This window comes from Chitinophaga sp. W3I9 (assembly GCF_050434025.1).
Classification (GTDB): domain Bacteria; phylum Bacteroidota; class Bacteroidia; order Chitinophagales; family Chitinophagaceae; genus Chitinophaga.
The window spans coordinates 137,843-253,185 of sequence record NZ_JBNPWC010000001.1 but is presented as its reverse complement, the minus strand read 5'-3'; the positions used below and the strand labels follow the sequence as shown (position 1 = coordinate 253,185).

The 115,343-nt window shown below is 46.8% G+C and carries 95 protein-coding genes (2 of these 95 running past the window's edge); 62 read left to right on the top strand and 33 right to left on the bottom strand.

Going from position 1 to position 115,343, the window contains the following annotated elements:
- Positions 1-1,763 carry the 3' portion of a 2-oxoacid:acceptor oxidoreductase subunit alpha gene (locus tag QFZ51_RS01080; RefSeq protein ID WP_370908479.1) on the top strand. It extends 88 nt beyond the left edge of the window, so 1,763 of the gene's 1,851 nt are visible here — the last part of the coding sequence; the start codon falls outside the window, past its left edge; it ends in the stop codon at positions 1,761-1,763.
- Positions 1,764-1,901: 138 nt separating this feature from the next.
- Positions 1,902-2,489 carry a DUF6134 family protein gene (locus tag QFZ51_RS01075; protein ID WP_429042317.1) on the top strand — a complete coding sequence of 196 codons (588 nt, stop codon included), beginning with the start codon at positions 1,902-1,904 and terminating at the stop codon, positions 2,487-2,489.
- Between the two features lie 57 nt (positions 2,490-2,546).
- Here the strand turns inward: QFZ51_RS01075 and QFZ51_RS01070 are convergent, their stop codons facing one another.
- The 8 genes from QFZ51_RS01070 to gldA all read right to left on the bottom strand — a co-directional run bounded on the left by QFZ51_RS01070 (position 2,547) and on the right by gldA (position 9,535).
- A complete protein-coding gene (locus QFZ51_RS01070) occupies positions 2,547-3,737 on the bottom strand; it encodes a Gfo/Idh/MocA family protein (protein ID WP_429042315.1) in 1,191 nt (396 codons plus the stop codon).
- 20 nt (positions 3,738-3,757) lie between these two features.
- Positions 3,758-4,975 (bottom strand): nucleoside permease, encoded by a 1,218-nt coding sequence (locus QFZ51_RS01065; protein ID WP_370908476.1) that lies wholly within the window; start codon positions 4,973-4,975, stop codon positions 3,758-3,760.
- 104 nt (positions 4,976-5,079) lie between these two features.
- Positions 5,080-5,808, bottom strand: a complete 729-nt coding sequence (locus QFZ51_RS01060) for a YqjF family protein (RefSeq protein WP_429042312.1) — start codon at positions 5,806-5,808, stop codon at positions 5,080-5,082.
- Position 5,809: 1 nt separating this feature from the next.
- Positions 5,810-6,457 (bottom strand): endonuclease III, encoded by a 648-nt coding sequence (nth, locus tag QFZ51_RS01055; protein WP_429042311.1) that lies wholly within the window; start codon positions 6,455-6,457, stop codon positions 5,810-5,812.
- 39 nt (positions 6,458-6,496) lie between these two features.
- Complete coding sequence (locus QFZ51_RS01050) at positions 6,497-6,715, bottom strand: hypothetical protein (protein WP_429042309.1); 219 nt, start codon at positions 6,713-6,715, stop codon at positions 6,497-6,499.
- A gap of 112 nt (positions 6,716-6,827) precedes the next feature.
- A complete protein-coding gene (locus QFZ51_RS01045) occupies positions 6,828-7,139 on the bottom strand; it encodes an FtsB family cell division protein (protein WP_429042307.1) in 312 nt (103 codons plus the stop codon).
- Between the two features lie 88 nt (positions 7,140-7,227).
- Entirely contained in the window at positions 7,228-8,517 is a 1,290-nt protein-coding gene (gene eno, locus QFZ51_RS01040; protein ID WP_429042305.1) for a phosphopyruvate hydratase, read from the bottom strand.
- 97 nt (positions 8,518-8,614) lie between these two features.
- A complete protein-coding gene (gene gldA, locus QFZ51_RS01035; protein WP_429042302.1) occupies positions 8,615-9,535 on the bottom strand; it encodes a gliding motility-associated ABC transporter ATP-binding subunit GldA in 921 nt (306 codons plus the stop codon).
- A 355-nt stretch (positions 9,536-9,890) separates the two neighbouring features.
- Here gldA and QFZ51_RS01030 point away from each other — a divergent pair, with 355 nt between their 5' ends.
- The gene (locus tag QFZ51_RS01030) at positions 9,891-11,579 is read left to right on the top strand and encodes a M23 family metallopeptidase (RefSeq protein ID WP_429042300.1); all 1,689 of its coding nucleotides are present in this window, start codon (positions 9,891-9,893) and stop codon (positions 11,577-11,579) included.
- A gap of 31 nt (positions 11,580-11,610) precedes the next feature.
- The gene (gene bcp / locus QFZ51_RS01025; RefSeq protein ID WP_429042297.1) at positions 11,611-12,072 is read left to right on the top strand and encodes a thioredoxin-dependent thiol peroxidase; all 462 of its coding nucleotides are present in this window, start codon (positions 11,611-11,613) and stop codon (positions 12,070-12,072) included.
- A gap of 208 nt (positions 12,073-12,280) precedes the next feature.
- On the opposite strand, the gene QFZ51_RS01020 is transcribed toward bcp, so the two are convergent.
- Complete coding sequence (locus QFZ51_RS01020; protein ID WP_370908468.1) at positions 12,281-13,831, bottom strand: SUMF1/EgtB/PvdO family nonheme iron enzyme; 1,551 nt, start codon at positions 13,829-13,831, stop codon at positions 12,281-12,283.
- Between the two features lie 153 nt (positions 13,832-13,984).
- On the opposite strand from QFZ51_RS01020, the gene porU reads away from it, so the two are divergent.
- The 8 genes from porU to QFZ51_RS00980 all read left to right on the top strand — a co-directional run bounded on the left by porU (position 13,985) and on the right by QFZ51_RS00980 (position 25,347).
- Positions 13,985-17,386: a type IX secretion system sortase PorU gene (porU, locus tag QFZ51_RS01015; protein ID WP_429042294.1), complete on the top strand. Its 3,402-nt coding sequence runs from the start codon at positions 13,985-13,987 to the stop codon at positions 17,384-17,386.
- 104 nt (positions 17,387-17,490) lie between these two features.
- Entirely contained in the window at positions 17,491-18,663 is a 1,173-nt protein-coding gene (gene porV / locus QFZ51_RS01010) for a type IX secretion system outer membrane channel protein PorV (protein ID WP_429042292.1), read from the top strand.
- Between the two features lie 123 nt (positions 18,664-18,786).
- Positions 18,787-19,275, top strand: a complete 489-nt coding sequence (ispF, locus tag QFZ51_RS01005; RefSeq protein WP_429042290.1) for a 2-C-methyl-D-erythritol 2,4-cyclodiphosphate synthase — start codon at positions 18,787-18,789, stop codon at positions 19,273-19,275.
- 37 nt (positions 19,276-19,312) lie between these two features.
- Positions 19,313-19,756, top strand: a complete 444-nt coding sequence (gene dut / locus QFZ51_RS01000) for a dUTP diphosphatase (protein ID WP_429042288.1) — start codon at positions 19,313-19,315, stop codon at positions 19,754-19,756.
- A 3-nt stretch (positions 19,757-19,759) separates the two neighbouring features.
- Complete coding sequence (locus QFZ51_RS00995) at positions 19,760-21,496, top strand: tetratricopeptide repeat protein (RefSeq protein ID WP_429042287.1); 1,737 nt, start codon at positions 19,760-19,762, stop codon at positions 21,494-21,496.
- A 24-nt stretch (positions 21,497-21,520) separates the two neighbouring features.
- Positions 21,521-22,357: a DUF4292 domain-containing protein gene (locus tag QFZ51_RS00990; protein WP_429042285.1), complete on the top strand. Its 837-nt coding sequence runs from the start codon at positions 21,521-21,523 to the stop codon at positions 22,355-22,357.
- A 90-nt stretch (positions 22,358-22,447) separates the two neighbouring features.
- Positions 22,448-23,884 carry a murein hydrolase activator EnvC family protein gene (locus tag QFZ51_RS00985; protein WP_429042282.1) on the top strand — a complete coding sequence of 479 codons (1,437 nt, stop codon included), beginning with the start codon at positions 22,448-22,450 and terminating at the stop codon, positions 23,882-23,884.
- Positions 23,885-23,997: 113 nt separating this feature from the next.
- Positions 23,998-25,347, top strand: coding sequence for a murein hydrolase activator EnvC family protein (locus QFZ51_RS00980; RefSeq protein ID WP_429042280.1), 1,350 nt, complete (start codon positions 23,998-24,000; stop codon positions 25,345-25,347).
- On the opposite strand, the gene bshA is transcribed toward QFZ51_RS00980, so the two are convergent.
- On the bottom strand, positions 25,344-26,483 hold the full coding sequence (gene bshA, locus QFZ51_RS00975) for an N-acetyl-alpha-D-glucosaminyl L-malate synthase BshA (protein WP_429042277.1): 1,140 nt from the start codon (positions 26,481-26,483) through the stop codon (positions 25,344-25,346). The two genes, QFZ51_RS00980 and bshA, sit on opposite strands and share 4 nt — an antisense overlap.
- Positions 26,484-26,663: 180 nt before the next feature.
- Between bshA and QFZ51_RS00970 the strand changes: the two genes are divergently transcribed.
- Together QFZ51_RS00970 and QFZ51_RS00965 are read left to right on the top strand one after the other, a co-directional pair.
- Positions 26,664-28,037 (top strand): M20/M25/M40 family metallo-hydrolase, encoded by a 1,374-nt coding sequence (locus QFZ51_RS00970; protein WP_370908459.1) that lies wholly within the window; start codon positions 26,664-26,666, stop codon positions 28,035-28,037.
- A 23-nt stretch (positions 28,038-28,060) separates the two neighbouring features.
- Positions 28,061-28,450: a hypothetical protein gene (locus QFZ51_RS00965; RefSeq protein ID WP_370908458.1), complete on the top strand. Its 390-nt coding sequence runs from the start codon at positions 28,061-28,063 to the stop codon at positions 28,448-28,450.
- 40 nt (positions 28,451-28,490) lie between these two features.
- Here the strand turns inward: QFZ51_RS00965 and QFZ51_RS00960 are convergent, their stop codons facing one another.
- The 5 genes from QFZ51_RS00960 to QFZ51_RS00940 form a co-directional block, all read right to left on the bottom strand.
- Complete coding sequence (locus QFZ51_RS00960) at positions 28,491-29,204, bottom strand: SAM-dependent methyltransferase (protein ID WP_079471054.1); 714 nt, start codon at positions 29,202-29,204, stop codon at positions 28,491-28,493.
- Complete coding sequence (locus QFZ51_RS00955) at positions 29,204-29,968, bottom strand: EI24 domain-containing protein (RefSeq protein ID WP_370908457.1); 765 nt, start codon at positions 29,966-29,968, stop codon at positions 29,204-29,206. The genes QFZ51_RS00960 and QFZ51_RS00955 overlap by 1 nt, the downstream gene beginning before the upstream one ends.
- A 190-nt stretch (positions 29,969-30,158) precedes the next feature.
- A complete protein-coding gene (locus QFZ51_RS00950; protein ID WP_429042274.1) occupies positions 30,159-31,172 on the bottom strand; it encodes a PorP/SprF family type IX secretion system membrane protein in 1,014 nt (337 codons plus the stop codon).
- 169 nt (positions 31,173-31,341) lie between these two features.
- Positions 31,342-31,995 (bottom strand): uracil phosphoribosyltransferase, encoded by a 654-nt coding sequence (gene upp / locus QFZ51_RS00945; RefSeq protein ID WP_370908455.1) that lies wholly within the window; start codon positions 31,993-31,995, stop codon positions 31,342-31,344.
- Positions 31,996-32,038: 43 nt separating this feature from the next.
- The gene (locus QFZ51_RS00940) at positions 32,039-33,946 is read right to left on the bottom strand and encodes a YfbK domain-containing protein (protein ID WP_429042272.1); all 1,908 of its coding nucleotides are present in this window, start codon (positions 33,944-33,946) and stop codon (positions 32,039-32,041) included.
- A 101-nt stretch (positions 33,947-34,047) separates the two neighbouring features.
- Between QFZ51_RS00940 and QFZ51_RS00935 the strand changes: the two genes are divergently transcribed.
- Positions 34,048-35,139, top strand: coding sequence for an anhydro-N-acetylmuramic acid kinase (locus tag QFZ51_RS00935; RefSeq protein WP_429042269.1), 1,092 nt, complete (start codon positions 34,048-34,050; stop codon positions 35,137-35,139).
- A gap of 58 nt (positions 35,140-35,197) precedes the next feature.
- Here the strand turns inward: QFZ51_RS00935 and ade are convergent, their stop codons facing one another.
- Positions 35,198-36,838 (bottom strand): adenine deaminase, encoded by a 1,641-nt coding sequence (ade, locus tag QFZ51_RS00930; RefSeq protein WP_429042267.1) that lies wholly within the window; start codon positions 36,836-36,838, stop codon positions 35,198-35,200.
- A gap of 109 nt (positions 36,839-36,947) precedes the next feature.
- On the opposite strand from ade, the gene QFZ51_RS00925 reads away from it, so the two are divergent.
- A complete protein-coding gene (locus QFZ51_RS00925) occupies positions 36,948-37,670 on the top strand; it encodes a LolA family protein (protein ID WP_429042264.1) in 723 nt (240 codons plus the stop codon).
- 48 nt (positions 37,671-37,718) lie between these two features.
- Here the strand turns inward: QFZ51_RS00925 and QFZ51_RS00920 are convergent, their stop codons facing one another.
- Positions 37,719-38,723, bottom strand: coding sequence for a helix-turn-helix transcriptional regulator (locus QFZ51_RS00920; protein WP_429042262.1), 1,005 nt, complete (start codon positions 38,721-38,723; stop codon positions 37,719-37,721).
- A gap of 139 nt (positions 38,724-38,862) precedes the next feature.
- On the opposite strand from QFZ51_RS00920, the gene QFZ51_RS00915 reads away from it, so the two are divergent.
- From QFZ51_RS00915 to QFZ51_RS00885, 7 genes are all read left to right on the top strand, one after another.
- Positions 38,863-39,489, top strand: a complete 627-nt coding sequence (locus QFZ51_RS00915) for a hypothetical protein (protein ID WP_429042259.1) — start codon at positions 38,863-38,865, stop codon at positions 39,487-39,489.
- 402 nt (positions 39,490-39,891) lie between these two features.
- Complete coding sequence (locus tag QFZ51_RS00910; RefSeq protein ID WP_370908448.1) at positions 39,892-40,527, top strand: peroxiredoxin; 636 nt, start codon at positions 39,892-39,894, stop codon at positions 40,525-40,527.
- A 256-nt stretch (positions 40,528-40,783) separates the two neighbouring features.
- Positions 40,784-41,347, top strand: coding sequence for an RNA polymerase sigma-70 factor (locus QFZ51_RS00905; RefSeq protein WP_429042256.1), 564 nt, complete (start codon positions 40,784-40,786; stop codon positions 41,345-41,347).
- A 310-nt stretch (positions 41,348-41,657) separates the two neighbouring features.
- Positions 41,658-42,653, top strand: a complete 996-nt coding sequence (locus QFZ51_RS00900) for a FecR family protein (RefSeq protein ID WP_429042253.1) — start codon at positions 41,658-41,660, stop codon at positions 42,651-42,653.
- Positions 42,654-42,858: 205 nt separating this feature from the next.
- The gene (locus QFZ51_RS00895) at positions 42,859-46,215 is read left to right on the top strand and encodes a SusC/RagA family TonB-linked outer membrane protein (RefSeq protein ID WP_429042250.1); all 3,357 of its coding nucleotides are present in this window, start codon (positions 42,859-42,861) and stop codon (positions 46,213-46,215) included.
- 20 nt (positions 46,216-46,235) lie between these two features.
- Entirely contained in the window at positions 46,236-47,780 is a 1,545-nt protein-coding gene (locus QFZ51_RS00890) for a RagB/SusD family nutrient uptake outer membrane protein (protein ID WP_429042247.1), read from the top strand.
- Between the two features lie 21 nt (positions 47,781-47,801).
- Entirely contained in the window at positions 47,802-49,523 is a 1,722-nt protein-coding gene (locus QFZ51_RS00885; RefSeq protein WP_429042244.1) for a metallophosphoesterase, read from the top strand.
- 45 nt (positions 49,524-49,568) lie between these two features.
- Here QFZ51_RS00885 and QFZ51_RS00880 read toward each other — a convergent pair whose 3' ends face one another.
- The 4 genes from QFZ51_RS00880 to QFZ51_RS00865 form a co-directional block, all read right to left on the bottom strand.
- Entirely contained in the window at positions 49,569-50,312 is a 744-nt protein-coding gene (locus tag QFZ51_RS00880; RefSeq protein ID WP_370908442.1) for an RluA family pseudouridine synthase, read from the bottom strand.
- 15 nt (positions 50,313-50,327) lie between these two features.
- A complete protein-coding gene (locus QFZ51_RS00875) occupies positions 50,328-51,986 on the bottom strand; it encodes a pseudouridine synthase (protein WP_429042242.1) in 1,659 nt (552 codons plus the stop codon).
- A gap of 57 nt (positions 51,987-52,043) precedes the next feature.
- A complete protein-coding gene (rlmN, locus tag QFZ51_RS00870; RefSeq protein WP_370908440.1) occupies positions 52,044-53,087 on the bottom strand; it encodes a 23S rRNA (adenine(2503)-C(2))-methyltransferase RlmN in 1,044 nt (347 codons plus the stop codon).
- 150 nt (positions 53,088-53,237) lie between these two features.
- Entirely contained in the window at positions 53,238-55,166 is a 1,929-nt protein-coding gene (locus tag QFZ51_RS00865; protein ID WP_429042239.1) for a hypothetical protein, read from the bottom strand.
- Positions 55,167-55,367: 201 nt separating this feature from the next.
- Between QFZ51_RS00865 and QFZ51_RS00860 the strand changes: the two genes are divergently transcribed.
- Positions 55,368-55,730: a hypothetical protein gene (locus QFZ51_RS00860; RefSeq protein ID WP_429042236.1), complete on the top strand. Its 363-nt coding sequence runs from the start codon at positions 55,368-55,370 to the stop codon at positions 55,728-55,730.
- Complete coding sequence (locus tag QFZ51_RS00855; RefSeq protein ID WP_429042234.1) at positions 55,634-56,569, top strand: thiolase family protein; 936 nt, start codon at positions 55,634-55,636, stop codon at positions 56,567-56,569. The genes QFZ51_RS00860 and QFZ51_RS00855 overlap by 97 nt, the downstream gene beginning before the upstream one ends.
- Before the next feature lie 290 nt (positions 56,570-56,859).
- Here QFZ51_RS00855 and QFZ51_RS00850 read toward each other — a convergent pair whose 3' ends face one another.
- Entirely contained in the window at positions 56,860-57,441 is a 582-nt protein-coding gene (locus QFZ51_RS00850; protein ID WP_235015960.1) for an RNA polymerase sigma factor, read from the bottom strand.
- Between the two features lie 286 nt (positions 57,442-57,727).
- Between QFZ51_RS00850 and uvrA the strand changes: the two genes are divergently transcribed.
- Entirely contained in the window at positions 57,728-60,547 is a 2,820-nt protein-coding gene (uvrA, locus tag QFZ51_RS00845; RefSeq protein WP_429042231.1) for an excinuclease ABC subunit UvrA, read from the top strand.
- Between the two features lie 71 nt (positions 60,548-60,618).
- Here uvrA and QFZ51_RS00840 read toward each other — a convergent pair whose 3' ends face one another.
- Positions 60,619-61,059 carry a DUF4293 domain-containing protein gene (locus tag QFZ51_RS00840; protein ID WP_079471035.1) on the bottom strand — a complete coding sequence of 147 codons (441 nt, stop codon included), beginning with the start codon at positions 61,057-61,059 and terminating at the stop codon, positions 60,619-60,621.
- A gap of 145 nt (positions 61,060-61,204) precedes the next feature.
- Here QFZ51_RS00840 and QFZ51_RS00835 point away from each other — a divergent pair, with 145 nt between their 5' ends.
- The 13 genes from QFZ51_RS00835 to QFZ51_RS00775 all read left to right on the top strand — a co-directional run bounded on the left by QFZ51_RS00835 (position 61,205) and on the right by QFZ51_RS00775 (position 81,709).
- Positions 61,205-62,221, top strand: coding sequence for a malic enzyme-like NAD(P)-binding protein (locus QFZ51_RS00835; RefSeq protein ID WP_429042228.1), 1,017 nt, complete (start codon positions 61,205-61,207; stop codon positions 62,219-62,221).
- 7 nt (positions 62,222-62,228) lie between these two features.
- A complete protein-coding gene (locus QFZ51_RS00830) occupies positions 62,229-63,518 on the top strand; it encodes a phosphate acyltransferase (protein WP_429042225.1) in 1,290 nt (429 codons plus the stop codon).
- Between the two features lie 219 nt (positions 63,519-63,737).
- Complete coding sequence (locus tag QFZ51_RS00825) at positions 63,738-64,769, top strand: hypothetical protein (protein WP_370908434.1); 1,032 nt, start codon at positions 63,738-63,740, stop codon at positions 64,767-64,769.
- A 62-nt stretch (positions 64,770-64,831) separates the two neighbouring features.
- Positions 64,832-65,575 (top strand): MlaE family ABC transporter permease, encoded by a 744-nt coding sequence (locus QFZ51_RS00820; protein ID WP_370908433.1) that lies wholly within the window; start codon positions 64,832-64,834, stop codon positions 65,573-65,575.
- Between the two features lie 2 nt (positions 65,576-65,577).
- Complete coding sequence (locus QFZ51_RS00815) at positions 65,578-66,393, top strand: ABC transporter ATP-binding protein (protein WP_429042222.1); 816 nt, start codon at positions 65,578-65,580, stop codon at positions 66,391-66,393.
- Between the two features lie 226 nt (positions 66,394-66,619).
- Positions 66,620-67,507 (top strand): succinate--CoA ligase subunit alpha, encoded by an 888-nt coding sequence (gene sucD / locus QFZ51_RS00810; RefSeq protein WP_370908431.1) that lies wholly within the window; start codon positions 66,620-66,622, stop codon positions 67,505-67,507.
- Between the two features lie 146 nt (positions 67,508-67,653).
- Positions 67,654-73,686: an alpha-2-macroglobulin family protein gene (locus QFZ51_RS00805; protein ID WP_429042219.1), complete on the top strand. Its 6,033-nt coding sequence runs from the start codon at positions 67,654-67,656 to the stop codon at positions 73,684-73,686.
- Positions 73,687-73,758: 72 nt separating this feature from the next.
- The gene (locus QFZ51_RS00800) at positions 73,759-74,793 is read left to right on the top strand and encodes an NAD(P)/FAD-dependent oxidoreductase (RefSeq protein ID WP_429042217.1); all 1,035 of its coding nucleotides are present in this window, start codon (positions 73,759-73,761) and stop codon (positions 74,791-74,793) included.
- Between the two features lie 144 nt (positions 74,794-74,937).
- The gene (gene aspS, locus QFZ51_RS00795) at positions 74,938-76,689 is read left to right on the top strand and encodes an aspartate--tRNA ligase (RefSeq protein WP_429042215.1); all 1,752 of its coding nucleotides are present in this window, start codon (positions 74,938-74,940) and stop codon (positions 76,687-76,689) included.
- Positions 76,690-76,983: 294 nt separating this feature from the next.
- Positions 76,984-77,559: a glucosaminidase domain-containing protein gene (locus QFZ51_RS00790; RefSeq protein ID WP_429042212.1), complete on the top strand. Its 576-nt coding sequence runs from the start codon at positions 76,984-76,986 to the stop codon at positions 77,557-77,559.
- A 20-nt stretch (positions 77,560-77,579) separates the two neighbouring features.
- Positions 77,580-78,980 (top strand): hypothetical protein, encoded by a 1,401-nt coding sequence (locus QFZ51_RS00785; protein WP_429042209.1) that lies wholly within the window; start codon positions 77,580-77,582, stop codon positions 78,978-78,980.
- Positions 78,952-80,238 (top strand): GDSL-type esterase/lipase family protein, encoded by a 1,287-nt coding sequence (locus tag QFZ51_RS00780; protein ID WP_429042206.1) that lies wholly within the window; start codon positions 78,952-78,954, stop codon positions 80,236-80,238. Before QFZ51_RS00785 ends, QFZ51_RS00780 begins: the two co-directional genes overlap by 29 nt.
- Positions 80,225-81,709 carry an MBOAT family O-acyltransferase gene (locus QFZ51_RS00775; protein ID WP_429042200.1) on the top strand — a complete coding sequence of 495 codons (1,485 nt, stop codon included), beginning with the start codon at positions 80,225-80,227 and terminating at the stop codon, positions 81,707-81,709. The genes QFZ51_RS00780 and QFZ51_RS00775 overlap by 14 nt, the downstream gene beginning before the upstream one ends.
- 6 nt (positions 81,710-81,715) lie before the next feature.
- On the opposite strand, the gene QFZ51_RS00770 is transcribed toward QFZ51_RS00775, so the two are convergent.
- Positions 81,716-81,865, bottom strand: coding sequence for a hypothetical protein (locus tag QFZ51_RS00770; RefSeq protein WP_429042197.1), 150 nt, complete (start codon positions 81,863-81,865; stop codon positions 81,716-81,718).
- Positions 81,862-82,635 (bottom strand): helix-turn-helix transcriptional regulator, encoded by a 774-nt coding sequence (locus QFZ51_RS00765; RefSeq protein WP_429042195.1) that lies wholly within the window; start codon positions 82,633-82,635, stop codon positions 81,862-81,864. The genes QFZ51_RS00770 and QFZ51_RS00765 overlap by 4 nt, the downstream gene beginning before the upstream one ends.
- Before the next feature lie 172 nt (positions 82,636-82,807).
- Here QFZ51_RS00765 and QFZ51_RS00760 point away from each other — a divergent pair, with 172 nt between their 5' ends.
- Entirely contained in the window at positions 82,808-84,136 is a 1,329-nt protein-coding gene (locus QFZ51_RS00760) for a porin (protein ID WP_429042193.1), read from the top strand.
- A gap of 5 nt (positions 84,137-84,141) precedes the next feature.
- On the opposite strand, the gene QFZ51_RS00755 is transcribed toward QFZ51_RS00760, so the two are convergent.
- Together QFZ51_RS00755 and QFZ51_RS00750 are read right to left on the bottom strand one after the other, a co-directional pair.
- Positions 84,142-85,191, bottom strand: a complete 1,050-nt coding sequence (locus tag QFZ51_RS00755) for a sensor histidine kinase (RefSeq protein WP_168771500.1) — start codon at positions 85,189-85,191, stop codon at positions 84,142-84,144.
- Positions 85,192-85,364: 173 nt separating this feature from the next.
- Positions 85,365-86,048 carry a response regulator transcription factor gene (locus QFZ51_RS00750; RefSeq protein ID WP_079471020.1) on the bottom strand — a complete coding sequence of 228 codons (684 nt, stop codon included), beginning with the start codon at positions 86,046-86,048 and terminating at the stop codon, positions 85,365-85,367.
- A gap of 379 nt (positions 86,049-86,427) precedes the next feature.
- Here QFZ51_RS00750 and QFZ51_RS00745 point away from each other — a divergent pair, with 379 nt between their 5' ends.
- The 10 genes from QFZ51_RS00745 (at position 86,428) to QFZ51_RS00700 (ending at position 98,561) form a co-directional block, all read left to right on the top strand.
- Positions 86,428-88,626 (top strand): hypothetical protein, encoded by a 2,199-nt coding sequence (locus QFZ51_RS00745; RefSeq protein ID WP_429042189.1) that lies wholly within the window; start codon positions 86,428-86,430, stop codon positions 88,624-88,626.
- Between the two features lie 133 nt (positions 88,627-88,759).
- Entirely contained in the window at positions 88,760-90,520 is a 1,761-nt protein-coding gene (locus QFZ51_RS00740) for an ABC transporter ATP-binding protein (protein WP_429042186.1), read from the top strand.
- 238 nt (positions 90,521-90,758) lie between these two features.
- Complete coding sequence (gene atpB / locus QFZ51_RS00735; RefSeq protein WP_429042183.1) at positions 90,759-91,907, top strand: F0F1 ATP synthase subunit A; 1,149 nt, start codon at positions 90,759-90,761, stop codon at positions 91,905-91,907.
- Between the two features lie 93 nt (positions 91,908-92,000).
- Complete coding sequence (gene atpE, locus QFZ51_RS00730; protein ID WP_079471016.1) at positions 92,001-92,258, top strand: ATP synthase F0 subunit C; 258 nt, start codon at positions 92,001-92,003, stop codon at positions 92,256-92,258.
- Positions 92,259-92,384: 126 nt separating this feature from the next.
- Positions 92,385-92,879 (top strand): F0F1 ATP synthase subunit B, encoded by a 495-nt coding sequence (atpF, locus tag QFZ51_RS00725; RefSeq protein ID WP_370908417.1) that lies wholly within the window; start codon positions 92,385-92,387, stop codon positions 92,877-92,879.
- Between the two features lie 55 nt (positions 92,880-92,934).
- Positions 92,935-93,495, top strand: coding sequence for an ATP synthase F1 subunit delta (atpH, locus tag QFZ51_RS00720; RefSeq protein WP_370908416.1), 561 nt, complete (start codon positions 92,935-92,937; stop codon positions 93,493-93,495).
- A gap of 82 nt (positions 93,496-93,577) precedes the next feature.
- Positions 93,578-95,155 (top strand): F0F1 ATP synthase subunit alpha, encoded by a 1,578-nt coding sequence (atpA, locus tag QFZ51_RS00715; protein ID WP_370908415.1) that lies wholly within the window; start codon positions 93,578-93,580, stop codon positions 95,153-95,155.
- A 187-nt stretch (positions 95,156-95,342) separates the two neighbouring features.
- Positions 95,343-97,499, top strand: a complete 2,157-nt coding sequence (locus QFZ51_RS00710; RefSeq protein WP_429042179.1) for a TonB-dependent receptor — start codon at positions 95,343-95,345, stop codon at positions 97,497-97,499.
- A gap of 11 nt (positions 97,500-97,510) precedes the next feature.
- Complete coding sequence (locus QFZ51_RS00705) at positions 97,511-98,161, top strand: hypothetical protein (protein ID WP_429042177.1); 651 nt, start codon at positions 97,511-97,513, stop codon at positions 98,159-98,161.
- Between the two features lie 103 nt (positions 98,162-98,264).
- Positions 98,265-98,561, top strand: coding sequence for a winged helix-turn-helix domain-containing protein (locus QFZ51_RS00700; RefSeq protein WP_370908411.1), 297 nt, complete (start codon positions 98,265-98,267; stop codon positions 98,559-98,561).
- 1 nt (position 98,562) lies between these two features.
- On the opposite strand, the gene pdxA is transcribed toward QFZ51_RS00700, so the two are convergent.
- Positions 98,563-99,624 carry a 4-hydroxythreonine-4-phosphate dehydrogenase PdxA gene (gene pdxA / locus QFZ51_RS00695; protein WP_370908410.1) on the bottom strand — a complete coding sequence of 354 codons (1,062 nt, stop codon included), beginning with the start codon at positions 99,622-99,624 and terminating at the stop codon, positions 98,563-98,565.
- 117 nt (positions 99,625-99,741) lie between these two features.
- Here pdxA and rsmA point away from each other — a divergent pair, with 117 nt between their 5' ends.
- From rsmA to QFZ51_RS00675, 4 genes are all read left to right on the top strand, one after another.
- Complete coding sequence (gene rsmA, locus QFZ51_RS00690; protein WP_370908409.1) at positions 99,742-100,497, top strand: 16S rRNA (adenine(1518)-N(6)/adenine(1519)-N(6))-dimethyltransferase RsmA; 756 nt, start codon at positions 99,742-99,744, stop codon at positions 100,495-100,497.
- Positions 100,494-101,423 (top strand): NAD(P)-dependent oxidoreductase, encoded by a 930-nt coding sequence (locus tag QFZ51_RS00685; protein WP_429042172.1) that lies wholly within the window; start codon positions 100,494-100,496, stop codon positions 101,421-101,423. Before rsmA ends, QFZ51_RS00685 begins: the two co-directional genes overlap by 4 nt.
- A 185-nt stretch (positions 101,424-101,608) precedes the next feature.
- Positions 101,609-102,082, top strand: coding sequence for a transcription elongation factor GreA (gene greA / locus QFZ51_RS00680; RefSeq protein ID WP_370908407.1), 474 nt, complete (start codon positions 101,609-101,611; stop codon positions 102,080-102,082).
- A gap of 83 nt (positions 102,083-102,165) precedes the next feature.
- On the top strand, positions 102,166-102,555 hold the full coding sequence (locus QFZ51_RS00675) for an HIT family protein (RefSeq protein WP_429042169.1): 390 nt from the start codon (positions 102,166-102,168) through the stop codon (positions 102,553-102,555).
- Positions 102,556-102,558: 3 nt separating this feature from the next.
- Here QFZ51_RS00675 and QFZ51_RS00670 read toward each other — a convergent pair whose 3' ends face one another.
- Together QFZ51_RS00670 and ruvC are read right to left on the bottom strand one after the other, a co-directional pair.
- Complete coding sequence (locus tag QFZ51_RS00670; RefSeq protein ID WP_111579992.1) at positions 102,559-103,254, bottom strand: response regulator transcription factor; 696 nt, start codon at positions 103,252-103,254, stop codon at positions 102,559-102,561.
- 186 nt (positions 103,255-103,440) lie between these two features.
- On the bottom strand, positions 103,441-104,001 hold the full coding sequence (gene ruvC / locus QFZ51_RS00665) for a crossover junction endodeoxyribonuclease RuvC (RefSeq protein WP_370908405.1): 561 nt from the start codon (positions 103,999-104,001) through the stop codon (positions 103,441-103,443).
- 154 nt (positions 104,002-104,155) lie between these two features.
- Between ruvC and QFZ51_RS00660 the strand changes: the two genes are divergently transcribed.
- The 4 genes from QFZ51_RS00660 to QFZ51_RS00645 all read left to right on the top strand — a co-directional run bounded on the left by QFZ51_RS00660 (position 104,156) and on the right by QFZ51_RS00645 (position 106,651).
- Positions 104,156-105,022, top strand: a complete 867-nt coding sequence (locus QFZ51_RS00660) for a lysylphosphatidylglycerol synthase domain-containing protein (RefSeq protein WP_429042165.1) — start codon at positions 104,156-104,158, stop codon at positions 105,020-105,022.
- A 9-nt stretch (positions 105,023-105,031) separates the two neighbouring features.
- Positions 105,032-105,835 carry a DUF3108 domain-containing protein gene (locus tag QFZ51_RS00655; protein WP_429042162.1) on the top strand — a complete coding sequence of 268 codons (804 nt, stop codon included), beginning with the start codon at positions 105,032-105,034 and terminating at the stop codon, positions 105,833-105,835.
- 113 nt (positions 105,836-105,948) lie between these two features.
- Positions 105,949-106,254 (top strand): response regulator, encoded by a 306-nt coding sequence (locus QFZ51_RS00650; protein ID WP_429042161.1) that lies wholly within the window; start codon positions 105,949-105,951, stop codon positions 106,252-106,254.
- Positions 106,211-106,651: a response regulator transcription factor gene (locus tag QFZ51_RS00645; RefSeq protein ID WP_429042159.1), complete on the top strand. Its 441-nt coding sequence runs from the start codon at positions 106,211-106,213 to the stop codon at positions 106,649-106,651. Before QFZ51_RS00650 ends, QFZ51_RS00645 begins: the two co-directional genes overlap by 44 nt.
- Before the next feature lie 222 nt (positions 106,652-106,873).
- Here the strand turns inward: QFZ51_RS00645 and ruvB are convergent, their stop codons facing one another.
- A complete protein-coding gene (gene ruvB, locus QFZ51_RS00640) occupies positions 106,874-107,902 on the bottom strand; it encodes a Holliday junction branch migration DNA helicase RuvB (RefSeq protein WP_370913397.1) in 1,029 nt (342 codons plus the stop codon).
- Between the two features lie 102 nt (positions 107,903-108,004).
- Between ruvB and QFZ51_RS00635 the strand changes: the two genes are divergently transcribed.
- The 3 genes from QFZ51_RS00635 to QFZ51_RS00625 all read left to right on the top strand — a co-directional run bounded on the left by QFZ51_RS00635 (position 108,005) and on the right by QFZ51_RS00625 (position 112,641).
- Positions 108,005-110,416, top strand: coding sequence for a TlpA family protein disulfide reductase (locus tag QFZ51_RS00635; protein WP_429042157.1), 2,412 nt, complete (start codon positions 108,005-108,007; stop codon positions 110,414-110,416).
- 8 nt (positions 110,417-110,424) lie between these two features.
- Positions 110,425-111,738, top strand: a complete 1,314-nt coding sequence (locus tag QFZ51_RS00630) for a M20/M25/M40 family metallo-hydrolase (protein WP_429042155.1) — start codon at positions 110,425-110,427, stop codon at positions 111,736-111,738.
- Between the two features lie 141 nt (positions 111,739-111,879).
- Positions 111,880-112,641, top strand: coding sequence for a hypothetical protein (locus QFZ51_RS00625; RefSeq protein ID WP_429042154.1), 762 nt, complete (start codon positions 111,880-111,882; stop codon positions 112,639-112,641).
- A 79-nt stretch (positions 112,642-112,720) separates the two neighbouring features.
- On the opposite strand, the gene QFZ51_RS00620 is transcribed toward QFZ51_RS00625, so the two are convergent.
- Together QFZ51_RS00620 and QFZ51_RS00615 are read right to left on the bottom strand one after the other, a co-directional pair.
- Complete coding sequence (locus QFZ51_RS00620; protein ID WP_429042152.1) at positions 112,721-113,572, bottom strand: endonuclease/exonuclease/phosphatase family protein; 852 nt, start codon at positions 113,570-113,572, stop codon at positions 112,721-112,723.
- Between the two features lie 69 nt (positions 113,573-113,641).
- Positions 113,642-114,253, bottom strand: coding sequence for an RNA polymerase sigma factor (locus QFZ51_RS00615; RefSeq protein ID WP_429042150.1), 612 nt, complete (start codon positions 114,251-114,253; stop codon positions 113,642-113,644).
- 262 nt (positions 114,254-114,515) lie between these two features.
- On the opposite strand from QFZ51_RS00615, the gene QFZ51_RS00610 reads away from it, so the two are divergent.
- A protein-coding gene (locus QFZ51_RS00610; RefSeq protein ID WP_429042148.1) for a FecR family protein crosses the window boundary here: on the top strand, positions 114,516-115,343 show its 5' portion. Its footprint extends 180 nt past the window's final position; 828 of the gene's 1,008 nt are visible here — the first part of the coding sequence; the start codon lies at positions 114,516-114,518; its stop codon lies off the right edge, out of view.

Here is a 115,343-nt window from a genome sequence, read left to right as displayed (position 1 = left end):
AGTTTTCAAACAACACCGCATTATTCGGTAATGACCTGAGCACATTCCCGGATTTTCCGGCAGAAATCCGTGCCCCAATAGGTACGTTACCCGGCGTGAGCGGTTTCCAGCTACACTTTTCTTCTAACAGAATATTCACCCCCGGCGATGCCTGCGATGTGCTGGTAGTGATGAACGCGGCAGCATTGAAGGCCAACCTGAAAGGACTTAAAAAAGGCGGCATTATCCTCGCCAATACAGATGGTTTTGATGCTAAGAACCTTCGCCTGGCCAACTACCCGGAAGGCGTAAACCCGCTGGAAGATGGCTCCCTGGCGCCATACCAGTTGCATACCATGGATGTAACCAAAATGACGCGCGAAGCGCTGAAGGATACTACCCTGGGTATGAAAGAGAAAGACCGCGCAAAAAATATGTTTGTACTGGGATTCCTGTACTGGCTGTACGACCGTAATATGGAAAATACAGAAGTGTTCCTGAAAGAGAAATTCGGCAAAAAACCGGAAATCCTGGACAGTAACCTGAAAGTACTGCATGCCGGCTACAACTTTGCCGATACCGTAGAAGCCTTTACCACCCGCTATCGCGTGGAAAAGGCCCGGATGGAACCAGGTACCTACCGCAGCATCACCGGTAACACAGCCCTGGCTTACGGCCTGGTGGCAGCCTCACAGAAGGCAAACCTGCCCCTGTTCCTCGGTACCTACCCGATCACACCAGCTTCCGATATCCTGCATGAACTGAGCCGCTTCAAGAATTTTGGTATCCGTACCTTCCAGGCAGAAGACGAAATTGCCGGTATCACCTCCGCCATCGGTGCGTCCTATGGCGGTCATATGGGCGTAACCACTACTTCCGGCCCCGGTATGGCACTGAAAGGTGAAGCCATGGGACTGGCAGTAATGCTGGAAATACCTTTGATAATCGTTGATATTCAACGCGGTGGCCCCTCTACCGGGCTGCCTACCAAAACGGAACAGTCCGACCTGTTACAGGCCTATTATGGCCGTAACGGAGAGTGCCCGATGCCAATAGTTTCTGCATCCACTCCGGCAGATTGTTTTGACGCGGTATTTGAAGCGTTCCGTATCTCTGTAAAACATATGACACCGGTTATTTTCCTCAGTGATGGCTACATCGCCAATGGTTCTGAACCCTGGCGCTTCCCTAAAGCCGCCGACCTGCCCGCCATTGAAGTAAAATTCAAGAAAGGTCTGGAAGAAGGAGAGGAACAATTCCTGCCATACCACCGTGATGAAAACCTGGTACGCCCCTGGGCAGTACCCGGCACGCCTGGCCTGGAACACCGGATTGGCGGCCTGGAAAAACAGAACATCACCGGTAACGTAAGCTACGATCCGGAAAATCACCAGCTAATGGTGAAGATCCGCCAGGAAAAAGTAGATAAGATCGCAGATCATATTCCATTACAGCAAATAGAACTTGGTCCGGAGAAAGGCAAGGTCCTCGTATTGGGCTGGGGCTCCACCTATGGCGCCATTAAAAGTGCCGTGCTGGACCTGCTGGCAGAAGGACACGAAGTAGCGCATGCACATATCCGCTATATCCGTCCTTTCCCTAAAAACCTGGGCGAAATACTGCACAGCTATGATAAAGTGCTGATTCCTGAAATCAATAACGGCCAGCTGATCAAAATTATCCGTGATCAGTTCCTTATTGACGCACAAGGCTATCATAAAATTATGGGCGTACCTATTACCAAAGGTGAACTGATTACCAAAATCAGGGAAATGCTGGCATAAACTACGGCTACATATTATTTTAAAGTACACAATAAAAAATCCTGTCCGTTGTGACAGGATTTTTTGTATTTTCCTTGATGGGAGGAACACTTACAGCTACTACTTCCCCAAATATATTGTTAGTTTAAGTCAACTATTATGAATAGTCTTTTTAGGATTTTGTTTATCACTTTCACAGTAGCTGTATTGTTTTTGCAGGTAAATGCGCAAACCAATACTTTCGAAGTGCGTATTGCCAATCACGCAGTAGGGACTATTGAGGCTAACCGCAAGCTCACCGGAAGCGCTAAAAGCATCATTATAAAAACACGGATCCAGATCATGCTGTCGAAAATCAACAGCGACATCGCAAATGAATACAATAACAATGTACTCACCAATGCAAAGGTTTCGCGTGTATCCGGTAAATCAGGAGAAGATAAACAAACGATTATCCGTCGTAACGGTAAAGAATATACGATCATAGTGAACGGAGAAAAATCCGTCATAGATACGGAAATAGAGGAGTGTGTTGCTGATCTTTATTTTATTGAACCCCGGCAGCTGAACCGTGTGTTTTCTGAAACGCTGGGCCGCTTCCTGCCCGTGAAACCCCTGGGTGGAGGTGTGTATGAGCTGATACTACCGGAAGGGAAAAAGAACATATTCAAATATGAAAACGGGATCTTAAAACAGGTAGAGGTAAATCATGCACTGGGCAAAGCCTTGTTTGTAAAAATAAGCTAACAGCGGGGATGTGATTATCCTGATAGCCTACCAGGACAATCACATCTATCATAAAGATCACAATACCTGTTCAATGATCTGCCCGCTCACTTTATCTTTCAGGATCAGTTTTTTAGCCCCGAAATGTGTCATTTCTTCTTTTACGAGGTAATACTGATCATTATATTCTGTTAAGGTTTTTGCTTTGGTAACTCCTTCCTGTCCGCGCCAGATTTCCAGTTGCACCGGTTCCCACTGTTTGGTGGCAGCGCTTTTATAGGCCGCATCAAGGATAGCATTTACCACATAGCCGTCGTAAAACGTTTCATTGGCTTCCTTACCGGCTTCCATGGCATCAAACATATTGGTGAACATGTGATTATAGCCCAGTTCATTCAGTTCATCGCCTACAGGAAACAACCAGCCGGAATTACTTTCGGCTTTCTCTGCTACGTAATCGGCGCCTTTGCCGGTGGTAAACATATCAAAGCCGGTACGCAGGAAGCTGTTGAGCCAGATGGTTCCTTCCGTGCCCATTACTTCATCGCGCAGATCGAGGCCGCCGCGGAAAGTCCAGCTTACTTCAAACTGGCCGATAGCGCCGTTCTCATATTTAACGAGGCCAATAGCATGGTCTTCCGCATCAATCGGTTTTACCTGCGTATCTGCCCAGCACATCACTTCTACCGGCTTAATATCCTTCCCGATAAAGTTGCGGCCAATTTCCACGCAGTGGCAGCCCAGGTCCAGGATGCAGCCGCCGCCGGCCTGTTCTTTATCCCAGAACCATTCGCTGTGGGGACCAGGATGCGTTTCCCTGGACTTGGCCCAGAGGATCCTTCCCAGCGCACCCTCTTTCACGCTTTGCAGCGCTTTCAGGAATTTGGGAGTGTACACCAGGTCTTCCAGGTAACCATGGAAGATGCCCGCTTTTTCTACCGCTTCCAGCATGCGCTTCGCTTCCGCTGCATTACGTCCCAGCGGTTTGGTGCAGATCACTGCTTTTTTGTGCTTGCAACAAAGGTTGACTGCTGTTTCATGCAGGTTATTGGGAAGAGATACACAAACTACGTCTACTTCCGGACGGGCAATGGCAGTTTCCATTTCCGTGGTCTGAAAAGCAACATCGTAATCTGTGGCGAACTTTTGCGCGCTTTCTTCCCGGCGGGAATACACACTTACAATTTTATCACGGCTACGCTGTCCCTGCAGGGAGTCGGCATAGAACCGCGCAATAAAACCTGAACCAAGCATTGCTATTTTTGCCATAATAATCGTTTTGCCGATGATTAATGTTTAACAACCGTATTCTTATTACTATCTCTGAAAAACAACATAAACAATACTAATACTACTGCGGCAATACCCGCGGGGATCAGCCAGATGGTATGCCAGTTGTGGCTGTTGGCGCCTGTTTTATATGCGTCTACAATAGGGCCGGAGATGATAAAACCAATTAACATTCCTACGCCATAGGTAGCCAGTGTTACAAAGCCCTGTGCGGAGCTTTTGAATTCCTCACCTGCAATTTTATCGGTATAGATCTGCCCGGTTACAAAGAAGAAATCGTAACAGATACCGTGTAAGATGATACCAACGATCAGCATCCAGTAGTTGGCGTCGATGTCGCCGAAGGAGAACAATGCGTAGCGTACCACCCAGGCGAGCATACCTAATGCCAGCATTTTCTTTACGCCTAACCTGGCGAAGAACAGCGGCATTACCAGCATGAACAGGAACTCCGACATCTGACCCATGGATTGCTTGCCGGCGGCAGCGTTCATGCCTATTTCGTTCAGGAATGGATTGGTGAAGTTATAATAAAATGCCAGCGGAATACAGATGGCAATAGAGGCGAGGAAGAACAGCAGGTAAGAGCGGTTTTTCAGCATCCGGATGGCATCAAGGCCGAGGATTTCTTTTACAGAGATCTGTGTGCCTTTTTTTGCCGGCGGGGTTTTAGGCAGCGTGAAGCTGAACAATCCCAACAGGAGGGAGGCGCCTGCGGCCATTTTAAAGGTAAGATCGAGCGAATTGGTTTTTTCCCACTGCAGCCACCCGATGAGTAAGCCCGCGATAATCCAGCCCACGGTGCCGAATACACGAATAAAAGAAAACTCTTTACTGGGATCACTCATCTGCCGGAAGGAGATGGAATTAACCAACGCCAGGGTGGGCATGTAAAGGATCATATAAATGAGCAACACCGGGTAGAAGCTGTCGTAGCTGGTCATGCCCGAGCATGTCCATAACAGCGCCGCGCCGGCGAGGTGTATCACCCCAAGGATGACCTGTGCAGAAATAAACCGGTCGGCAATAATACCCACAATAAAAGGCGCTATTACTGCACCGATGGACTGCGTAAGAAAGGCATAGCCTACCTGGGTATCGGTGGCGCCCTGCAGATTTTTTAATACGAATGTGCCCAATGTCACAAACCATGCGCCCCAGATAAAAAATTCCAGGAACATCATAAATGATAGTTGTACCCTAACAGCGGATCTCATAGCGACTAATGCTTTATTGATTGAATCTTGATGAACCGCTTAAGATAATAAAATTTCATAATTGCGGCGTGAAATTATTGATGGATAACAGAAACTTCTGCGGTTCACAAAGTACTGTTCCTGATCTTTTTACCGGGCATTACCGTAATGCCGGAGCCGGCGGCGAGTAAAGCACTTGTGGGTGTTTGCTGCAGCATGTTTTCAAACGCGGCGCCGTATAATAGCCGGGTACTGCAATGATAATCAAATCCGGTGACCGGGTGAATGTCCCATTGCGGATGCGTTACCTGGTATTCACCGGTGATTTGGTGATCAAGGCGGGTATAGCCCCAGTAATGGTCTGTAATAAATTGTTCTTCACTGCCGGCAATGATCGGCTGACGCGCTTGCGTGGCGGTAGCCGACAAATGATTCCATTCGTTTTTCACTTTCCAGCGGTAAGCTACTTTCAGGGTGGCCTCATCGGGATTTTCCCAGGAGTGGGTCATGATATGGGTGGCATACTTCTCCCCGTACAGGGTGTTGGCCACAAAGGTGATGAGTGCTTTGGGTACCAGTTCCTTTATAAACACAACTCCACGTTTCCATTCACCGGCCTGTTTGTATCGTACGTAAAAGCGGAGGTTTACCTCTTCAAAAGTGCGGTGACCGGGAAAAGAGAATCCTTTCACCCGTGTGTCCTGGAAAAGAAAGCCAACGAGGCTTATGTAAGTGGTATTGTTCCAGGTATCGAGTTCTGTATGCGCCGGTACATACGCCTTGAGTACGGCGGGATCTGCTTCAAAGTTGATCATCAGCAGGTTTTTCCAGTCGGCGGTGAGGAATGGGCGCATATCAGCTTGCCTTTACAAGTTTTGCATAATATTTACAGGCGGGCCTTAGTCCGCATTCGCCGCACTTCGGGCTCCGGGCCACGCAGATATAGCGGCCATGCAAAATGAGCCAGTGATGGGCGATGTGTACTTTTTCTTTCGGAATATTTTTCAGCAGCTGCAGTTCAGTTTGCAGCGGTGTTTTGGCGTTGGTGGTGAGTCCTATCCTGGCAGACACCCTGAATACGTGGGTATCTACGGCCATGTTGGGTTGCTGATGTACTACGGAGGTGATTACATTGGCTGTTTTGCGGCCTACGCCGGGCAGTTTTATCAGTTCTGGTACGGTAGCGGGTATTTCGCCGTTAAAGTCTTCCACCACCATTTGTGCCATCCCGATAAGGTGTTTGGTTTTATTATTGGGATAGCTGATGCTCCGGATGAGGGGAAACAGGTCGTCGAAGGTGGCTGTGCTGAGGGCATATACGTCCGGGTACTGCGCAAAGATAGCAGGGGTGGTCATGTTCACCCTTTTATCGGTGCATTGTGCAGACAGGATAACGGCTACCAGCAGTTGGTATGGATTGTCGTAGATGAGTTCCGTTTCGGCATTGGGAGCATGTTCCTCAAAGTATTTGAGAACAAATGCATAACGCTCTTTTTGAGTCATGCCATAAAGATAGGAAAAATGAAAAAAGTATGGTCGCTGTTACTGTTCTTCCGCTTTTTGTTTATTGGCGGCGTAGTCGAAAATCAACTGGAGGGTGGCTACTCTTGGCGCATAACGTACGGTGTTCAGGGCTGCTTTGGTGTTGTCAAAGCTGGCTTGCTCTTCCCGGGTTAAAGAAAGATCCTCCTGGTGATGTTTTATATCGCTTTTGGTAACAAGACACAGGGTTGAAAGTACAGAAAGTGTAAAATTACTCATGCATTATTATTTTAATACTAATAATAGGTTCTCTTTTATAACGGATTTTGCCCGGAATCTATTGTTAATTTAAGATAAATTTTTAAGATGCACAAGGGGAAAGGAGGCGGAGTTATTGGGCGGGTGCAGGGGTGATAATGAACAGGTCTTCATTATCTTTTTTCATATAGTATTTTTCGCGGGCAAATTTTTCCAGTTTTTCGGGGCTGGAAAGCAGTTCCTGTTGTTCTTCGCGGGTTTGTTTGATTTGCTGGATAAAGAATTCCTTCTGGTTTTCGAGTTTGTTTACCTCTGACTGAAACTGGTATTGGTACATGAGGTTGGTTTTGTCCAGGAAGGCGATCCAGATTACAAAGGCAGCAAAAGCTATGAAGAACTTATTCTTCAGGACCTTTGGCACTTTTATAAATTTTAATCCGGACATACAGCAATTTACAAATCATTTTTGGATTTCAGATATCCGGCGGTGATGTTGCCGGATATCCGAGATCCAAAAGTTTTTTCCCGAAGGATTATTTTTTAACACTGATAGAGTTGGTAGGATAGATCACTACTTCGCCCAGTGCTTCTTCAATACGGAGTAACTGGTTGTATTTCGCCATACGGTCGGTACGGGAAGCGGAACCGGTTTTGATCTGACCGCAGTTCAGTGCTACAGCGAGATCAGCGATGGTAGTATCTTCTGTTTCGCCGGAACGGTGGCTCATGATGGAAGTGTAACCGGCTTTGTGCGCCATGTTCACTGCATCGATGGTTTCTGTTACGGTACCGATCTGGTTTACTTTTACGAGGATGCTGTTGGCGATACCTTTATCGATACCTTCTTTCAGGCGGAGTACGTTGGTTACGAACAAGTCGTCGCCTACCAGCTGTACGCGGTTGCCTACTGATTCGGTCAGTTTTTTCCAGCCATCCCAGTCATCTTCTGCCATCCCATCTTCGATGGAAACGATCGGATATTTATTTACCCATTCAGTCCAGTAAGCTACCATTTCGTCGCTGCTGATTACTTTCTGGGAGCTTTTGTAGAATTTGTAGCTCTTGGTAGCGTCGTCATACATTTCGCTGCTGGCGGCATCCAGGGCAATAGCTACCTGGGTACCTGGTTCGTAGCCGGCTGCTTTGATGGCTTCCAGTACAGTTTCGATAGCTTCTTCATTGCTCTGGATTTCAGGAGCAAAGCCGCCTTCGTCACCTACATTGGTGCTGTATCCTTTCTTTTTCAGTACGGATTTCAGGTGGTGGAAAATTTCCACGCCCCAGCGCAGGCCTTCAGAGAAAGAAGGAGCACCTACTGGTACGATCATGAATTCCTGGAAGTCGATTTTATTATCCGCATGCGCACCACCATTGATGATGTTCATTAAAGGAATTGGGAGGGTGAAAGCGTTTACACCGCCGAGGTAGCGGTACAGTGGCTGGTTGCTTTCTTCAGCAGCAGCTTTGGCTACCGCCATGCTCACTGCCAGGGTAGCGTTAGCGCCCAGTTTAGCTTTATTAGGAGTACCATCCAATTGAATCAGCATCTTATCAATACCGGCCTGGTCCGTTACTTCCCAGCCAATCAGTTCTTCAGCGATGATATCGTTTACATTACTTACGGCCTGCAGTACGCCTTTGCCCATGTAAACAGCCTTATCATTATCACGCAGTTCTACTGCTTCGTGTTTACCGGTAGAAGCACCGGATGGAACTGCTGCGCGGCCAAAATGTCCGTCTTCTGTGGTTACATCAACCTCAATTGTAGGATTACCACGGCTGTCGAGGATCTGCCTGGCATGGATTTCTGAAATGATACTCATAATTCGAAAAGTTATTATTGTTAGCTATTTATTTAGCATCTGGCGTTAGCTGCGGCTGTTAGTCCCTTCACCACTCCCGGGTTGCTAAAGGCTACAGTTAGTTGCCGGAGGCTTTTGTCAGTTCCCGGAAAATTGTTTCCAGGCTCTGTGAATTGCTCTGCAAAGAAAGTATGTTCCTGTTATTAATCAAAGCAAATTGTAAGAGGTTTTTTCGCACTTCATCTACCTGACTGGTAAATAACTGCCAGCTATGGTCTTCCCGGGCCACCACACGGCTTATGCCGGTGATTGCCAGTAATTCGGCTTCGCTTACCGGCTCCGCAAAGGTAACCTGTAAATAACCATTCCCGGTGTTGTTTTGCTGGATTAACGATAATTTATCGTCGGCGATGATTTTTCCTTTGTTAATGATGATTACCCGGTCGCAGAGCGCCTCTACTTCCTGCATAATATGCGTGGAAAGGATCACCGTTTTATTGGCCCCCAGTTCCCTGATCAACCGCCGGATATCCGCCAGCTGATTGGGGTCCAGCCCGGTAGTGGGCTCATCCAGGATCAGTACTTCCGGATCATGCAGCAGGGCCTGTGCCAGTCCAACCCGTTGTTTATAACCATTAGACAATGCGCCGATCTTTTTGTGCCGCTCCGGTTGAAGCCCCGTTAGCTCAATTACGGATGTAATCCGCTGTGCGCCTGCCTTTCCCAATTGATGGATGCCCGCCACAAATTCCAGGAACTCCCGGATATACATATCATAATACAGGGGATTGGACTCGGGCAGATATCCTACCCTTTTCCGTACCTCCAGCGATTGCGACACAATATCAAACCCGCATACACTGGCCTTCCCGCTGGTAGGCGGTAAGAAACCGGTGATCATCTTCATGGTAGTGGATTTCCCCGCGCCGTTTGGCCCCAGGAAACCAGTGATCTCTCCCTTTTTTAGCTCGAAGGAAATAGCATCCACCGCCCGTTGTTCGCCGTATACTTTACTGAGTTCTGATACCTGGATAGACATGTATGCTTGCACGTTTTGCGGGAACTAATGTACTTAAAAAAGCGGATTTACGCGGATTTTGTCTTTTTCGCTGATTACACTGATTATGCTGATTATTTTGATGTTGTTTTTAATTTTTGGGCAGATGAATAACGGATATACTACTATTGAATTTCGGGCTTTTAAACGGCTGTGTTTAACACGTATACGGGCATACGAAAATGGAATTGCCAGCCACTGGCATGAACCTGTTCCCATCTCTCAAAACACAAAAGCAAAACACAAAAAAGCAAAATCAAAGTAATCAGCATAATCAGTGTAATCAGCGAAAAAGACAAAATCCGCATAAATCCGCTTTTCCCTACATTTGCATATTATGAAGAGAGTCATCGGTCTACTTTGTTTGCTTCCGCAACTGTTACAGGCGCAATCCATCCCGGTAAAGGACTATCCGCAAGGCTATTTCAGGAATCCATTAAATATTCCGATCATACTGGCCGGTAACTTCGGGGAGCTGCGGCCCAACCACTTCCATTCGGGGATGGATATTAAAACCCAGCAAAAGGAAAATCTGCCGGTACACGCAGCTGCGGATGGCTATGTAAGCCGCATCGGCGTATCACATACCGGCTTCGGGAACGTACTTTATATTACTCACCCTAACGGCTATACGACAGTATACGCCCATCTCAACGCCTTTTTTCCTGCCCTGCAGCAATATGTGAAAAAGCAGCAATACCAGGCGGAAAGCTGGGCCAGCGACCTTGCCATTCCCGCCGGCATGTTCCCCGTAAAAAAGGGCGACTTTGTAGCCTGGAGCGGTAATACAGGCGGATCTGCAGGCCCGCACCTGCACTTTGAAATCAGGAACACAACAACAGAAAAACCACTGAACCCCTTGCTCTTTGGTTTCGATATCGCAGATACCAAAGCCCCGGATGTATACCGCCTGGCGATATACGACCGGGAGAAAAGTATTTACGAGCAAAAGCCACTCATAATACCAGTGAAGAAAGTGGGCGGCGAATATGTAACCACCCAGCCGGTTGTTAAAATTAATGCAGCGCAGGCGGGCATTGGCCTAAGCGCCATCGACCGGATGAATACCGGTAATATCTATGGCATTTATGAAGTGACCCTGTTCCAGAATAATGAACCAGATATCGATTTCCAGCTGGATAACATCGGGTATGAGGAAACCCGTTACCTGAACGCACACATCGATTATAAAACAAAGAAAGGCGGCGGACCCTACTACCAGCTGGTGTTTTCCCTGCCCGGAAATAAACTGGATATTTACCACGACCTGAAAGGTGATGGTACCATTCACCTGTCGGACGGCGCTGTACATAATGTAAAGCTGCTGGTAAAGGATGCCTACGGCAATACTTCTACGGTGAAACTGGCCCTGCAGCAGTCAGGTACAGACGATGCACAGAAAGCATGCGCCAACACCATGTACCCCGATTCACGTAATATCTTTGAAAATAACCAGGTGGAATTTTACCTGGATGAGACAGCGCTCTACGACCAGGTATGTTTCAATTACCTGGAAACAGCGTCTGTAAGCACCAAAGCATATTCCAATGTATACCACCTGCACAATGCGCTGGTGCCTGTGCACGACTTCTTTGATGTACGCCTTCGCGCCACCCGTAATGTTCCGGAAAACCTGCAATCGAAAATAGTGATGGTGAGAGAAGGACAGGGCAGCAGCACTTCCGCCACCACCCTGGAAAACGGCTGGTATAAAGGCACTTTCCGCGACTTTGGCAACTTCCACCTGGAAGTAGATACCGTGGCGCCAAAGGTAACCCCGCTGGGCGTGAAGCCGGGCGCTGTTCTTTCAAAAGCTGCCAAAGTATCTTTTGCTATGAATGATGCCAGCGGTATTAAAAGCTACCGTGCAGAACTGGATGGCAAATGGTTGTTGTTGTCGCGGAGAAGTAACGTACTTACCTATACGTTTGATGAACATTGTGAGCCGGGATCGCATATCCTGGTACTGAAGGTAACCGATGTAGCCGGAAATGAAGGCAGCTACAGATTATCATTCAAACGTTAAAATATCATTTCAAACAGCTAAAACCGTAAATATGGGAAACTTAAAAGAAGGCGATAAAGCGCCCGTTTTCAAAGGAAAAGATCAGCATGGCAAAACCGTATCCCTCACCGATTTTAAAGGCAAACGGGTAGTGCTGTATTTTTATCCGAAAGATATGACTCCTGGATGTACGGCCCAGGCCTGTAACCTGCGCGACAACTATAGTACCCTGCTGAAAAAGGGATATGCTGTTGTAGGTGTAAGCACCGACAGCGAACAGAGTCACCAGAAATTTATTGAAAAATATGAACTGCCTTTTACTTTACTGGCAGATGAAGATAAAAAGATCGTACACCAGTATGGTGTGTATGGCGAAAAACAAATGATGGGCAAAACATATGACGGTATTCACCGTACTACTTTCCTCATTGATGAAGAGGGTGTGATTGCGCACATCATCAAAAAGCCTGACACAAAGAACCATACAGAGGAAATCCTGGAATTGTGGAAGTAAGCGGAGGTTGTCTTTCCCGCTGATTACACTGATTTTACTGATTACGCGGATTTTTACTTTTTGGATTTGTTAAGATTTTATGGATAAAAATTAAGGGAGATAAAAGCGAATATCCGCTTATATCTCCCTTAATCATTTATAAATCAAAAAGTAAAAATCCGGGTAATCAGTAAAATCAGTGTAATCCTGAGAAAGACAACCTCCGCATCTATCGTTTCTGGCGTTGTTTCTTGAACAGGTTACCTGTTTTGAACTTGTTGCCTTCAGGGCTACCTACACGGTCCATTGCGCAACGGAAGCCAACGGTGTTAGTGGCCATATCTTCCTGCATGTAACGGCGTGTACCTGGTGAAAGCCAGTAAGCACGGTCGTTCCAGCTACCACCTTTAATCACGTGTGATTTATCATTGATCAGGGTAGTGACACCATAACCATATTCCACCTGTGAAAGGGAGTCACCATCAAGGTAGTTGATTACATCACCCTTCTGGTAGTTAAGGCGGTTGGCACTTTCTTCATCAGTTACATCACGCATTTTCAGGTGACCAAGACTGTCTTTTTCGAACTCTTTATTTTCGTTCTGGTAAACAGTCTGGAATTTATTACCACGGAAGTAGTTGAAGTCTTCCCCATCGATCGGGTTCAGTGGTCTGTATACGTCCAGTACCCATTCTGCTACGTTACCGGACATGTTATAGATGCCGAATGTGTTAGGGTAGAAGGAGCGGATAGGACCAGGGATGGAAGCACGGTCGTTCAAGCCGCCGGCCACACCCATGTTATCACCAGAACCACGCTTGAAGTTGGCCAGGAACTGACCCTGCATGGTACCGCGGCGGATATCACGTAAGCCGCTGGTATTGGTTCCCCAGGAGTAAACCTGTTTGTTCATGATCAGCTCTTCCCCGTGTTTGCCTTCTTTTTTGGAAGGACCGGGGTTCTGACCTATATAACCCAGTGCGGCGTATTCCCATTCTGCTTCTGTTGGAAGACGGTAGTTGGGTAACATGATACCATCTTCAAAGGCAGCATTGCGGGGCGTACCATCGGAATTTTTGAACTGGTCTTTCGTACCCTTCGACATTTTACCGGGTGTACCTTCGTATAAACCGGCGGTGTAAGACTTGGTGTCAAAGGTGTTGTCGTCTGACTGGTTGCCTACATCCGCTTTGGAGAGGAGACCTTTGTCCATCAGCAGTTTCTCGTTTACACGGTTGGAACGCCATTTACAATAGTCGGTTGCCTGTTTCCAGGTAACACCTACTACGGGATAGTCGTTGTAAGCCGGGTGACGGAAATAATATTCTACCAGTGGCTCATTGTAGGCCAGCTCACTACGCCATACCAGGGTGTCCGGCATTGCGTTGCGGTATACGTCCGGGAATGATTCCCCGTATACGCGGTTCAGCCAATAGAGATATTCGCGGTAATGTACGTTGGCTACTTCAGATTCATCGATATAGAAGGAGGAAACAGTAATACGGCGCGGAATATTATTCCAGTCGCCCATTACATCCTGTTCCGTAGCTCCCATGGCGAAAGTACCACCCTGTACAAAAACAAGGCCCGGACCAGTTTGCTGGTTCACGTTTTTTGCTACGCTGAAACCGCCCATTTTCTGGTCGTTATAGTTCCAGCCCGTAGCGGAAGAAGATTCCTTCTTCTTACCGAAAAGTCCCCCGCCGTCTTTATGACAGGCACTCATGGATAGCATTACGCTGGTACCTACGAGCAATGATAAAGAGGTTAATCTACGCATGCGATACAGCTTTAGTCTAGTATATTTACAGTAAACGCAAATGTACTCTTTTTTATTTTATGGCGAAAAAAATTAATTTGTAATTTGCTGCCAATCGTTCCCGCTGATAAGGGTCTTTCTACATCAACCGGCCGAAAAACTGCGATTAAGGTAATGAAACTCAATTATATTTTTATAGGTCTTTTCCTGCTTTCTTTTTTAGGGAAACGGGAAATATATGCCCAAAGCAGCCTTCGGCAGTATAAAAAAAATTCTGTACTGGCCTCAGGCAACTGGTACAAGATAGGTATCAGCGCCCCCGGTATCTATAAAATAGATGTAACCTTTCTCCAGAGTATGGGGATCACCGGGTTGTCATCTGCCGGGTTGCGGCTTTTTGGAACCGGAGGGCAGATGCTGGCCGAACCCAATCCGGCCCCGCGGTACGACGATCTGCCGGAAGTGGCCCTGCACGTGGAAGACGGCGGGGACGGCATGCTCAATGGCAGCGACTATGCCCTTTTTTACGCCCCCGGACCACATCGCTGGCTGTATAACAGCAGCACTAAAACCTTTACCCATCAGCGGAACCTGTATGCGGATACCGCCTGGTATTATATCACCACGGGCGGAACAGGGCTCCGGGTCGCCGCAGGGGATGAGCCGGCGGGAGCCACGCCTGAATATACCTTTGATTATCACGACTTTTATGAAAGAGACAGCCTAAATTTCCTCAATAGCGGCAAACAGTGGTGGGGGCAGGAGTTTAGTAAGGTAGTGGGCTTAACGCGCAGCTACCGGTTTAACCTGCCTTCCCCCGGAGAAGGAAAAGTATGGGTAAGCATGCGGGCATCTGCACGAAGCAGCGTTGGGAGCAACTTCAATGCCACCATAAATAAATTGCCGGCTGTAACCAATATGTACCTGCTGCCGGTAACAGGTAATATTTTTGAAGGGGTAGCTACTGCCGCTGCCGCAACAGGCGGGGCAGATGCCGGTCAGCCGGAACTGGAAATAGGCGTGGAATTTTTGCCGGGAAATATCAACGATAAAGGCTGGCTGGATTACCTGGAAGTGCAGGCCCGCTGTAAGCCGGTGATACCAGCTACCGGTATGCTGGATTTTCGCAGTACCCGTTATGCCGGCAGCGGGCAACCCAGCCGGTTCGCGGTACATAACGCCAACACGCAAACGTATATCTGGGATGTTACGGACCCGTTGAACCCGGTGGTGATGAAAACAACCCTGCAAGGGGATTCCCTGCTGTTTACGGGTAAAAACGACCAGTTGCATGAATACATTGCTTTCCGCGCCGCTGCCGCCGGGAAGCCTGATTTCGCAGGAACGGTGCCCAATCAGGATCTGCATGGCCAAGGGCCGGCAGACATGCTCATTATCACCACACGCGCGCTCCTGCCGCAGGCGGAGCGGCTGGCAACCATGCACAGGGCCGCCGATCAGCTGTCGGTGCAGGTAGCCATCATCGACCAGGTATACCAGGAGTTTGCCTCCGGAACACCCGATCCCACCGCGGTGAGGGACTATGTAAAAATGTTTTACGACCGCGGACCCGCACCCCGTTACCTGTTGTTGTTCGGCGCCGCCTCCTATGATTACCGGCAACGCATAAAAAATAATACGAACGATATCCCTTCCTGGCAAAGCGAAGCCTCGCTCGATGCCATCCGGTCGTATGTATCCGACGATTACTTTGGGATACTGAAAGATGAAGGGGATATCACGGGAACGGCTAAACCGGATCTGCTGGATATCGGCATTGGCCGTATTCCTGCGCGCAACGAAGCGGAAGCCCGCCTGGCGGTGGATAAGATCCTGCGCTACCGGCAGCCGGAAGCGTTTGGCGCCTGGCGTAACCAGGTAACTTTACTGGCCGATGATGAAGACGATAACCTTCATTTCGATGACGCGGAAAAAATGGGGACCATCCTTTCCGGCGACGCGAAACTGCTGAATACAGATAAGATCTATGCAGACGCTTATCCGCAGGAAACAGGCAGTTCTGGCCCGGTGTACCCGGAGGTAAACAAGGCTATTGCCTTAAAGATCAATAAAGGAACGCTGGTGTTGAACTATACCGGTCATGGCAGTAACTCCCGTCTGGCCGCAGAAAACATCATGGATGCAGGTAGTATAGCCGACTGGCATAATGAGAATAAGTTACCGCTGTTTATTACCGCTACCTGCGATTTTGCGCCGTATGATGATCCGGGTATCACGTCATTGGGACATAAGATATTACTGCAGCATACCGGCGGCGCCATTGCGCTGATGACCACCACCCGCGCGGTTTTTTCTGCTTCCAACCAGTTGATGAACGCTAATTATTTAAAAGTGGCCTTCACACCACTGGCAGATGGGCGTATGCCTGCGTTGGGCGCCGCTGCCATGCTGGCCAAGAACCTTACCTACAGCAGTTCCGGCGATGCGGTGAATAACCGGAAGTTCCAGTTACTGGGCGATCCGGCGCTTTCCCTGGCATTTCCAGCTTACCGGGTGATCACTGATTCCATTAACGGCAGGGCTGCTACGGGACAACCCGACACGGTGAAAGGACTCGGCCTGTATACGGTAAAAGGCCATATAGAAGATGCGCAGGGCAACCCGGTACCGGCTTATAATGGCATTATGTATACAACGGTGTATGACCAGCCGGCCCTGTTGAAAACCCGTGGCAACGATGCCGGCAGCCAGGTGGCGGGTTATAAATTGCAGCGCAATCTGTTGTTCCAGGGTACACAAACAGTAAATGGTGGCAGATTTTCTTTTACATTTGTGGCCCCCGGAGATATCAGGGAAGGCGACGGCAGAGGGAAAATCAGTTATTATACCAGCAACGACCAGCAGGATGGCAATGGTTATTTTGATAATTTCACCACCGGTGGCCAGGTGGTTCCGCCAGTAGCTGATGTCAGCGGTCCAACGATAAATGCCTGGCTCGATAGCCGCAGTTTCCGGAGTGGAGATATTACAGGCCCTGATCCTTTATTGATAGTGGACCTGGCAGACAGCAGCGGCATTAATATTTCAGGGAATAACGAACTTTACCTGCTGACCGCAATTCTGGATAGTACAGAATATATTGTGTTAAATGATTATTTTGGGGCATCTTTGGATAGCTATAAAAAGGGTAACGTACTTTTCCCGTTAAAGGGATTGTTAACAGGAGAACACCGGATTACAATCAAAGCATGGGATTCCCGGAACAATGGTGCTGCTACCACCATTTATTTCAAAGTAGCAGACCAGGGAGTACTGACTGTAGATGAAGTGAGGAACTTTCCGAATCCTTTTCATGATGTAACACGGTTTTCTTTTTTACACAACCGGCAGGGAGAAGAGCTTGAACTCACGTTACAGGTGTTTACGTTAGGAGGAAAACTGGTAAAAACTATGCGTAGCACAATAATTTCCACAGCAGGCCGTTTTGAGGGCATGCCCTGGGATGGTCGAAATGATTCGGGAGCAAAACTGTCCTCAGGATTGTACGTGTACAGGATAACAATCAAGACTTCCACGGGAATGAAGATAAAGGGTGGTAAGCTGGTGTTATTATAGCCTATGCAGGAAAATAATTTTTACCATTATCCCAAATAAACCCCTTTCTATGTTATATTAATAAATAAGATTATTTTTACATCCTTATCAAATACAAAATCTGCATGATCCGAAAGGTAACAATGGGCCTTGTGTTCATTTACGGTACTTTCATAAGTTTACAAACCTCAGCTCAAATTCCTAATCCCGGGCAAACAGATGGTCGTACCAACACCATCAATACCGCGGTTCCTTTTCTGAGAATTACACCGGATGCACGCAGTGGAGCCATGGGCGACGTGGGAGTGGCAATATCGCCGGATGCATCTTCTATTTATAACAATCTCTCCAAACTTCCATTTGCGGAAAAAAATGGCGGTTTGGCAGTAACTTATACCCCCTGGTTAAAAGAACTGGTAAACGACGTTTTCCTGGCTACCGTATCCGGCTATACCAAGCTGGACGAACAACAGGCCATTTCCGGTTCCTTAAGATATTTTTCTCTTGGAACAATCAATTTTACGGATGTTACCGGTACGCCTACCGGTGATTTTCGCCCGCGTGAATTTGCACTGGATGCAGGTTATGCCCGTAAGCTGTCGGATCATTTTGGTATTGGCTTAACCGCCCGTTATATTTACTCCAACCTGGCCGGCGGACAAAGCAACGGTAGCGTTAGCATTAAGCCGGGTAAAGCCTTTGCAGCCGATTTATCAGGATTTTATACCAAAGATTTTGAGAAAGATGACGGCCTGGTGAACAGGTTGAACATTGGTATGGCCATTACGAACATAGGTACCAAGATTTCCTACACCAGTTCTGCCGCCAATAAAGACTTCCTGCCCACTAACCTGGGTATCGGTACCGCCTATACGGTGGCACTGGACGAAGCGAATCAGCTGACCTTTGCCTTGGATATCAATAAATTACTGGTGCCTACCCCGGATTCTGCCGGACTATATAAAGAGAAAGGTACACTCGAGGGAATATTCAGTTCCTTTGGCGATGCCCCCATCAAGGAAGAAATGCAGGAACTGATGTATTCTATTGGTATGGAGTACTGGTACAACCAGCAGTTTGCAGTAAGGGCAGGCTATTTCAACGAAAACAAGAACAAAGGAAACCGCAAATATTTTACGGCAGGTATTGGTGTTAAGTACGATATCTTCGGCCTTAATTTTTCTTACCTGGTTCCTTCAGGATCAGGAATACAACGTAACCCGCTTTCCAACACACTGCGCTTCACGCTCACATTCGACCTTGGGCCAAGAGATGAGGAAAGCCGGACAGGATGGTAACACATATTTAGTCGTTTAATGATATAAAATAATTATCCGCTTTAATCCCTCCGCAAAACGGGGGGATTTTTATATTTATTGACTTACCTTGCGGATTGGCAAAATGATTAAATTATTACAAATATGAGTAGGATACGTATAGGATTGGGAGTAGATTTCCATCAGCTGACAGAAGGACGTGAATTCTGGCTTGGAGGCGTACTGGTACCACATCATAAAGGAGCGCTGGGGCACAGCGATGCCGATGTATTGTTACATGCTATTTGTGATGCCATGCTGGGAGCGCTTTCCCTGGGAGATATCGGGGTGCATTTCCCGGATACCGATAACACTTACAAGAATATCGACAGTAAAATATTATTAGCACGCTGCGCGCAGCTGATCGGGGAAAAGGGATACCAGGTGGTTAACGTAGACAGTACCCTGTGTTTGCAGGCGCCTAAAATAAAGGCATACGTGCCGGAAATGCAGGCCGTGATTGCCAAAATCCTGCATGTGAGTACAGAGGACGTGTCTGTAAAGGCAACTACTACGGAAAAACTGGGCTTTGTTGGTCGTGAAGAAGGGGTCACAGCCCATGCGGTAGTACTGCTGGAGCATATCACCCAGTAATTCTTCATTCATAATTATTTTAAAATATCTTTGTTCAATGGCGGATATCATTGTGAAAATAATCAATAAGTCGGGTAATGAATTACCAGCTTATGCAACGGCAGATGCGGCAGGAATGGACCTCCGCGCACATTTGGAAACAGCAGTTACCTTGCAGTCGCTGGAAAGGATGCTGATCCCTACTGGTTTATTCATGGAACTGCCGACCGGATATGAAGCGCAAATCCGCCCCCGTAGCGGTTTAGCCATTAAACAGGGACTTACGCTCCTGAATACGCCTGGCACGATAGATGCAGATTACCGGGGAGAGATTAAAATTATAATGATCAACTTATCCAACGAACCGCAAACCATACAACCCGGCGACCGTATTGCTCAGATGATCATTGCTCCCTTTGTTCAGGCGGTCATTGAACCGGTAACCGTGCTGACAGAAACCGTTAGAGGTGTGGGAGGATTTGGACATACCGGTAAATCCTGATAAATGCGGATATACTTCACCGTTATAGGGCTGGCTGGTATTTTATTAATGGGAGCCTGTGGTGGTGCCAAATCATCAGCATCACGTAAAGACACCTCCGTTAATAACGCCGCTGTGCTGTCACAGCGGGCTGATAGCCTCTTTTTTGCCGCCCAGCGCTCTAAAATGCTGGGTGACTACCGTACGGCTATTACCCAGTATGCCGACTATCTGCGGCTGAATAAAAATAATCCCACCGTTAATTATGAATTAGCCCGTCTTTTTATAGAAGTACAAAACGCCGGTAATGCGCTCATCTTTGCCCGTCGCGCTGCGGCGCTGGACCCGCAGAACCATTGGTTCCAGGTAACCCTCGCGGACGCTTACGCGGTGAATGAAAAATTTGACAGCGCGGCCTATGTTTTTGAGGGCCTTACCAGCAGATACCCTGATAACGAAGATTATCTTTATAACAAAGGAATTTTACTGGCAAAAGCCAATAAGCCCGCCTCTGCACTGGCTGCATTTAATGAGCTGGAAAAGAAGGTGGGCATAGTGGAAGAACTCATTTACCAGAAACAGAAGCTGCTGCTGAAAATGAGCATGGTGGATGATGCAGCCACAGAAATAAAGAAGTTGATTAATCAGGAGCCAGAGGAAATCAGGTATTATTACCTGCTGGCAGAAATATACGATGCTAACGACCGTGTGCCGGAAGCCGCGGAAGTGTATCATACCATTCTCTCTAAAGATCCTGATAATCCAAGAGCCCTGATAGCACTGGCTTCTTACGCGAAGAAAAATAACGACACCGTTACTTATTGGAACAATCTTACCAAGGCATTTGCCAATCCGGGTTACAGCATCGATGAAAAAGTAGCTTACGTATATCCGTACCTGCAAATGATGAACACGGATACCACCAAGCTGGAAGAAGGATTGCACCTCACTTCCCTCATCATTAAAGCGCACCCGGCGGATGCCAAAGCATATGCGCTCCGCGGTGATATGTTTTCACAGGCCGACATGCTGGACAGTGCGGAGGCAAGCTATAAAAAAGCCCTGAGTCTGGATGACAGCCGTTTTTCAGTGTGGTATCAGCTGATGTGGATCTATTCCCGCAAGGATGATCCCACCGCCTTGCTGGCACTCAGCAACAGTGTAACCGGTAAGTTTCCGAAAGAATTTATGGGCTACTACTTTAAAGGAGTAGCCAGCTTCCTGCTGCAACAGTATCCCGCTGCGATCAATTCGTTGAATACCGCATTGGATATAGGTAACGGGGAGAAGAAATTCCTGGGAGATATTTACTCCCTGCTCGGCGATTCCTACCATGCTACCGGGCAGCACCGGCAGTCGGACAGCAGCTACGAACGCGCCTTACTGCTCCGTCCGAAAGATGCGCTGATCATGAACAATTATAGCTACTATCTTTCGTTAAGAGGAGAGAACCTCGAAAGGGCAGCAGAAATGTCGAAACAATCACTGGAACTGGAACCGGAAAGTCCAACCTACATGGACACCTACGCCTGGATCCTTTTCCGCCAGGAAAAATTTGCAGAAGCAAAAGAGTGGATCGAGAAAGCTTTGCAATACCCCGAAGCACAGAAAAACCCGAACGTGCTGGAGCATTACGGTGATATCCTGTTTAATCTGAAAGAAGTTACCAAAGCAGTGGAATACTGGCAAATGGCTAAAGATAAGGGAGCATCCTCTGTAGACCTTGCCCGTAAGATCGCTGAAAAAAGATATATTCAATAAGCATTTGCTATAAGTCATCGCTCAATGAAGAGAAAAATAGAAGTCACACTTTTAATTATAACGATCGGTTTGGGAATGATGGCCTGCCGCCATCCTAAAAAGCTGGCCCGTACTACATTCCCCGCCGCCGATACCAATCGGGTAACCCTGGGAAAAGATAGTTCAACGAATGAAGAACTCACCCGTTTTACCAGCGAAATGCTGAAAGGTATTCATGCCAATCATATTGAGTTTAATACTTTTTCCGCTAAAATGAAGCTGGCATTTGAAACAGACAAGAAGAGCCATAATAACCTGAATGCTACTTTCCGTATAAAGAAAGACAGCATCATATGGATATCTGTTTCCGCGCCGATTGTAGACGAAGTGATCAGGGCAGTCATCACACCAGACAGTCTGAAGATGTATAACCGCCTGGATAAACAATTATTTTTACGGAAGATGTCGGACGCGGAGCAATTGCTGAATATCCCGTTTGATTTTAATACCCTCCAGGATATGTTGATCGGCAACCCGGTATATCTTACGGATTCCGTATACCAGGTAGTGAAAACGCCGGCTATTATTTCTTTCAGCTGCGATCATGCAAAGTTTATCAGTCTCTTTAACGTATTTGCGGATGACTATGGATTGCAGCAAAGCAAAGTGATGGATAAAGACAGTACCGGTACAGTGAAACGTTCCTGTGAGCTGACCTACGGAGACTACACAAAAGTGGCCGGCCGTAAATTCCCCACTACGCGCCGTATTTACATCGAAGAAAAGAACGTGACTAAAGTTGCACTGGACTTTACACGTTATGATTTTGATGTGCCGCTCACCTTCCCATTCAGCACGCCTGCCAGCTATAAACGTATGTAAAATGTTAATTGCGTAAATGTCGTCTTCATTAAACTAATAAACGTTGTATATTTATTTAATTTGCAGTTACTAAATTAAGTCATGTTGTATTTGAAGAAGATTATCCCGTTTATGTTGGTGCTATGGTTAATGCCAGCCATGTTGGTTGCTCAGAATACTGGGCAGCAGCAACAATCGCGGGAAGAACTGGAGCGAAGAAAGAAGGAGCTGCAAAGAGAAATAGATGAGGCAAACGAACAACTGAAGGAAACCAAGAAGTCTACGAAAGAGAGTCTTGGTCAACTCCGTGCATTGCGCGACAAGATCACGCTGCGCAGCCGTTTGATCAATAACATCAACGAAGAGATTAACTTTATCAATGGAGATATCAATACTGCTGCACGGGATGTAAAAACCCTGCAGAAAGACCTCGATACCCTGAAGGCCCAGTATGCCCAGCTGGTGATCTACGCATATAAAAACCGGTCCTCTTATGATATGCTGAACTTCGTGTTTTCCGCGGAGAATTTTAACGATGCAGTAAAGCGTTTTCAGTATTTAAAGCAGTACCGTGAATACCGCCGCCGGCAGGCAGATAATATTGTGTCTACACAGGATCAGCTGAATCAGAAGATCCAGAACCTGGAGTCGCAGCGCGTGAGGCGTTCTGATGCACTTAAAACGGAGCAGGAACAACGCAGCACACTGGAAATAGATAAGAAAGAGAAAGATGAAGTGCTGAATAAGCTGAAGGGCCGTGAGAAGGAGCTGGTAACCGATATTAACCAGCGTAAGAAAGATGCCCAGAAAGTACAGCTGGCGATTAGAGCGGTAATCCGCCGGGAAATAGAAGAGGCGCGCCGTAAAGCGATAGAGGAAGAAACGGCCCGCCGCAAAGCCGCGGAAGAAAAACGCCGCCGTGAAGAAGAAGCCCGCAAGGCCGCCGCACTGGCTGCTGCCGAGAGAGCAAAAGCTGCGGCTGCCAATAATAACAATAGCAATGCTGCCAATACGCCACCGCCGCCACCGCCTCCCCCGGTGAAAGCGCCGGAGCCTGCACCGGAACCTGAAAAAACAGCGACCACCCGTACAGAAAACGTGCTGGAAGCCACTCCCGAAGCACTGGCATTGTCAGAAAGTTTTGAAGCCAACAGGGGTAAATTACCGTGGCCCGTTGATGCCGGTAATATCATCGAGCATTTTGGTATACACCAGCATGCGGTAATGGAACATATCCAGGTGCCATCCGATGGAATTGTGATTGCCACTAATAAGGGCGGCGCCGTGAAATCTATTTTCGACGGGGAAGTGAAATCAGTAGTAGTAATGCCGGGATCAGGATATGTAATTATTATTCGTCACGGACAATACTTTACTACGTATGTACGTTTGCAAACTACCCGTGTGAAGAAAGGCGATAATGTGAAAACGGGGCAGGTAATTGGTACTGCCAGCACCAACGATATTGAAAATACCGGTGAAGTGGAGCTGCAGATCTGGAAAGGCATTACCAAGCAGAATCCTGAGCAATGGATCAGGAGAAGATAATTTAAACATAGCTGAAACTATACGAGATAAAGCTGAAAGCATTTAAGGGTGCTTTCAGCTTTGCGCTTACTAACCAAATGCATTTTTTTTTGAGAAAGTTGATCCCTCTTTTGATGGCTCTGTGGCTATTGCCTGCGCTGTTGTATGCTCAGCGGGGCAGCAGGCAATCGCGCGCGGCACTTGAAAGCCGTAAACAGGAGCTATTGAAAGAAATAGAAGAAGCAAATAAATCCCTGCAGCAAACAAAGAAATCCACCCGGCAAAATGTAGCCCTGCAGCGCGAGCTGCTGCAAAAAATCTCCACCCGCAATGCGCAGATAGTTAATATTAACAAGGAAATCAGTTCAATAGAAGGAGACATCAGCAATACTAACAGTAACGTACAAACGCTGGAGAGGGAAGTGGATTCTCTCAGGGCAAGGTATGCGCAGCTGGTGGTGTACGCCTACAAAACCCGTGATTCGTATGATGTGCTGAATTTCTTTTTTTCTGCCACCAGTTTTAATGATGCCATCCGCAGGTATCAATACCTGCAGCAATACCGTGAAAACAGGCGCCGGGAAGCGGAAAGCCTGCTATCCACCAAAGCGTTGCTGGGAGAAAAGCTGACTGCATTACAGCAGCAACGGGCACAGAAAACAGGTGCGTTGAAAACAGAACAACGGCAGCGGATAGATTTGCTGGAGGATAAAAAGGAAGCAGATAAAACCATTGCCCAGCTGAAAGACCAGGAACAGGAACTACAGCAGCGCATCAATAAAAATAAAGCTGAAGCCCGGCAGGTAGACAGGGCTATCCAGGATGCCATCCGGCGGGAAATAGCTGCTGCGCAGAAAAAAGCGGCGGCCCAGGCGCTGGCCCGTAAAAAGGCGGCTGATGCCCGGCGGCGCGAACAGGCTGCCGCCCGCAGAAGAGCCGCTATTGCTGCGGCAAAGAAAGCGGGTAAGAAAGCACCGGTAAAAGTAGAGAAAGAAGAAGAGGAAGAAGACGATGCGCCGGTAGCTAAAACTTCCAGTGAAGATGCGCTGGTAGCCACTCCGGAAGCACTCAACTTGTCGCGCGATTTCGAGGCAAACCGTGGCCGCCTGCCCTGGCCAGTAGATGCTGGCCGTGTTACAGGTCATTTCGGCGCCGGCAGGGTTGGTAAAATTGATGTGGATCACAACGGCACCATCATCGCAACGGCTAGGGGCGCCGCAGTGAAAGCCATTTTTGACGGGGAAGTAATTATGGTATTTATGGTACCAGGCGCAGGGTATATGGTAACCCTGCGCCATGGAAAATATTTTACCAACTATGTGAGATTACTGGATATCCGTGTCAGCAAAGGAGCATCTGTAAAACGTGGTCAAACATTGGGTGTGGCCGCACCGGGTGCAGGTAGCAATACCGGGGAAATAGAATTACAGATATATCGCAACATGGTGAAACAGAATCCGGAAAAATGGATACGTGCCCGTTAAAGCAGCTGCACCTGTTTTTGCAGTACTTCTTCGTATAAAGCTTCGTATTGTGGAATGATATTATCGATATGGAAGCGCTGTGCCTGTTCCCATGCTCCCTGTCTTACCTGCTCCAGTAATTTTTCATCTTTCAGCAGTTTGATCGCATGGGCAGCCATTCCGTCCACATCGCCTACATGGCTCATGTAACCGGTTTGCCCGGGAATATTGATTTCCGGTAAACCGCCCGCGTTGGAGGAGATCACAGGCACCCGGGCAGCCATTGCTTCCAGTGCCGCCAATCCAAAACTTTCATATTCTGACGGCAGCAGGAACAGGTCACTGATCGACATTACATCTTCCAGTTGCTCCTGTTTACCTACAAATCTTACATCATCACAAATCCCCAATTCCCGGCAAAGACATTCGATAGACGGCCTGTCGGGGCCATCGCCTACCAGCAAAAGTTTGGCCGGCAGTTCTTTACGTACCTGGGCGAAGATCTTTACCACATCAGGTACTCTCTTTACCTTACGGAAGTTGGATACGTGCAGCAGGATCTTTTCGCCGTTGGGAGCTATGGCCTGCCTGAAATGAGGCAGTTCCCGGCGGCTGAAGCGCTGGGTATCCACAAAGTTGTAGATTACCGTGATATCCTTTTCTATCGGGAACGATTTATAGGTTTCTTCCCGCAGGTTCTCAGAAACCGCCGTAATAGCGTCCGACTCGTTGATGGAGAAGGTAACCACCGGTTCGTAGGTTTTATCCTTACCCACCAGGGTGATATCTGTACCGTGAAGCGTAGTGATAAAAGGCACGGTTCTGCCATGTTTCTTCACGATCTGTTTGGCCATATAGGCAGTAGAAGCGTGAGGAATGGCATAGTGAACGTGCAACAGGTCCAGTTTCTGATTAATGATAACGTCCACCATCGTACTGCTGAGGGCAGATTCATAAGGAGGGAAATCAAAAAGTGGATATGTAGGAACCTGAACCTCGTGATAATATATATTAGCGTGAAATGCATTAAGCCTTACCGGCTGTTGATATGTAATAAAGTGGACCATATGGCCTTTGTCTGCCAGGGCTTTCCCCAGCTCTGTGGCCAGCACCCCACTACCACCGTAAGTAGGGTAACATACTATTCCTATGCGCATGAGTTAATTTTTTGCATTCTGCAAAGGTACTAAAAAGCAGAACGATATCACATAATGCATAGGGGAGTGGGATGAGCGGTAGCCGGAGGGGAGTTAAACAAAAGAGTTGACAACTAGATACCTTTATGCTTTGCTCCTTCAGCTTTTTTAGTAGTTTTAACCATAAATTAACCTGCTGCAATGAGAAAATCTATAATGCCAATTTTGTTAGCCTGTACCCTGCCGGCCCTGGCAGTGGCGCAGGAGAAGGATTCAGTGACGTTGAGGAAATTAGCGGATGAAGTATTAACCCACAGCACTGCCTACGAAAACCTGCGGATCCTCACGAAGCAGATAGGCGGCCGTTTGGCCGGGTCTCCACAAATGGTGAAAGCCGAAGACTGGGGCGTAAAGGCGCTAAAAGCGGCCGGTGCAGACACCGTGTATCTCCAGGAGTGTATGGTGCCGCATTGGATCCGGGGCGCAAAGGAAGAAGCCCGTATCATCTCCAAACGCCGGGATTTCATACCACCGCTGGAAGTACTGGCCCTGGGTAACTCAGTGGGCAGCGGACCGGATGGCGTAACCGCGCCGGTACTGGAAGTGGCTTCTTTCGACGACCTGGAAGCAAAGAAAGACCAGGTAAAGGGGAAGATCGTTTTCTATAACTATCATTTCAACCCTACCTTCATAAAAACATTTCATTCTTATGGCGATGCCGTAAAGTATCGTGGCCAGGGCGCCAGCCGGGCCGCTAAATACGGTGCGGTGGCAGTGATTGTAAGATCTATGACGCATGGCGCCAATAATTTCCCGCATACCGGGGCGATGCAGTACGACAGCGCCTATCCTAAAATTCCGGCGGTGGCTATCGGGTTGGAAGATGCAGACCGTTTGAGCCAGCGCCTGAAAGATGATAACAGTGCCAGCGTGTTTCTGCGTACCAATTGCGAAATGAAGAAGGATACCATCGGGCATAATGTGATCGGGGAACTGAAAGGCAGCAAATACCCGGATCAGTACATCACGGTTGGCGGCCACCTCGATTCATGGGATGTAGCAGAAGGTGCGCACGATGACGGTACCGGTTGTGTACAATCCATCGAAGTGCTGCGCGCCTTTAAAGCACTGGGCATGAAACCGGAACATACGCTGCGCGTAGTACTGTTTGCCAATGAAGAAAATGGTACCCGTGGAGGTAAGAAATATGCGGAACTAGCCAAAGCCCGCCAGGAGAAACACGTTTTCGCCCTGGAAAGCGATGCCGGCGGCTTTACGCCACGCGGCTTCACTACCACTATGGACGCGCCCCTGAAGGCAAAAATGAATAGCTGGAAGCCACTTTTTGAGCCGTATGGTATTTATGATTTTGAAGAACCGGGAGGCGGGGTGGATGTAGGCCAGCTGCATGAAGCAATTGGTACGCCAATGGCTGAACTTTCTCCTGATTCGCAGCGTTATTTTGATATCCATCATGCGGCGAACGATGTGTTTGAAGCGGTGAATAAAAGAGAACTGGAATTGGGTGCGTTTGGTATGGCGGGTTTCATTTATCTTGTAGATCAGAATTTCTGATCATCCATCACTAAAAACTAACTATGGGTCGGTTTGTCTTTATCATTGTATCTGTTATTATACTGGTACTGGGAGGTATTTTCTTCTATAAATACTATTTTGTTTTCGGACAGGGCGTTAAAGCCGGGGAGCTGAATTATTTTGTGCAGAAGGGATACATCTTTAAAACCTATGAAGGCAAAGTGATCCAGTCGGGCTACCGGGGCAAGGTAGCCGGTACTATCCAGTCGAACGAATTTGAGTTTTCCGTGAGCAGCGAACGGATTGCGCAGCAGCTGATGACGGCCAGCGGGAAAATGGTGGAACTGCACTACAAAGAGTACCTGGGAGCCATTCCATGGAGGGGATACAGCGCATTTATTGTAGACAGTATTATTTCTATCAAGGAGCCGGTGAAGTCGGAACTGCCTTAAAAATATAAAGGGGAATTACGGTTTCGTAATTCCCCTTTTTTTATTCGTTGCCCGCATACAGCAGGAAAATAGCCGGTCGTTTATGAAGATCAGGTAATTGTTTCTTCCACTCCTTTACCGTTTTGGTTTTAATATACTCCGTTGGCGCGGTGATATCTGCCGCGATACAAATCTGCGTATAGTCCTTACAGTTATCCAGTATATCTTTCAGCAACTGGTTGTTGCGGTAAGGTGTTTCAATAAACAATTGTGTTTGTTTTTTCTTTTCCGATTCCTGTTCCAGTTCCCGGATCATCTTTGTTCTTTCGGGTGGTTTGATGGGAAGGTATCCTACAAACTGGAAGTTTTGTCCGTTCATACCGGAGGCCATGAGGGCCAACAGCATGGAGTTGGGGCCAATCATCGGGATTACCCTGGCATCGATGCTTTGTGCCAGTTTTACGATGAGGTGGCCGGGATCAGCGATAGCAGGGCATCCGGCTTCGCTGAGGATGCCAATATCTTTTCCTTCGAGCAGTAATTTTTTTGCCAGTACCAGGTCGGGCGCCTGGTTTTCATTCATCAGCAGGAGTTGCAGGTTATCTATCACGATGTTTCTGTCCAGCGACTTCAGATACCTGCGGGCTGTTCTTTCATTCTCTACATAAAAAACAGATAATTGCTGCACGATAGCGGTTACATAAGCGGGAATGCTGAATAGGGCGTCGGCGCTCAAAACAGTAGGAACCAGGTACACTTTGCCGGTGGTATTCATTATTTCAGTCTTTTTGTTTGTAAGTCAATAGTAGCTGCAATTACAGCATAGGAGGGCGCCAGCATCCAGCCCAATACGGGGATGAGCATAAACAGGTAAAATACCATTCCATTACCGATGGCCATGCCACGGTGCTGGCGGATAAAGTTGATGCTTTGCGACATATTCAAACGATGCCGTTCACAGCTGTAATCCATCATGGAGAAGCCATAAAAATAGGATTCGATAAAGAACCCCAGCATCGGGGTGAGCCAGCCGATCACGGGTATAAAGGAGATCAGCAGCAGGATGAGTATAGCGGCTGTTTGATAAACAATATTGCGGCACGACATTTTGATCCCGCGCAGGATATCCTGGCCCAGCTGCGACCAGCTGAAAGGGAAGTCTTTATGATCCAGTATGGCTTCTGTCTTCTCAGATAAATAAGAAAACACGGGAGAAGCTACTATCAGGAACAGGTATTTAAAGTAGGAGAAGTACCAGAATACGAATACAATGCGGACAGAAAACGCGACAAGTATAAAAAGAAAACTTACCCAGCTGCTTTCCAGGTCCTGTACCCATTCTGTGATATGCAGCAGGCGGGTGAGATATTCTACAAAGTCGCCCGAGTAGCCCCACACAAAGTAAAAGCCTGCAAAAAATAACAGGCAATAGATCACGCCCGGAATCAGGATCCATTTCCACAATTTATGCTGTAATATGAATTGATGGGCTTTCCCGTAAGACTGGATCGCCGACAGTACTTCTCTGAATGAAAACAACGCCTGATATTTTATTGTAACTGAATTGGTTTTTCCTGGTTTTTATGAAAGAGTAACGAAACTAACGCAAAATTAACAATGATTATCATGATTTTAAATGATTATCCTGATTTGGGAGATTATAGCATGTCAATTTTGTTGCTATGATCTCCCGAATCAGGATAATTATTTTATCAGGAAAGCCATTGTCCTAGAAACGTGGACAGAGCGTTTTGTATTTATTATTTTCGTTCCGGGTGTGGATATAGATCAGTGAAATTTCGAGGCCACCGCGGTAATTGGAGGCTGGTTTCAGGCTGGATACGTTGGTGTCGTAGGTAAGGCCTATCTGGAAGCCTTTTATTTCGAGGCCCACATAGGGGATAACGGCATCTTTCAGGCGATACCAGCTACCCAGGTAAAAAGTGGTGGGATTATCGTCCATGTCGTTGAGCATGAAGCCATAGGCGCCACCAAAGGTGAATTCAGACGCAGTACTTTGTTTCATGTACAGGATACTGGCATGAAACCTGTCTTGCCCGTTTACCGGAACAGAACCGCCCCCGTGTAAGGTCCAGCGGTAGCTGAGCCTGTTCTGGGTAAGGTTCATGAATGATTCGGTAGGTTGGGTAATATGATAATAGGAAGCGCCCATGTAAATATTGGATGCTTCGCCGATTAAGCCATTGTAGAGGATCCCGATGTTGGGATCGAAGTAGGAAATTTTTGGATTTACCAGCGTTTCATTGCTGGGAATCATAGGGTTATACCCGTTGTTGTCAATCTGGTTTTCAAACTGCAGTTTGGTATTGTCTATTCTTTTCTGCACCAGTGTACCCTGTAAGCCGATGGCCAGGGTATGATTGCCTTCCGGATCCAGGCCTTTGTGATAGGCTGTGCTGAAGGAAAGGTAGCTGGAGGTGAGCGCACCACCGCCGCTTCTGTCGTACATCGCCATCAGGCCCACGCCCCAGATATCGGTATAAGAAATAACGTTTTTCAAAATGCCGAAATCAATGGCGGCAGTACCTGTTACAAAGGGAGTGGAAATGCTCCTCCATTGTGACCGGTAGTTACCGGATAAACGATAATCTCCTGAAAATAAACCTGTAAACGCTGGGTTAAGGGTTAGCGGCGACGCAAAAAACTGCGAAAAGTGCGGGTCCTGCCCCCGCAAAGGATTAAAATAAAGTAATATGGCCAGGAATAGTAAAGCTCTTTTCATATCATTAAGCTTAAAGCATAGGGTATTATGCAATACGGGTGAAGGTACACTAATTAAATCATATCTCAAATTAAATTCATGTATAAGCGATCCGGTCCTGCAAAAAACAAATAGCAGCTTTGTACTTTTAAAGATACAAAACTGCTATTCGTAAAACGATTATTCGAGGTTATTGTTGTAATTTATTTCCGAAAGCCAGATCGCCGGCATCTCCCAGCCCCGGTACTATATAGCCTTTAGCGGTTAATTCGTCATCAATATCACCAGCCCAGATGGTTAAACTTGCTTTGGTATTGCGTAATACATATTCGATTCCTACGGTACAGGCAATAGCGACCACCAGGTGGATATGACTGGGTTTACCTATTTCCTCAAGGTGTTCTATCGTTTTTACCAATGAAGAGCCGGTGGCCAGCATCGGGTCGGAAAGGATGAGTACCTGTCCATCGATAGAAGGAGTACTCACATATTCCAGGCTGATATCAAAAGTGCCGTCGTGATTATGCTTGCGGTAAGCAGAAACAAACGCATGGTCCGCCTTATCGAAATAGTGCAGCAATCCCTGGTGTAATGCCAGCCCTGCGCGTAAGATAGTAGCCAATACCGGTTGTGATTTCAGCACCCGGCAGGTAGCAATTCCCATGGGGGTAGTTACTTCCTTTTCTTCGTAGCTCAGTGTTTTACTGATCTCATATGCAGCTACTTCTCCCAGCCGTTCCATATTACGCCGGAAGCGCATACGGTCCTGCTGAACATCTATATTCCTGATCTCGCTTAACCATTCTCCCACCAATGAATTGGTTTCACTTAAATTGATAATCATGAGCTATCCCTTTGAGGCCGCAAATTACCGAAAAATAGTGGAACTACTGTTTGTCCAGCAGCATCGCTTTTTTTACCAGCTGGATGAATTCAGCGCGATAGCCTTCGGTATCTGTTCCTTTGGAATTGCCTGCCCAGGATAATACCTGGTTGTAGGTGGCGGTGCCTTTGAACGCGGAGTTGCGCAATAACTGCCCGAAAGCGGCTACGGAAGCGGCCATCCGGAAATCTTCCGGCGCGTCAGTAATCTCCTGGTTGCTGTAGGGCAACACCTTCTCCATCAATATGCTCTTTTTGGCATCAGGTTGTTTGTAGCGCAGCTTTACAGTAAGCACTTCGGATTTATTACCAATCACTTTGCCTTCCTGGTATTTGAGCGGATCTACCCAGTTAACGGCCGTTCCCTTTGTGCCGGTGGGGATAATCTCATAGAGGGCAGTTACGGTATGACCTACGCCCATATCTCCGGCGTCTTTTTTGTCGTTGTTGAAATCTTCATTGGCCAGCACGCGGTTTTCGTAGCCAACTAACCGGTATGACTGCACGAATTGCGGGTTAAATTCTATCTGCAGTTTTACATCTTTTGCAACGGTAAAAAGCGTGCCGCCAAATTCGGTCACAAAGGTTCTGCGGGCTTCTTCAAAGTTATCAATATAAGCATAGTTACCATTGCCTTTATCTGCCAGCAGTTCCAGTTTATTATCTTTATAGTTACCCATACCAAAACCCAGCACAGAAAGAGAGATACCATTTTCTCTTTTCTCTTCGATCATACGGGTAAGTTCACCATCGCTGGAAACCCCTACATTGAAGTCGCCGTCGGTGGCCAGTATTACGCGGGTATTGCTGTTTTTGGAATACAGTTCACCGGCAATGTCGTAGGCCAGTTGTATGCCTGCGCCGCCGGCAGTGGAGCCGCCTGCCTCCAACTGATCCAGCGCGGCCAGGATCCTTTTCTTATCGCGGCCACTGGTGGCCGGGAGCACTACTCCTGCGGCGCCGGCGTATACCACTATCGCTACCTTGTCTTCCGGGCGAAGCTGCTCCGTTAAAACCGCAAAGGCGCGCTTAACAAGCGGCAACCGGTTTTCACCCGACATGGAACCTGAAACATCTATCAGGAAAACCAGGTTGGAAGGGGGAAGCTCGCGGGTATCTACCTGTTTGCTTTTGAGGGCCACCCGTATGAGTTGATGCGCGGCGTTCCAGGGACAAATTGCCATGTCGGTATAAATAGCTACCGGGTCTTTTCCTTCCGGCGCCTGGTATTGATAGTCAAAATAATTGATCATTTCTTCCACTCTCACCGCATCCGGCTCGGGCATCATGCCCTGGTTCAGAAAACGGCGAACGTTGCTGTAGGAGGCCCTGTCCACATCAATACTGAAAGTACTCAGCGGTTGGTCTGTGGCGGAGTGGAAAATGTTTTCGTTAATGGGGCTGTAGTCCTCTGTGTTGTAAACCGGAGAAGGGGCGTAGTTCATTTTGTTTCCCCTGATCCTGGTAACAGAACCGGTTACTGACTTCCGGCGCTGCGCACCATAGCCTATCACTACTACTTCCGACATGGCCGAGTTGGTAACTCCGGCAAGTTTGCCCTGCAGTGCCCCGATTACCCTGTCTTCCGTTAAGTGTTGACTATCGGACACCTGTGGCCTGGTCAATTGTACGGTTAATTTATTTTGCCCGCCATTCACGGCTACGTCCACCGATGGATAGCCAGTAGCGTTTATTTCGAGTATTAGCGCACCCGTGGCGGTTTTCAGGCTGAATTGCCCTTTTTTATCTGTGGCCGTCAATACATCTGTGCCTTTTACCCGTACCACGACATTGGCGAGGGGGCTTTTAAGCAAACTGTCTGTTACAATACCCGTGATAACCCGCACCTGTTGGGCGGAGGCAGTAAATGCCATCAGGCAGCTGAGCAATAGTAAAGAGAGATATTTTTTCATAACAAAGTAGTTTTTCTACCTGTAGGATGTGCCGGGAGATCCTGTTTCCATAAATCGTTAAAAAAATATTTTAAAACTACCTTTGCTGAAATTTTTTGTCGATGGTATATAACGTGATTGGCACCATGTCTGGTAGCTCATTAGACGGATTAGATATAGTTTTTGCAGAACTGACCGAGATACGCGGACAATGGACCTATGTTATCAAGGCTTCCGAAAGCCTGCCGTATGAGCCGGAATGGGTAGAGCAGCTGGCACAGGCCACTTCCCTGCCGGCAAAGGATTACCTGCTGTTACATACTGCATACGGCCATTATACCGGCCGGCGTATCCTGGATTTCATTGAAAAGAACCAGCTGGATCATAAAATTCATTTTATCGCATCACATGGTCATACTACATTTCATATGCCTGCGCAGCAAATGACTGCCCAGCTGGGAGATGGTGCGGCCATTGCAGCAGTAACAGGGTTACCTGTTATCAACGACCTCCGTGCGGTAGACGTAGCCATGGGTGGCCAGGGAGCTCCCATTGTCCCCATTGGCGAAAAATACCTGTTACCGGGATATCAGTACTGGCTTAACCTGGGCGGCATTGCCAATATTTCGGCGCAGTTGCCCGAACAGTTTGTGGCGTTTGATATTTGCCCGGCCAACAGGGTACTAAATGCATTGGCGGCAGCACTGAATAAACCCTACGATGATGGCGGCGCACTGGCTGCCGGTGGTGTGGCCGACAACAGTCTGTTGGAACAGTTGAATCAACTTGATTATTACACCAAACCGTGGCCAAAATCACTGGCGAACGATTTTGGTACCCATACCATATTGCCGCTGATAGCGCCTTTGCGCATTTCTGTGCAGGGTAAGCTGCGCACTTATGTAGAGCATATCGCGGTACAGATCACCGGGGCGGTAAAAGCGCTGAAGGCACAAATGCCGGAAGGACCAGGCAAGATGCTGGTGACCGGTGGCGGTGCGTTTAATACTTTCCTGGTGAATACGATCCGGGAACAGCTGGAGCCATTGGGAGTTACCGTGGAAGTGCCGGATGAGCAAACCGTTAGTTTCAAAGAGGCACTGATCATGGCGCTTATCGGAACATTACGCTGGAGGCAGGAAGATAATGTGCTGAGCGGGGTTACCGGGGCTTCCCGCGACTCTATTAACGGCGCGCTGTGGACCACCCATTAACCTCATATTATTGCTATAAAAAAAAGCAGCGGTTGCTTCCGCTGCTTTTTTTTATGCGCTAGTGCGTTGCTGTAAATTGAAAACTATCTCCGTCGAAGAGTCCGAGGTCACTCAGTTTTAAATGCGGTATTACCAGTAACGCCATAAATGATAAGGTCATAAAAGGTGATGCCAGCGTAGATCCCAGGTCTTTTGCGGCTTTGTCGAGCGCACTGTATTGGGCCGCCACCGTATATCCGTCGAGGTTACTCATCAGCCCTGCTACGGGTAGGGGAAGTCCATGTGTCGCATTATTCCCCACCGCGCTGATGCCGCCCTGCGCTGCAATAACGGTATTAATAGCCGCAGCAAGGCCTTCATCGGTGGTGCCCACCGCAATAATGTTGTGACTGTCGTGTGCCACAGAAGAGGCGATGGCGCCCTCTTGCAGGCCGAAGCCCTGGATAAATGCCATGGCCGGAGGCGCTTTTTTATAGCGGTTTACTACTACGAGTTTGAGGACATCCTGTTGGGTATTACTTGCTATTGCGCCGTTGGTAACCGGCAATACCGCTGTAAGGGCATTGGTGATCAGCTGCCCATCCATAGCGCCGATTACTTTCACCGTTACTTCTTTTGCATTGCTATCGTTAACGGGCATACGAAAATCGGCAGCGGTTACCGGGTCTGCTATAAAATTATTTACGGGAGATGAAGGGATGGAAGGTATCAGCGTTTGTCCGTTTTCCGCGACTTTCACGCCATTGATATAAGTGGCGAGAATGTTAAAGTTTTGGAGGTCATCTGTTACAATAAAATCTGCAGGGTCGTTCACGCGGAGCAAACCATTGTCTAATTTGTAATGCAGTACCGGGTTAATACAGGCGGCTCTTAATACTTTGAAAAGATCAACGCCATAAGCTAATGCACGCTTTACCAGCAGGTTAATATGGCCTTCTACAAGGTTGTCGGGGTGCTTATCATCGCTGCAAAACATAATATGTGAAGCGTGGTCGTGCAGCAGCGGGTACAATGCTTCAAAGTTTTTGGCAGCGCTTCCTTCGCGGATGAGGATATGCATGCCGTATTGCAGTTTGTCTTTCGCTTCTTCAATGGTAAAGCATTCGTGATCGGTGCTGATACCAGCGGCAATATATGCTGCCGCGGTTTCGCCCCGGAGGCCGGGAGCGTGGCCATCCACGGGTTTACCGGCTTTTTTGGCGGCGGCTATTTTAGCGAGTACTTCCGGGTCTTTATGCAGTACTCCGGGGAAGTTCATCATTTCCGTCAGGTACCTGATATCATCTCTCTGAAGTAAAGCTTCGATATCGGCCACGGTGACTACCGCTCCGGCGGTTTCAAAAATGGTGGCCGGTACGCAGGAAGGGGCGCCGAAGTTAAACCGGAAGGGAACTTTCTTGCCATTTTCGAGCATGTATTCCACACCTTTTACGCCCATCACATTGGCTATTTCATGGGGGTCGCTTACGGTGGCCACAGTGCCGTGCACAACGGCCAGCCTGGCGAATTCGGAAGGGATCAGCATAGAGCTTTCCACGTGTACATGCGCATCGGTAAATCCGGGGAGCAGGTAAGTGGTGTATTGGTTATTGTTGCGTTCAATGCTGCTGATATAACCATCCGTAATATGTATAGTAGCCGGATATATTTCCTGTTGCAGTATATCTACCAGGTTGCCTGAGATCTGGAATGTATTCATGTTGCAAAGCTAAGGAATAGGTCGTATTTTCAATGCTGGCGTATTTTTTGGAAAGAGATGCCGGATGTGTTTTAGGATATTTTTATTTATCAGGGAAAAACAAATTTTTATGATGACAGGAACCAGGTTTTATACATTGTTAGCAGCTTTACTGATCGCTGGTTATTGCACCAGCGCGCAATCTGCAGATGAATTGATCGCAAAGAATATTGTGGCGATGGGAGGTGAGGCGAAGTTAAAAGGAATTAAGTCGCAGTATGTAGAAGGAAATATGGAAGTACAGGGGCAATCCGTTCCTATAAAGCGGTGGGTGAAGCAGGATGAAGCCATGCGGCTGGAGTTTACGGTGAATGGCACCAGCAATGTGCAGGTAGTAACCCGTAATGCGGGCTGGAGCCTGATGCCGGTGATGCAGCAAACAACGCCGCAGGAGATGAATCCAGAAATGCTGAAGCTGATGAAAACCCAGCTGGATGTGAGAGGAGAGCTGTATGATTACAAGAACAAAGGTAAAAAGATAGAGTTATTGGGGAAGGATTCGGTGAACGGGTCGCCGGCATATAAGCTGAAGATCACGGCAGCGGATGGAACATCGGGTATTGCCTACCTGGATGCGAAAACTTATCTGCTGGTAAAGGCTACCAATCATATGAATGTACAGGGACAGGATATGGAGCTGGTAACGTTGTTGTCTGATTACAAGAAAACGCCGGAGGGGCTTACTTATCCGGGTGTTACAGAGCAGGATCCTGGCGGGGTTAAAATCAATATCCTGAAAATTGAAACGAATCAGCCGGTAGCAGATAGTTTGTTTACCAAACCAAATCCTTAAGAGGTTGTTTCGCTATTGCGCCCGCGGGCGCAATAGCGGGCTACAGTATTATTTATACAACACCGCCATGGCTTTGGCTTCTTCAGCCATTTTCTTAGCCAGGTGTGCGGGTTTCAGCACTTTTACCTGGGCGCCATAGCTGAGCAGCGTCATGGTAAGTTCCGGGTTAATAACAACGTTAAGGGATATACGGCATTCATCACTGTTGTCTTCCACTATTTCCTGGGAAGTATGGATGGGCTGCGACTTGATGTATTTTCCCTGCCGTGGTGTAAAGCTCAGCAGTACATGTTCGGGATCTCCGTCGTGTACGGTGATGCCTACTGCATGCTGGAAGTAGCTGGCTTCATCAAAATTCTTTTCATCAAAATGTTTATTGGTGGGCCAGAGTTTCACCACCCTGTCGAGCGCAAAGGTAACCACTGCGCCACCGCGGGTTTGCTGGCTTTTCCCGATGAGGTAAAAGCGGTGCTGGTATTCGCGGAGGTGATAGGGTTCCACCCAGTGCTCCTTGGGTTCATCGCGGTCGAAGCTCTGATAAGCGATGCGGATTATTTCCAGGTTTTTGATGGCGTCTACTATTTCGGGGATATGTTCTGCGCCTTTGTAGTGGGATGCCCGGGTAAATTTGATGAGTCCTTTATGCTGGAGGGCTTCCCGGTTCATTTTGAGGCTGGCGGCAATTTTCAGGATGGCATCTTCAAACTGCTGTACCACCGGGAGGCTCCGGAATTGTTCCAGTATACCAATGGCAATTTCCAGCCCCTGGAGATCTGCTTCTTCAATAGGGGAATTACTGATGGAAAAGCTATCGTCTGAGTAGCGGTAGGTGCCGCTGCTGCGTTCGTAAACGATAGGCGCCATATAGTTCAGTTCAGGGTCCTGGCGCATATCCTGGATGTCTTTCTGGATAGTGCGGGTAGAAATTGCAGTGCCCATCTTGTCCGATACATATTCAATCAGGTTATCCAGGGTAGGTTTGGGCTTCTGCTTGCTGCGCAACCGCTCGTCGATCCAGCGGTAGCGCGACACCGCGTCTTTGTTCTTTGGCAAAAGATAAAATTTAGATAATAAAAATAAACAATTCCCGCTTTTGCGACGAGGATTAAAAAAAATATCATTAAAAGATCACTACGCAAATCCCTTGCGTGCGGCGCCGATAAATTTGTAGTGTTATTAAAACCTGATGGTTATGAATAAGGTAAATACAACTACAGCAATTACGCAGGTACAGGCCATTTCAATTGGGCAGATCATTATGGATGATTCCAATTACCTGACGCTCTGGGGCCAGGCGCTACTGGATGAGGTGTGGTATCCCTGCGATTTTGTAACTACTTACGAAGTAATGAACACCATGCTGCGTTTCAGCCAGGACAAGCACGATGCGGTGCAGATGACGATTGTAAAGAAACTGGAAGACATGCGCCGCACACCGGACATCATTGACCTGGAAGCAGAGCTGGGTGGAGCCGTGGTATTCGACCACCTCGTATTTCACATGAGGAGGCCCTGTTTGCAGCAGGATGATAACTGGGAGGCCTATGCCGATGAAGAGTGCTATTATATAGAACGTGTGATCCAGATGCCGGTACCCACCCTGCCTACCTTACCGCCTGCAGCCCGGTACGATTCAAACGATGCCAATGAGAAAATGGAGTATTGTATCCAGATGCTTCATGACGCATATAACCTGTATCTTGGTTTTATCGAATTAGAATTGGGGGAAAACGCTGCCCGGGTAATGGCCGCACTGGAAGATGATAATAAGTTCAGTATGGCATATTATGCCTGGCAGCTGTATACCTCAAATACTTAAATAGTTATTAGCCATATTTTTTATCTGTTGAAAACCCTGATAATCCGTTTACGTTAACCCTGAAAGACGCATATTGATGAAAAAGCATCCCTTTATGTTAGCCCCGGTGTCCATGTATGTTAATTCCCGGACATCTGTTTATGTTAACCCCGGTATCCATTTACGTTAACCGCCATGCCTTGCATCCATTTATGTTAACCCCTGATATCCATTGGTGTTAGCCCTGGTATCCATTGGTGTTAGCCCTGGTATCCCGTTTGAATTAACCCCTGATTTCCATTGTTTGTTAGCCCCCAAATCCTTTGCCCCGGAAAAAAAAACCGCAAAATTCTGAAAAAAATCCCTTAAAGTCTATAAATTTTGTAGGAAAATGCTATTTTTGGTCAATTAAAATCGTAAGCTATGAGTTTAAGACTGGGAGACGCTGCTCCTAATTTCAAAGCCAATACCACTTTAGGGGAAATAGATTTTTACGATTACCTGGGTGAAGGTTGGGGTATCTTGTTTTCCCACCCTGCAGATTTTACACCAGTATGTACAACCGAACTGGGTAAAACAGCTTTGTTAAAGGACGAGTTTGCAAAACGTAATACTAAAGTACTGGCTGTCAGCGTAGATCCATTGGATAAACACCTGAGCTGGATAAATGATATTAATGAAACACAACAGTGTGACGTAACTTTTCCTATTATTGCAGATGAAAACAAAACAGTGGCAAACCTGTATGATATGATTCATCCAAATGCCTCTGAAACATTTACGGTAAGATCCTTGTTTATCATAGGACCCGACAAGAAGATAAAACTTATCATCACCTATCCGGCCTCTACCGGCAGAAACTTCATCGAAGTGCTCCGCGTATTGGACTCCCTGCAGCTGACCGCTAAATACAGCGTGGCTACACCGGCCGACTGGAAAGATGGTGAAGACGTAATCGTTACGGCAGCGGTGCCAACAGCAGACATTCCTGCACGTTTTCCGAAAGGCCATAAAATTATCAAGCCTTACCTGAGAACAACACCACAGCCCAACAAATAATACTTAAAGAGCCGCAAGGCTGCTTCTATAAAGATTTTTTAATGGTTGGTTTTTGATTTTTACGAAACGGGGATTTCTCCCCGTTTTTTTATGCCCTGTACCCGCCGGTGCTTTTCAGTTCCGGAACACCCCTGCACTTCTCTCATCAAAGTTTATATGGAGGTAACAGTTTATTAATGCACAGTTAACATCCCACGTAGTATAAAAACAACCGCCGGACGCTAGTTTTGCTGAAAAATACATTCAATCCATTTTTATGGAATATCGTTTACTATCAGATAAGCAGCTACTGGAAGAATGTACCAACGACAATCTCAAAGCATTTAATACTTTATTTGATCGTTATTTCGGACGACTGTACAATTACGCGCTTGGTTATGTGAAGGATGAATACTTTGCAGAAGAAGCAATAATGGACCTGATGATGTGGGTATGGGACAAGAGACATACGTTACAAATAGCGGGCGAATTTAAGCCATACATATTCAGAGCCGCCAAAAACGCTACGATTAAAGCCATCCGTAAGAAAGCAGTTTCAATAGCGCCGATAGCGTTTATTGAAAATAATCTTTCCTTTGTGGCTACCCCTGCCGATCACGAACTGGACTCCAGGGAACTGGAAGAGAAGTATCATTTCCATCTCGACTCACTGAGCCCCCAGCGCAAAATTGTATTTCAAATGAGCCGGGAAGGAGATTTAACCCACGCTGAAATAGCCAATGACCTCAATATCTCTGTTAATACCGTGAAGAACCATATTAAGTTTTCCCTGAATCATTTCAGAAAGCAGCTTAGTAACCATAATGCCAGGTTAGGTTAGCCCTCGGGATAATGCAGCCAATATTTCACGGTTACTTCTCCCATGCCTGAAACCTGCGTATACCATGGAGCATCTATGCACTCCTGATGCACTTCCAATACACTGTTCCGTCCTGAAATAGCTATACAGCCAGGTAAATAATCCTGGATTTGGGTTACAGATTATGTCTCCGTCCATGATATTTTTTATCTATATAATAATATCGCCGATAAATTATGTTTCTGTTTTTTCTTCCACATCGAATAGCCCCTTGTCATTTTTTTTGTCCCTATATGATTAACAGGGACCTTTTGTACGCTGTTAAACCAGAATGTCGAGACAAATAAACCGGGAATTAATTGAGAAATTTTTAGCGGGTGAATGTTCCGCTGAAGAGGAGCAGCTGGTAAACCTGTTGCTGAAAGATCCCGCATCAGAAAAACTGCTGGACGAGATCCTGTCGGCAAATGCCGCTAAAGATTGGGCGGTATTTGAAAATAACAAATCTGTTCATCCCCGGCAAGAAGATTTAAAAAAATCAATGCAGGAAAGAATAGGATATGTGAATACCAGGCGAACAGGCTTACTATCTCTAAGGAATGCTGCCATCTGGATTGGACTGATCCTGACTTGTATGGGTATTTATACTATCAGTCATTTAAGTAATAAAGGAGGGCGTCAGGTGGCTTTCGTGGAAAGCTATAACCCGAATGGACAGCGGTCAAAAATAATTCTTGCTGATAGCAGCGTGGTATACCTCGGTGCGGGCAGTCGCCTGAAGTATCCGGAGAATTTTTCCGGGGATACCAGGGATATCTATTTGTATGGAGAAGCTTTTTTTGAAGTAACGAAAGAGAAACATAAACCATTCACCGTTCATACCGGCGATGTGCAAACCAAAGTATTGGGCACCTCTTTTAAAATAGAAGCATTTAAAAACAAACCACTACTGGTGGAAGTGGCCACTGGTAAAGTAAAGGTAGACCAGATACACCATGACTTTTCAAGATCACTGGCAGTTTTAACACCCGGACAAAAAGTGTTGTTTGATCACGATGAGATAAAAAGGGAAACAGTTGATCCGGAAGAAGTACAGGATCTGAAGGAAGCCAGGTTAACATTTAACAACACTTCACTCAATGATATTTCAGAAGTATTACAGCGGTGGTACAATGTGAAGATCACATTTAAGCAACACACAAAATCAGCGGAAAGAATGACGCTGACACTGGATGCCAAAGTACCAATAGATAAAATATTGAACGTGCTGGCCGTAGCAGGCCATTTCAGCTATGAAATGAAAAACGGGGAAGTCGTTATTCGCTAAACTTTAAAATATACAAACGATATGTATTAAAAAAAACTGTCCATAATTGGATACGGACATCGTATGCGCTGTTGTGAAAACAGTATGCCTGCCCAGGGCAACACAAGAATAAAGCGAAAGGAATTAACAACGATTCCGGCTGACGCCGGGCCAACTACTAATACAAAAATTAATGCAAAAAGGATTACATCCCACAATTAAGTTTATGATGAGATGTTCATGTATACTTTTAATCGCACAGCTCACATTTATTGGCGTGCTGCTGGCTGGAAATGCCCGTGCCCAGCAACTGGACAAAGTAATTGCTGTTAAGCTGGATCGTGCCAGCGTGAAGGAAAGCCTGTTGGCTATCCAGGCAAAGAGCGGGATCCGGTTTGTACTGCCGGAAAAACTGATGGCAGGTCTCAAGCAAAAAATCAGTATTGATTCGGATCATTCCACCGTAAAATACCTGATCGAAAAAGTATTGGAATCTACCAGCCTCGATTATAAATTGGTAGAAGGCTATGTTGTGATTGATACCAAACCTGTTCCGCAGGAGCCGGGTAAATTATCAGGAAGAGTGGTGGATGAAAAAGGTGCACCATTGCCAGGTGCAACCATCAGGGCGCTGGAAACCGGCCAGGTTGTTCAAAGCAATGCTAACGGCGATTATACGTTCAATCTTAAACCCGGCAACTATACACTGGAAGTATCTTATGTTTCTTTCAGGTCTCAGAAATCGAACAACGTTGTTATAAAAGAAGGAAAAACCACCTCGCTTGATTTTTCCATGCAGCTGGCTGATAACAAGCTCACAGAAGTGGTGGTTAGTTACGGTAAACAGAAAAGCCGCGAGATCACAGGTTCCATTGCAACAGTAGAAGCAGCATCCCTGCAGGATATGCCGGTAACACAGTTTGCCCAGCAGTTGCAGGGAAAAGTAGCAGGCGTGCAGGTGTCACAAACCAGCGGCCAGCCCGGACGTGGTATGGGCTTTATTATCCGCGGTGCAGCCTCCTTTTACTCAAGCAACCAGCCGCTTTTTGTAATTGATGGCAACCCCATCACAGGAAGTATCAACAACATCAACCCTGCAGAAATAGAAAGCTATAGTTTTCTTAAAGACGCCTCCGCTACCGCATTGTATGGATCAAGAGCCGCAAACGGTGTGGTACTCATTACTACCAAACATGCAAAACCAGGCGATGCAAAAATTGAATTTTCAAGCTACTATGGGTTACAGAAAATTCCAACAGGTAAGTTGCCGAAGATGATGACGGCAAGAGAGTTTGCAACATTCATGAAGGAACGTGCAGAAGATGGATTGAAGTATGAACCTGGCTATTCAGTATCTGCCGATTATCATGCGGCTTACGACAACCCTGAGCAGTATGGAGAAGGAACGAACTGGTTTAAATTGTTAACCAGAACAGCCCCCATTCAAAGTTATGACCTCACGGTACGGTCGGCCCGTGAACACTCTTCCTCCACCGTAATAGCCGGCTACCAGGAGCAACAGGGCGTGTTGATCAATACCGGCACCAGGTTATATTCCATGCGTTTTAACCAGGATTTTACTACTGAAAACAATAAACTAAAATTAGGTTTTAACCTGGCGCCCAGCTACAGGTTGGATCATAATAACCGGCTGAATAGTGATGGCGTGGGAGGATACTTTGAAAGGTTCTTCGAGGCCAGCCCGCTGGCAAGTCCTTACAATGCAGATGGTACCTACACACGCAACGTTTCTTCTCCCGGTATGGTGGCCTATATCAACCCACTGGCTACCTATGAATTAACCAACGACGATTATAAAACAACGCGCATACTGGGCAACGTTTACCTGAACTATGAATTCTTGCCGGGACTAAGTGTCAAGGCTAATCTGGCGGCAGATAAAGGAGCTGAAACCCGTAAGTATTTCCAGTCAGGATTGGTGACAGGTACAACGGGGCAAACCACCGGAACCAGCTCGGCGGTTGATAACGGTTCATGGACCGCAGAAGGAAACCTCGTATATAATAAAACCTTCTTTAAAGATCATAATATAGAAGCATTGGTAGGCTATTCTGCGCAGGAATTCAGCAGCTATAGCAATACCCTTACAGGTTTGGGGTTTACCAGCGATGATATCGAATACCTCAGCGCTGCCACAAGTGTTACCGGTAGCAGTAGTACGGGATCTTATTCATTGCTGTCAACAATAGGCCGGCTGAATTATAATTATAAAGGGAAATATCTTTTGTCGGCAGCACTCCGGCGCGATGGATCTTCAAAATTCGGAATGAATACACAGTGGGGCAGCTTCCCGTCTGTAGCTGCGGGTTGGGTTGTTAGCGATGAATCATTTATGAAGAATATCAAAGGCGTTAACTTCCTCAAGCTCCGCGCGAGTTACGGGATCACAGGTAATAACTTCTTTGCCGGTAACTATGATCCGCAGGCCACTATTGGTACTTATTACTACAACTTTAATAACGTGGTTACCCAGGGGCAAACCATCAACCGGCTTCCCAATAAAGACCTGAGATGGGAGCGCAACAAACAGTTTGACATTGGCCTGGAATTGGGCGTATTAGATAACCGCCTCACCTTTACTTACGATTACTACCGCAAATTAACCGACGGCCTCATTCAGCAACGTTCCATACCTACATCGTCCGGGTTTAGCCAGATCATTTTTAATGTGGGCGAACTCAAAATGTGGGGACATGAATTCTCTGTGAGTTCTAAAAACCTCACAGGCAACCTGAAATGGAACACTAACCTGGTGCTGTCTTTCGACAGGAACCTGATCACCAACCTCGTGGATCCCGGTTATATCAGGAGAAATGTAACGGTGAGTTCTGATTATTACCGTCAGCAGGTAGGGCACCATCTGGGTGAATTTTATGGATTTGTTTTTGAAGGATTGTATAAAGATGCTGCCGACCTGGCCAACTCCCCCAAGTATTTAAGTACCACCGCCAAGCCCAATGGTAACTCGGATATCGGCACCATAAAAGTAAAGGACATCAACGGCGACGGCGTAATTGACGACGTGAACGACCGCACTTTTATTGGCGATCCCACACCTGCATTTACCGGTGGCATCGTCAACAACTTCCGGTATAAAAACTTTGACCTGAATATTGACATGACCTTTTCTGTTGGCGGAAAGATCCTGAACGCCGCTAAATGGGCGTATCAGACCAACATGGACGGTTCACGTCTTCTGTTAGCCGCAGCGGCCGACCGCTGGCGCTCAGAAGAGAATCCAGGTTCCGGTATTTATCCGCGTACCAAATCAGGTACCACGGCCATGGGACGGCAGGTAAACAGCCAGTGGATTGAAGACGGATCTTACCTGACCGCTAAAAATATAACACTCGGATACACCGTGCCTTTACGAAATGTAATGATAAAGAACCTGCGGGTGTTTGCTTCTGTGCAGCAGGCGTTTGTATTAACAGGATATTCAGGGATGAATCCGGAAATAAATGTGGGCGGAGCTGATCCTACCTCAGGTGTTGGTGTAGATGAAAATGCCTACCCTATACCAAGAACCTTTTCTCTTGGATTCACCACCACATTTAAATAATCATTTAACGCTGACAAAATATGAAAAAGCTATATGCAGTGATTGCCCTTTTGTGTGCAGCAACAACATCCTGCACCAAGGACTTTATTGAACGGGCGCCGGAAGATACGTATACCGACGGCGTATTTTATAAAACAGAACAACAGTTCAGATCGGCCGTAGTGGCTGCTTATGCGCCGCTCAGAGATGTGCTTGTGAATGATTACTTTACTTCAGAGATGCACTCGGATAATACCATTTACCAGGCTATACCTGGTAACAGGGGTACTTCCATCGTGGAACGTGAAAACATCTCCGATTTTACCAATACTTCTACCAACGCTTATGTTGCCGCCACCTGGCAGCATAGTTACACCGGAATCTCCCGTTGTAATATCATTATTGAAAGACTAAAAGGCAGTGATCTTAAAGACGAAGTAAAGGCCACCCTGGATGGACAGGCCAAATTTTTAAGGGCCCTGAATTATTTTAAACTCGTACGGTTATATGGTGGAGTTCCACTGTTTATAAAAGAAGTAACCACGGCGGAAGACGCATTTAAGGCCCGCTCAACTGAAGCAGAAGTATATGCCCAGATCATTGCTGATGCACAGGACGCTATCGCCGAGTTGGCGCCGCCTTCAAAGTTTCCGCAAACAGGAGAGGCTACAAAAGGTTCGGCTACCCTGTTGCTTGCGGAAGTGTATGCCTTACAGAAAAAATGGTCGGACGCGGAGAAGCTGTTAAACAGTATGCTGGCTATGGGTTATGACCTTAACGCCAACTATGCAGATGCATTTATGCCAGCCAATAAGAATGGTAAGGAATCTGTTTTTGAAATCCAGTTTCTCGGCGGTACACTAACAGGAGCTACGCCTAATGTGCTGCCTTTTAATTTTTTACCAAGAAGTAAGGATACCAAACTGTTAACAGGTATCTCTATTGACAATACGGGCACAGGTGGATGGAATACGCCCAGCGATGATCTGATCAATGATTTTGAATCCGGCGACAAACGCCTGGATGCATCTATCGGTATTGCAGAAGGGACTTACGATGCCAGCAGGTATTTCAATTATTCAGCTGCCAAAAGCATCATCAATTACGTGCCTGCAACGGGGAAAATTGGTGTTCCCTACATAAAAAAGTATTTGCATGCTCCGTTGGAATCACCTACCGGATCTGGTGACGACTTCCCAATTTATCGTTTTTCCGACGCATTATTGTTACTGGCAGAGGCCTTAAATGAACAGGGTAAATCGTCCGACGCACTGGCGCCACTGAACAAAGTAAGGAGAAGAGCGGGACTGGCCGACTACACGAATACAGATCCAACTCAGCTGCGTGCCGCTATTTTTCACGAACGCAGGGTGGAACTGGCATTTGAAAACCATCGCTGGACAGACCTGCTCAGAAGTGGTAAGGCAATATCTGTGATCAACACCTTTGGCGTAAAAATAAGGGAACAACTTCCCTATCTTTCATCAGATGCATACGTGATCGATCAGCATCACCTGCTGTTCCCGATACCACAAAACGAGGTCGGGCTCAATCCAAAGATCATCCAGAACCCCGGGTATTTTTAATAGTTTTCAAACCAGCATATTATGATGATGAAAAGAGGCTTTTGTATACTGCTACTGTTAACTACCAGTAGCTTTAGCAATACACAACAAAAAGAGGAAGACGAGTTTTCAATTGCCATACTCCCTGATACCCAGTATTACACCGCGGAGAAGAACGGTGGGAAGAAAGAAATGTTTACTGCACAAACAGAATGGATCGTAAAAAATGCAGCAAAGGAAAACATCAAATATGTGATTCACCTGGGAGATATATCTGACGACGGTGAAAAGTTTCCGAAACAATGGGTAAATGCAGCTGCATCCATGTATGTGCTGGAAAAACCGCAACCCGGTTATCCGCAAGGGATTCCGTATGGCATGGCCGTAGGAAATCATGATCAAACGAAAAGTCAGTATCCGCTAAGCGGTAAAACAGATCAGTACAATAAGTATTTCGGCATCGGGCATTTTAAAGATAAAAAATGGTATGGTGGTCACTATGGCGATAACAACGACAGTCACTATGATCTTTTTGAAGCCGGCGGCATTCCATTTATCAGCATCTTTATAGAGTACGATTCTTATGGGGAAGATATTGAAGGAATGAACAGGTGGGCCAGCCAGGTACTCGAAAAATACAGCGGCAGGAAGGCGATATTGGTGAGTCATTCTATCCTTCATTTTAATAAGACGCCAGGTACCAACAGGAAGGGATTCCCGAAGTTTTCAAAACAAGCCCAACGTATGTTCGACCGGTTAAAAAGTTATCCCAACGTGATGTTAACCTTATCAGGACATGTGGGGGATAACGGCGAAGGGTATCGCCAGGATGGTTACGCAGGGAATGTTATCCGGTCGTTTTTATCGGACTACCAAAGCCGGCCAGGTGGTGGTCATGGATTAATGCGTTTGATGAAGTTTTCGAAATCAAAAGACCTGATCAGTGTCCGCACATTTTCGCCTTATACCGGCGAAGAGGAAAAGGATGCGGATAGTGAGTTTACACTTCCCTGGTTGCATCATACCACGGTAGCCCGCTACCACGATTATGACAATGACCAGCTTACGGATATCGCCTTCTTTTCCGGTGGCTTATGGAAGATAGCAGGACAGAAAGATATTGAGTTTGGCAAGGCGGGAGATATTCCAGCACCAGCTGATTATAACGGGGACGGCAAAACGGAGCTTGCAGTATTCCGGCCTTCAGAAGGTAAGTTTTATATGCAGGGCGGGGAAGTAGTTGCGCTTGGTCAGCCGGGTGATATCCCGGTGTGCGGAGATTATGACGGCGATGGTTTTGCAGAGGCGGCAGTGTATCGTCCATCTACGCTTACCTGGTATTTTGATGGCATGGACAGTATCCGGTTCGGACATAAAAACGGGATTCCCGTTCCGGCAGACTATGATGGAGATGGTATGCTGGATGTAGGCATATTTCGTGCAGACAATTCATTGTGGCAAACAAGTTTGGGAAATATCCCGTTGCAGGTAAAACATGTGCCGGGTGATATCCCCGTTCCCGGTGATTATGATGGCGATGGCAGGGCAGAAATGGCTGTATTCCGCCCTTCAACCGGTGAATGGATTATTGACAGGTTTAAAGCACCGGTCAAGCTGGGAAGGGAAGGAGATATTCCCGTTCCGGGAAATTATTTCAGGGATGGGAAAACATGCCCGGCTGTTTACAGGGATGGTAAGATCTATCTTGAAAACGGGAATACAATAGCAGCTAATCTGGGTAAGGCCGGAGAGCTGGTAAAATAAAATATAAAAAGAAAGGGCCGTGTACATTACACGTCCCTTTCTTTTTTATTCTTCGCCTGCTGGCTGCTTACCACGGTGTTTCCGCAGTTGCGTGAGCAGGGCGCTCATGTCTTTGGGCAGCGGCGCCTCTATTGTATATTCTTTACCGGAAGGATCTTTGAAGATCAGCATGGACGCATGCAGGGCAAGCCTGCTGAGTAATGGCCGCTCTTCTTCCGTGTGCTTGCCTAATTTGAATTTTTTCTTGATAGAAGATAACAGCACCGGTTGTGCGCTGCCATAAAATTCATCTACCGCAATGGGATGCCCCAGGTACTTCATGTGCACCCTGATCTGGTGGGTACGGCCGGTATGGATCTGCATCCTCACCAGGCTGTAAAGACCAAATTCCTCCAGCACTTCATAATCTGTAGAAGATGGTTTCCCTTTACGGTTAGTAACCATCTTTCCCTTCTGTACCGGATGCTCCATGATTCCTTCGCTCACATTTCCCTGCTTAGGCATCGGCTGGCCGCTCACCAGTCCGAGGTAAAACTTTTTTACATCCCGGCTTTCAAAAAGCTGCGAGAAATATTTATGCGCTGCTTCGTTGCGGGCAAACAGGATAATGCCACTGGTTTCGCGGTCGAGCCGGTGTACCGTGAATATTTCGCCGTAAGCCTTTTTCATGATCGCTATCAGGGAGGTTAGCTCATTATCATGACGGTCGGGCAGCGTAAGCATTCCTGAAGGCTTGTTTACTACAACAAAATCAGGCGTTTCTAGTATAATATGTTCAGATAATCGCATTCCGTAATTCGGCAGTTATTTTTTAAAGTGTTTCAGCAGGATTACTTCTTTCTCATTGAGGAAGCGCCACTGGCCACGGTTCAGTGTTTTTTTGGTTAGACCGGCATACATTACACGGTCCAGCTTTTCCACTGTATACTCCAGGTGTTCAAAGATACGGCGGACAATACGGTTTTTACCACTGTGAATTTCGATGCCTACTTGCTTTTTATCTTTCGGATCTACATAACCCAGTGCATCTACCAGTGCTACGCCATCTTCCAGGGTTACGCCTGCAATGATTTGCTCGAAGTCGGTTTTAGTCAATGGTTTATCCAGTTCTACCTGGTAAATCTTTTTGATATTGTGTTTAGGATGCGCCAGGCGTTGCGCCAGTTCACCATCATTGGTGAGCAGCAATAAACCGGAAGTATTGCGGTCGAGGCGTCCTACGGGATATACCCTTTCATTTTCTGTAGCGTCCTGGATCAGGTCCATTACAGTTTTGCGGCCTTCCGGATCATCGGTAGTGGTAATGTAGCCTTTGGGTTTATTCAGGAGAATGTACACCAGGTTTTTAGTCGGGGTAATTTTTTTATCCTGCATAGTTACCACATCGCTGCTGGTTACTTTGGTAGCGGGTTCTGTAACCACTTTGCCATTCACCGTTACCTTGCCTTCCTTGATCAGGTCTACTGCTTTTCTGCGGGAGCAAAGACCACAATGGGCCACAAATTTGTTCAGCGGCATTTCACCGGGGCCAAATATGCTTTCTTTGCCTTCGTTCGTATGTTCGTGGTCGTTAGCGCCTCTTACTTTTGTGCCTTTTTTTTTATCTTGTTTATCGGCGAAGCGTTCGTTGGTTTTATCAAAGAATTTCTTGCGGTTGAAGCCACTGGGAGTTTCTTTTCCACCTTTTTTCTTTTCTCCGTGGAAATGAAAAGCGCTGCTGTCGTCAGTTTTCTTAGCTGCTCCTGCACCGTAAGTACGTTTGCGGGGAGCTCTTTCACTGCCTTCTTCTTTATCGAAGCTGCGTACGCGTTCCGGGCGTTCTCCGTCTCTTCTGAAAGCGCTGAAAGCGCGATCGCCATCTGGTTTATCTTTCCGGTCTTTAAAGTCGTTGTCGTTGCTGCGTTTGTGGAAAGGCTTTTCGTCTTTGTCGAAACGTTTGCGTGCGCCTGGTTTCTCATCGCGGCCAAAGGAACGTTTGTCGTCGCTTTTACCGAAAGAACGCTTGTCGTCACTTTTTCCAAACGAACGTTTATCGTCGCTTTTACCAAAGGAACGTTTATCATCACTTCTGCCGAAGGAGCGTTTTTCTTCGCCTTTTTCGCCGAAGCTGCGTTTGAACGGAGGTTTCTCTTCGCTGCTGCCGGTGCTGCGTTTGCCGCGTTGAGGTTTATCATTTCCAAAGCTATCGGTAGCCGGGCCTTTTTTACGGGCAGGTCTGCCGTTGCTGTCGAACGTACGTTTGCGGAAAGCAGGTTTTTCGTCACCAGCGCTTTCGCCACCAAAGCGGGGCTTGCGGGATGAGGAACTGTCGTCAGCGCTGCGGTTATCTTTTGCAGATGCTCTTCCTGGCCTTTCGCCATCAGCGGAGGAGCGATTGCGGTTGCCTGCTGGTTTGTCGCTTTTACCAAATTTGTTATCCCTTGATGGACCAAACCCTTTTTTAGCAGGTTGTTTTTTCTTCATAAATTATTATTGATTGATGATCATGCGTACATGACCAGTAGATATATTATTATAGAATCAGCCTTTATTGGCGAGTTGTCCGCATGCAGCATCAATATCTTTACCACGGCTGCGACGCAACCTTGCATTCACCCGGTTTTTGGCAAGATATTCCATGAACTCTTCTGCTTTTTTGGCGTCCGGTTTCTGGAACCGGGCCATATCAATCGGGTTGTATTCGATGATGTTTACCAGATCAGCAGGGACCTGCCTGTATATTTTAATCAGCTCATCAGCATCTTCTTTTGAGTCGTTAAAATCTTTGAAGAGGATATATTCGAAAGAAATTTCGTTCTCAGTAGCCTTGTAGAAGTAATTCAGCGCGTCTATCAGTTCCTTCAGGTTGTTGGAATCGTTGATAGGCATAATTTCGCTGCGTTTCTTATCGTTGGCGGCGTGTAAAGACAATGCCAGGTTAAAACGTACTTTATCGTCGCCCAGCTGGCGGATCATTTTAGCCACGCCGGCAGTTGAAACAGTAATACGTTTTGGCGACATGCCCAGGCCGTCGGGGGAAGTAATGCGTTCGATGGCCTGTAATACGTTCTTGTAGTTGAGCAGGGGTTCGCCCATGCCCATGAATACAATGTTGCTCAGCTTTTTGCCGGATGATTCCAGGGCCTGTTTATTAAGCAGCGCCACTTCATCATAAATTTCATCGTAGTCGAGGTTACGTTTGCGCTCCATATAACCGGTAGCACAAAACTTACAGCTCAGGCTGCAGCCTACCTGTGAGGACACACAAGCGGTTTGGCGGCTGTCTGTCGGAATCAGCACGCCTTCTACCAGGTGATTATCATGTAGGCGGAAACGGCTCTTTATGGTACCATCATTGCTTTGCTGTACGGCGTCTACCTTTACAGCAGGAAGGGAAAAATGCTCCGTTAATTTTTGTCGTAATTCTTTGGAGAGGTTGGTCATCGCTTCAAAACTATCGGCATGCCGCAGCCAAAGCCACTCGTATACCTGTTTTGCACGGAAAGGCTTTTCGCCTATTGACCCGAAATATTCCTGTAAAGCCGGTAAACTTAAATGCCGGATATTTTTATTGTCAGACTTCATTATCATTAATTGAACAGTTGGCTGCCTTACGGCAGTCGGAAAGTAACTGCAAAGATACGTAATATTGGCGTACTGACAGAATGTCCCTTAAAACTGAATGCCACAGCCGTTTCCAGCTGTGGCATTCAGTTTATATATGATGTATTCGGCTTATTTCATCCAGATAGCGGCAAAATGGGAGGAATTGTCATATCCCTGTACCCTGAACAGGCGGTATCCCTGTGCAGAGAGGTCGGTGAATTTAGCCTGGTAGTCGGATGGGGTCATATTCATGTAAGAATAGTACGCCTTGCTTTTCGGCCACCAGAGCCCACCTACGTTATTCTGGCTCCCGTTTTCCTCGATGTTTACGTTTACGGTCATCAGACCTGCTTTATTTAATTCCTCGAACTTCTTGGTGAAGTCGGTGGTATTCATGCCATAATACATGTAAAATCCTCCGGGGTTGCTGCTGCCAAATACCCCTGCATGGTAGCGTTTACCGCCTGCGTAGTATACTACGTGTTCGGTTACGCGCATTTTCTGCTGTTCTACGTATGTTTTCCATTTGGCGGCATATACTTCGTCTGTAGCATTGTGTACGGCGGCGAAGTTTTCATTGCCTCTTTTCTGCCAGATGGCGGTAAACAGCGGATTACCAGCATTATCGTTGGTAACGGAGATCTGGCGGGGAATATATCCTTTTCCGTAATACTCGTCGAAGTATTGCTGGTACTGGGTGCTGTTCATGTTAATGCGGCAATACCAGGCGCCGGGAAGTCCCTGCTGGAAAGAGCCGGATGCCAGGTACTGGTTACCGGATTTATGTACGCTCAGGGTTTGCAGCGCCATGCCCATGCCGGTATAATAGCCCCAGTATTGGGTAATATACTGCACTGGTACATTATGAAAAGAAGGATAGAAAGGTGCAAAGAAGCGGTTGAATCCGCCGTTGGCGCCTATTTCATAGCAGGAGCTGTTGCTGCTTTCTGAGGTAGCATACACGCCATAAGGGTCTACTTCCATCCAGTCGGCGCCGGTACCCGGGCTTTTCACCCACAGCATAAAATGAAGGTGGTTGTTGCCGGTATTGGGATTGGTAGGGGTACCATCCTGGTTAAGTCCCCAGCCGGCGCCACCAAAGCCTGTATTGCCCGCCCAGGCAATTTGCTGGCCGGCGTATACATTATCTCCTGCTTTTACCTTCAGCTTTTGGGCGTTGGTACCCCATAGTAACTGCGACGGGTTGGGCAGGTTGGCAAATTTTTTATACTTGGTATCGCGGGCATCTTTATCATTGGGGTCATTCACTTTAATAACTTTCGCATTGGCCACATCATGATCAAAGCCGCCACGGAGATGGAAGTAACCGGTGCGGTAAGATGTTCCGTCTGCCGCTTTGTGTTCAATGATCACCACGTTGCCGAAGAAGGGATCCCACATGGCGGTCACCACTTTTCCGGAGGCGGAAGCATATACGCCAAAAGTAGGATCGATGCCGGCGCCGTAGGCGTCGCTGGTTTTAAGGAAGTCTACAGAGCCGTGACCGCTGCCGTTATCATATTTCCATGCGCCGGCCGGGTATACTTTGCTGTTGGTATACGGCAGGAAGAACGGAACTTTTGGCGACAGGCTGCTGGCAAAAGTGCGGGCATCGGTTTCGTTGCTGAACACTGCTGCAGGAGAGGCATACATCAGGTTTTTATTGGCTACTTCGTCTTTGATGGAATAGCTGCAGCAGCCGATGGTTACTGTTGGAGGCGTGCAATACAGAGGTGCATTCACTTTCTTAACAGTAATCACTTTTTCCGGCAGCAACTGGAGGTTGTCGATATTGATTTGTTGTGCCGTGTTATTGGTAACCAGGTTCCACTTAGGGGCGGCGCGTAGATTTCTCACGTTTACGGCGCCACGGGGAGTTGCTACCTGCCGGGAAGGTTCCGTGCCTTCCATGATTTTGGCAGTGGGTTTAATCGGTCTGTACAAAAGTTCGGAGAGGTTTGTCTCATTTTCGCCCGCGGGTTGTTGGGCTTTCACAATTACAGGTGTAGTGCTGAGCATACAGGCTGCCAGCCACACCACGCTACTAAGGTGTTTCATTTTTGGGGTTATTTTTTGATAGAATTAATGACAGCGGCAAAACTAGGCCCGGCAGGGTGATGAGTCAAGCGACAATTACTGGAAGGCGGGAATAGGGTTATATCTGGCGGTTTTTGTGAATTTCTGTACAAAAGGGGGATGATGTTTTATTGGTTGAGTTGGCGGGATGTGTTTTATTTGCATATAAACCAAAACAACCACATGCAAGTTGCATACATTGTAGATGCGGTGCGTACGCCGATAGGCCGTTACGGGGGCGCATTGAGTACTGTCCGCCCGGATGACCTGCTGGCTCATCTATTGAAGGCGCTGATGGAAAGAAATCCTTCTCTCGATCCTGCTGTAATAGAAGATGTAATTGCCGGCGCTGCCAACCAAGCCGGGGAAGATAACCGGAATGTGGCGCGTATGGCTGCGTTGCTGGCTGGTTTGCCGGTAACGGTTGCCGGCAATACGGTGAATCGTTTATGCGCTTCCGGTATGCAGGCCATCATGGATGCCGCCCGTGCAGTGATGTGTGTGGTGAAGGAGATGTATACCTGGCCGGCGGCGTGGAAAGCATGACGCGCGCGCCTTTTGTAATGAGTAAATCGGATGGTGCTTTCAGCCGCAAAACAGAGATGTATGACTCCACCATCGGCTGGCGTTTTACCAATAAAAAACTGGCTGATATGTACTATCCTTTTTCTATGGGAGAAACTGCGGAAAATGTGGCGAACCAATGGAATATTGGCCGGGAGGAGCAGGATCTTTTTGCCTTACGGAGTCAAACCCTTTACAGGCAAGCCCTGGATGCCGGCAAATGGCAGGATGAAATTATCGCAGTGCCCATCACGCCTAATAAAGAAGAGCAGGTTATTTTTTCAAAAGATGAACATCCCCGCGATACTACGCTGGAAAAGCTTTCAGGATTACGCCCTGCATTTGCAAAAGGCGGCTCGGTTACCGCCGGTAATTCTTCCGGCATCAATGATGGAGCCGCAGCAGTATTAATTGTATCTGAGAAAGCGTTGAAGCAATTTAATCTTCAGCCGCTGGCCCAAATAAAAAGTATGGCGGTAGCCGGCGTGGATCCTTCCATTATGGGGATAGGCCCGGTGCCGGCCTCCAGAAAGGCTTTGCAGCGTGCCGGTATCACAGCTGCCCAGCTGCACCTGGCAGAACTGAACGAAGCCTTTGCTGCCCAGTCGCTCGCCTGCATGCGTGACCTGGCATTGAATCCCGACATCGTAAATGTAAATGGCGGCGCCATTGCCATTGGCCACCCGCTGGGATGCAGTGGTGCACGTATCACAGCCACCCTGCTGCATGAAATGAAACGGAGAAGCGGCGCCAAATATGGTTTGGCCACCATGTGCGTGGGAGTAGGACAGGGCGCGGCAATGGTGTTCGAACGCGTTTAACGCGGATGTTGTCTTTCTCGCTGATTACGCTGATTATACTGATTAGTTTGATTTTTACTTTTGGATTTTTTTCTGATTTTCTTAAAAATTGATATGATTAAGGGAGATAAAAGCGAATATATCCGCTTCTATCTCCCTTAATCCTTTATAAAATCCAAAAGTAAAAATCAAACTAATCAGTATAATCAGCGTAATCAGCGAGAAAGACAAAATCCGCACCCCCCTAAAATAGCGAGCGGTCGGACATTACATCCGGCCGCTCGTTGCTGGCAAGCAAAAAAAAGGGTTCCTCATAGACAGATTTGCTTCTCCGTCATCATTTTCCGGAGATTGATCAGACCATAACGCATCCGACCCAGTGCGGTATTGATACTCACTTGCGTGAGATCAGCAATTTCTTTAAAACTTAATTCTGCATAGTGTCGCAGGATAATCACTTCCCGCTGCTCTTCCGGCAGCATGTCCAGCATTCTGCGAACGCGGTCGTGACTCTGACGGGTAATCAACTTCTCCTCCGCACAGCTGTCGCTGAAGCCCAGTACATCAAAGATGTCTTTGTCATCTCCGGTCCTGATCATTGGCGTACGCTTGATCTTCCGGAAATGATCCACACACAGGTTATGCGCAATACGCATTGCCCAGGGTAAAAACTTTCCCTTTTCAGTATAACGTTCAGCTCTGATGGTGTCAATAATCTTAATGAAAGTGTCCTGGAAAATATCTTCCGCAAGGAATGAATCTTTAACCAGTAACAGGATAGAGGTGAACACCTTATCTTTATGACGGTGAACCAACTCTTCTAATGCGGAAGAATGCCCTTTTTTAAAGAGGGTAATCAACTGCTCATCGCACAATTTGTACATTACTTGCATAAACTTCTACAACTAGGCGGGTTAGTAAATAAATTACAGACTTTACAGCCAGTTTGGTTGTTTTAATTAAGTAGAGTTTAGGCGATACGAACAGTTTTTAGTTAATGATGATTTTTGGAATATCCAGCGAGATAGATCTGGTCCTATGCAAATATAGAAGATTAGTTCAATAAAACAAATAATAAAAATAGCTTTCCGGGCTTAGGTATTAGCTTTTAGCGTATTGCAGACGCGTGTAAAAAGCAAGCGACCGAGCTAACATCTTTTCCCTTAAATTTGTTCTGTCATGGCAACAAAAGTAAAGAAACAAACAAGCATAATTGATCCTCAGGAAGTTAGCCCACAGGACCAGATTTTCATAAAAGGAGCCAGGGTACATAATCTTAAGAATGTAAGCGTCTCCATTCCCCGCAGTAAACTGGTAGTTGTTACCGGTGTGTCCGGTTCCGGGAAATCCTCCCTCACCATGGATACCCTGTACGCGGAAGGACAGCGCAGGTATGCCGAAAGCTTAAGTTCTTATGCCCGCCAGTTCCTGATGCGGATGAACAAACCGGATGTAGATTACATTAAGGGAATTTGTCCCGCGATCGCAATTGAGCAGAAAGTAATTACACGCACGCCCCGCTCCACTGTAGGGTCGATGACGGAAATATATGACTATCTGCGGCTGTTGTATGGAAGAGTGGGTAAAACCTATTCCCCCATCTCCGGAAAACTGGTAAAAAAACATGAAGTAAGTGATGTGGTAGATTATATCACTAAACTGAAAAATGGCACAAAAGTGTTACTGCTCGCTCCCTTCCGCAGGCATGCCAAAAGAGAGGTGAAAGAAGAACTGAACATACTGGTGCAGAAAGGCTTCTCCCGTTTATATATGCCCGGTAGTGAAGGCACCGGGTTGGTACGCATAGAGGAACTGCTGGAACAGAAAAAAATCACTGTTCCCGCCGACGCCTGGGTGCTCATAGATCGTTTGGTAGCAAAGGATTTTGAGGAAGATGATAAACATCGTATAGCCGATAGCGTGCAAACCGCTTTTTATGAAAGTGAAGGCGATTGCTACGTGGAAATTGATGGTAAAGAGATGCAGCATTTCGCGAACCGCTTTGAACTGGATGGTATTCAGTTTGAAGAACCGGTTCCCAACCTCTTCTCTTTCAACAATCCGTACGGTGCATGTCCTACCTGTGAAGGATTCGGACAGGTGCTGGGCATTGATGCCGACCTCGTGATCCCCGATAAACGGTTAAGCGTATTTGAAGGCGCTGTAGCCCCGTGGCGCGGAGAAAAGATGGGAGAATACAAAGAAGCGCTGATCAAAACTGCGCGGAAATTTGGTTTCCCGGTGCATAAGCCCATCGCGGAACTCACCGATGAACAGGTGAAATTACTCTGGACCGGTAACGAACATTTTTATGGACTCAACGAGTTCTTTAAAATGGTGGAACAGAACCTATATAAGGTACAATACCGCGTGTTACAGGCTCGCTACCGCGGACGCACCGTGTGCCCGGATTGCGGTGGCGGACGGTTACGCAAAGAAGCGCTTTATATAAAAGTAGGCGACCGCAGTATCGCCGAACTGGTAGATATGCCGGTATCCAACCTGAAAGAATGGTTTGATAACCTGCAACTCAATGAGTTTGAACAACAGATCGGGAAACGTATCCTGCTTGAAATTAACCACCGGATTAAAACCCTACTGGATGTAGGTTTGGGATACCTTACCCTGAACCGGGTGGCCAATACCCTCAGTGGTGGCGAAAGTCAGCGCATTCAGCTTACCCGCACACTGGGAAGTAACCTCACCAATTCCATGTATATTCTTGATGAGCCGAGCATAGGATTGCATGCAAGGGATACACACCGCTTGATTGCCGTATTGAAAGAATTGCGCGATCTCGGTAATACGGTAGTGGTAGTGGAACATGATGAGCAGATGATGGAGGAAGCCGATTATATCATCGATATGGGGCCACTGGCCAGTCATTTGGGTGGTGAAGTTATTTTTGAAGGTACTTATCCGCAGATCTTAAAAGATAGTAAAAGCCTCACCGGTAAATACCTCAGCGGTCAGTTTACCATTGATCCGCCGGCGAAAGTACGCAAATGGAAAAAAGCGATTACCATTGAAGGCGCCCGTCAGCATAACCTGAAAGACATCACAGTTGATTTTCCGTTACAGGTACTAACAGTGATCAGTGGCGTGAGCGGATCGGGTAAAACCACGCTGGTTAAGCAGATCCTGTATCCTGCGCTGATGAAGCTGAAAGGCGAATTTGCAGAAAGGGTAGGCAATCACAAAGCGCTCAAAGGGGCACTGGATGATGTTACACAGGTGGAAATGATTGATCAGAATCCAATTGGTAAATCGTCGCGTTCCAACCCGGTAACTTACATCAAAGCGTATGATGAGATCAGGGATTTGTACGCCAAACAGCCGCTGAGCAAGATGCGCGGCTTCCAGCCAAAACATTTCTCCTTTAACGTAGATGGCGGCCGCTGCGACGCATGCAAAGGCGAAGGGGAAGTGATTGTGGAAATGCAGTTCCTGGCAGATGTACATCTTACCTGTGAAAGCTGCGGTGGTAAACGCTTTAAAGACGAAGTACTTGAAGTGACCTATAAAGGGAAGAATATTTACGAAGTACTGGATATGGGCGTAGACGAGGCACTCGACTTTTTCAAGGATGAAAAAGATGTGTGCAACAAAATACGCCCGTTGAGCAGTGTGGGATTAGGATACGTAAAACTCGGACAAAGCAGTGATACCCTGAGCGGCGGCGAGGCACAGCGTGTAAAGCTGGCTTCCTTCCTGGGTAAGGGAAAGGCACAGGGGCATATCATGTTTATTTTCGATGAGCCTACTACCGGTCTGCATTTTCATGATATTAAAAAATTACTGGACTCCTTTAATGCCCTCATCGAACAGGGACATACGGTACTGGTGATTGAACATAACCTTGATGTGATCAGGAGTGCCGACTGGGTAATAGATCTTGGGCCTGAAGGTGGTGCTGGTGGCGGTAACCTGCTGTATGCCGGCGTGCCGGAAGGACTGAAGAAAGTAAAAGAAAGTTATACCGGGAAGTTCCTGAAATAATGATGTACATAAAAAAGCCATTGTCTTTACGTGTGTAAAGGCAATGGCTTTTTTGTGGGAATAATGTTGTGTTATCTGAGCCTGTCCAGTGACTTGATCAGTTTCTCATCTTTATAAATTCCCCTGGCGGCGAGGAATAAAAGTATGATGACAACAATCGGTAAGAAGGAGGCAGGCAAATAAGATGCAGAGGTAATAGTAATGCCGCCGGTATTCAGTTTATTAGCCGTTTGCTGCACTACATAATATTGATAGGCCAGTGCTCCAAAACCAAAAAGAATATTAAATATTGTCAGCCGGAACTGCAGTTTACGTTTCTTAAAAAGAAAAATGGTAACGAGGGCCAGCAGGATAATAATAATATACAGTACAAACAGGAGATAGTTGCTGGAGGCGTTTACAGATTGTTTTACACCATTGGAAAGGGTAGCTCTCCACAAATCGAAAGACAGAGCAGCAGCGCCTGCGGCGGCAGCCAATAGCAGATAGAGACTCTGGATGCGTTGTATCATGATATTTACGAATGTTTAACGCTGTAAAAGTAAGTAATTTTAATGGTTAGCATGCTTAATTATGAGAGGATATCCCACTATTTGGGTGGCTGCCCTTAATTCAATACTTCGTATATTGCACGCCCAATAACAATCTTATATTTATATGGCAAAGAAACTGAATAAGCAGGATGCGTTGGATTATCATGCAAAGGGCAGGCCGGGCAAAATAGAAGTCATACCTACGAAAGACACAAAATCACAGTGGGATCTCTCCCTCGCATACTCTCCCGGAGTGGCAGAGCCATGCAAAGAAATTTTCAATGATGTAGAAAACGTTTACAAATATACCGCTAAAGGCAACCTGGTGGGCGTTATCAGCAATGGTACCGCTGTATTGGGTTTAGGAGATATTGGCCCTGAAGCCGGTAAACCGGTGATGGAAGGGAAAGCAGTATTGTTTAAGATATTCGCTGACATTGACGTATTTGATATAGAGCTGAATGCAAAAGATCCGGATACCTTTGTGGCCGCTGTAAAGGCACTGGAGCCAACTTTCGGGGGTATTAACCTGGAAGATATTAAAAGCCCGGAGTGTTTTGAAATCGAAGACAGGCTCAGGAAAGAGCTGAAAATTCCGATCATGCACGATGATCAGCACGGTACGGCCATCATTTCCTCTGCCGCCCTGCTGAATGCACTGGAACTGGTTAAAAAGAAAATAGAGAAAGTAAAAATAGTGGTGAATGGCGCAGGAGCCGCTGCCATGGCTTGTGTAAAGCTGTATGTGGCACTGGGCGCCAAACCGGAAAACTTTATCATGTTTGATAAAGACGGTGTATTGAACAAAGACCGCCAGGATCTTTCCGACAGGCATAAACAATTCACTACCAACACGAAAGTTAAATCGCTGGCAGAAGCCATGAAAGGCGCGGACGTGTTCCTGGGATTGTCTGTAGGAAATGTGGTAACACCCGAAATGATCAGGAGCATGGCTAAAAACCCGATCGTATTTGCCATGGCAAATCCGGATCCGGAAATTGCCTACGAAGCAGCGATCGCAGCCCGCCCGGATATTATCATGGCTACCGGCCGCTCCGATTATCCCAACCAGGTGAACAACGTACTGGGCTTCCCTTACATTTTCCCGTGGGGCCCTCGACGTGAGAGCCACACAAATTAACGAGGCCATGAAACTGGCAGCAGTAAGGGCTTTGGCCGATATGGCAAAGTCGCCGGTGCCAGATATCGTAAACCTGGCCTATAATGAAAGAAATATTTTCTTCGGACCGAAATATATCATTCCCAAGCCACTGGATCCACGCCTGCTCAGCACAGTAGCGCCTGCCGTCGCCAAAGCGGCAATGGAAAGCGGTGTAGCGCACCAGTCCATCACCGACTGGGAAGCATACCGGAATGAACTGAATCACCGCCTGGGACTGGACAATCAGCTTTTCAGGATCATTGGTACCAAAGCCCGCCGCGACCCGAGAAAGGTTGTTTTTGCGGAAGCAGATAACCTGAAAGTGCTGAAAGCCGCACAGGTAGTGAACGACGAAGGTATCGCCTACCCGATCCTGTTGGGTAACGAAGCCCGCATCCGTGAACTGATGCTGGAAAACGCCATCGAAATTGATGATGTGGTGATCATAGATCCGAAGAGCGAACAGATGAAGGAAATGCGTCACCGCTTCGGTGACCTGTTTTTCAAGAAACGTCAGCGCAAAGGACTGAACCTCTACGAGGCGCGTAAAATTATGCGGGAACGTAACTACTTCGGCTGTATGATGGTAGAAACCGGGGAAGCAGATGCCCTCATTTCCGGCCTCACCCGTAAGTATCCTGATACCATCCGCCCGGCGCTGCAGGTAATTGGTATGGAAGACGGCGCAAAGCGTGTAGCCGGCATGTATATCATCCAAACCAAACGCGGACCGCTATTCCTCGCCGATACCACCGTAAACTTCAACCCCACGGCGGAAGAACTGGCGGATATCACCATGATGGTAGCAAAGGAAGTGAAGCATTTTAATATGACACCGCGTATTGCCATGCTGTCGTATTCCAACTTTGGCAGCAGCCAGACGCCGGAAGCGCAAACCATGAGCAAAGCCCGCGAAATAGTGAAGCAACGTGATCCTTCCCTCATTGTAGATGGAGAAATCCAGGCCGCCATGGCTTTCAATAAGGAAATTCTGAAAGATAATTATCCGTTTACGGAATTACTGGAAGAAGAAGTAAACACACTCATCTTCCCTAACCTGGCCGCCGGTAATATCGCTTACAACCTGTTGCAGGAAGTGGCCGGATTTGATGCCATCGGTCCCATCCTGTTGGGAATGAAGAAGCCGGTACATATTCTCCAGCTGGGCAGCACCGTACGGCAAATCGTAAACATGGTAAACATCGCCGTGGTAGACGCCCAGGAGAAATGCTGCAGAGACGAGAAGAACGGGAAGGATAAGAAGAAAAAGAAGTAAAATGCAGCGGGTTTTGTCTTTCCCGCTGATTACGCTGATTATACTGATTTTTACTTTTGGATTTTATAAAGGATTAAGGGAGATGGAAGCGGAGATTCGCTTTTATCTCCCTTAATTATTAAATCTAAAAATCTTAAAAAAATCAAAAAAAGTAAAATCAAACTAATCAGTTTAATCAGCGTAATCAGCGGGAAAGACAAAATCCGCTATATTTATCCCATGCAAACCATCTCCCGAAAGAAGATATTTTTTCCGATTAACTCTGCTTTCCGCAATTACCTTAAAATGTATGAGCGGGAAGTGAAGCTGCCGATATCTTACGAGGAACTGCGGTATTACGATCAGGCGATATCGGTGTACGACAAGGAAGGGAAAGATACTTTGTGGGAAACCGTTTTTTATCCACAGAGTATGGTAGGGTCCATTCATGCAGGGTTAAAACGGGTGTACTCCATTCTGAAGGCCGGTGGCGACCAAACGGCGGAAGAGCACCTGCATATTGAGCGGATCGACTACTGCACCTTTGGGAATTCCCATCCTTTCCGGATTAAGATTGTTAATAATTACAACGAGGTATACGATTATTTTTATATCAAGATCGCCGATGCCTCCCGTATTTATGGATTGGAACTGGAGCATATTTTATCCCCCTACTGGATGAACTTTCTGATCGATGGTAATACCCTCGTGGAAGAACATATTGCCGGGGTGCCTGGCGATCAGTTTATTCTTCACTACCTGAACAGGCCCGAATTTAACCCGAAGCGTATTGCCAAGGAATTTGTAAAGTTCAATGAACGGTGCTTTGTACGGTTGCTGGGCGACATGCGTTCCTATAATTTCATTTTTGATATTACCCCGGATTTTGATGATGTACAGTTCCGTATCCGTGCCATTGATTTTGATCAGCAGTTTTACGAAGGCCGGCGTACTTTATATATGCCGCAGTACTTCAAAGAGAACCGGATATTCGTGGACCTTGCCATTAAACATCTCAATGCAGAAGTGGTAAAACAGTACCAGCAGGAAGAACGTGCGGTAATTGCCCGCCGCATTAAAGTGCAGCGGCATCGCATCAAAGACCTCAGGGATGTAATCATGACAGACCGCGTTTCTTTCCCCGAAAAGATCCAGCAACTGGGCGATGAGCTGGCAGAATATTATCATGATGCCGTATTTTCCCGTTGCAAAACGATGGGAGAGATCATTGAACGCAGTTTGAAGCGTTTGCTGGTAAGTAGTTTACGCTAAGCCCTGCATTAAATCTTAAATTAGGATATGATTGAAAAAATCCTTCCTATCTTTGATCAGTTATGGAGTTCAAATTCTTCTATCATTTCGGAAACTTCCTGCTCATGCTCAAAGGCATGTTTTCCCGCCCGGAAAACATGAAGATGTACTGGAAGCAATTTATGCAGCAATGTGTGGATATCGGCGTAGGGTCGTTTGGGATAGTATTTATTATTTCCCTGTTTATGGGAGGGGTAACTACCTTGCAAACCGCCTATCAGCTGGTAAGTCCTATCATTCCAAAAAGTACCATCGCACAGGTGGTAAGAGATACTATTATCCTGGAATTTGCGCCAACGCTTACCTGTATTGTACTGGCGGGCGTAATCGGATCAAAAATAGCTTCGGAACTGGGTAACATGCGGATATCCGAACAGATTGATGCCCTGGAAATTATGGGGATCAATACCAAAGGATACCTGATAGCGCCTAAAATTATGGCCGCCATACTGATGATACCGGTCCTGGTAGCCATTGCGGGTTTCCTGGGTATCTGGGGTGGCAAGGAAGCAGGCGTGCTTTCGGGCATTATATCTTCCGAGCAGTTTATGCAGGGGCTCCGCCAGGAGTTCAAGGCATACAACGTATTTTTTGCGATGGCCAAATCCTATACTTTCGGGTTTATTATTGCCAGCGTATCAGCTTATTACGGCTATAACGTAACCGGCGGCGCACTGGAAATAGGTAAAGCCAGCACTACTGCCGTGGTGGTAAGCTGCGTGCTGATATTATTCATGGACTACGCATTAACGGCCATATTACTGTAATCATGATTGAACTGCAAGACATAAGAAAGGGTTTTGGGGACAAGGAAATACTGAAGGGCGTATCAACCATAATGGAACCCGGTAAGGTAAATCTCATCATTGGCGCCAGCGGTAGCGGTAAAACCGTGATGATGAAGTGCATCGTAGGACTGATGGGAGTGGATGATGGAAAGATACTGTACGATAAGCAGGACTTTACCGCCATGGATGAAAAAGAGAAAAAGGTAATACGCCAGGAAATAGGCATGCTGTTCCAAGGTTCTGCCCTGTTCGACAGTATGACCGTTGAACAAAATGTGATGTTTCCCCTGGAAATGTTTGGAAAAGGCACGCTGAAAGAAAAGAAGGCCAGGGTAGCAGAATGCCTCGAAAGGGTACAGCTGAAAGAAGCCGCAAAAAAATTCCCCGCTGAAATCAGTGGCGGGATGAAGAAAAGGGTAGGCATCGCCCGCGCCATTGTGCTCAACCCGAAATACCTTTTCTGCGATGAGCCCAACTCCGGTCTGGACCCGCAAACCTCCCTGCTTATTGATAAGCTCATTACAGAACTCACCCAGGAATACAACATTACTACCGTGATTAATACCCACGACATGAACACCGTAATGGAAAGCGGCGACCATATTGTATATATGTACCAGGGCCAGAAACAGTGGGAGGGTAGCAATAAAGATATCGTGTTCAGCAAGGACCAGAAATTAAACGACTTCATTTTTGCCTCCGAGTTCCTGCGAGAAGCAAAAGAAATGCGGCAGCTGGAATTATTTAAAGATGGAAAGTGGCGGGATCAGCTGAAAAAGGAACAGGGAGAACAGTAATGTTTATATGTATATGATTGCCAGTTAAAAAGATAATATATAATATTTAAATCTGTTGTTATTGGCACTACCTGCCCGGGTACTCTCCTCATTTATTGCCAATTATTTTCCAAACCAATTGGTAGCTTTATCTTAAAGGCACTAAATTGCAGAATTATGGAAATCGGCTTATTTTTGCCGTCCAGAAGAATCAGACATATAATATTAAACCAATAAAACAAGCGCGATGAGTGTTTTAGTTAATAAGGATAGCAAAGTGATTGTTCAGGGATTTACCGGTACTGAAGGTACTTTCCACGCTACACAGATGATCGAATACGGTACCCAGGTAGTGGGTGGTGTTACACCCGGTAAAGGTGGCAGCACACACCTGGAACGCCCGGTGTTCAATACGGTAGCCGATGCAGTAAAGGCAACCGGAGCGAATGTTTCTATCATTTTTGTACCTCCTGCATTTGCAGCTGACGCAATCATGGAAGCTACCGAAGCAGGTATTGCTCTGGTGGTATGTATCACAGAGGGTATTCCTGTACAGGATATGATCAAGGCGAAGAATTTCCTGCAGGGTACAACTACCCGCCTCATCGGGCCAAACTGCCCTGGCGTTATCACGGCAGATGAAGCTAAAGTAGGTATCATGCCTGGCTTTATCTTCAAAAAAGGTAAAATCGGTATTGTATCCAAATCCGGTACTTTGACCTATGAAGCAGCCGACCAGGTAGTAAAAGCCGGCTTAGGCGTATCCACTGCCATCGGTATTGGTGGCGATCCAATCATCGGTACACCTACCAAAGATGCGGTAGAACTGCTGATGAATGATCCTGAAACAGAAGGTATCATCATGATCGGTGAAATTGGCGGAAGCATGGAAGCGGAAGCTGCCCAGTGGATCAAAGCAAACGGTACTAAACCCGTAGTTGGTTTCATCGCTGGTCAAACCGCGCCTCCGGGACGCCGTATGGGGCACGCCGGTGCTATCATCGGTGGTGCTGAAGATACCGCTGCTGCAAAAATGAAGATCATGGCAGAATGTGGTGTTCACGTAGTGGAAAGTCCTGCTAACATTGGTAAAACAATGGCAGAAGTATTAAGCAAAACTGCAGCCCTGGCATAATTATCTGCCGGTAAAAATATATAAGGTGAAAAGTGAAGGGGATTTATTCCAACACTTTTCACCTTTTTTGTTCCCCTTTATGGAAACCATGCCTGCACCGGCATCCTTCAGTAAAAGAATTAACTTACTGTAAATAACGATCCCATATGCGTTTATTCATCGGAATATTCATTGTTTTAATCTTTAGCAACAATAAGATGATGGCCCAGTTCAACTACGATAACTCCTGGAAGAAAATTACAACACTGGAAGATAAGGGATTACCTAAATCAGCCCTGGAAGTAGTCAACGATATTTATGCCCACGCAGTAAAAGACAAGGCAACGGCACAGCAAATCAAAGCGCTCATCTACCAGATGAAGTACAACGCGCAGATCAACGACAGCAGCACCCTGCTCAATATGCAGAAAATCGACGGGGAAATTACTACTGCTTCCGGCGCGCAGAAAGCTATCCTGCAAAGCATCAAAGCAGAAATGCTGTACCGGTATTTTCAGAATAACCGCTACCGGTTCTACAACCGCACCGCCATTGCCGGCGATGAAGGAACAGATGTAAGCACCTGGGGAGCCGGCCGGCTGCACCAGGAAGTTACCGCCGCCTACCAGGCGTCGCTGTCTGGCCGGGAATTACTGGAAAAAACAAGCCTCACTTCCTTTGAACCCGTTATCGTTAAAGGAAATACCCGGCCACTGCGGCCAACCCTGTACGATCTGCTGGCTCACCGCGCCCTGGATTATTTTAAATCCGGGGAAGCTACCATTACCAACCCTGCCAACCAGTTTGAACTTACGGACCCTGCTGCCTTTGCGCCCGCCGCCACCTTTGCAGCACATCACTTCACCAGCGCCGACAGCACTTCCCTGCAATATCAAGCCCTGCTGATCCTGCAGGAACTGATCCGTTTGCATGCCGGCGATAAAGCCGCCTTACTGGATGTGGATGTGGAAAGAATGGCCTGGATAAACCTGGTGGCAGTAATGGAAAATAAAGAGGCGCTTTATCTCCAGGCGCTCGACCAGATGGTATTAGCCTACGAGGGGCAAAAAGAGGTGACCACTGTAATGGTAATGCAGGCATCTTATTATATGCAAAAGGCAGATGACACGGAAAACGGGAAAGGAGATAATATGCAGAAAGCGAAAGCTATCTGTGAAAAGGCGGTGGCGTTGGCGCCTGAATCGGGCGGTGGCGCATCCTGCGCTTATATGCTGGACCAGATTAACGAGCAATTCCTGGAACTGGCAACAGAAACGGTGAATGTACCAGAGCTGCCGTTCAGAACACTGGTGAGGTATAAGAATATTAATAAGATCTACCTGCGTGTTTTTAAAATAGATGAAACCTTCCTGAAGCTGTTACGCAAGGCGCAGAGTAACTACCGCGACCAGGGCAATACTTACTGGCAGCTGATGCTGTCGCGCCCGGTCATCAAATCCTGGGAACAGGCCCTGCCCGATCCGGAGGATTATATCACTCACAAGGCGGAAATCAAAATAGATGCGCTGCCAACCGGCCATTATATGCTGTTGTCCAGCGCTGATCCGAAGTTTGCACTGAAAAATAATCCTATGGCCATGCAAATGACCTGGGTATCCAATATCAGCTATGTGGAAAACGGTACTACCTATTATGCCTTGCATCGTACCACCGGTAAACCATTGGCTGGCATCAACCTGCAATTGCTGCGGAATAAGAACAACAATACGGAAGAATGGACGCTGGTGGAAAACCTTACTACCAGCAACGATGGCCGTGTAAAGCCAGCTCCCATAAAGCAAAATAATAACCTGCGGTTGCATTGGAAAAATGGTCAGGATGAGCTGTATATCGACTCACATCGTTACTATTATACCAATAATGAGCGGAAAGAGGAACCCAAGGCCCAAACATTCCTGTTTGCCGATAGGAGCATTTACCGCCCCGGGCAAACCATCTACTTTAAAGGAATTGTTTTAAAGAAACGCACCAACGAAACCGGCAGTGACATACTCACGGATTACAAAACTACCTTGTCGTTGTTCGATGCCAATGGCGATAAAGCAGATTCCATTAAAGTAACCACCAATGAATTCGGCGCATATTCCGGGAAATTTATATTGCCGGAAGGACGTATGAACGGCGGTTATAGCCTGAGAGACGAGGTCGGCAACGGGTACCTCGCTTTCCAGGTAGAAGAATACAAACGCCCAAAATTCTATGTGCAGTTTGATACCATAAAAAGTACTTATCGTATAGGGGATACCGTTACTGCCAATGCAAAGGCCCTGGCCTTTGCAGGTAACAATATCGACGGCGCCAAAGTAACCTACCGCGTGGAGCGGCGGGTGCGTTATCCTTACCCATGGTTATTTTATAAGATAGCCGCCCCGTACGGTTCTTCCCGTGAAATTGCTCATGGAGAAACAACTACAGACGCCAACGGCGCTTTCCATGTACAGTTTCCAGCACTCAGCGATAAATCTGTAGACCCGGCCACCAAACCGGTATTTACCTACGTAGTACATGCCGATATAACAGATCTTAACGGCGAAACCCGCAGTGGCGACCAAACAATAAGTGTGGGCTACCAGTCGATGGAAATTGTGGTAAACGCGCCGGCTCGCCTGCAACGGGATGATTTCAAGGACGTAAGGATTTATTCCCGCAACCTGAACGGCGCATTTGAACCAGCTAACCTTACGGTGCAGATAAAACCGCTCACTCCCAACAAGCGCCTGTTGCGTCCCCGCTACTGGGAAGCGCCCGATCAGTTTGTAATGGACGAAGCCAGCTACGTGCAGGCGTTCCCGGTAGATATCTATAAATCGGAAGATGATCATAAAAACTGGCCCCGCCAGGCGGCAGTGATCCAGGAAACGGTTAAAAGTAACCCCGAAGGGAAAGCAGTGCTGGATATCAAAAAGCTGGCCCCTGGATTTTATGAACTGGAAGTAAGTGCAAAAGATAAAAACAACGAACTGGTTGTTCAGAAAACAACCTTCGAGTTGATAGACGCTCATCCGAAAACGTTACCAGCGCCGGTATATTTGTGGTCCTATCCTGCTGCTGCAGTAGTGTCGCCGGGTAAAACGGCCACCATCCTGCTGGCTTCTTCTGCAGGTAGCGTGCACCTGATTCAAACAAAGAAAACGGTAATTGCACCGGAAGTACTTTCCACATTGGAACTCTCCGGTGTAAAGCAGCTGGATTTTCCCGTTACAGAAAATGACCGGGGAAATATATCGCTGGCCTATGTGTTTGTAAAAGATAACCGGGTGTTTACCGTTGAGCCAACCGTAACAGTCGCCTGGGACAATAAAGACCTGCAGATAAAACTGGGCACCCATCGCGATAAATTATTACCGGGAGAAAAAGAAAAATGGACCGCACAGATATCCGGATATAAAAACGAAAAAGCCGCCGCTGAAATGCTTGCTTCCATGTATGATGCATCCCTGGATGAGTTTGTGCCACACAAATGGTACCAGCCAGCTATCTACCCTTATGTAAATAATATACTGAGGTTTAACGGGGGGGAGAATTTCAAAATGGATGTGTCTACAGGACTGTATGACCGTGATGGAAAAGTACATCCGGCGGAGGAAAAGAACTATGAAATGCTGAACCTGTTCGACTGGAACATGATGGATGGCGCCGGCGGAGAACGGATCATGATACGAGGGGCTGCCTCTACAAAAAGAATGAAAGCATCTGCCCCGGTAGGTGGCTTCGCACCCGGTGTAGCCCTGCAGGAAATGGCGCCAGCTCCGGCAGCAGCAGTGGCCAATGACGCCATGGGTTATAAAGCCGTTGACACCCAATCGGCCAAAGAAAAAGCGCCGGCAGGCGGCGAGGAGCCAATCGCTCCTGCTATCCGTAAAAACTTCCAGGAAACTGCCTTCTTCTTCCCCGATCTCCGCACGGATAAAGACGGCAATATCACCTTTGAGTTTACTGTTCCGGAAGCCCTCACCAAATGGAACTTCCAGGGTCTGGCACATACAAAGGATCTGGCTTTCGGTTATACCAACGCCAGTATTGTTACACAGAAAGTGCTGATGATCCAGCCCAATACACCCCGGTTTGTACGCGAAGGAGATAAAATGGAATTCACCGCTAAGGTGAGCAACCTGTCGGACTCCCAGTTGATAGGCCAGGCACACCTGGAACTGCTGGATGCTACTACCATGCAACCGGTGGATGGATGGTTCCAGAACATTTTCCCGCTGCAACATTTTACGGCCAAAGCAGGACAAAGTACCGTGGTAAGCTTCCCGATCCAGATCCCGCACGGGTTCCAGAGCGCGCTCATTTACCGGATTACTGCCCAGGCAGGGAATTTCAGCGATGGAGAAGAAAATGCATTGCCCGTGTTAACCAACCGGATGCTGGTCACAGAATCGCTTCCATTACCGGTTCGCGGTGATGGCAAACACGACTTTACCTTCGGTAAATTACTGCACAGCGATTCTTCCCAAACCATTGTACAACACGGCGTTACCGTGGAGTATACCAGCAATCCCGCCTGGTATGCGGTACAGGCGTTACCCTACCTGATGGAATTTCCGTATGAATGCGCCGAGCAGGTATTTAACCGCTATTATGCCAACGCATTGGCTACACATATTACCAATGCCACTCCCGGTTTAAAGGACATCTTTGATAAATGGAAGATCACCGATACGGCCGCATTGCAGAGCAACCTGGCGAAGAACGAAGAGCTGAAATCAGTGTTGCTGCAACAAACGCCGTGGGTACTGGAAGCAAAAAATGAAGCGCAGCAGAAAAAGAATATCGCGCTGCTGTTCGACCTGCAACGGATGCAGAAGGAAAGAAAATCAGCACTGGATCAGCTGGCAGCGAAACAATTGCCGGATGGCGCTTTCCCATGGTTTACCGGTATGTGGAAAGACCGTTTCCTTACACAATATATTGTTGCAGGCTTAGGTCATTTGCAGCAGCTGACTTCAGAAAAAGATCCGGCAGCTACCGCAATGGCCATGAAGGCCATCGACTACCTCGATAAAGAGCTCGATGCAGATTACTATAGATTGATCAAAGCAAAGGCTAACCTGAAAGAAGAACAGATCAACCAGGTGCAGATCCACTACCTGTACGCCCGCAGCTTCTTCGACAAACCCGTACCGGCTGCCATGAAGAAGTCGTTTGACTTTTACTACGCCCAGCAGCAGAAATACTGGACGAAGCAAAGCCGGTATGCACAAGGCATGATTGCATTATCGCAGTTCAAAAAGAATGACCAGGTAACGCCGGCGGCTATATTAAAATCGCTGAAGGAAAATGCCATGAACAGTAAAGAACTGGGTATGTACTGGAAAGATGTAACCGGTGGTTACAACTGGTACCAGGCGCCTATTGAAACACAGGCATTACTGATTGAAGCCTTCCAGGTAGCAGGAAAAGACGCGGGGGCAGTGGCAGATATGAAAACCTGGTTGCTGAAAAACAAGCAAACTAATAACTGGCATACCACCAAGGCGACCGCAGACGCCTGCTACGCCATGCTGCTGCAGGGCGCTAACTGGCTGGCTGCTTCTCCCGAAGTATCCATTCAACTTGGAAATACTACGGTGAAACCCGCTGCCAAAGAAGCCGGTACCGGCTATTTTAAAGAAAGGATAGACGCCAAAGCCGTGAAACCGGATATGGGCAACATCAGCGTAACTGTTAGCGGCAGTAAAGGTCAACCTTCCTGGGGCGCCGTGTACTGGCAGTACTTTGAAGACCTGGATAAAATTACTGCTGCTGCCACGCCGCTGGTACTGGAAAAAGAACTGTTCAAAGAAGTGAACAGCGACAAAGGCCCGGTACTTACTAAAATCACCGATGGCAACGAACTGAAAGTAGGAGACAAAGTAAAAGTGCGGATTGTGCTGCGCGCCGACAGGCAGATGGAATACATCCACCTGAAAGACATGCGGGCGGCTTGTTTTGAGCCTACCAATGTAATCAGTGCCAGCAAGTGGCAGGATGGATTGAGCTATTATGAAAGCACCCGGGATGCCTCCACAGATTTCTTTTTCAGTTATCTGCCCAAGGGAACTTATGTGTTTGAATATACATTGTTTGTTACCCATCAGGGTAAATTTTCCAACGGTATCAGCACCGCCCAGTGTATGTATGCGCCGGAATTTTCCGCACATAGCAGCGGCCTTAATGTAAAAGTAACCGAGTAATAACAGTAATATAGTTCAGAAGGGCTGGTGGACATCTCCATCAGCCCTTTTTTTATTGCTAATTTTGAGGCTATGAGGAAAGCAGATTACCTTATCATAGGGCAGGGAATTGCGGGAACCATGTTAAGCTGGTTCCTCTTGCAGGCAGGGAAAAAAGTAATTGTTATTGATGATGCAAAGCCAAACAGCGCTTCCAGGGTAGCTGCCGGGATCATGAACCCGGTATCGGGCCGCAGGTTTGAACCGGCCTGGATGTATGATACCATTTATCCTTTCGCAAAAGCCACGTACACAGCGTTGTCGGATCTGCTGCAGGTGCCGGTTTTCACGGAACGTCAGCTGTGGACGGTTTTCCCTTCGCTGCAAATGCGGGAAGCTTTCCTAAACAAAACTACCGGCAATGAATATACGGAGCTGCCAGCGGCACTGAAATATGAAGCCTTCCTGGATCAGCCCCATGGTGCAGCCATTGTACATGGCGCTACGGTGAACCTCCGTGCATTGTTGCCGGCTTACCGGCAGTATTTAAAGGCACAGGAGGCGCTGCTGGAAACTCACCTGGATGTGGCGGACCTGGAAATTACGGAAGATGGGGTTACCTATAGAGATATTGCCGCCGCCAAAGTTATCTTCTGCGATGGAGTAGGTACTACCGGGCTTTCTTTTTTTAAGGAGATAAAATTTTTACCCAATAAGGGAGAAGTATTACTGGTGAAGATACCTGGGCTGGAAACCGGGGACATTATAAAGAAAGGCATTACGCTGGTACCGCAGGACAATGGATTGTTCTGGGCGGGGTCTTCTTTCGTATGGGATTACGAGGATGACCACCCAACGGCAAAGCAGCGGGAAGTGCTGGAAAAAAGCCTCGCACAGCTGCTGAAGGTCCCTTATGAAATAGTGGACCAGTTATCGTCGGTGCGGCCATCGGGAAACGACCGGCGACCAATAGCGGGTTTTCACCCTGCGTTACCGTCTGTGGGCTTATTTAACGGGCTAGGCACAAAGGGATGCTCGCTGGCGCCTTTTATGGCGGCGCATTTCAGGGATGTGCTTGTTGCTGATGCGCCACTGATGCCGGAAATAGACCTCGTACGATATTTTTAACATACACCGGGCATAAAATGCCCGATCCAAACCGTATCTTTGCCCCCCTTATGGGTATAAGTGAACAACTGGATAGTGGTCGCCAATTGATGATTACTTATCCCGTAATTCAACCATAAAACTAACTAAATCAACTATTTACGCATGTATAGGACGCACACTTGCGGGGAATTACGAATGGAACAGGTGGGCCAGGAAGTAACTTTGGCCGGATGGATACAGACAGTAAGAAAGTTTGGCAGCATCAATTTTTTTGACCTGCGGGACCGTTATGGTATTACTCAACTGCTGTTCGGTGAAAGCCTGAACGCAAAACTGGATGCACAGCCACTTGGCCGTGAATTTGTGATCCAGGTAAAAGGTACCGTAACCGAGCGCTCCAGTAAAAATAAAAACATTCCCACTGGTGATATTGAAATCACCGTGAGCGATTTTACCATCCTCAATGCGGCTAAAACACCGCCGTTTACTTTGCAGGATGATACCGACGGAGGTGATGAGCTGCGGATGAAATACCGCTTCCTCGATCTGCGCCGTAACATCGTAAGACAAAACCTGGAACTGCGCTACCAGGTAGGACGTGCTGCACGTAACTACCTGCACACCGCTGGTTTTATGGATATTGAAACGCCTTTCCTGATCAAATCTACCCCGGAAGGCGCCCGCGATTTCGTAGTACCGAGCCGCATGAACGCCAATGAGTTCTATGCGCTGCCACAGTCGCCGCAAACCTTTAAGCAATTGCTGATGGTGAGTGGATACGATCGCTACTACCAGATCGTGAAATGCTTCAGGGATGAGGATCTGCGTGCAGATCGCCAGCCGGAGTTCACACAGATCGACTGTGAAATGAGCTTTGTGGACCAGGAAGATATCCTGGCTACCTTTGAGCATATGCTGAAGCATATCTTCAGGGAAATAAAAGGAATCGAATTCCCGGATGCTTTCCCAAGGATGACATTCGATGATGCCATGGAATATTATGGTAACGATAAACCGGATATCCGCTTTGAAATGAAGCTGGTAAACCTGAATGATACCGCAAAGAATAAAGGCTTTAAAGTATTTGACGATGCGGAACTGGTGGTAGCGATTGCAGCTAAAGGTTGTGCCGAGTACACCCGCAAACAGCTGGATGAACTGACCGACTGGGTAAAACGCCCGCAGATAGGCATGAGCGGGCTCATCTATGTCCGTTATAACGCGGATGGTACATTGAAGAGCTCTGTGGATAAGTTTTTTGACGAAGAACAACTGAAATTATGGGCGCAAAAATGTCAGGCGCAACCCGGAGACCTTATCCTGGTGCTGGCTGGCAAGGAAGAGCGTACCCGTAAAGCAGCCAGCGAACTCCGCCTGGAAATGGGTGAACGCCTCGGTTTACGCAACAAAAACGACTTTAAACCGTTGTGGGTAATAGACTTTCCGTTATTTGAATACGCCGAAGAGGAAAACCGCTGGGTGGCCCGTCACCATCCGTTTACATCACCAAAGCCGGAACATATCTCGCTGATGGATGATCCTTCACAATACGCTAAAATTAAGGCTAACGCCTACGATATAGTTTTAAATGGCACAGAAGTAGGTGGTGGCTCCATCCGTATTTTCCAGCGCGACCTGCAGCAGAAAATGTTTGCAGCTCTGGGAATGAGCCGGGAAGAGGCAGAACATAAATTTGGCTTCCTGTTAGGCGCCTTTGAATATGGCGCACCGCCGCATGGAGGCATCGCTTTCGGATTCGACCGCCTCTGTTCGCTGCTGGGTGGCAGTGAAAGTATCCGTGACTTTATCGCCTTCCCGAAGAATAATTCCGGACGCGATGTAATGCTGGATGCGCCTGCTGCGATAGACCAGGTACAGCTTAACGAATTGAAGATCAGCCTGGTAAAGCAATAAGCCACTTATTAAATGGCAGAAGCTGCTATTGCCGGCATGGTCTTTGCAAAAGAGAATGCTTTTTGTCGCTAAAATCCCCTTTGATATGGCCAACTGCTGCATCAAAGGGGATTGACACAAATATGAGGTACAATTTTTTTTAACAAGAGATTAACGGGTTAGATAAGAAAAAGAGAACAACGTATTATTTAAATTTTTAAAGTAATATTGCGGTGTGATCATCGTTGATATGTGAGGTAAGAAATGATGCTGAAAACAAAGAAGGAACTATCACCTGTATCAAAAAATACTACCATGAGAATTTCAACATTCTTTAAGAGGACAGTATGGTTATGTGCGGTGTTATTATTGCTAATGCTCAGCAATGTTGGGTTTGCACAACAATCCACAAACAGTTATTTAAAGAAATTTAAACCGGTTTCTGTAGAATTAATGCAGGAAACTGGTATCCCGGCAAGCGTTATCCTCGGAATAGCGATGCTGGAATCAGGCACCGGAACAAGTAGAAACGCAAAGTTGTTGCACAACCATTTTGGAATTGTAGGGAAAAATAGCATTTCCAAGGCAAAACCAGGAGCACGGTCCGTGTACAAACAATATGTGTCAGACATGGCTTCCTATGAGCATTTTGTGGAAGTACTGGCACGCAAAAAGTGGTTCGGCGAAATGAAGGGAAACCCCGAATTTACACTGTGGCTCAAGAAAATGAACCATAGCGGTTATTCATCTGCCGGCCATGAATGGATCAGACGAGTGACAAATATTATTAACCGCTATAAATTGTATAAGCTGGACGCAGGTATGGATAGCGTGGCAACGGAATCAGAAAAATGGTTAACCGTAGGCATGCCGGCAGCAGGCGATCAGTGATGTGCAACAGATCATAAACTATGTCCGGCAAAAATAAGTCTGCCTATCCGTTCTATATTATTCTTGGAACTTTAGTTTGCGTAGTAGGGCTGTCACAGCTCAATTACACCTTTTCATACAAAGACTTTCAATTCCGGAAGCTGGATATGTTGTCAGATCTGAGAACAAATGCTACTTCCCCGGACCAACAAAAGCTTACTGCAGCCGGCAACGACAGCAGTAAGCTTTCTGGTTTAGACAGCACCGGCGCTAATCCGCATGTGCCTAATCCGGACCATACCCACGACTTTATGTCGTATACAGGTATCATGGAATACGCTTCCCCCGTACCTGGCGACTCCATTGTAGGAATGAAACAATTCCTCGCTGCCCTCAAAGAACTGAAAGCCGGTAAACGCCGCAAAGTAAGGATCGCCTATTTCGGCGATTCCATGATTGAAGGCGACCTGATTACCGGCGACCTGCGCGACAGCTTGCAACATTACTTCGGCGGCGGCGGCGTGGGGTTTGTTCCCGTAACCTCTGTGGTAGCATCTTTCAGAACTACCATTACACATACCTTTTCAACCGACTGGAAAGATTATCACTACAAGAATTCACCACCATCCAACGTTACCCTGGGTTTATCGGGGCATACCTTTTATCCGGGCGGAAACAGCTGGGTGAAGTATTCTCCTGTGAAAAAACCGTTGCTCGACAAATTCCGGGAGGTCTCCATACTGTACGGCCCTGCTGAAGCCGGCGCGGTTACTATTAACGACAAAGCCTACACGCTTTCTGGTGCAGCACCGGTGAACCGGCTGGACCTGCAACAGGATACCGGCGCTACTTCGGTAACGCTCCGCAACGCCGGAAGCGCTATGCCTTTTTATGGCGTTTGTTTTGAAAACGGGGATGGTGTTTATGTGGATAATTATTCGTTCAGAGGTATCAGCGGCGTGGAACTGGGCCGCTTGTCCGCCAGTATGGTCCGCCGCATGCAGCAGGAACGTCCTTACGACCTGGTAGTAATGCATTACGGCGCCAATGTATTGTTCCGCCCGGAGCTCACTGACTACAGCTGGTATGAGCGACCGATGAAGAAAGTAATGGACTCACTTCGCCAGGACCTGCCGGCAACTTCATTCCTGATCATTGGTACTGCCGATAAATCTTACAGAAAAGCTGATAAATATATTACCGCACCCGGTGTGGAAGCATTGCTGAAAGTACAGCATAACCTGGCCGCCGGTCATGGTACAGCCTACTGGAACCTTTTTGCCGCTATGGGCGGAGAAGGCGCCATGGTAAAGTGGGTAGAGGGAGACACGGTGATGGCCAACAAGGACTATACACACTTTAACAGGACGGGAGCAGCCAAAGTAGGATCGCTGCTTTACAAAGCTATTATGAATGAATACAGTCAGGCACAACAACCTTAGCACAAAATGGGTGGCAGTGCTTTTACTGATACTCAGCGGGTTTAGAACTTATGCGCAACAATCAGCAGATGCCGGGGCTATCCAGCAGGACACTGCCTTGTACAATGTATTTTCCCTGCTCCATGAGGCAGATAGTAACGTGATATCCATTCTGCATCTGGGCGATTCCCACGTGCAGGCAGGATTTTTTTCACTAACGGTGGCGTCCCTGTTGCAGAACCAGTTTGGTTATGCGGGCAGGGGATTTGTTTTTCCATATAACCTGGCCGGCACCAATGGCCCAGAGGATTTCAAGTGGAACAGCACTGCGAGATGGGCATCGGAGCGGGTGGTAGACCGCAATAAATCTGATGTGCTGGGTCCTGGCGCTATTACCATCATTTCCCAGAACGATGCGCCTACCTTGTCTTTCTCCGGCAAAACGGACGGATCTATGGACAATAACTTCCGTAAAGTAACCCTGCTGTATGATGCCGGAAATACCAACAACACATTGGTAGTACCGGATGCTACTGTAACGGTAACGCCTGCACCTTTTCCCGGCTCTTCCACTCTAAGCAAAGCCACCCTCGATTTTTTACAAACGTCGCAATCTTTCCAGGCAAGATGGGAAGGCACGGGGAGCGGTCCTTTCCGGTTTTATGGCGCCATTATGGAAAACAGCCGCAACGGAGTGCTGTATCACAGCGTTGGCATCAACGGTGCGATGTTTCAACATTACAACGAAATCAGCAACATCCTGGTGGCACAAATGGCCGTGCTGAAACCAAAACTGGTCATCATTTCCCTGGGTACCAATGAAGCCTATGGCGGCAGAATGGACCCGCTGGCCTTCAGGGATGAAATAGATAAAACGGTAACACTCATCCGCGAACAAGATCCTTCCGTAAATATCCTGCTGACCACACCACCGGATTGTATGCGCGCAGTGCGGAAAGCCACCCGGAAGAAAATAGGCAAAAAGAAATACAGAACAATATATCATACCGCGTATTATCCCAATCCATATATCTCTATGGTGACGCAGCAAATCATGGGCTATGCCCGTCAACATGGTATTGCCTGCTGGAATTTTAATGCGGTGAATAAAGCACAGAAAGGTAGATTTGCAGGAACATGGGCGCCCGACCATATTCATTTTAATGCACGGGGATATCAGTTACAGGGACAACTATTGTATGAAGCCCTGCAACGTTCTTATACACATTATCTACAGCAAACAAAGAAAAATCCAGTAACCTCCGATGATCGACATTAATAAACTGTTATACGAACTGTCGTACCATGAGTCAGACCCGGTCCTTTTTAACAGTGGGTTCTTCTTTTATTATTTTGCGCTATTCCTGATGTGTTACCTGCTGGTAAGCAGGAGTAAAACCGCAAGGGTATGGGTGTATACAGTATTCTCGCTTTACTTCTTTTATAAAGCCTGCGGCTATTATGTAGGACTGGTCATACTTTCAGCGATTGTGGATTTTAATTTGTCGAGATGGATCCATGAAAGCCCCGACAAAAAAGTGAAGAAATCGTTGCTCATACTGAGCATCTTTTTGAATATAGGGTTGCTGTTTTATTTCAAATACACCAACTTCTTTATAGGGATGATCAACGACGTTACAGCGGGGCATATTTCCACGCTGAAGCTGATCCTGCCCATTGGTATCTCCTTTTATACTTTCGAAAACCTGAGCTATACCATAGATGTTTACCGGGATGAAATTAAGCCGGTGGATAATTTCATGGATTATCTTTTCTTCCTGTCTTTCTTCCCGAAACTGATGATGGGGCCTATTGTGCGTGCGGCAGATTTTATCCCGCAGATCTCTATGCCTTACCGTCTCAGTTCTGAAGACATTGGCAAGGGGATGTACCTGATCATGGGGGGATTGTTCAAAAAGATTGTGATCTCAGATTTCATTTACCAGAACTTCGTACAATACATATTTGATGATCCCAGCAAGCATACGGGTTTGGAATGTTTGATAGGTGTGTATGGTTATGCGCTGGTGATTTATTGCGACTTCTCCGGTTATTCCGATATGGCGCTGGGTATTGCCCGGTGGACCGGCTTTAAGATTCCGCCTAACTTCGATTCTCCTTACCAGAGTTCTTCCATTACAGAGTTCTGGCGCCGCTGGCATATCTCGCTGTCCAGCTGGTTGAGAGACTACCTGTATATACCACTGGGTGGTAACCGCAAAGGCAGGGTGCGCCAGTATGTTAACCTGGCGTTGACGATGCTGATTGGTGGCTTCTGGCATGGCGCCAGCTGGAACTTCATTTTCTGGGGGGCGATGCACGGCGGTGCGCTGGCACTGGATAAAGTGCGTATCGACTATCTGAAGAAAAGTAAAACAGTGATCACCGGATGGAAAGCCAGTTTCCTGAAGGTTATGGGAGTGCTCATCACGTTCCACTTTGTGTGTTTCTGCTGGGTGTTCTTTAAGGCATCTACCTTCCACGATGCATGGTCGCTGATCCACCAGGTGGTATACGACTTCCAGCCTGAAATTGCCCTGGAGTTATACAATGGTTATACCGCTGTATTCTGGGTAATGGTACTGGGCTTCATCCTGCACTTCCTGCCTTCAAAAGTGGAATTTTCTGTAGAGAAAATACTGGGACGCATCCCTGTAGCCGGGAGCGTAGCTATCATGGTAGCTTTCATCTGGTTGCTGGTGCAGGTGAAAAGCACGCAACCTATGATCCCGATTTACTTCCAGTTTTAATATGATTTATCTTTTTTGCCAGGGGATGTAGATTTCAGATTCGTTTTCGCCGGTGAGTGAAATAAAGAAATGGTTACCGCTCATTTTGAAATATCCTGCCCGGCAGCTGTTGTTAATGAACTCGTACATGGGTAACCCTGCGGCTGCAAAGCTCATGGGCACCGGTAGCTTTTTGTAGTTGCCTGCCGGAACACGTTTCGTAAAAAGACTGAAGGGCTCCTGGAATGAACTCCGTACCTGGTTATGCGCTTTATCGTATTCATTTTGCAGGGAATCATAATACCTACATACATCAACATCCTTGAATAGTCGGTAACAGGTACGATATCCAGTGTGCCGGTGATGATCATGGCGCCGGGCAGTTCCAGGGAAGTTTTAATAGCATACAGCTGCTTTTGGTAGTTGCCGAGGTAGTCCACCATTGTTTTCACCGGATCGCCGGTCCGTGGGAGGATATTATAATACAGCTGGTAATCCTGCAGTTTTATGTCCTCGGTCCGGTCTGGGGTGAAAATAACATGCTGCGGATCATCATGCGGAGTAGAAGCAATTTTTGTGCGTGCCAGGGTATTCTTTTCATTTATCAGGTAAAGCCTGTTGCGGAAGCTGATGGGCGCTTCGTCAAAGAATTCCCGGAAAGCTTTGGTAAAGCTGGATTGCGTGTATCCGCACAATTCACTGATCATTCCTACACTGTAATCGCTGTGACGCAGGTACCCTGCGCCCGCTTCCAATCTTCTTAGCTTAGTAAAATGGATATAAGACATCCCATACATTTCTACAAACTTGTGCGAGAAGTTGCCAACAGATTCGCTGATCAGCGCAGCTACTTCTTTCAATCCGCGATCCCCCTGCGGATCGTCATGGGAAAGGGCAATCGCCTGTTGTATTTTCTTCTCCCAATGGTTAAAAGTTGATGTTTTCATGGACGCATATTTTTGGAGTAAACTAATTTACACGAAAGTCTGCCGGCAGCAGGTGAGCCGGCCGGAACGGGAGCGGATTAACGAGCTATTAACGATTTAAGCCCTTCCGGTTTAAACAACTGGATTAAATAAAGGCTAATTCTATACTTTTGCGCAATAATTTCAGAACCTGATGCGCACTGCCAGAATTATTCCGATCGTTATTTTGATGTTATGTTTCACGGGAACTGCCCGTGCGCAATTCCTGATGGATATGATAGACACTACCACTGAAATGGGAAAGGGGATGATATCCATGTACATGAAGTACGATGCACTGCGTTTTAGCGGCTATATCCAGCCCGAATTCCAGATGGCGCAGTCGAGGGGTGCCCAGGGGTATGCGGCGGGAAATTTCCCCGCGGCAGTGGATAATCGCTTTACCCTGCGACGGGGGCGTATCCGGGTGGATTATGAGCGCTACAACAAACAGGATATGCCGGTAGTGCAGTTTGCTTTCCAGTTTGATGGAACAGAGCGGGGAGTGAACATCCGTGATTTCTATGGTCGTTTTTTTGAGACGAAATTCAATTTATTCTCGCTGGTGGGAGGGATGTTTGCCCGTCCTTTTGGTTATGAGGTGAACCTGTCATCGGCGGATCGTGAAACCCCTGAGCGTGGGCGGATGTCACAGATCCTGATGAGAACGGAGCGCGATCTTGGCGCCATGATATCTTTTGAACCCCGCCGCAAGGATCATCCGCTGCGCTTCCTGAAAATAGATGCGGGTGCTTTCAACGGGCAGGGGCTTACAGCTACCACTGATTTCGACAGTCATAAAGACTTTATAGGCCGCATATCTATTAAGCCACGGAAAATAAAGGGCACCAAAAGCCAGTTATCGGGCGGTGCATCTGTACTGTACGGCGGCATGCAGCAGTTTACAAAACAGATCCATACCATGGGTACCGCCAATGGGCAGCCCGTCTTTACAGTGGATTCGTCCGTATCCAATGTAGGAAAAATTGCGCCCCGGCATTACTACGGCGCAGATGTGCAATGGAAAATTTCCAACGGGGAAGGGAAGGGATTCACCCAGTTCCGGGCGGAGTATCTCCGCGGACGGCAAACAGCTACTGCACTTACCACGGAAACGCCGGGCGTTATACCGGTTGGACCGGAAGGAAGACTGCTGCCCCTTTATATCCGCAATTTCGACGGGGCCTATCTCTATTATATTCAAAACCTCGGCAACGCAAAACACCAGGCCGTATTGAAGTATGACTGGTACGATCCCAATACAAAAGTAAAAGGTAAAGATATCGGCGCTCCGGGCGCAGGACTCACCCCCGCGGATATACGCTACAATACCGTAGGCATCGGCTACCTGTATTATGCAAACGAACACCTGAAGTTCATGGTGTATTACGATTGGGTGACCAACGAAAGCACTGAACTGGAAGGGTACAGGGACGACCTAAAGGATAATGTGCTTACCTGCAGGATGCAATACCGTTTCTGATTATTTTATTCTCTTCCGGATTCCATGGTAAATCCAAACGTACTGCCTATTTCAGGTTTGCTGCGTACGGTAATGGACTGGTCGTGGGCTTCCACAATGTGTTTTACGATGGCAAGACCAAGCCCGGTGCCGCCAATATCGCGGCTGCGCGCCCTGTCGGTACGGTAAAACCGCTCAAATACACGCGGCAGGTGTTCTTCCGCCATCCCGATGCCATCATCGGAAATTTCTATCAGCACCCTCTTTCCATCCATGCTGTAAACGCTGGCAATGGTATGTCCGTCGGGTTTGCCATATTTTATGGAGTTATCTACCAGGTTAATGAGTACCTGGCGGATCTTTTCTTTATCGGCGTATACCGGCTGCGGCGCTTCACAGCCCTTTTTGATACTGAACTTAATGCCTTTGGTATTGGCTTTCAGCGACAGGGTATCAAATACATCTTTGATCAGGTCCTGGATCACAAATACTTCTGCGTTCACGGTCATTTCGCCGCTTTCCAGCTTGGATATTTCGTCCAGGTCGTCGATCAGCCGGCAAAGGCGGTCGATGTTCTTGGTGGCGTTTTTCAGGAACAGCTTATTTACATTGGGATCTTCCAATGCGCCGTCGAGGAGGGTGTGAATATAGCCCTGAACGGCAAAAATAGGCGTTTTGAGCTCATGGGAAAGGTTCAGCAGGAACTCCTTACGGAACTCTTCATTCCGGCGCAGGTTGTCCAGTTCTTCTTTTTTCTGGCTGGCCCATTTTTCCACATCTTCACTTACTTCTTCAATGGTTTTCAGGGGAAGAATATTCTTTTGGAAAAACTCCTCTCTCTTGGACGCTTTTGTTTGGTAGATGAATTTATAGATCAGCTTTATCTTCCTGTAAATAAAATTCTGCAGGGTATAAAGATAGAGGTAATAGGATACCAGGAAAGTCAGCACAAAGGCTCCCACTACTACTTTCCAATTGCCATCTATCACCAGGCTGCCCAATGCGATGACGGCTGATATCACAAGGGCTGTAAATCCCGCTAACTTCTGGGGGGACAGGTTTTTTGCTTTAAACATACTCCAAAGTGAGTAATTAAGGTAATAATGGGAAATTACTTTAAATTTTTTACTTGACAACAGTAATGGCTTTTGACCGCCAGCATTCAGCTGCCGGAGAACAATGTTTGGTGGGATCTGGACAGGCTGCCGGCACTGAAAGGCCAACAGCCAAAGGCTAACAGGGCGGATGACTACATCTCAAATTTATAGCCAACGCCTTTTACGGTAGTGATCAGGTCGATGCCTATTTTCTGGCGTATTTTGCGGATATGCACATCGATGGTACGGTCGCCCACAATCACTTCGGTACCCCATACCTGGTTCAGGATTTCGTTGCGCAGGAATACACGGCCGGGTTTAGATGCCAGCAACTGCAGCAATTCAAATTCTTTTTTTGCCAGGATGATTTCCTGTCCTTTGTAAGTAACCGTGAATTTTTCCCGGTCGATGATCAGGTCGCCCAGTGTTACGCGGGTTTCCTCGGGTTTGTGCAAACGGCGGAAAAGCGCGTTGATGCGGCTTACCAGCAATTTGGGTTTAATGGGCTTGGCGATGTAATCGTCGGCTCCCATGTTCAATCCGTCTACTTCGGATTTCTCATCGTTGAGCGCAGTTAAAAACAATACCATTGTATCTTTGAACTCAGGGATTTTCCTGATTTCGCGGCAGGTATCAATCCCGTTCTTGTTCGGCATCATGATATCCAGCATAATCAGATCCGGTCTGAATATTTTTGCTTTCTGGATAGCCTCGCTGCCGTCTTTCGCCGTTACGGTATCGTAACCCGCTGTTTTGAGATTGTAACTGATGATTTCCAGAATATCCAATTCGTCATCTACTACCAGAATTTTTCCTGCAACCGCTTGGTCTATCATAAATTTTGCTTTTAAAAAGACGGGACAAAATTATAAAGCCATCTCCGTGATTAATGGAAAATTAACATTATGAAATTGTTAATTCAATATCAGACTGGTTTTCCGCGCTCCACGGCAAGGTACGTCAAATAACAATGCTGCATTAATATGTCAATTATCCGCCATCCATAGGAAGGTGATTATGATCATGCTGAACAACGGCCTTCTTTTTCGTGTTTATTTTCAATCAGATGTTGGTCATGGATAACAGTTTTAGTTATAGATAGAATAATTAAGATATATTTCCCGCTAAAAAACAAAAGATAGCAACGAAGTGCTGGCAAACTCTGTATTTGGTTGTAAATTTGCTATCTGGTCCTTGCGAAAAGATCCATTTAGTATGAGAAGATTTTTATTAATAGTGACGCTGACGGTCCTGGCAGTCAGCCAAATACAGGCACAAAGCAGCCACCATCCGATTCCAATCAGCAGACAGGGATTTCATGATAACATCGATAAAGAACAGGCCGCTGCCGCCAAGTTCGATGGTAAAGCAGATGATCTCGTAAAAGTATCTGATGATCAAACCACCAACTTGCAGGTAACCAACGCCCTGATCAAGGAAGTGGACGATATGCAGCAGGAGATAGAGGATAACGATTCACTGGATCACCGGCTGAAAGTAAAATACCTTTCTGCTATCTACGTAACGTTGAAAGATTATAATCAGAAACGGTCGCGCCGTAACATCGATCCGGAAGAAGCGCCTGCTATGATAGCGGCTTTCCGCAATATGATGCGTGCAGATATCAAAGGGCAGAGCATTTTGCCCTACATCAGCAATCTTTCCTTCGAGGCATCCGAAAAGATCATCGAATCCTTCCAGGATAATCCCGGCTACAAAGAAGCCAGGGGACAGGTATTCACTAAATATGCCTTCAATAACCTGGAAACTGTAATGCCTAAGCTGGGAGACTATCTCAACTATCCGGGCACCGATTCCATTGTAGCCGCCGTAGCCCGTAAATACCCCAACCAGGTACTTACCTACGCCACTTCCTATACGCCAATGGCTAATGCCGTCAAGCGTAACCAGGACCCTATTGTACAGCAGATCGTACGCATTGGGCAGTCGTCCCAAAGCACCAAGATATTACCCTTCATAGATGAGCTTCTGGCAGGCACCACTACCGTTGAGAAGCTGGAGGCCGTTGTGGATAACGACTACCAGTATTTCAAGCAAATGGTGAAGTCCAATATCGCCCTGCAGAAGCTGAAAGCTGATGGACAAAACCCATTCGGCCTGAAAGCCATGATGGAAAACATGCAGGCAAAATCATTACTGTATATCCGTACGGTAAACGACCTGCATGAAGAACCCGCTCCAGTGAGGTTTGCCATCGTTAAAAATTTCACACCGGAAGAACTCTACTACCTGATCATCAACGGCCAGGAAGAACTGTATACCTCCAGCTACACCAATCACAGCAACGCCGGTTTATACGACCAGATGATGCTTCGCATGAAACCTCCGCGCGGCGACAGCTTATTGATGGTAGTGAATTTCGACCGCTTCAAAAAGTTTATTGCCATGGCGGCAGGTTTCAATACCCTGGATCATTTCCTGAAATCCATGGCGCCGGAAAATTCCAATTATCTCATGCAGAAATATGTGCAGAACCTGGAAAAAACCGAAGACCTGGAAGATGCGGTAGACGTGGCCAACTCCTTTGGTAGTATCCGCGATGAGAAACTGCTGGAATTCCTCCGTGTAGAAGTAAAGAAGAACCTGAACTATGTAAAAAAACACAGTGATAAACGCGGTACAGTGATTTATCAACTGCTCAGCAGCCTGTTTGAAACGGAGTCAAAATCAGAAAACGATTCTTCCAAAGCCACCGATATGGCTGCCAAGCTCCAGCTGCCGCCTATCAACTACGTTACCTATAACACATTGGAAAGCGACAGTGGCAGGGTATATCAGCAGGTGTTTTTTTATGGAGATAAGGACGGGCAGGAATCTTTCGCCAGCTTCATGACTAACTTCCCTTCGTCCGACTGGAAAGTGAGCAAAAATAAATACTGGGCCACCATTACTTCGCTAAAAGGGAAAGCCACTACTATTTATGCGAACCTGCCCACCGATGAACCTGCGGATAAAGAAGCAATATCCAAACTGTCGGAATACCTGGATGAAAACGATATTCACCCTACCATTTTCATTCACCGTGGCCACAGTTATCATATCAATACCACCCTGGAAAACCTCCAGAGCTCCGCTAAGATAGTCGTGCTCGGTTCCTGCGGCGGTTATCATAACCTGGCTACTGTACTGGAAAAGTCACCCGAAGCGCATATCATTTCTTCCAAACAGGTAGGTACCCGGTTTGTAAATGAACCGATCATCCACAGCCTGGAAGATCAGGTACGTTCCGGTAAAAATGTGGATTGGGTGATCATGTGGGCCCAGCTGACAAAGAAATTTGCAGGAGATGCCCGCAACAAGGACCTTTTCAGCGATTATGTACCACCTCATAAAAACCTTGGAGCTATATTCATTAAGGCTTACAAGCAAATTATGAAGGACGAAAAGAAGTAAGTTATTTATCAGCATATTTCCGGAAGGCGCAGGACCCCTGCGCCTTTCTTTTTTTGTATTCCGGTGTTGCCTGCAAACCTCCGGCGTAATTATTTTTTATCGTAGGTTTGTTGAGTAGTTTAAACCTGGCACATTGGAAAATCTTGCGGTAAAGAAAGTATTTGATTTCAGTTTATTACGGCGCATATTCTCATTCGCGGCCCCTTACAAACGATCCTTTTACATCTCCATGATATTAACGGTTGTACTGGCCGCTATTTCCCCGTTGCGCCCGTACCTGATCCAGGTAACGGTAGATAAGTATATAGCGGGGCAGCTGATGCAGATGCTGATCCTGGTGACCATTGTACAGATAGGGTTGTTATTGCTGGAAACAGTGGTCCGCTTCTATTTTTCCTACCTCACCAACTGGCTGGGGCAGTCAGTAGTAAAGGACCTGCGTGTAACTGTCTATAAAAAGATCGTACACCTGAACCTGGCATTTTTCGACAAAACCCCCATTGGTACGCTTACCACCAGGACCATCAATGATATTGAGGCGATCAATGATGTGTTTTCCGAAGGGATTATTTCTATAGTGGCGGATCTGCTGATGATCATCGCCATACTGGCGGTGATGTTTATGGAAGACTGGCGTCTGACGCTCATCAGCCTTTCGCCTTTCCCTATACTGATCTTTGCTACTTATATTTTTAAGGAAAGTGTGAATAAGTCGTTTTACCGGGTCCGTAATGCGGTGTCGGCGCTCAACGCCTTTGTGCAGGAACACCTTACAGGAATGGTGGTGGTGCAGGCATTTACAGCGGAGAAAAGGGAGTTTGCCCGTTTCAAACATATTAACAAGGAACACCGTAAAGCGAATATTGACGCTATTTTTGCCTATTCCGTTTTCTTCCCGGTTGTGGAAATTATCCTGGCCATTTCATTGGGGTTAATGGTATGGTGGGGCGCTAATAAAGTGCTGAACTACGAGGTTACCCAGGGGGTGATGATCGCTTTTATCATGTACCTGAATATGTTGTTTCGCCCGCTGCGGATGCTGGCAGATAAGTTCAATACGCTGCAGATGGGTATGGTAGCCAGTGAACGGGTGTTTAAGGTAATTGATAACCAGGATTATATCCCGGACAGAGGTCACCAGAGCGCTGAGAAGATGAAAGGCGCCATTACTTTTGATAATGTAAGCTTTGCGTACATAGATGATCGTTATGTGCTGAAGAATATCAGCTTTCATGCAAACCCGGGCGATACAGTGGCCATTGTAGGGCATACCGGGTCCGGTAAAACCACTATTATCAGTATCCTGAACAGGTTGTATGAAATTCAGAAAGGAAGTATTAAGATCGATGATATTGATCTGCCGGCTTACTCCCTGGAGTCGTTACGAAGTAAAATAGGCGTGGTATTGCAGGATGTGTTCCTGTTTGCCGGGTCCATTTATGATAACATTACATTGCATAACAGCAATATCAGCAGGGCGAAGGTAGAGGAGGCTTCCCGGCTGATCGGGATCCACGATTTCATTATGCAGCTGCCCGGCGGCTATGATTACCAGGTGATGGAGCGGGGAAGCACCCTTTCCCTGGGGCAGCGGCAGCTGATTTCCTTTGTACGGGCTTTGCTGTATGATCCGGCTATCCTGGTGCTGGATGAGGCTACATCTTCTGTGGATACCGAGTCGGAAATGATGATCCAGCAGGCGATCGACAAGCTGATAGCCGACCGTACCGCCATCATCATTGCCCACCGCCTTTCTACGATTAGCAAGGCCGATAAAATTATCGTGCTGGACAAAGGGGAAATTAAGGAGATGGGTACCCACGAAGAGTTACTGAAGCTGGAAGGGTTTTATTTCAAACTGCATAGTATGCAGTTTAATGTGAGTAAGGTATAAGAAGGGTAAAATGAATTAGAAAAATATTAATATGAAATACTTTAACGGGCTGTTGATTTCAACGGCCTTTTTTTATGGAAAAAAACGGGCGTTTTTTAATTACAAGCAACTGGTTATCAGTATAATTACGATATATCTTACTTTTTTTCCGTAGTCGCTTAATTTTGAAGATAAAAACGAGTATCTTTGCGCAAAATTTCAGAAAACGGTGATTTCTTTCAATTGGTTCAAACATAGAATGGTAGCACTTGTGTTGGTTTTAGGCCTTCACAGTTTTAGTAATTTTTCCTTTGCACAGGAAGTTTCCCACCATGAAACGGCAGCAGCTGCACCTCATGAAGGAGAAGAAGGTAAGGGGGGAGAAGAAGGTGAGCCTAAAAAATTTGATGCTAAGGAAGTTATTCTGGGACACGTAAAGGATGCCCACGACTGGCACCTGTTCAGCATTGGAGATAACCATGTAACTGTTCCGTTACCGGTGATCATTTACAATCCTGCACGGGGCACGTCAGTATTTTCGTCTTCTAAATTTGAGCATGGTCATGCAGCGTACGATGGTTACCAGCTGGTAAACGCGCACTACCTGCACGAAAAAGGACTGGATCCGGCCAAATACATGGATGGCAAAGTGATCGCAGTAGACGCCAATGGCAATCCTACCGGTGAGCCAATCTATGATTTCTCCATGACGAAGAACATCACTTCCATGATCATTGCCGCCGTATTGCTGGTAATCCTGATGCTGAATGTAGCGAAGGCTTACAGGGTACGTGGTTCCAAGAAAGCCCCTAAAGGTTTCCAGAGCCTGATGGAACCGGTGATCATCTTTATGCGTGATGAAGTGGTAAAGCCTAATATTCCCGGTAAACATGCAGAAAGGTATACGCCTTTTATTCTGACTATATTCTTTTTTATCCTGATAAACAACCTGTTAGGTCTGCTGCCTGGTTCTGCCAACGTAACGGGTAACCTGGCGGTAACGGCAGCACTGGCCATCATCAGCTTTATTGCTACCATGTTCAGCACTAACAAACATTTCTGGGGTCACATTTTCAATCCTCCGGTTCCGTTTGGGGTTAAGTTTATCCTCGCGCCGGTAGAGTTGATCGGCGTATTTACCAAGCCAGTATCACTGATGATCAGGTTATTTGCCAATATCCTGGCAGGTCACATTATCATCCTGAGTATTATATCCCTGGTGTTCATCTTCGGATCTTTAAATAAGGTAGCTGGTTACGGCTTCCTGCCTATCACTGTTCTGTTCAACATTGTAATGATGATGCTGGAATTGCTGGTAGCATTTATCCAGGCGTTCATCTTTGCTAACCTGACAGCCGTATTTATTGGCCAGGCAATGGAAGGTGCGCATGACGAAGCTCATCACTAAGTATACAGGAATTAGCTTTTAGCCTTTGCCAAAAGTTAAATGCCAACCGCTTTATTAAATCGAAATTTTTTATAATTCAAATACATATTCATTATGGCACTTTTGTCTATTTTATTGCAGGCTGCTGCTGCATCTGGTCTGGCTAAAGCTGGTGGTGCTGTTGGTGCTGGTATCGCGGCTATCGCTGCTGGTATTGGTGTTGGTAACATCGGTAAGAGCGCGCTGGAGTCTATCGCTCGTCAACCGGAAGCTGCTAACGACATCCGTGCGAACATGATCCTGGCTGCTGCGCTGGTTGAGGGTGTTGCTCTCTTCGGTGTAATCGCTGGTCTGTTGGCGGTAGTTCTGTAAGCCAAACTTTTTACTGCATCCGGCGCACAGGGCAATGGATGCAGTAATCTTTTGTTACAGACAAACCATCAAACTACCTGAAATCAGAAAATATCAACATCAAAAAAATAATAAAATTCTAATTATATGGATCTGTTGCAACCCGCGTTAGGCTTGTTTCTTATTTCATTATTCATTTTCATCGTCGTTTTCCTGATTCTGAAAAAATTCGCCTGGACCCCCATCCTCGCTACCCTGAAGGAAAGGGAAGGTTCCATCACTGACTCTATCGCCACTGCAGAAAGAGTAAAGGAAGAAATGGCCCAGATGAAAGCTGAACATGAACATGTGCTGGCGGAAGCTAAAGCTGAAAGAAGCAAGATCCTGAAAGAAGCGAAAGACGCGAAGGATATGATCATCAGCGAAGCCAAAACACAAGCGCAGGCAGAAGCAAAGAAGATCATCAGTGAAGCTTACACCGCTATCGAAAACCAGAAAATGGCTGCGTTAACGGATGTAAAGAACCAGGTAGGTAACCTCGTGATTGAAGTGGCTGAAAAAGTGCTGAGAAGAGAACTGGCTGATAAAACAGCACAGGAAGGTTACGTGAAACAACTGGCAGGAGAAATCAAATTGAACTAAGATATTAGCCATTAGCTCTAAAGGCTAACAGCTAAAAGCTAAAAGCTTTTTTAATATGCAGAATCCCCGTTTAGCATCCCGGTATGCAAAATCATTGATAGGTCTGGCTCAGGAACTGAACCAGCTGGAAGTGGTGCATACAGACATGCTGTTCTTACAACAGGTGATGAAAAGCAACCCCGATGTGGTGAGTTTGCTTAAAAGCCCTATCATAAAGGCCGATAAAAAGCAGAAGATACTGGCTGCCATATTTGAAAGCCGCATCAGTGCTACTACCATTTCCTTTATCAACCTGTTGGTGACCAAAGGTCGTGAAAGCGCACTGGCTGAAATGACCACTGAGTTTGCACGCCAGTACATGGTACTGAAAAACATCAGTCCGGTGAAGATCACCACGGCTGTTGCTTTGGATAATGCTACCCTGGACGTGATCAAACAGAAAATTGCCAGCGAAACAACACAGCAGATCCAGCTGGAAACAGCCGTGAATGCTGACCTGATCGGAGGTTTTGTACTGGAAGCAAATGACCAGTTGTTCGATGCTTCTATCCTGCGTGATCTGAAAGATATTAAACAACAGTTTAACAAGAATATTTACGTATCTGACTTACGTTAATCTATACAGCAGCCGCTGCGTACACGCAAAGCTGTTGTCGTTATACTAATTTTCTCTAACGACTTTTTTTAAAATCATAATTATGGTTGATATTAAACCTGATGAAATTTCGGCGATTTTACGCCAGCAGTTAAGCAACTTCAATGCTTCTGCCGACCTGGAAGAGGTAGGTACTGTATTACAGGTGGGTGATGGTATTGCCCGCATATACGGATTGGGCAATGTAGGTTATGGTGAACTGGTTGAATTCAGCAATGGCGTAAAAGCAATTGCACTGAACCTGGAAGAAGACAACGTGGGTGTGGTATTGATGGGTCAGTCAGCAGGTATTAAAGAAGGTGATAAAGTACGTCGTACCAAAAAGATCGCTTCCATTAACGTGGGAGAAGGTGTTGTTGGCCGCGTAATCAATACACTGGGTGAACCTATCGATGGTAAAGGCCCTATCAAAGGTGAATTGTATGAAATGCCGCTGGAGCGTAAAGCACCAGGTGTTCTGTACCGTGAACCAGTAAAAGAACCACTGCAAACAGGTGTAAAAGCAATTGATGCGATGATCCCTGTTGGTCGTGGTCAGCGTGAGCTGGTAATTGGTGACCGTCAGACAGGTAAAACAGCTATCTGTATTGATACGATCATCAACCAGAAAGAATTTTATGAAGCAGGTAAACCTGTTTATTGCATATACGTAGCAATTGGCCAGAAAGCATCTACTGTTGCCGGTGTAATGAAAACATTACAGGAAGCAGGCGCTATGGCTTACACTACCATCGTAGCAGCCAACGCTGCTGATCCTGCACCGCTGCAGTTCTACGCTCCATTTGCCGGCGCTGCTATCGGTGAATTCTTCCGTGACTCAGGTCGCCCTGCACTGATCGTTTATGATGATCTGTCCAAACAGGCAGTTGCTTACCGTGAGGTATCCCTGTTGCTGAAACGTCCTCCAGGCCGTGAAGCATATCCTGGTGACGTATTCTACCTGCATAGCCGCTTACTCGAGCGTGCTGCGAAAATCATCAGCAATGATGCCATCGCAAAACAGATGAACGACTTACCTGAATCTATCAGACACCTGGTAAAAGGTGGTGGTTCCCTGACCGCATTGCCTATCATCGAAACACAGGCAAGTGACGTATCTGCTTACATCCCTACCAACGTAATCTCCATCACCGATGGCCAGATCTTCCTGGAAGGTAACCTGTTCAACGCCGGTATCCGTCCTGCTATCAACGTAGGTATCTCTGTAAGCCGCGTGGGTGGTAACGCGCAGATCAAATCCATGAAGAAAGTATCTGGTACCCTGAAACTCGATCAGGCACAATACCGTGAAATGGAGGCTTTCTCCAAATTCGGTGGTGACCTGGATGCTGCTACCAAAGCAGTTATCGATAAAGGAGCCCGTAACGTGGAAATCCTGAAACAGGCACAGTTCAGCCCGTACGCCGTAGAAAAACAGGTAGCTATGATTTACCTGGGTACAAACGGTTTACTGCGTGATGTTCCTGTTAAACAGGTACGTGCTTTTGAAGAAGCTTTCCTGAATGAAATGCAGGTGCGCTTACCGGAAGTACTCGGAGAATTCAAGAAAGGTAACCTGCCGGAAGATGGCCTGAAGAAAATGGTTACACTGGCAAATGAACTGAAGCCAAGATTCGCATAAATAACAGCGTTCATCGCTAAAATATAAGCACCTTTTACCGTCAGGTAAAGGGTGTTTTTTTGTGCATGTACTGTAATAAATTAATCAAAGGTCAATACCGGAGAAACCAGCGTTTATCCGTTTCCTTTGGATTATTTGGTTTATAAAATAAACTAGTTTACATTTGTTATGTAATTAATCCCTGAATATGTCGAATATCAACCGCTATCTGTGTCTCTTCATCTTTACACCCCTGTTCTCTTTGGCGCAGCATAAAATCAGCGGCAAAGTAACTGATACAAAGAAGCATCCTTTACCCGGTGTGAACATAGCAGTGAAAGGCTCCTACGATGGCGCCACCACCGCAGCAGATGGTTCTTTTTCCTTTACCACCACCGCCACAGGCGACCAGCTGTTATCGGCCACGCTCACCAATTACCAGGCACTGGAACTGAAAATAAATACCGCCGCAGGAGAACAACTGAACATTGTGCTGAAAAGTGCGGTGAATGCACTAAGAGTTGTAACCATTTCTGCCGGCAGCTTTGAAGCCAGCGATGATAAGAAAGGTACAGTGCTGAAGCCGCTGGATATCGTAACCACAGCTGGCGCCGGCGCCGATATTGCCAATGCCATTAAAACATTGCCGGGCGCCCAGCAAACCAACGACCGCGAGGGCCTGTTTGTACGCGGTGGTACCGGCTATGAAACACAAACCCTCATCGATGGCATGCTCGTAAGGAATCCTTTTTACAGCAGCCTCCCCGATATCCCGGGACGCGGCCGCTTTTCTCCCTTCCTGTTTAAAGGAACCACTTTCAGCAGTGGCGGCTACTCCGCGCAATATGGCCAGGGACTGTCCTCTGCACTGATCCTTGAATCCATCGATCTGCCGGAGCGTTCGTCTTCTTCTGTCGGGGTATCGGTAATAGGTGTGAGCGCGGGGCTGGACAATCTCTCAAAAGATAAAAAAACTTCCTACGGTATAGAAGCAGATTATACCAATCTGTCGCCCTACTTTAATATCGTTAAGCCTAAAAACGCACCGAACCTGGGACCGGAAATCATCGGCACCTCCGTAAACTTCCGGCATAAAACCTCCCGTACAGGCATGCTCAAATTTTACGGGTATGGCAACTGGACCAAAATGGGATTTAACTCCAACAGCCTGGAGTACCCGGGTTATACAGAGTCGTTTAAGCTGCATAACAATAACGTATATACGAATCTTACCTACCGGGAAAATATTGGTCACGACTGGCACTTATATATCGGCGCTTCTTTCAGCAGCAACACGGACAATATCAATACAGATACCCTGTTAAAGAATCCGGCGCCCTCACTGATTAAAGTGCGATCGGACCTGAGCCAGACGCGGGTGATGTTTTACAAAAACCTCGGGCGCTTCTCTGTATTGCGGCTGGGAGGAGAGTATCAGTATGCGGAAGAAAGATCGGCCTTTAATGAAAATAAAGCTAATTTCTCAGACAACTACACCGCTGCTTTTGCAGAGGGAGATATTTACTTTACCCCAAGTTTCGTAGGGCGTGTAGGAGGTCGTGCGGAATACAGTTCTGTATTGGGGGAAATGAATTTTGCACCCCGTGTATCGCTGGCATATAAAATGAATAACTACAGCCAGTTTTCCGTAGCCTATGGCGATTATTACCAGAAGCCGGAGCCGCAGTATATCCGCTTCAACCGCAACCTGGGCTATATGAAGGCCACCCATTATATCCTCAGCTATCAGCGGGTGGCAACGGATTATACGTTCCGTACTGAGGTGTTTTATAAGAAGTATACCGACCTGGTGAAAACAACGCCGGCGTATAACAACAATGGCAGCGGGTATGCGCAGGGAGTGGAGCTTTTCTGGCGCGACCGGAAAACGTTTAAGAACGTGGATTACTGGGTGTCGTACTCTTACCTTGATACCAAACGCGACTACCTGAACTATCCGTTCCGGGTACAGCCCGACTTTGCGGCCAATCATACTGCCAGCATTGTATACAAGCATTTTCTGCCAAAGCTCAGCACCAACCTGGGGTTAACGTATTCGTTTGCCACAGGCCGTCCTTATTACAATCCCAATCAGCCCACTGACAAGTTCATGTCCGACAGAACAATGACCTACAACTCCGTAGGCGTGAGTGCCAGTTACCTCACCAGTATCCGGAAGGCATTCACCATTTTTGTGTTGTCGGTGAGCAATGTATTGGGCAATAAACAGGTGTTCGGATACCATTATTCTACCGATGGATTACGCAGGGATGAAGTAGTACCCAACGTACCGAGATTTATTTACCTCGGCATGTTTATGAATTTTGGTATCGACAGAAGACAGGATGTTATTAATAACCTCTAATCATAATAAATATGAAACGATTATTTCTTGCTTTTTTATTTACCGGTAGCATAACTACTGCCCTCATGGCGCAAAGCGCCCAATACACAGAGGCCATGACGAAGCAAACGTCTGACCTGGACAGCAGCAGCATTTTCACGCCTGATGGATTGCAACAAAAGGCCAATACTTTTGAGCGTATTGCGGATGCAGAAAAAAGCCAGTGGTTGCCTTACTATTATGCTGCCTATATGGAGGTAATGCAGGCACTTACGTTGAAAGATAAAAGCCAGATAGATCCGCTGGCCGACAAGGCAGAGGCCAACCTCGACAAGGCCGAAGCGCTGAGTCCAAAGAACTCTGAAATTGCCTGTATCCGTTCACTGGTGGCCACCGCCCGGTTAACAGTGGATCCTATGAGCCGTGGCATGAAGTATGGCCCTGAAGCAGCTTCCCTGCTGGAACAGGCGAAGAGCTTTAATCCGGAGAACCCGAGAATCTACATGTTACAGGGACAATCATTATTATTTACACCTGAACAATGGGGTGGCAGTAAATCAAAAGCTAAAACAACCTTGGAGCTGGCGTTGGAAAAGTTCGCGGCCTTCAAGCCGGAAAGCAGTATAGCACCGCATTGGGGAGAACCCTATACCCGCAAGCTGCTGGAACAAAGCCAGCAATAATCAGGTAGTATTTATTCAGATATTTAGTTATTTTGTTTCCGTGATAAAACCATTGAAACAAAATAGCTAAATATTAAAATAGCTGTATAAGAAAATTAAGCTCATGGATTTTAAAGATCTGGACCCGGTATTACATTCACAGTTGAGGCTGGCTATTATGTCCGTGTTGATCAGTGAAAAAGAAGCAGAGTTTACGCTGCTGAAAGAAAAAACAAATGCCACAGCAGGTAATCTGAGTGTACAGATTAATAAATTACGCGATGCGGAATATATTTCCGTAGTAAAACAGTTTAAGGATAATTATCCGCAAACCATCTGCAAGATAACCTCCACCGGCAGGAAAGCCTTTGAAAACTACGTTACTTCCATACAATCTTACCTGAAAGCCGGAAGGCCCTGAGCTATTCCGATGCCAGTTCTGTTTTCTTGAGTGGGTTCCGGGTGTTCTCGGCATAGCGTTCCCGTTGTTCCAGTATTTCCAGGCAGGCAAAAATCGCTTGTCTGAAAGAATCCGGGTCCGCCAGGTTTTTGCCGGCAATATCGAATGCCGTGCCGTGATCCGGTGAAGTACGCACAATGCCCAGTCCGGCAGTATAGTTAATACCGTTGCCGCTGGCCAGCGACTTAAACGGTATCAGGCCCTGGTCGTGATACATAGCCAGCACACCATCAAATTGCTTAAACATTTCCCTTGCAAAGAAGGCGTCTGCACTATACGGTCCGAAACACAGGATGCCATTGCCTTTCGCGTGCCTGATGGCAGGGGCAATGTGTTCAATTTCTTCGCGGCCAATCAGTCCTTCGTCGCCGGCGTGCGGGTTAAGTCCCAATACGGCAATACGCGGCTGGTCCACACCAAAGTCTTTTACCAGGCTGTCTCTCATCAGGTGCAGCTTGCCCAGGATATTTTCTTTGGTAACATATTTTGCTACGTCCGCCAGGGGTACATGTTCTGTGAGCAGGCCCACACGCATATTGTCGGCGGTCATGAACATGAGCACATCCTTTGCATTGAAGGAATCCCTCAGGTAAGGCGTGTGGCCGGTATAGTTAAAAGTTTCGCTTTGAATATTGTTTTTATGGATGGGAGCTGTCACCAGGCCGGTGATATACCCGTCTTTCAAACAGTTGATGGCAGCTTCCAGTGCCCGTGCGGCGTATTTGCCACCTGTTTCATTCAGTACTCCGGGGGTGATTTGCACTTCTTCTTCCCAGCAGTTATACACGTTTACCTGCTTATGGTTAAGGCGGGTAAAGTCCTTGATGCTCTGGTAGTTAAAATTATTTTCATTCATCAGCTTCCGGTAAAAGTTGATGGTTTTGTTGGATGCAAAAATCACCGGCGTACAAAATTCCATCATACGCGCGTCCATAAACGTTTTGATGATAATTTCGGCGCCAATGCTGTTGATATCACCGATGGTGATGCCGATTACCGGTTTGTTGATCTGAATAGTACTCATGCTGAATTGCCTCAATGAATGGCAAATATAAAGTATTTAGCGGTTAGCTTTTCGCTTTTAGCCGGGGGCATTTTCAAAAGCTAAAAGCTAATAAATGCTTTATCTTTGCGCTTCACAATGTATACACTAAAAAAATCACTCGGCCAGCACTTCCTCACAGATGAGAACATCTCGAGGAAAATTGTGGAGTCGCTACCTGTAATCGAAGGCCAGCAAGTGCTGGAAGTGGGTCCCGGCGGGGGCGCCATCACAAAATACCTGTTGCAGCTGCCAGGCATTCATTTCAAAGCTATTGAGCTGGACAGGGAAAAGGTGGAGTTCCTTGAAAAAACGTACCCCGCTATCAGGGGAAAGCTGATCAACGAAAGCATCCTGGATGCCGCCCTGCCTTTTGAAGGCCCGTTCCGCCTCATCGGCAACTTTCCCTATAATATTTCTACCCAGATCATGTTTAAGCTGCTCGATTGGCGTCAGCAGGTGGATGTGGTAGTGGGCATGTTCCAGAAAGAAGTGGCACAACGTATTGCCGCTCCGCATGGAAATAAGGAATATGGTATCCTGAGCGTGCTGTTACAGGCTTATTATAAGATTGAATATTTGTTTGAAGTACATGAAAACTGCTTCAATCCGCCGCCAAAAGTAAAATCTGCCGTCATCCGCCTCACCCGGCTGGAACAACCGGTAGATATTGCCTCTGAGCGTAAATTTCTTGTATTGGTGAAAACAGCTTTCGGACAACGGCGCAAGCAATTGCGCAATCCGCTGAAAACGATGTTTGACAAGGAACTGCTGGCACAGGACCCCATCTTTACAAAAAGAGCCGAGGAGCTGAGTGTGGCTGATTTTGCAGCATTATCCCATAAGATGATATGACCAGGAAAGTATTAGTTACGGCAAAAACACATCCGTATTTGATTGAACAGCTGGAAAGCAAAGGGTACGAAGTCACCTACCTGCCGGCTGTTACGTATGATGAAGTATATCGTGAGATCGGTGAATGCACAGGGCTGATCGTTACCACGCGTATTCATGTGGACAAGCAGTTGATCGACCAGGCTAAACGCCTGCAGTGGATCGGCCGCCTGGGTTCGGGAATGGAGCTGATCGACGTACCTTATGCAGAAAGTAAGGGCATCCGTTGTGTGAGCAGCCCCGAAGGTAACCGGGATGCGGTAGGAGAGCAGGCGGTGGGCATGTTGTTGTGCCTGTTGAACAATGTGCTGAAAAGCAGCCTGGAGTTACGGCAGGGTATCTGGGAGCGCGACGGCAACCGGGGTTATGAGCTGAACGGCAAAACGGTGGCCATCATTGGCTATGGTAATACAGGCAGCACCTTTGCGCATAAGTTGCAGGGGTTCGACGTTAACATACTGGCGTACGATAAATATAAAACAGGCTTTGGTACGGCTGCGGTAAAGGAGTCGACCATGGAAGAAATATTCCGGGAGGCAGACGTGGTAAGCTTACACCTGCCACTGACCACCGAAACGAAATACCTGGGCAATGCAGCGTTTTTTGCTTCTTTTGCCCGGCCGGTGTGGTTCATGAATGTGGCCAGGGGCAAGCTGGTGAATAACCGCGACCTGATTGCCGCACTCAATAATGGCGTGCTGGCAGGGGCCTGCCTGGATGTGCTGGAAAATGAAAAACTATCTGCTTATAACGAAGAAGAAAAAGAACAACTGGCCTGGTTGCTGAAGGCTGATAATGTAGTAGTAACCCCGCATATTGCCGGTTACTCTCATCAGGCAAGCATTAAAATGGCCCGTATTGTATTAGAGAAATTAAATATACTTTAAACCTGGTCAAACAGGTGTGTTTTTCGGATATAAATGATTGATTATCAATTTATTTATAACCGAAATAAGGGGCTTTTTTCTTTATACAAATTTCATTATATTTGCAATAATACCAGTAAACAACGCTTCTGTGCAAATGGAGGCGTTGATTTTTTTTTCTTATAACCAAAAAAACACAACAGGTTATGTCTGGCATAAATTACGTTACGAAAGAAACCCTTGATCAAATGATGAGCGAACTGACCCAGCTTAAAACCAAAGGAAGGGCAGAGATTGCACGTGCTATTTCAGAAGCAAGGGAAAAGGGTGACTTAAAGGAAAATGCCGAATATGATGCCGCTAAAGAAGCACAGGGTTTGCATGAAGCGAGGATTGCCACACTGGAAAATGCGATTGCAGCTTCCCGGATAGTGAGTGCAGATGCTATTGATACATCAAAAGTGTCTATCCTTTGTAAGGTAACTATTACAAATGTAGCTAATAAGAAGACTGTTACTTACCAGATCGTTTCTGAAACCGAAGCAGATCTGAAAGCTGGCAAAATTTCGGTAACCTCCCCCATAGGCAAGGGTTTGTTGGGTAAGCAGGTAGGTGAGGTAGCTGAAGTACAGGCGCCAAACGGACAGATTAAATTTAAGATCGATAATATAACTGCATAAGCCTACTTTTTCATGATATTTGCAGGGGTTGCATTCATTTGCAGCCCCTGTTTTTTTTATCATGTTACTAAGAACTACATACTATGACCATCTTCACGAAAATTATCAAAGGCGAGATTCCGAGCTATAAGATAGCAGAGAACGAACATTTTTATGCTTTCCTGGATGTTTTCCCGCTGGTAAAAGGGCATACCCTGGTGATACCCAAAACAGAAACGGATAAGTTCTTTGACGTGGGAGATAACCTGTTGCAGGAGTGGTTATTGTTTGCCAAGCCGATTGCACAGGCCATAGAAAAAGTGATTCCCTGTAATCGTATAGGCATTAGCGTGGTAGGACTGGAAGTGCCGCATGCGCATATGCACCTGATCCCGATTAATTCGGCAGATGATATGAATTTTTCCCGCAGTAAGCTGAAGCTGTCTGTAGAAGAATTTAAGGCAATACAGGCGCAGATTATTGCCGCAATGTAACGGTTATTTGGAAGGGATATTAAACCGGAATCCCACACCGTGCACGGTTTCCAGTTTGATTTGAGGATCTGATTTGAAGTGTTTCCGCAGTTTGGTGATAAATACATCCATACTGCGTCCGAGGAAATAGTCGTCTTTCCCCCATACATTGGAAAGTATATCTTCTCTTTTGAGTGTTTTATTGGGATTATTACAGAAGTATTTCAGCAGGTCCGCTTCTTTTTGTGTAACGGAAATGGATATATCTCCATTGGAAGTATAGAGGCGGAGATCTTCATAATCGAAGGTAAGCTGGCCTATTGTATAGAGGTTCAATTTGTCTTTCCCGCGGCTCATGGTCCGTTTCAGGAAAACTTCTATGCGCAGGATCAGTTCCTGCATACTGAAAGGTTTGCTGATATAATCATCCGCACCGGTTTGGAGTCCGGCTATTCTGTCTTCTTTTTCATTTTTAGAAGTGAGGAATAATATAGGAACATGGTCATTGAGTTCGCGGATCTGCTGGGCAAGTTGTAGGCCGTCTTTTTTGGGCATTACCACGTCCAGCAGGCAAATATCGAATGAGCGTAACTGGAACTGTTCCCAGGCCGCCTGGCCGTCTATACTGTGCACTACATCATAGCCCGCTTCCTCCAATCGTTTCTTCGTAACCGCACCAATATTTTGATCATCTTCCACCAATAGGATTCTTGCTTTCATATCTGCCTGATGCTGATTAATATAAAAAAGCTTGTTATACAATTTCCATATAACAAATGATGGTCACTTTTCATAGTTAAGCTGTTGTCCGGACGCATGGCCGTTAGCTTTAATTGGGTTATTGAATTTAAACCAAAGTAACTACAATTTACGGATTTATGAAATAACCTTTTAACCCGGTAACTTTTATCTGGAAATCCTTTCCGGGTGCTGCTGCAGGAATTTCTCCCAGCCTTTTGCTTTGCCTGGTCCTGCGAGCGGATTACCTTCCTGGTAAAAGTGGCATACTGCCACTGCGAGAGCGTCTGTAGCATCAAGGTAATCAGGGCGTTCAGAGATACTGAGGATGCGTTGCAGCATCAGCCAAACCTGTTCTTTATCAGCATTACCATTGCCTGTAACAGATTGTTTTACTTTTTTTGGGGAATATTCGGTGACCTCCAGACCGGCCTGGATAGCCGCTGCAATAGCCACGCCCTGGGCACGGCCCAGTTTCAGCATACTTTGCACATTCTTGCCAAAAAAGGGCGCTTCAATGGCAAAACTGGTTGGTTGGTGCTCTTGAATAAGTTCCTGTACCCTGCAATGAATCAGCTGTAGTCTTTCGTAGTGATCTTTGAATTTAGAGAGTTTCAATACGTTCATCTCCAGGAGGCTGGCCTTTTTTCCTTCGATAAGTATAAGCCCATAGCCCATTACAAGGGTGCCAGGGTCAATGCCGAGAATTATTTTTGACTTGTTTGCCAACAGGAGTTTATTTTTGCCAAAATTTGACTGTCTGAACAAAAGTACCAAAATAATTCTCAATTACTTATTAGGGGCAGGGCTTTTTACTTGGCTGGCATACTCTATCTACTCGCAACTCATCCATCGTGATAACCTGCAACAATCCGTGCGGCACATGTGGGGAGCCTTGCAGGAGAAAGGCTGGGTGGGCATTTTCCTCGTTACGGTACTGATGCTGTTCAACTGGGGACTGGAAGCCCGTAAGTGGCAGAAGCTGGTGAAACCCCTCGAAGAAGTGTCGTTTCTCCGGTCGTTCAGTGCAATCCTTTCCGGCGTATCCCTGTCTATCAACACCCCAAATCGTGTAGGCGAATACGGTGGACGCATACTTTACCTGAAAAACCATAATAAGCTAAAGGCCATTGCGGCAACGATAGTAGGAAGTTTCAGCCAGCTGATCGTCACTATTATTTTTGGGTTAATTGGTTTGCTCTATTATATCAACAACTATGCGCTGGCAAAAGAAAGCGGCTTCCTTACGCCTTCTTTATGGCAGAAATTAGTGCTGATTACCGGCACAGTAATTTGTGGCCTGACGATATTGTTATATTTTCGGTTAGAAATCATTCTGTCTGTATTTGAAAAGATACCTTTCCTTCGTAAAGCGAAGGTGTTTGTGCAGATCATTGTTAAGTACTCATCCGGCGATTTACGTTACCTGTTGCTGCTTTCAGCCCTGCGGTACGTGGTCTTCTCGGCACAGTATTTGATTTTGTTGGACGCACTTGGCATGGAATTCCTATGGTGGCAGGCCTTCTTGCTGAACAGTGTCATCTACCTGGTAATGGCAGGAGTTCCTACCATCGCTATCGCAGAATTAGGAGTCCGGGGCAAAGTGAGTATCTTTTTTCTTGGGTTGCTTAGCTCCAATACCGTGGCCATCGTAGCTGCCACTGCAGGTATCTGGCTGATTAACCTGGTAATACCGGCCGTTTTGGGAAGTGTGCTGTTGTTAGGAGTAAAAATTTTTAAGGAAAAATAGCTTCCATCAATGAAGTATTTGCTACTCATAATTTTAGGACTTTCCTGTATTCAACCCGTTGAAGCACAAACCGATTTCTGCTCCATCCGTAACAGCAGCTTCAATGCTGGTGAAAGTATTACCCTGAAAGTATTCTATAATCTTGGTAAAATGTACGTAGGCGCCGGGGAAGCCACTTTTAACGTGGCACTGGAACGCTTCGCCAACCGCGATGTTTATCATGTGGTAGGCGATGGCAAAACCTACCGTGCATACGACTGGATCTTTAAAGTACGCGACAAATACGAAAGCTACATAGATACCGCCACCCTGCAACCCCTCAAATTTGTCAGGAATGTAAACGAAGGCGGGTACAAGATCTTTAATAACGTAGTGTTTAACCAGGCCGGCCACCAGGCTATCAGCACAAATGGCACCTTTACCGTACCCCCCTGCGTACAGGACGTGATCAGCGCTATCTATTATGCCCGTAACATCGACTTCAACAAATACAGCGCAGGCGATAAAATCCCCTTCGCCATGTTCCTCGACGACCAGGTATATAACATCTACATCAGGTACATGGGGAAAGAAGAAGTAAATACCAAGTTCGGGAAGTTCCGGGCCATTAAATTCAAGCCCCTCCTCATTAAAGGCACCATCTTCGAAGGCGGCGAAAAAATGGACCGTGTGGGTAAGCGACGACGCCAACAAAGTACCGCTACGCATCGAAAGCCCCATATCTGTAGGGAATATCGTGGTAGATATGATCAATTATACCAATCTCCGTTATCCCTTCACTTCGCTGTTAAACAAGAAATAATAAGACTTTAGCCCAACCAGCCACCGTAAGTTTAACAAATCATTTGAGAGCCGGCGCCCAAATTTTACCGACCTTTCGTGCCGCAGAAAAACTTTATATTTGTTGTAATCAACCCTTTATGATTATGGAAGAACGTAAACCGAAAATATTATTGGCTGAGGATGATACCAATCTGGGTATGGTGCTGAAAAATTACCTGGAGCTGAATGACTATGATGTGGAATTATGCCGCGATGGTATCCTGGCCCTGGCAGCCTTCCGCCGCGAAAAATTTGACATCTGTCTGCTGGACATTATGATGCCCAATATGGACGGATTTAAACTGGCGGAAGAAATCAGGGACGTAGACCCCGATATTCCCCCTCTTCTTCCTGTCCGCCAAAACCATGAAGGAAGATATCATCCAGGGCTACAAACTGGGCGCGGATGATTATATCTCCAAGCCATTCGACAGCGAACTGCTGCTGCTGAAAATAAAAGCCATCCTGAAACGCAACCAGGAACTGAACAATAAGGAAGAAGAAATTCACGAATTCGTGATCGGCTCCTACTCCTTCAATTCCCGCCTGCGCACCCTGGCCCATAACGGTGAAACACATACGTTATCCCCTAAAGAAAACGAATTGCTCCACATGTTGTGCGAACATAAAAACGATCTCTTGCCACGCGAACTGGCACTGAAGAAAATATGGGGCAGCGATACCTACTTCAACGGCCGCAGCATGGACGTATACATCGCCAAACTGCGCAAATACCTGAAAGACGATAGCAATATCGAAATCGTGAACATTCATGGTAACGGCTTCAGGCTGGTAGTGAAAGAATAGCGGATTTTGTCTTGGCTCAGGATTACGCTGATTTTATTGATTACCTGGATTTTTACTTTTTGGATTTTATAAAGGATTAAGGGAGATAGAAGCGGATATTCGCTCTTATCTCCCTTAATTATTATTTTAAGAAAATCTAAAAATCCAAAAAAAATCCAAAAGTAAAAATCCAGGTAATCAATAAAATCAGCGTAATCCTGAGCCAAGACAAAATCCGCGGCATTAAAACAACATATTGGACCCGCCCCTGAAAGGAGTTTTCCCCAGGTGGATATAAGCTTTCTCCGTTACTTCCCTGCCCCGCGGGGTACGTTTAATAAAACCTTCCTGGATCAGGAACGGTTCGTATACTTCCTCCAGGGTGCCTGCTTCTTCTCCTACAGCGGTGGCAATAGTAGTGATGCCAACCGGCCCTCCCTTGAAGTTTTCAATGATCGTATTGAGAATACGGTTGTCCATCTCATCCAACCCATATTCATCTACATTTAACGCTTTCAGGCTCAAAAGCGCTATTTCCATATCAATAACCCCGTTGCCTATTACCTGGGCAAAGTCGCGTACGCGGCGCAGCAACCCGTTGGCAATACGTGGCGTTCCGCGCGACCGGCGCGCTATTTCGGTGGCGGCGTCAGAAGTGATCTTCGTATTCAGCAAACCGGCTGCCCGCCAGATGATCTTATGCAGTGTGGCGGCATTGTAGTATTCCAGCCTCGACTTGATCCCAAACCGCGACAGCAGCGGGGCAGTAAGCAACCCCGACCGGGTAGTAGCGCCTATCAGCGTAAACGGCTGCAGGTTAATCTGTATGGCGCGCGCACTCGGACCCGTATCAATCATAATATCAATACGGTAATCTTCCATGGCGGAATACAGGTATTCCTCCACCACGGTGCTTAACCGGTGAATTTCATCAATAAACAACACGTCTTTATCTTCCAGGTTGGTGAGCAGACCGGCGAGGTCGCCGGGCTTTTCAATCACCGGCCCGGAAGTTTCGCGGATATTTACACCCAGTTCATTCGCTACAATACGCGACAGCGTGGTTTTGCCAAGCCCCGGAGGGCCATGGAACAACACGTGGTCAAGCGCTTCCCCACGCATTTTTGCCGCTTTAATGAATATCTTCAGGTTCTCGATAATTTGGTCCTGGCCGGAAAATTCAACGATCTCCCGCGGACGTATACTGTTCTCGAACTCTTTCTCAGCGGCACTGAGCTTATTATCTTCTGGTCTTAAAGGCTGATTGGACATAATTGTATATGCCAAAAATACACAAATATTCAAAGGTAGCAGGCAGCTATTGTTTGTTCGTTTTTATATGTTTACTTTAATAGATTAAAATCACCCCGTCATATGCGTAAGTTCCTGTTGCTCCTTGTTTACCTGACCGTTGCTTGCAGCCCCCTTGCCACCATAGCCCAGTTAAAGTTTAAAAAGAATGATTCCTGGCGCTACCAGTTAATATTAAAGGATAGTCTTCAGGGTGGCTACCAGATGGAGATAAACAAAACAATGAGGATCACCATCACCGGCATAAACCCGGATGGTAGCGCCAACCTTGTTTACGAGCTGGAAAGTGCGGCCGCACGGAGACCAGATGCCCGATTTAATTCAGCAGATCCCGATACCTATCTGCAGGATTGGCAAATGATGAGTCTCATGCTGCTGATGCACCGGCCGGTGGTGTTTAAAATATATTCCAATGATAGTATCAGCGCTCCCGTGAATATTGCAGCCATTGCCAGCGAGGCCGGCGCCTCCCTCGCCCTGACTGACGATGCACTGGCTGCGATAACGAACAACTGGAATTACCTGAACTTTGAACTGAAGTGCTTTTTCCCGGCTGCGCCCAAGGCACTTACTGCAAATAACGAATGGAAGGAAAGTCCCTGGAACTTCCGGGTTACAAGCGGCGATAAAGAACTGGTGGAAGTAACCGGCACGCCGGAAGAAAATAAGACAGATAGTGTACGGGTAGCCGGTGAAATTTCGTATAGCCTGATCCGTAATAAGGGAAATGTACAAACCTTTAAGTCGCTGAGCCGGCAGGTGCAGTCAAATGGTACCGCTTTAACAGCGCGGGAAGTCACCGTATCACCCGCCACCGCTAAAGTATTACCGGCCGACACGGCCTGGTTCAATACGCTGATGCGTATGAGCAGAATGAGTAACTGGCTGGAAGTAAACGGAGAACCTGATTCAGCAAAAATTGCCCGGTTCCTGGCAGTGAGTGCTCCTCTGTATGGTAACCGCCTGGCCTTTAAACTGGCAAAGCTGAGTATCTATGGCAGCGGTTCGGAATACATGTATGAGCAATACCAGAATGCACTGAAAGAGGTTCCTTCAGCAGCACTGGCCGGATCATCCTCCCATCTGTTTAATAAATTACAGCATACTTATTATGAAAACCCAGATAGTGCAATGGTATTGCTGAAACTCCTGTCGGCCGACAGAAGGTCACTCGACTCCTGGCTGGATCAATCCTTCGCACAATATCTACCACAGCATGACTTTGATACTATAGAAGCACGTAAGGAGTTTCGCGGCAGAGGCGTCAGTGAAGCACGCATTGCAGAAATATTTGAAGAAAGCAGGAAAGCCCCTGCCGGCGCCCAGTTGCTGATGACCAGGATATTGGCGGAGAACGACAGTATTTTCCAGGTATCTGTAAGGCCGATGTCGTTATGGAATAAAGCAATGCATACAACGGATACGGCTATATTAAAAAGTATTGCAGCAGATTTCGGGCAAATAAGCCCGGCAGAAATGACACTGGGTAAGGCCGCCCGTTATGAATTGCTGGTACAGGACATCCTTCGCAAATCCAATATGCCGGCTGCCGCGGATGCTTTGCTGGATAAGGCATTGAGCGATCTTAAAAATAACCAGGCCGACACCGCCTTCTGGACAGCACACCCGGAATTGCAAAGCAAGAAAATAGCAAATAAAAACATCCTTTCACACGCTTATTACCTTAAATACGAACAGACAAAGACAACGGATAAAAAAGCGGCGCTGAACTACCTGGCACTGGCCGCTGGCACTGCCCCGAAAAGCAATGCGGACAAAGCGTATGAGAGTTTTTATGATCGCGCTTTTCTTCACTCGGAAGAAAATTACAGCGCCCGTTTTGCCAAAGAACTGGACGCACTCGGCAAGCCCGAAGAAGCAATGAAAGTGCTGTCGCGGCAACTTGCCGCCCAGCCGGATATGCTGGATAGTACACGGGCCTTCTTTAATGCACACTTCCCCGGCAAATCTTTCAATGCTTACTTCCGCGATGTATTATTGAAAGAATGGGAGGATGCACCGGATTTCACACTGAAAGGAATGAACAATGAGAACATCCGCCTGGCAGATTACCGGGGAAAATGGTTGCTGCTGGACTTCTGGGGTACATGGTGCTCACCCTGCCGGAAAGATCTGCCTCACCTTAATACACTGGCCCAGGATATAAACGCCGGGAAGTACCCGGGAAACGCTGTCCTGGCCATTTCCTGCCAGGAGCCGATGGAAACATCACGGAACTTTATAACCGCCAATAAATACGTTTTCCCGGCCGCCCATGCCGATGATAAGATCGAAAAATCTTACAAAATAAAAGGTTATCCTACCAAAGTGTTAGTTTCGCCTGATGGGAAAATGCTAGACTTGCAGTTCGGAGCAGATTATGCTGCTATCCTGCAGACATATAGCAATGCCTATTTCACACAGGAAAAAGAACAACCGTCAACCATCAAAATAGACAACAAGAAAAAGGATTAACCGCTTATATGAAGAAATCACTGTTATTATTATTGGCTGCCGGCAGTCTTGCTGCTACCGGCTACGCCCAGGATATTAAAGAGAAAGAAGTAGCACGTGTTATCGGTACCCTGGCTGCGGACGACATGCAAGGACGTTACCCCGGCACACCCGGCATTGAAAAGGCTGCACAGTTTATCAGCAGCGAGTTTGAGAAAGCAGGCATTCAGCCGCTGCCCGGCGAAAAAAGCTTTCTGCAGGAATTCGGCAAGTTCAGTTTAAAAACTTCCAGTGTATCCCTCACCGTTAGTGGAGAACTGAAAGACTGGCCCGTTGTTGCCGTAGGCACCGGTCGCAGCTTCGATTGGGAAAAAGACAGCAGCTACAATGTTGCTTATGCAAATGAACCTGCTGAACTCATGAAAATATTGCGTGACCCTGCCGCCGTGCAAAAGAATACCCTCGTATGGGTAGGCGCTGATATGGCCGGTTACATCAGCAATATTGCCGCCTCGTTTTCAGAACGGAGCTATGATACAAAAAGTGAACTGGAAGCAGTACCGCCTGCTGAAAAACAAATCATACTGGTATTCGGAAAAGAGCCGGTAGCAGATACCGCCTCCTGGAGCATTCATCTCCGCCGTGAAGTTACCAGCCAGCACTTTGCCAACGTAGCCGGTATGATTAAAGGAAGTACCAAACCGGATGAGTTCGTGATCTTCTCCGGTCACTATGATCACCTGGGTATATTGCCTTCAGAAGCAGGCGACAGTATCGCCAATGGTGCAGATGATGATGCCTCCGGCACCACAGCAGTGATCATGCTGTCGAAGTATTTTAAAAAACATCCACCTCAACGCTCCGTAATTTTTGTGGCCTTTACAGCGGAAGAATCCGGCGGACATGGGTCCCGTTATTTTTCAGAACACCAGGATCCCGATAAAGTGGTAGCAATGTTTAATATCGAGATGATTGGTAAGGAATCCAAATTCGGTAAGAACAGCGCCTTCATTACGGGGTATGAAAGATCCAGCTTTGGCCCTATCCTCCAGCGCAACCTGAAAGGATCCAGCTTTACTTTCCATCCGGACCCGTATCCGGAGCAAAACCTGTTTTACCGGTCAGACAATGCTACCCTTGCCAGGCAAGGGGTTCCGGCGCATACCATTTCCACCACGCAAATAGATAAAGATCATTTCTATCATACAGTGAGAGATGAATTATCGACACTGGATATTAAAAATATCACAGATATTATTAAGGCAATTGCCATCAGCGCCGGTACTATTGTGAATGGTACGGACACGCCTACACGAATTGAGAAGGCGTTGCTGAAGAAGTAACCTCATATATTGATCCGGTTGAAGCGAAGCTCAGCCGGATCATTCTTTTTAAATTAACAGTGAACCTATTTTTTTCTCCAAATTCTTTGTTAAATTTACCCCACGAATTTCCCCAATTAGTCATTTAAAACCATATCGATAATGAAAACCGGAATCCTACATTTCTGCGGTGCCATAGGCATTGCCAGTATCTTGCTATCCTCCTGCTCCAATACGGACATGGCAGGACCAGATACTAATCAACCAATCGACGACGCGGACGCTGCCAGCGTGAACTACGAAATCTCAGCCATCAATCCAACTGCCACGTTATCTCCTGATGCCTCAGGACGCTTATCTGCTATCACAGGTGATGCATCCATGGCAAAAGCAGCGTCTGGTGGTTTCGACATCACCTGGGACACAGCAACCGCCCGTTTAAGAGAAATCCGCTTCGATGCCAGACGTGGTAAAGATGAAGTGGAATTCAAATTAAAAACAGACAGGCAAATTGACCTTAAGCAAGTACCTGCTGTAATTGGCGCCATTAAAATTCCCAAAGGAACTTACCAGCAGGTAAAAGTGTATGCGAGAGTGGAAGGGGATAAGAAAGATCCGGCAGTAAGACTGAAAGGTTTTATTACCTGGGAAAGCAAGAAAATTCCCGTTGAAATCCTGCTCTCCGGCAAGATTGAACTGCAGGCACACGGAAAAGATGTAGTGGTAACCGACACCAAAATTGATTGGAAAGGTTCCCTCAAAATTTCTATGGACCTCATCCTCACCAAACTGCAGATCGGCGACTTCACCGGCTCCTTTGCTGATGGCAAGTTAAAGATCAGCATAGACATTAACGGCAACCTCCATAACAAGGTGGTGAATGCACTGGAAAACAGCATGTCAGTGGAACATACCCACGACTAAGTAGCAACGGCTTTTAACGTAACGGATCTGTAGGAGATACACTGTTAGTATCTCCCCACAGATCCGTTGTTTATTTTTATTACCTGATATTGATCTCCGAATACACCGCAAAATGATCGGAAGCATATCTTCCTTCCCACGTTTCAGAAATGCTGGCATGTTTTAAAACATCCATCTTCCCTTTCAGAAAGATATAATCAATGGGCTGGTTATCCATTTCTGCGATATTCCATCCGTTGAAAGTACCGGCAGGGCCAAAGTGCGCCGTTTTGCTGATGGCTTTACTATCGGTTAAATGCAGCGGATCATTTGGATTCATAACAATCTGAATAGGTTCATCTGACGGAACAGCGTTGAAGTCGCCGGTAATAATGGCGGCATCTTTTCCCGCAATATCATGTACCCGTTGCAGCAATAACTTCGCACTTTCCCTGCGCGCAATTTTCCCCATATGATCAAAGTGAGTATTGAAGTGATAAAAAAACTTGTTTGTTTTTTTATCCCTGAATTTTCCCCAGGTCACAATACGGGCGCAGGCGCCGTCCCATCCGATATGACCCGCCACGGAAGGCGTTTCCGACAGCCAGAAAGTTTCGCTGTTTAACAACTGCAAACGGGTGGTATCGTAAAATATAGCGGAGAATTCTCCTTTTGTTTTTCCATCATCCCTGCCCACACCAATCGTTTTATATTGTGGTAACCTTTGCTGAAGGTCCTGCATCTGGTCATACAGCGCTTCCTGTACACCCAGTGTATGGGCGCCCAGGAACAGGATTTCGGAGGCCGCTTTATCTTTCCGGTGCGGCCACGCATTGGCGCTGTCGTCCGGGTTATTATACCGGATATTGAAAGTCATTACCTTCAATGGAACCTGTGCAGCCAGTGCGCCTGCAAGCAGGCAGCAAAAAACTGTTAGCCATATGCTTCTCATACCAATTCAATTTTAGCCTGTAAAAATAATACGGTGAAGCGTAAATCCTACTGAAGCGGAGATAATTTACTATTTCATCATCTCCAAACGCAAATTGGTAAGCAGCGTAATAAGCACTGCGGAAGATACCTGGAGGATGTCTCTCATATTTTGAAGCGCACGCGCAGAGAGCTTATAGGCGCCTTTTACAGAAATATTCATGATGGTGGCAATACTCTCGTAATCCAGTTCTTCAAAAAAGCGGAGATACAATATCTCCTTTTGCCTTGCATTTAACTGGTTAAGTGCATTCAGCAGCTGCTGGTGTTGCGCCTGTAATTGCTCTTTCTTTATATAGGCCGATTCAGGAGAAAAGTGGGCGAGGAAGTCGTGTTGCTCCTGGTCCAGGGAGATCACAATTCTGTTCTTATGTGGACGTAACCGGTTATAAATAGTACTTCGGAGCGCTACAAGCAGGTAGGGACGCGGATTTACACTGGTGCTCAATGTATCCTTATTAGTCCATAATTTTATAAAAAGTTCCTGTATCGCATCTTTTACCAGGTCATCATCAGGGTGTAACCGCATACCATACTCATATAACCGCTCAAAGTAACGGTCATAAATTGTAGCAAAGGCCTGTTGACTGCCCTGTTGAAGTGCTTCCCAGATTGTGGCGTCGGTAGTTGCAGAAAAATCCATCTCCCAGTTGATCGGCTAAATGTACAAAAAAATAGTACAGCGCCGGGGCAAACTCCTCCTACGTAGGGGTATTACCAAATATGAAAAATTTATCTGCATATAAAGTCACTAAAATCAATACTTCTATAAGTTTTAATAAAAAAATTATAAAATAATTGAAAAAAAGTGGGGTGTTTTGCGGATTCTTTGTGTTCTGTACTGGAGCAGCAAAGTTCCTTTTTACTTTCCTGTGATGATTTTTGAGGAGCTAATGGATATTTAATTGGAGACCGGTTATCATTTATTTACAAAAGAAGATTTCCTGGAAGATGCGTTCTTCCGGGAATGGGTGAAGCATGCCACACCGGCCGCAACGGCTTTCTGGACGGGCTTCCGGGACAGTGCGCCTCCGAATAGGGAAGCGTTTGAGCAGGCAGTGGTCGCACTGGAAGCTATCCTTAGCCTGCAAAGAATTACGCCGGCAGCAGCCGCAAAAGCCATTGTATGGGAAAGGATACAGCAACAACTGCAGCAACAACAGGTAGTGCCTATTACCCGGAACCGCCGCTGGTACCGGCTGGCAGCAGCAGTGTTACTGCCGCTGCTGATCGTCACCGCCTGGTTCCTGCTTCGTCCGGAGAAAATGAATAAGGTGGTCAGTGCCTATGGTCAACAACTCCGGGTAACATTACCGGATTCTTCTGTAGTCATCTTAAATGCTCATTCGGAGCTGAGTTATTATAACTGGAAAGATGGGAAACGGGAAGTATGGTTACAGGGAGAAGCACTGTTCAACGTTTCCCGCAGGGCCACACCCTCCTTTACAGTGCATGCGGGAAAAGTACAGGTGGAAGTGCTGGGTACCATATTCAACGTGAAGGAAAGAAGGGATAAAGTGGAAGTATTCCTGAAAGAAGGAAAGGTAAAAGTATCAGCTGCAAAAGGTACCGCCTCACTGATCCTGCAACCGGAAGAACAAGCGGATTATGATGCCGGTAAAGGACTGCTGCGGAAAGCTGTCGCTAAAAAAGAAGTAGCGCTGGCATGGACAGAAAGCAAAATGCAGCTACAACAAACCGCTGTAAAAGATATTATCAATACACTGCAGGAT

Coding starts and splice junctions, on each gene's coding strand:
- QFZ51_RS01075 (WP_429042317.1), top strand. CDS start 1,902: ATGAATAGTCTTTTTAGGATTTTGTTTATCACTTTCACAGTAGCTGTA.
- QFZ51_RS01070 (WP_429042315.1), bottom strand. CDS start 3,737: ATGGCAAAAATAGCAATGCTTGGTTCAGGTTTTATTGCGCGGTTCTAT.
- QFZ51_RS01065 (WP_370908476.1), bottom strand. CDS start 4,975: ATGAGATCCGCTGTTAGGGTACAACTATCATTTATGATGTTCCTGGAA.
- QFZ51_RS01060 (WP_429042312.1), bottom strand. CDS start 5,808: ATGCGCCCATTCCTCACCGCCGACTGGAAAAACCTGCTGATGATCAAC.
- nth (WP_429042311.1), bottom strand. CDS start 6,457: ATGACTCAAAAAGAGCGTTATGCATTTGTTCTCAAATACTTTGAGGAA.
- QFZ51_RS01050 (WP_429042309.1), bottom strand. CDS start 6,715: ATGAGTAATTTTACACTTTCTGTACTTTCAACCCTGTGTCTTGTTACC.
- QFZ51_RS01045 (WP_429042307.1), bottom strand. CDS start 7,139: ATGTCCGGATTAAAATTTATAAAAGTGCCAAAGGTCCTGAAGAATAAG.
- eno (WP_429042305.1), bottom strand. CDS start 8,517: ATGAGTATCATTTCAGAAATCCATGCCAGGCAGATCCTCGACAGCCGT.
- gldA (WP_429042302.1), bottom strand. CDS start 9,535: ATGTCTATCCAGGTATCAGAACTCAGTAAAGTATACGGCGAACAACGG.
- QFZ51_RS01030 (WP_429042300.1), top strand. CDS start 9,891: ATGAAGAGAGTCATCGGTCTACTTTGTTTGCTTCCGCAACTGTTACAG.
- bcp (WP_429042297.1), top strand. CDS start 11,611: ATGGGAAACTTAAAAGAAGGCGATAAAGCGCCCGTTTTCAAAGGAAAA.
- QFZ51_RS01020 (WP_370908468.1), bottom strand. CDS start 13,831: ATGCGTAGATTAACCTCTTTATCATTGCTCGTAGGTACCAGCGTAATG.
- porU (WP_429042294.1), top strand. CDS start 13,985: ATGAAACTCAATTATATTTTTATAGGTCTTTTCCTGCTTTCTTTTTTA.
- porV (WP_429042292.1), top strand. CDS start 17,491: ATGATCCGAAAGGTAACAATGGGCCTTGTGTTCATTTACGGTACTTTC.
- ispF (WP_429042290.1), top strand. CDS start 18,787: ATGAGTAGGATACGTATAGGATTGGGAGTAGATTTCCATCAGCTGACA.
- dut (WP_429042288.1), top strand. CDS start 19,313: ATGGCGGATATCATTGTGAAAATAATCAATAAGTCGGGTAATGAATTA.
- QFZ51_RS00995 (WP_429042287.1), top strand. CDS start 19,760: ATGCGGATATACTTCACCGTTATAGGGCTGGCTGGTATTTTATTAATG.
- QFZ51_RS00990 (WP_429042285.1), top strand. CDS start 21,521: ATGAAGAGAAAAATAGAAGTCACACTTTTAATTATAACGATCGGTTTG.
- QFZ51_RS00980 (WP_429042280.1), top strand. CDS start 23,998: ATGGCTCTGTGGCTATTGCCTGCGCTGTTGTATGCTCAGCGGGGCAGC.
- bshA (WP_429042277.1), bottom strand. CDS start 26,483: ATGCGCATAGGAATAGTATGTTACCCTACTTACGGTGGTAGTGGGGTG.
- QFZ51_RS00970 (WP_370908459.1), top strand. CDS start 26,664: ATGAGAAAATCTATAATGCCAATTTTGTTAGCCTGTACCCTGCCGGCC.
- QFZ51_RS00965 (WP_370908458.1), top strand. CDS start 28,061: ATGGGTCGGTTTGTCTTTATCATTGTATCTGTTATTATACTGGTACTG.
- QFZ51_RS00960 (WP_079471054.1), bottom strand. CDS start 29,204: ATGAATACCACCGGCAAAGTGTACCTGGTTCCTACTGTTTTGAGCGCC.
- QFZ51_RS00950 (WP_429042274.1), bottom strand. CDS start 31,172: ATGAAAAGAGCTTTACTATTCCTGGCCATATTACTTTATTTTAATCCT.
- upp (WP_370908455.1), bottom strand. CDS start 31,995: ATGATTATCAATTTAAGTGAAACCAATTCATTGGTGGGAGAATGGTTA.
- QFZ51_RS00940 (WP_429042272.1), bottom strand. CDS start 33,946: ATGAAAAAATATCTCTCTTTACTATTGCTCAGCTGCCTGATGGCATTT.
- QFZ51_RS00935 (WP_429042269.1), top strand. CDS start 34,048: ATGGTATATAACGTGATTGGCACCATGTCTGGTAGCTCATTAGACGGA.
- ade (WP_429042267.1), bottom strand. CDS start 36,838: ATGAATACATTCCAGATCTCAGGCAACCTGGTAGATATACTGCAACAG.
- QFZ51_RS00925 (WP_429042264.1), top strand. CDS start 36,948: ATGATGACAGGAACCAGGTTTTATACATTGTTAGCAGCTTTACTGATC.
- QFZ51_RS00915 (WP_429042259.1), top strand. CDS start 38,863: ATGAATAAGGTAAATACAACTACAGCAATTACGCAGGTACAGGCCATT.
- QFZ51_RS00910 (WP_370908448.1), top strand. CDS start 39,892: ATGAGTTTAAGACTGGGAGACGCTGCTCCTAATTTCAAAGCCAATACC.
- QFZ51_RS00905 (WP_429042256.1), top strand. CDS start 40,784: ATGGAATATCGTTTACTATCAGATAAGCAGCTACTGGAAGAATGTACC.
- QFZ51_RS00900 (WP_429042253.1), top strand. CDS start 41,658: ATGTCGAGACAAATAAACCGGGAATTAATTGAGAAATTTTTAGCGGGT.
- QFZ51_RS00895 (WP_429042250.1), top strand. CDS start 42,859: ATGATGAGATGTTCATGTATACTTTTAATCGCACAGCTCACATTTATT.
- QFZ51_RS00890 (WP_429042247.1), top strand. CDS start 46,236: ATGAAAAAGCTATATGCAGTGATTGCCCTTTTGTGTGCAGCAACAACA.
- QFZ51_RS00885 (WP_429042244.1), top strand. CDS start 47,802: ATGATGATGAAAAGAGGCTTTTGTATACTGCTACTGTTAACTACCAGT.
- QFZ51_RS00880 (WP_370908442.1), bottom strand. CDS start 50,312: ATGCGATTATCTGAACATATTATACTAGAAACGCCTGATTTTGTTGTA.
- QFZ51_RS00875 (WP_429042242.1), bottom strand. CDS start 51,986: ATGAAGAAAAAACAACCTGCTAAAAAAGGGTTTGGTCCATCAAGGGAT.
- rlmN (WP_370908440.1), bottom strand. CDS start 53,087: ATGAAGTCTGACAATAAAAATATCCGGCATTTAAGTTTACCGGCTTTA.
- QFZ51_RS00865 (WP_429042239.1), bottom strand. CDS start 55,166: ATGAAACACCTTAGTAGCGTGGTGTGGCTGGCAGCCTGTATGCTCAGC.
- QFZ51_RS00860 (WP_429042236.1), top strand. CDS start 55,368: ATGCAAGTTGCATACATTGTAGATGCGGTGCGTACGCCGATAGGCCGT.
- QFZ51_RS00855 (WP_429042234.1), top strand. CDS start 55,634: ATGCGCTTCCGGTATGCAGGCCATCATGGATGCCGCCCGTGCAGTGAT.
- QFZ51_RS00850 (WP_235015960.1), bottom strand. CDS start 57,441: ATGCAAGTAATGTACAAATTGTGCGATGAGCAGTTGATTACCCTCTTT.
- uvrA (WP_429042231.1), top strand. CDS start 57,728: ATGGCAACAAAAGTAAAGAAACAAACAAGCATAATTGATCCTCAGGAA.
- QFZ51_RS00840 (WP_079471035.1), bottom strand. CDS start 61,059: ATGATACAACGCATCCAGAGTCTCTATCTGCTATTGGCTGCCGCCGCA.
- QFZ51_RS00835 (WP_429042228.1), top strand. CDS start 61,205: ATGGCAAAGAAACTGAATAAGCAGGATGCGTTGGATTATCATGCAAAG.
- QFZ51_RS00830 (WP_429042225.1), top strand. CDS start 62,229: ATGAAACTGGCAGCAGTAAGGGCTTTGGCCGATATGGCAAAGTCGCCG.
- QFZ51_RS00825 (WP_370908434.1), top strand. CDS start 63,738: ATGCAAACCATCTCCCGAAAGAAGATATTTTTTCCGATTAACTCTGCT.
- QFZ51_RS00820 (WP_370908433.1), top strand. CDS start 64,832: ATGGAGTTCAAATTCTTCTATCATTTCGGAAACTTCCTGCTCATGCTC.
- QFZ51_RS00815 (WP_429042222.1), top strand. CDS start 65,578: ATGATTGAACTGCAAGACATAAGAAAGGGTTTTGGGGACAAGGAAATA.
- sucD (WP_370908431.1), top strand. CDS start 66,620: ATGAGTGTTTTAGTTAATAAGGATAGCAAAGTGATTGTTCAGGGATTT.
- QFZ51_RS00805 (WP_429042219.1), top strand. CDS start 67,654: ATGCGTTTATTCATCGGAATATTCATTGTTTTAATCTTTAGCAACAAT.
- QFZ51_RS00800 (WP_429042217.1), top strand. CDS start 73,759: ATGAGGAAAGCAGATTACCTTATCATAGGGCAGGGAATTGCGGGAACC.
- aspS (WP_429042215.1), top strand. CDS start 74,938: ATGTATAGGACGCACACTTGCGGGGAATTACGAATGGAACAGGTGGGC.
- QFZ51_RS00790 (WP_429042212.1), top strand. CDS start 76,984: ATGAGAATTTCAACATTCTTTAAGAGGACAGTATGGTTATGTGCGGTG.
- QFZ51_RS00785 (WP_429042209.1), top strand. CDS start 77,580: ATGTCCGGCAAAAATAAGTCTGCCTATCCGTTCTATATTATTCTTGGA.
- QFZ51_RS00780 (WP_429042206.1), top strand. CDS start 78,952: ATGAATACAGTCAGGCACAACAACCTTAGCACAAAATGGGTGGCAGTG.
- QFZ51_RS00775 (WP_429042200.1), top strand. CDS start 80,225: ATGATCGACATTAATAAACTGTTATACGAACTGTCGTACCATGAGTCA.
- QFZ51_RS00770 (WP_429042197.1), bottom strand. CDS start 81,865: ATGAGCTTTGCAGCCGCAGGGTTACCCATGTACGAGTTCATTAACAAC.
- QFZ51_RS00765 (WP_429042195.1), bottom strand. CDS start 82,635: ATGAAAACATCAACTTTTAACCATTGGGAGAAGAAAATACAACAGGCG.
- QFZ51_RS00760 (WP_429042193.1), top strand. CDS start 82,808: ATGCGCACTGCCAGAATTATTCCGATCGTTATTTTGATGTTATGTTTC.
- QFZ51_RS00755 (WP_168771500.1), bottom strand. CDS start 85,191: ATGTTTAAAGCAAAAAACCTGTCCCCCCAGAAGTTAGCGGGATTTACA.
- QFZ51_RS00750 (WP_079471020.1), bottom strand. CDS start 86,048: ATGATAGACCAAGCGGTTGCAGGAAAAATTCTGGTAGTAGATGACGAA.
- QFZ51_RS00745 (WP_429042189.1), top strand. CDS start 86,428: ATGAGAAGATTTTTATTAATAGTGACGCTGACGGTCCTGGCAGTCAGC.
- atpB (WP_429042183.1), top strand. CDS start 90,759: ATGGTAGCACTTGTGTTGGTTTTAGGCCTTCACAGTTTTAGTAATTTT.
- atpE (WP_079471016.1), top strand. CDS start 92,001: ATGGCACTTTTGTCTATTTTATTGCAGGCTGCTGCTGCATCTGGTCTG.
- atpF (WP_370908417.1), top strand. CDS start 92,385: ATGGATCTGTTGCAACCCGCGTTAGGCTTGTTTCTTATTTCATTATTC.
- atpH (WP_370908416.1), top strand. CDS start 92,935: ATGCAGAATCCCCGTTTAGCATCCCGGTATGCAAAATCATTGATAGGT.
- atpA (WP_370908415.1), top strand. CDS start 93,578: ATGGTTGATATTAAACCTGATGAAATTTCGGCGATTTTACGCCAGCAG.
- QFZ51_RS00710 (WP_429042179.1), top strand. CDS start 95,343: ATGTCGAATATCAACCGCTATCTGTGTCTCTTCATCTTTACACCCCTG.
- QFZ51_RS00705 (WP_429042177.1), top strand. CDS start 97,511: ATGAAACGATTATTTCTTGCTTTTTTATTTACCGGTAGCATAACTACT.
- QFZ51_RS00700 (WP_370908411.1), top strand. CDS start 98,265: ATGGATTTTAAAGATCTGGACCCGGTATTACATTCACAGTTGAGGCTG.
- pdxA (WP_370908410.1), bottom strand. CDS start 99,624: ATGAGTACTATTCAGATCAACAAACCGGTAATCGGCATCACCATCGGT.
- rsmA (WP_370908409.1), top strand. CDS start 99,742: ATGTATACACTAAAAAAATCACTCGGCCAGCACTTCCTCACAGATGAG.
- QFZ51_RS00685 (WP_429042172.1), top strand. CDS start 100,494: ATGACCAGGAAAGTATTAGTTACGGCAAAAACACATCCGTATTTGATT.
- greA (WP_370908407.1), top strand. CDS start 101,609: ATGTCTGGCATAAATTACGTTACGAAAGAAACCCTTGATCAAATGATG.
- QFZ51_RS00675 (WP_429042169.1), top strand. CDS start 102,166: ATGACCATCTTCACGAAAATTATCAAAGGCGAGATTCCGAGCTATAAG.
- QFZ51_RS00670 (WP_111579992.1), bottom strand. CDS start 103,254: ATGAAAGCAAGAATCCTATTGGTGGAAGATGATCAAAATATTGGTGCG.
- QFZ51_RS00660 (WP_429042165.1), top strand. CDS start 104,156: ATGTGGGGAGCCTTGCAGGAGAAAGGCTGGGTGGGCATTTTCCTCGTT.
- QFZ51_RS00655 (WP_429042162.1), top strand. CDS start 105,032: ATGAAGTATTTGCTACTCATAATTTTAGGACTTTCCTGTATTCAACCC.
- QFZ51_RS00650 (WP_429042161.1), top strand. CDS start 105,949: ATGGAAGAACGTAAACCGAAAATATTATTGGCTGAGGATGATACCAAT.
- QFZ51_RS00645 (WP_429042159.1), top strand. CDS start 106,211: ATGAAGGAAGATATCATCCAGGGCTACAAACTGGGCGCGGATGATTAT.
- ruvB (WP_370913397.1), bottom strand. CDS start 107,902: ATGTCCAATCAGCCTTTAAGACCAGAAGATAATAAGCTCAGTGCCGCT.
- QFZ51_RS00635 (WP_429042157.1), top strand. CDS start 108,005: ATGCGTAAGTTCCTGTTGCTCCTTGTTTACCTGACCGTTGCTTGCAGC.
- QFZ51_RS00630 (WP_429042155.1), top strand. CDS start 110,425: ATGAAGAAATCACTGTTATTATTATTGGCTGCCGGCAGTCTTGCTGCT.
- QFZ51_RS00625 (WP_429042154.1), top strand. CDS start 111,880: ATGAAAACCGGAATCCTACATTTCTGCGGTGCCATAGGCATTGCCAGT.
- QFZ51_RS00620 (WP_429042152.1), bottom strand. CDS start 113,572: ATGAGAAGCATATGGCTAACAGTTTTTTGCTGCCTGCTTGCAGGCGCA.
- QFZ51_RS00615 (WP_429042150.1), bottom strand. CDS start 114,253: ATGGATTTTTCTGCAACTACCGACGCCACAATCTGGGAAGCACTTCAA.